The organism is Sinorhizobium sp. 22678, from assembly GCF_052044265.1.
GTDB lineage: Bacteria > Pseudomonadota > Alphaproteobacteria > Rhizobiales > Rhizobiaceae > Sinorhizobium > Sinorhizobium meliloti_A.
In genome coordinates this window covers 166602-279376 of record NZ_JBQEMS010000008.1, presented here as the reverse complement: position 1 = coordinate 279376, position 112775 = coordinate 166602, and the positions used below count along the sequence as shown (strand labels likewise).

105 protein-coding genes, 1 pseudogene and 1 riboswitch (2 of these 107 cut by a window edge) are annotated in these 112775 nt (G+C 63.1%); of the genes and pseudogenes, 61 read left to right on the top strand and 45 right to left on the bottom strand.

Translation table 11 applies throughout. The features are described 5' to 3' along the window. The 6 genes from ACTJKL_RS14960 to lpxK form a co-directional block, all read left to right on the top strand. Window positions 1-1000: the 3' portion of a TldD/PmbA family protein gene (locus ACTJKL_RS14960; RefSeq protein WP_440853195.1), read on the top strand. Its footprint begins 347 nt before the window's first position; 1000 of the gene's 1347 nt are visible here — the last part of the coding sequence; the start codon falls outside the window, past its left edge; it ends in the stop codon at window positions 998-1000. A 45-nt stretch (window positions 1001-1045) separates the two neighbouring features. Beyond that, window positions 1046-1864: a 3'(2'),5'-bisphosphate nucleotidase CysQ gene (locus ACTJKL_RS14955; RefSeq protein WP_100669295.1), complete on the top strand. Its 819-nt coding sequence runs from the start codon at window positions 1046-1048 to the stop codon at window positions 1862-1864. Between the two features lie 60 nt (window positions 1865-1924). Beyond that, a complete protein-coding gene (locus ACTJKL_RS14950; protein WP_018094356.1) occupies window positions 1925-2161 on the top strand; it encodes a DUF4170 domain-containing protein in 237 nt (78 codons plus the stop codon). A gap of 37 nt (window positions 2162-2198) precedes the next feature. Then, on the top strand, window positions 2199-3512 hold the full coding sequence (gene waaA, locus ACTJKL_RS14945; protein WP_100669293.1) for a lipid IV(A) 3-deoxy-D-manno-octulosonic acid transferase: 1314 nt from the start codon (window positions 2199-2201) through the stop codon (window positions 3510-3512). A gap of 27 nt (window positions 3513-3539) precedes the next feature. Then, window positions 3540-4250, top strand: coding sequence for an HAD family hydrolase (locus ACTJKL_RS14940; RefSeq protein WP_018094358.1), 711 nt, complete (start codon window positions 3540-3542; stop codon window positions 4248-4250). Between the two features lie 140 nt (window positions 4251-4390). Further along, the gene (gene lpxK, locus ACTJKL_RS14935) at window positions 4391-5431 is read left to right on the top strand and encodes a tetraacyldisaccharide 4'-kinase (RefSeq protein ID WP_440853194.1); all 1041 of its coding nucleotides are present in this window, start codon (window positions 4391-4393) and stop codon (window positions 5429-5431) included. Here the strand turns inward: lpxK and ACTJKL_RS14930 are convergent, their stop codons facing one another. Continuing rightward, window positions 5432-5662, bottom strand: coding sequence for a DUF2093 domain-containing protein (locus ACTJKL_RS14930; protein WP_018094360.1), 231 nt, complete (start codon window positions 5660-5662; stop codon window positions 5432-5434). A 93-nt stretch (window positions 5663-5755) separates the two neighbouring features. Next, window positions 5756-7567: a DNA mismatch repair endonuclease MutL gene (gene mutL, locus ACTJKL_RS14925; RefSeq protein ID WP_440853193.1), complete on the bottom strand. Its 1812-nt coding sequence runs from the start codon at window positions 7565-7567 to the stop codon at window positions 5756-5758. Between the two features lie 240 nt (window positions 7568-7807). Here mutL and ACTJKL_RS14920 point away from each other — a divergent pair, with 240 nt between their 5' ends. Continuing rightward, the gene (locus ACTJKL_RS14920; protein WP_440853192.1) at window positions 7808-9673 is read left to right on the top strand and encodes a response regulator; all 1866 of its coding nucleotides are present in this window, start codon (window positions 7808-7810) and stop codon (window positions 9671-9673) included. Then, window positions 9670-11019: a putative bifunctional diguanylate cyclase/phosphodiesterase gene (locus ACTJKL_RS14915; RefSeq protein ID WP_324763014.1), complete on the top strand. Its 1350-nt coding sequence runs from the start codon at window positions 9670-9672 to the stop codon at window positions 11017-11019. Before ACTJKL_RS14920 ends, ACTJKL_RS14915 begins: the two co-directional genes overlap by 4 nt. Here ACTJKL_RS14915 and ACTJKL_RS14910 read toward each other — a convergent pair. Continuing rightward, the gene (locus ACTJKL_RS14910) at window positions 10992-11966 is read right to left on the bottom strand and encodes a LysR substrate-binding domain-containing protein (protein WP_440853191.1); all 975 of its coding nucleotides are present in this window, start codon (window positions 11964-11966) and stop codon (window positions 10992-10994) included. The two genes, ACTJKL_RS14915 and ACTJKL_RS14910, sit on opposite strands and share 28 nt — an antisense overlap. A gap of 90 nt (window positions 11967-12056) precedes the next feature. Here ACTJKL_RS14910 and ACTJKL_RS14905 point away from each other — a divergent pair, with 90 nt between their 5' ends. Beyond that, window positions 12057-13601, top strand: a complete 1545-nt coding sequence (locus tag ACTJKL_RS14905; protein ID WP_440853190.1) for a trimethylamine methyltransferase family protein — start codon at window positions 12057-12059, stop codon at window positions 13599-13601. Between the two features lie 103 nt (window positions 13602-13704). On the opposite strand, the gene ACTJKL_RS14900 is transcribed toward ACTJKL_RS14905, so the two are convergent. The 7 genes from ACTJKL_RS14900 to ACTJKL_RS14870 all read right to left on the bottom strand — a co-directional run bounded on the left by ACTJKL_RS14900 (window position 13705) and on the right by ACTJKL_RS14870 (window position 21054). Then, a complete protein-coding gene (locus tag ACTJKL_RS14900; protein WP_440853189.1) occupies window positions 13705-14748 on the bottom strand; it encodes a hypothetical protein in 1044 nt (347 codons plus the stop codon). Between the two features lie 288 nt (window positions 14749-15036). Beyond that, window positions 15037-15669, bottom strand: coding sequence for a PRC-barrel domain-containing protein (locus ACTJKL_RS14895; RefSeq protein ID WP_100669277.1), 633 nt, complete (start codon window positions 15667-15669; stop codon window positions 15037-15039). A 349-nt stretch (window positions 15670-16018) separates the two neighbouring features. Beyond that, on the bottom strand, window positions 16019-17743 hold the full coding sequence (locus ACTJKL_RS14890; protein ID WP_440853188.1) for an IlvD/Edd family dehydratase: 1725 nt from the start codon (window positions 17741-17743) through the stop codon (window positions 16019-16021). A gap of 89 nt (window positions 17744-17832) precedes the next feature. Then, window positions 17833-18717, bottom strand: coding sequence for an SMP-30/gluconolactonase/LRE family protein (locus tag ACTJKL_RS14885; protein WP_440853187.1), 885 nt, complete (start codon window positions 18715-18717; stop codon window positions 17833-17835). Further along, entirely contained in the window at window positions 18714-19352 is a 639-nt protein-coding gene (locus ACTJKL_RS14880; RefSeq protein WP_440853186.1) for a 2-dehydro-3-deoxy-6-phosphogalactonate aldolase, read from the bottom strand. Before ACTJKL_RS14880 ends, ACTJKL_RS14885 begins: the two co-directional genes overlap by 4 nt. A 14-nt stretch (window positions 19353-19366) precedes the next feature. Beyond that, window positions 19367-20287, bottom strand: a complete 921-nt coding sequence (locus tag ACTJKL_RS14875) for a 2-dehydro-3-deoxygalactonokinase (protein WP_275596675.1) — start codon at window positions 20285-20287, stop codon at window positions 19367-19369. Further along, window positions 20284-21054 (bottom strand): SDR family NAD(P)-dependent oxidoreductase, encoded by a 771-nt coding sequence (locus ACTJKL_RS14870; RefSeq protein ID WP_440853185.1) that lies wholly within the window; start codon window positions 21052-21054, stop codon window positions 20284-20286. The genes ACTJKL_RS14875 and ACTJKL_RS14870 overlap by 4 nt, the downstream gene beginning before the upstream one ends. Window positions 21055-21174: 120 nt before the next feature. Here ACTJKL_RS14870 and ACTJKL_RS14865 point away from each other — a divergent pair, with 120 nt between their 5' ends. The 12 genes from ACTJKL_RS14865 to ACTJKL_RS14810 all read left to right on the top strand — a co-directional run bounded on the left by ACTJKL_RS14865 (window position 21175) and on the right by ACTJKL_RS14810 (window position 33325). Next, entirely contained in the window at window positions 21175-22035 is an 861-nt protein-coding gene (locus ACTJKL_RS14865) for an IclR family transcriptional regulator (RefSeq protein WP_411922040.1), read from the top strand. Between the two features lie 225 nt (window positions 22036-22260). Next, window positions 22261-23001: a helix-turn-helix transcriptional regulator gene (locus tag ACTJKL_RS14860; RefSeq protein ID WP_100669263.1), complete on the top strand. Its 741-nt coding sequence runs from the start codon at window positions 22261-22263 to the stop codon at window positions 22999-23001. A gap of 173 nt (window positions 23002-23174) precedes the next feature. Further along, window positions 23175-24008, top strand: coding sequence for a LuxR family transcriptional regulator NurR (nurR, locus tag ACTJKL_RS14855; protein ID WP_411921944.1), 834 nt, complete (start codon window positions 23175-23177; stop codon window positions 24006-24008). A gap of 619 nt (window positions 24009-24627) precedes the next feature. Next, on the top strand, window positions 24628-25779 hold the full coding sequence (locus ACTJKL_RS14850; RefSeq protein ID WP_100669261.1) for an Mrp/NBP35 family ATP-binding protein: 1152 nt from the start codon (window positions 24628-24630) through the stop codon (window positions 25777-25779). A gap of 320 nt (window positions 25780-26099) precedes the next feature. Further along, a complete protein-coding gene (locus tag ACTJKL_RS14845; RefSeq protein WP_100669259.1) occupies window positions 26100-27080 on the top strand; it encodes a magnesium transporter CorA family protein in 981 nt (326 codons plus the stop codon). Between the two features lie 16 nt (window positions 27081-27096). Further along, window positions 27097-28998, top strand: a complete 1902-nt coding sequence (locus tag ACTJKL_RS14840) for a potassium transporter Kup (protein ID WP_440853201.1) — start codon at window positions 27097-27099, stop codon at window positions 28996-28998. Between the two features lie 205 nt (window positions 28999-29203). Further along, window positions 29204-30361: a cell wall hydrolase gene (locus ACTJKL_RS14835; protein ID WP_100669257.1), complete on the top strand. Its 1158-nt coding sequence runs from the start codon at window positions 29204-29206 to the stop codon at window positions 30359-30361. A 289-nt stretch (window positions 30362-30650) separates the two neighbouring features. After that, complete coding sequence (locus ACTJKL_RS14830) at window positions 30651-31013, top strand: AtpZ/AtpI family protein (protein WP_275596670.1); 363 nt, start codon at window positions 30651-30653, stop codon at window positions 31011-31013. 60 nt (window positions 31014-31073) lie between these two features. Then, window positions 31074-31826: a F0F1 ATP synthase subunit A gene (locus tag ACTJKL_RS14825; RefSeq protein WP_018094382.1), complete on the top strand. Its 753-nt coding sequence runs from the start codon at window positions 31074-31076 to the stop codon at window positions 31824-31826. Between the two features lie 84 nt (window positions 31827-31910). After that, on the top strand, window positions 31911-32138 hold the full coding sequence (locus ACTJKL_RS14820) for a F0F1 ATP synthase subunit C (protein WP_003533642.1): 228 nt from the start codon (window positions 31911-31913) through the stop codon (window positions 32136-32138). Window positions 32139-32211: 73 nt separating this feature from the next. Next, a complete protein-coding gene (locus ACTJKL_RS14815; RefSeq protein WP_440853184.1) occupies window positions 32212-32826 on the top strand; it encodes a F0F1 ATP synthase subunit B in 615 nt (204 codons plus the stop codon). Between the two features lie 13 nt (window positions 32827-32839). After that, the gene (locus tag ACTJKL_RS14810; RefSeq protein ID WP_018094384.1) at window positions 32840-33325 is read left to right on the top strand and encodes a F0F1 ATP synthase subunit B; all 486 of its coding nucleotides are present in this window, start codon (window positions 32840-32842) and stop codon (window positions 33323-33325) included. Window positions 33326-33562: 237 nt separating this feature from the next. Here the strand turns inward: ACTJKL_RS14810 and rnhB are convergent, their stop codons facing one another. Together rnhB and ACTJKL_RS14800 are read right to left on the bottom strand one after the other, a co-directional pair. Then, window positions 33563-34213 carry a ribonuclease HII gene (rnhB, locus tag ACTJKL_RS14805; protein WP_100669251.1) on the bottom strand — a complete coding sequence of 217 codons (651 nt, stop codon included), beginning with the start codon at window positions 34211-34213 and terminating at the stop codon, window positions 33563-33565. A gap of 187 nt (window positions 34214-34400) precedes the next feature. Beyond that, window positions 34401-35558 carry a PA0069 family radical SAM protein gene (locus ACTJKL_RS14800; RefSeq protein ID WP_440853183.1) on the bottom strand — a complete coding sequence of 386 codons (1158 nt, stop codon included), beginning with the start codon at window positions 35556-35558 and terminating at the stop codon, window positions 34401-34403. Window positions 35559-35735: 177 nt separating this feature from the next. Here ACTJKL_RS14800 and ACTJKL_RS14795 point away from each other — a divergent pair, with 177 nt between their 5' ends. Beyond that, a complete protein-coding gene (locus ACTJKL_RS14795; RefSeq protein WP_100669247.1) occupies window positions 35736-36293 on the top strand; it encodes a glycosyltransferase family protein in 558 nt (185 codons plus the stop codon). Between the two features lie 68 nt (window positions 36294-36361). Here ACTJKL_RS14795 and ACTJKL_RS14790 read toward each other — a convergent pair whose 3' ends face one another. The 5 genes from ACTJKL_RS14790 to ACTJKL_RS14770 all read right to left on the bottom strand — a co-directional run bounded on the left by ACTJKL_RS14790 (window position 36362) and on the right by ACTJKL_RS14770 (window position 42463). Beyond that, window positions 36362-37441 carry a hypothetical protein gene (locus tag ACTJKL_RS14790; RefSeq protein WP_440853182.1) on the bottom strand — a complete coding sequence of 360 codons (1080 nt, stop codon included), beginning with the start codon at window positions 37439-37441 and terminating at the stop codon, window positions 36362-36364. Window positions 37442-37898: 457 nt separating this feature from the next. After that, window positions 37899-38441 (bottom strand): molybdenum cofactor biosynthesis protein B, encoded by a 543-nt coding sequence (moaB, locus tag ACTJKL_RS14785; RefSeq protein ID WP_018094389.1) that lies wholly within the window; start codon window positions 38439-38441, stop codon window positions 37899-37901. Window positions 38442-38447: 6 nt separating this feature from the next. Continuing rightward, the gene (locus ACTJKL_RS14780; RefSeq protein WP_440853181.1) at window positions 38448-39353 is read right to left on the bottom strand and encodes a 4-(cytidine 5'-diphospho)-2-C-methyl-D-erythritol kinase; all 906 of its coding nucleotides are present in this window, start codon (window positions 39351-39353) and stop codon (window positions 38448-38450) included. A 7-nt stretch (window positions 39354-39360) separates the two neighbouring features. After that, entirely contained in the window at window positions 39361-41184 is a 1824-nt protein-coding gene (locus ACTJKL_RS14775) for a tetratricopeptide repeat protein (RefSeq protein WP_100669241.1), read from the bottom strand. Between the two features lie 262 nt (window positions 41185-41446). Beyond that, entirely contained in the window at window positions 41447-42463 is a 1017-nt protein-coding gene (locus tag ACTJKL_RS14770; protein WP_010968861.1) for a polyprenyl synthetase family protein, read from the bottom strand. Between the two features lie 107 nt (window positions 42464-42570). Here ACTJKL_RS14770 and ACTJKL_RS14765 point away from each other — a divergent pair, with 107 nt between their 5' ends. The 5 genes from ACTJKL_RS14765 (at window position 42571) to ACTJKL_RS14745 (ending at window position 46001) form a co-directional block, all read left to right on the top strand. Further along, window positions 42571-42792 (top strand): putative signal transducing protein, encoded by a 222-nt coding sequence (locus tag ACTJKL_RS14765; protein ID WP_100669239.1) that lies wholly within the window; start codon window positions 42571-42573, stop codon window positions 42790-42792. A gap of 34 nt (window positions 42793-42826) precedes the next feature. Continuing rightward, window positions 42827-43597 (top strand): tRNA1(Val) (adenine(37)-N6)-methyltransferase, encoded by a 771-nt coding sequence (locus ACTJKL_RS14760; protein WP_324763026.1) that lies wholly within the window; start codon window positions 42827-42829, stop codon window positions 43595-43597. Between the two features lie 138 nt (window positions 43598-43735). Continuing rightward, a complete protein-coding gene (locus ACTJKL_RS14755; protein WP_102761391.1) occupies window positions 43736-44602 on the top strand; it encodes a S49 family peptidase in 867 nt (288 codons plus the stop codon). 145 nt (window positions 44603-44747) lie between these two features. Beyond that, on the top strand, window positions 44748-44939 hold the full coding sequence (locus ACTJKL_RS14750) for a hypothetical protein (protein ID WP_003533286.1): 192 nt from the start codon (window positions 44748-44750) through the stop codon (window positions 44937-44939). Window positions 44940-45038: 99 nt separating this feature from the next. Beyond that, window positions 45039-46001: a glycine--tRNA ligase subunit alpha gene (locus ACTJKL_RS14745; RefSeq protein ID WP_018094396.1), complete on the top strand. Its 963-nt coding sequence runs from the start codon at window positions 45039-45041 to the stop codon at window positions 45999-46001. On the opposite strand, the gene ACTJKL_RS14740 is transcribed toward ACTJKL_RS14745, so the two are convergent. Then, entirely contained in the window at window positions 46002-46247 is a 246-nt protein-coding gene (locus ACTJKL_RS14740; RefSeq protein WP_345774906.1) for a hypothetical protein, read from the bottom strand. It lies immediately after the preceding gene. Between the two features lie 239 nt (window positions 46248-46486). Here ACTJKL_RS14740 and ACTJKL_RS14735 point away from each other — a divergent pair, with 239 nt between their 5' ends. The 4 genes from ACTJKL_RS14735 to ACTJKL_RS14720 all read left to right on the top strand — a co-directional run bounded on the left by ACTJKL_RS14735 (window position 46487) and on the right by ACTJKL_RS14720 (window position 51919). Beyond that, window positions 46487-47035, top strand: a complete 549-nt coding sequence (locus ACTJKL_RS14735; protein ID WP_018094398.1) for a LemA family protein — start codon at window positions 46487-46489, stop codon at window positions 47033-47035. A gap of 117 nt (window positions 47036-47152) precedes the next feature. Continuing rightward, a complete protein-coding gene (locus ACTJKL_RS14730) occupies window positions 47153-49087 on the top strand; it encodes a DUF2207 domain-containing protein (protein ID WP_440853180.1) in 1935 nt (644 codons plus the stop codon). Between the two features lie 91 nt (window positions 49088-49178). Beyond that, the gene (glyS, locus tag ACTJKL_RS14725) at window positions 49179-51344 is read left to right on the top strand and encodes a glycine--tRNA ligase subunit beta (RefSeq protein WP_440853179.1); all 2166 of its coding nucleotides are present in this window, start codon (window positions 49179-49181) and stop codon (window positions 51342-51344) included. A gap of 59 nt (window positions 51345-51403) precedes the next feature. After that, a complete protein-coding gene (locus ACTJKL_RS14720) occupies window positions 51404-51919 on the top strand; it encodes a 2-thiouracil desulfurase family protein (protein ID WP_275596660.1) in 516 nt (171 codons plus the stop codon). A gap of 110 nt (window positions 51920-52029) precedes the next feature. On the opposite strand, the gene ACTJKL_RS14715 is transcribed toward ACTJKL_RS14720, so the two are convergent. From ACTJKL_RS14715 to ACTJKL_RS14695, 5 genes are all read right to left on the bottom strand, one after another. Further along, window positions 52030-52512 carry a plant virulence effector HPE1-like domain-containing protein gene (locus ACTJKL_RS14715; protein ID WP_440853178.1) on the bottom strand — a complete coding sequence of 161 codons (483 nt, stop codon included), beginning with the start codon at window positions 52510-52512 and terminating at the stop codon, window positions 52030-52032. A 116-nt stretch (window positions 52513-52628) separates the two neighbouring features. Then, the gene (purD, locus tag ACTJKL_RS14710; RefSeq protein ID WP_440853177.1) at window positions 52629-53900 is read right to left on the bottom strand and encodes a phosphoribosylamine--glycine ligase; all 1272 of its coding nucleotides are present in this window, start codon (window positions 53898-53900) and stop codon (window positions 52629-52631) included. A 126-nt stretch (window positions 53901-54026) separates the two neighbouring features. Further along, window positions 54027-56399 carry a putative bifunctional diguanylate cyclase/phosphodiesterase gene (locus tag ACTJKL_RS14705; protein WP_440853176.1) on the bottom strand — a complete coding sequence of 791 codons (2373 nt, stop codon included), beginning with the start codon at window positions 56397-56399 and terminating at the stop codon, window positions 54027-54029. Further along, window positions 56396-57436, bottom strand: a complete 1041-nt coding sequence (locus tag ACTJKL_RS14700; protein ID WP_440853175.1) for a polyamine ABC transporter substrate-binding protein — start codon at window positions 57434-57436, stop codon at window positions 56396-56398. Before ACTJKL_RS14700 ends, ACTJKL_RS14705 begins: the two co-directional genes overlap by 4 nt. 106 nt (window positions 57437-57542) lie before the next feature. Beyond that, window positions 57543-58739, bottom strand: a complete 1197-nt coding sequence (locus tag ACTJKL_RS14695) for an MFS transporter (RefSeq protein WP_440853174.1) — start codon at window positions 58737-58739, stop codon at window positions 57543-57545. A gap of 114 nt (window positions 58740-58853) precedes the next feature. Here ACTJKL_RS14695 and ACTJKL_RS14690 point away from each other — a divergent pair, with 114 nt between their 5' ends. The 3 genes and pseudogenes from ACTJKL_RS14690 to ubiA all read left to right on the top strand — a co-directional run bounded on the left by ACTJKL_RS14690 (window position 58854) and on the right by ubiA (window position 62092). Next, entirely contained in the window at window positions 58854-59669 is an 816-nt protein-coding gene (locus ACTJKL_RS14690; RefSeq protein ID WP_018094407.1) for an AraC family transcriptional regulator, read from the top strand. 585 nt (window positions 59670-60254) lie between these two features. Continuing rightward, window positions 60255-61060: pseudogene (locus ACTJKL_RS14685) on the top strand (MipA/OmpV family protein). A gap of 72 nt (window positions 61061-61132) precedes the next feature. Further along, the gene (gene ubiA, locus ACTJKL_RS14680) at window positions 61133-62092 is read left to right on the top strand and encodes a 4-hydroxybenzoate octaprenyltransferase (protein WP_440853173.1); all 960 of its coding nucleotides are present in this window, start codon (window positions 61133-61135) and stop codon (window positions 62090-62092) included. Window positions 62093-62171: 79 nt separating this feature from the next. Here the strand turns inward: ubiA and ACTJKL_RS14675 are convergent, their stop codons facing one another. Further along, the gene (locus ACTJKL_RS14675) at window positions 62172-62738 is read right to left on the bottom strand and encodes a DUF6101 family protein (protein ID WP_100669217.1); all 567 of its coding nucleotides are present in this window, start codon (window positions 62736-62738) and stop codon (window positions 62172-62174) included. A gap of 371 nt (window positions 62739-63109) precedes the next feature. Here ACTJKL_RS14675 and ACTJKL_RS14670 point away from each other — a divergent pair, with 371 nt between their 5' ends. Continuing rightward, window positions 63110-65419, top strand: a complete 2310-nt coding sequence (locus tag ACTJKL_RS14670) for a DUF1217 domain-containing protein (protein ID WP_440853172.1) — start codon at window positions 63110-63112, stop codon at window positions 65417-65419. Window positions 65420-65459: 40 nt separating this feature from the next. Here the strand turns inward: ACTJKL_RS14670 and ACTJKL_RS14665 are convergent, their stop codons facing one another. The 3 genes from ACTJKL_RS14665 to ACTJKL_RS14655 all read right to left on the bottom strand — a co-directional run bounded on the left by ACTJKL_RS14665 (window position 65460) and on the right by ACTJKL_RS14655 (window position 68573). Continuing rightward, complete coding sequence (locus ACTJKL_RS14665; protein WP_440853171.1) at window positions 65460-66893, bottom strand: FAD-binding oxidoreductase; 1434 nt, start codon at window positions 66891-66893, stop codon at window positions 65460-65462. Window positions 66894-66939: 46 nt separating this feature from the next. Next, window positions 66940-67914, bottom strand: coding sequence for an L-threonylcarbamoyladenylate synthase (locus tag ACTJKL_RS14660; RefSeq protein ID WP_324763038.1), 975 nt, complete (start codon window positions 67912-67914; stop codon window positions 66940-66942). Window positions 67915-67979: 65 nt separating this feature from the next. Then, a complete protein-coding gene (locus tag ACTJKL_RS14655; RefSeq protein WP_440853170.1) occupies window positions 67980-68573 on the bottom strand; it encodes a DUF6656 family protein in 594 nt (197 codons plus the stop codon). A 320-nt stretch (window positions 68574-68893) separates the two neighbouring features. Continuing rightward, a riboswitch (cobalamin riboswitch) is annotated at window positions 68894-69096 on the top strand. A 113-nt stretch (window positions 69097-69209) separates the two neighbouring features. Between ACTJKL_RS14655 and ACTJKL_RS14650 the strand changes: the two genes are divergently transcribed. Together ACTJKL_RS14650 and ACTJKL_RS14645 are read left to right on the top strand one after the other, a co-directional pair. Then, entirely contained in the window at window positions 69210-70454 is a 1245-nt protein-coding gene (locus ACTJKL_RS14650) for an aromatic ring-hydroxylating oxygenase subunit alpha (RefSeq protein WP_440853169.1), read from the top strand. Then, a complete protein-coding gene (locus ACTJKL_RS14645) occupies window positions 70451-71551 on the top strand; it encodes an FAD-binding oxidoreductase (RefSeq protein WP_198516563.1) in 1101 nt (366 codons plus the stop codon). Before ACTJKL_RS14650 ends, ACTJKL_RS14645 begins: the two co-directional genes overlap by 4 nt. A gap of 1 nt (window position 71552) precedes the next feature. Here the strand turns inward: ACTJKL_RS14645 and ACTJKL_RS14640 are convergent, their stop codons facing one another. Next, window positions 71553-72614 (bottom strand): glycoside hydrolase family 25 protein, encoded by a 1062-nt coding sequence (locus ACTJKL_RS14640; protein ID WP_440853168.1) that lies wholly within the window; start codon window positions 72612-72614, stop codon window positions 71553-71555. A gap of 258 nt (window positions 72615-72872) precedes the next feature. On the opposite strand from ACTJKL_RS14640, the gene ACTJKL_RS14635 reads away from it, so the two are divergent. Beyond that, the gene (locus ACTJKL_RS14635; protein ID WP_275596647.1) at window positions 72873-73292 is read left to right on the top strand and encodes a BA14K family protein; all 420 of its coding nucleotides are present in this window, start codon (window positions 72873-72875) and stop codon (window positions 73290-73292) included. A 14-nt stretch (window positions 73293-73306) separates the two neighbouring features. Here the strand turns inward: ACTJKL_RS14635 and ACTJKL_RS14630 are convergent, their stop codons facing one another. After that, window positions 73307-74296 carry a transporter gene (locus ACTJKL_RS14630; RefSeq protein ID WP_275596646.1) on the bottom strand — a complete coding sequence of 330 codons (990 nt, stop codon included), beginning with the start codon at window positions 74294-74296 and terminating at the stop codon, window positions 73307-73309. 191 nt (window positions 74297-74487) lie between these two features. On the opposite strand from ACTJKL_RS14630, the gene ACTJKL_RS14625 reads away from it, so the two are divergent. The 3 genes from ACTJKL_RS14625 to mcpU all read left to right on the top strand — a co-directional run bounded on the left by ACTJKL_RS14625 (window position 74488) and on the right by mcpU (window position 79421). Further along, the gene (locus ACTJKL_RS14625) at window positions 74488-76269 is read left to right on the top strand and encodes an acyl-CoA dehydrogenase family protein (protein WP_411921966.1); all 1782 of its coding nucleotides are present in this window, start codon (window positions 74488-74490) and stop codon (window positions 76267-76269) included. A gap of 9 nt (window positions 76270-76278) precedes the next feature. Continuing rightward, a complete protein-coding gene (locus tag ACTJKL_RS14620; protein WP_440853167.1) occupies window positions 76279-77031 on the top strand; it encodes a crotonase/enoyl-CoA hydratase family protein in 753 nt (250 codons plus the stop codon). 293 nt (window positions 77032-77324) lie between these two features. Continuing rightward, window positions 77325-79421 carry a methyl-accepting chemotaxis protein McpU gene (gene mcpU / locus ACTJKL_RS14615; RefSeq protein WP_440853166.1) on the top strand — a complete coding sequence of 699 codons (2097 nt, stop codon included), beginning with the start codon at window positions 77325-77327 and terminating at the stop codon, window positions 79419-79421. Between the two features lie 78 nt (window positions 79422-79499). Here mcpU and ACTJKL_RS14610 read toward each other — a convergent pair whose 3' ends face one another. The 7 genes from ACTJKL_RS14610 to ACTJKL_RS14580 all read right to left on the bottom strand — a co-directional run bounded on the left by ACTJKL_RS14610 (window position 79500) and on the right by ACTJKL_RS14580 (window position 87023). Next, window positions 79500-80747, bottom strand: coding sequence for a class I SAM-dependent RNA methyltransferase (locus tag ACTJKL_RS14610; RefSeq protein ID WP_440853165.1), 1248 nt, complete (start codon window positions 80745-80747; stop codon window positions 79500-79502). After that, window positions 80744-81499, bottom strand: a complete 756-nt coding sequence (locus ACTJKL_RS14605; protein WP_018094423.1) for a TlyA family RNA methyltransferase — start codon at window positions 81497-81499, stop codon at window positions 80744-80746. The genes ACTJKL_RS14610 and ACTJKL_RS14605 overlap by 4 nt, the downstream gene beginning before the upstream one ends. 51 nt (window positions 81500-81550) lie before the next feature. Continuing rightward, entirely contained in the window at window positions 81551-83464 is a 1914-nt protein-coding gene (dxs, locus tag ACTJKL_RS14600; protein ID WP_440853200.1) for a 1-deoxy-D-xylulose-5-phosphate synthase, read from the bottom strand. A gap of 220 nt (window positions 83465-83684) precedes the next feature. After that, a complete protein-coding gene (locus tag ACTJKL_RS14595) occupies window positions 83685-84608 on the bottom strand; it encodes a pirin family protein (protein WP_100669193.1) in 924 nt (307 codons plus the stop codon). Between the two features lie 199 nt (window positions 84609-84807). Next, window positions 84808-85059 (bottom strand): exodeoxyribonuclease VII small subunit, encoded by a 252-nt coding sequence (locus ACTJKL_RS14590; RefSeq protein WP_275596642.1) that lies wholly within the window; start codon window positions 85057-85059, stop codon window positions 84808-84810. A gap of 3 nt (window positions 85060-85062) precedes the next feature. Further along, window positions 85063-85992 carry a histone deacetylase family protein gene (locus ACTJKL_RS14585; protein ID WP_018094426.1) on the bottom strand — a complete coding sequence of 310 codons (930 nt, stop codon included), beginning with the start codon at window positions 85990-85992 and terminating at the stop codon, window positions 85063-85065. 62 nt (window positions 85993-86054) lie between these two features. After that, window positions 86055-87023 (bottom strand): zinc-dependent alcohol dehydrogenase family protein, encoded by a 969-nt coding sequence (locus tag ACTJKL_RS14580; RefSeq protein ID WP_440853164.1) that lies wholly within the window; start codon window positions 87021-87023, stop codon window positions 86055-86057. A gap of 13 nt (window positions 87024-87036) precedes the next feature. Between ACTJKL_RS14580 and ACTJKL_RS14575 the strand changes: the two genes are divergently transcribed. Next, a complete protein-coding gene (locus ACTJKL_RS14575) occupies window positions 87037-87438 on the top strand; it encodes an acyl-CoA thioesterase (RefSeq protein ID WP_018094428.1) in 402 nt (133 codons plus the stop codon). Here ACTJKL_RS14575 and ACTJKL_RS14570 read toward each other — a convergent pair. From ACTJKL_RS14570 to ACTJKL_RS14550, 5 genes are read right to left on the bottom strand one after another with little or no spacing between them, the layout of a single operon-like run. Beyond that, window positions 87426-88619, bottom strand: coding sequence for a thiolase family protein (locus ACTJKL_RS14570; RefSeq protein WP_440853163.1), 1194 nt, complete (start codon window positions 88617-88619; stop codon window positions 87426-87428). The two genes, ACTJKL_RS14575 and ACTJKL_RS14570, sit on opposite strands and share 13 nt — an antisense overlap. Further along, window positions 88603-90099 carry a class I adenylate-forming enzyme family protein gene (locus ACTJKL_RS14565; RefSeq protein WP_338278473.1) on the bottom strand — a complete coding sequence of 499 codons (1497 nt, stop codon included), beginning with the start codon at window positions 90097-90099 and terminating at the stop codon, window positions 88603-88605. Before ACTJKL_RS14565 ends, ACTJKL_RS14570 begins: the two co-directional genes overlap by 17 nt. Before the next feature lie 4 nt (window positions 90100-90103). Next, window positions 90104-90667: a biotin transporter BioY gene (locus ACTJKL_RS14560; protein ID WP_338278475.1), complete on the bottom strand. Its 564-nt coding sequence runs from the start codon at window positions 90665-90667 to the stop codon at window positions 90104-90106. Window positions 90668-90698: 31 nt separating this feature from the next. Further along, window positions 90699-91304 carry a CbiQ family ECF transporter T component gene (locus tag ACTJKL_RS14555; RefSeq protein ID WP_440853162.1) on the bottom strand — a complete coding sequence of 202 codons (606 nt, stop codon included), beginning with the start codon at window positions 91302-91304 and terminating at the stop codon, window positions 90699-90701. Continuing rightward, window positions 91298-91978 (bottom strand): energy-coupling factor ABC transporter ATP-binding protein, encoded by a 681-nt coding sequence (locus ACTJKL_RS14550; RefSeq protein ID WP_100669179.1) that lies wholly within the window; start codon window positions 91976-91978, stop codon window positions 91298-91300. Before ACTJKL_RS14550 ends, ACTJKL_RS14555 begins: the two co-directional genes overlap by 7 nt. Before the next feature lie 132 nt (window positions 91979-92110). Here ACTJKL_RS14550 and ACTJKL_RS14545 point away from each other — a divergent pair, with 132 nt between their 5' ends. Together ACTJKL_RS14545 and tldD are read left to right on the top strand one after the other, a co-directional pair. After that, window positions 92111-93310 carry a winged helix-turn-helix domain-containing protein gene (locus ACTJKL_RS14545; RefSeq protein ID WP_100669177.1) on the top strand — a complete coding sequence of 400 codons (1200 nt, stop codon included), beginning with the start codon at window positions 92111-92113 and terminating at the stop codon, window positions 93308-93310. Window positions 93311-93412: 102 nt separating this feature from the next. Then, window positions 93413-94828, top strand: coding sequence for a metalloprotease TldD (tldD, locus tag ACTJKL_RS14540; protein ID WP_440853161.1), 1416 nt, complete (start codon window positions 93413-93415; stop codon window positions 94826-94828). Window positions 94829-94912: 84 nt separating this feature from the next. Here tldD and ACTJKL_RS14535 read toward each other — a convergent pair whose 3' ends face one another. Further along, window positions 94913-96142, bottom strand: a complete 1230-nt coding sequence (locus tag ACTJKL_RS14535; RefSeq protein ID WP_324763049.1) for a serine hydrolase — start codon at window positions 96140-96142, stop codon at window positions 94913-94915. Window positions 96143-96353: 211 nt separating this feature from the next. On the opposite strand from ACTJKL_RS14535, the gene ACTJKL_RS14530 reads away from it, so the two are divergent. Then, window positions 96354-97412, top strand: coding sequence for a polysaccharide deacetylase family protein (locus tag ACTJKL_RS14530; protein ID WP_440853160.1), 1059 nt, complete (start codon window positions 96354-96356; stop codon window positions 97410-97412). A 23-nt stretch (window positions 97413-97435) separates the two neighbouring features. Here ACTJKL_RS14530 and pdxH read toward each other — a convergent pair whose 3' ends face one another. Beyond that, complete coding sequence (gene pdxH, locus ACTJKL_RS14525) at window positions 97436-98056, bottom strand: pyridoxamine 5'-phosphate oxidase (protein ID WP_018094438.1); 621 nt, start codon at window positions 98054-98056, stop codon at window positions 97436-97438. A 140-nt stretch (window positions 98057-98196) separates the two neighbouring features. On the opposite strand from pdxH, the gene ACTJKL_RS14520 reads away from it, so the two are divergent. The 4 genes from ACTJKL_RS14520 to ACTJKL_RS14505 all read left to right on the top strand — a co-directional run bounded on the left by ACTJKL_RS14520 (window position 98197) and on the right by ACTJKL_RS14505 (window position 101656). After that, window positions 98197-98652, top strand: coding sequence for an RT0821/Lpp0805 family surface protein (locus ACTJKL_RS14520; protein ID WP_198516561.1), 456 nt, complete (start codon window positions 98197-98199; stop codon window positions 98650-98652). A 216-nt stretch (window positions 98653-98868) separates the two neighbouring features. After that, on the top strand, window positions 98869-99912 hold the full coding sequence (locus ACTJKL_RS14515; protein WP_275596634.1) for a DnaJ C-terminal domain-containing protein: 1044 nt from the start codon (window positions 98869-98871) through the stop codon (window positions 99910-99912). Window positions 99913-100111: 199 nt separating this feature from the next. Continuing rightward, window positions 100112-100930 (top strand): enoyl-ACP reductase FabI, encoded by an 819-nt coding sequence (gene fabI, locus ACTJKL_RS14510; RefSeq protein ID WP_440853159.1) that lies wholly within the window; start codon window positions 100112-100114, stop codon window positions 100928-100930. A 141-nt stretch (window positions 100931-101071) separates the two neighbouring features. Continuing rightward, window positions 101072-101656: a histidine phosphatase family protein gene (locus ACTJKL_RS14505; protein WP_440853199.1), complete on the top strand. Its 585-nt coding sequence runs from the start codon at window positions 101072-101074 to the stop codon at window positions 101654-101656. 10 nt (window positions 101657-101666) lie between these two features. On the opposite strand, the gene ACTJKL_RS14500 is transcribed toward ACTJKL_RS14505, so the two are convergent. After that, window positions 101667-101927, bottom strand: coding sequence for a DUF1344 domain-containing protein (locus ACTJKL_RS14500; protein WP_003532345.1), 261 nt, complete (start codon window positions 101925-101927; stop codon window positions 101667-101669). A gap of 440 nt (window positions 101928-102367) precedes the next feature. Between ACTJKL_RS14500 and aroC the strand changes: the two genes are divergently transcribed. Together aroC and ribB are read left to right on the top strand one after the other, a co-directional pair. Beyond that, window positions 102368-103465: a chorismate synthase gene (gene aroC, locus ACTJKL_RS14495; protein ID WP_100669165.1), complete on the top strand. Its 1098-nt coding sequence runs from the start codon at window positions 102368-102370 to the stop codon at window positions 103463-103465. 113 nt (window positions 103466-103578) lie between these two features. After that, window positions 103579-104679, top strand: a complete 1101-nt coding sequence (gene ribB, locus ACTJKL_RS14490) for a 3,4-dihydroxy-2-butanone-4-phosphate synthase (protein ID WP_018094444.1) — start codon at window positions 103579-103581, stop codon at window positions 104677-104679. A 69-nt stretch (window positions 104680-104748) separates the two neighbouring features. Here ribB and ACTJKL_RS14485 read toward each other — a convergent pair whose 3' ends face one another. Then, the gene (locus ACTJKL_RS14485; protein WP_026168549.1) at window positions 104749-105279 is read right to left on the bottom strand and encodes an invasion associated locus B family protein; all 531 of its coding nucleotides are present in this window, start codon (window positions 105277-105279) and stop codon (window positions 104749-104751) included. A 400-nt stretch (window positions 105280-105679) separates the two neighbouring features. Between ACTJKL_RS14485 and coxB the strand changes: the two genes are divergently transcribed. The 10 genes from coxB to ispH all read left to right on the top strand — a co-directional run. Beyond that, entirely contained in the window at window positions 105680-106564 is an 885-nt protein-coding gene (gene coxB, locus ACTJKL_RS14480; protein ID WP_018094445.1) for a cytochrome c oxidase subunit II, read from the top strand. Window positions 106565-106583: 19 nt separating this feature from the next. Continuing rightward, the gene (gene ctaD, locus ACTJKL_RS14475; RefSeq protein WP_003532329.1) at window positions 106584-108272 is read left to right on the top strand and encodes a cytochrome c oxidase subunit I; all 1689 of its coding nucleotides are present in this window, start codon (window positions 106584-106586) and stop codon (window positions 108270-108272) included. Window positions 108273-108370: 98 nt separating this feature from the next. Further along, window positions 108371-109321, top strand: coding sequence for a heme o synthase (locus ACTJKL_RS14470; protein ID WP_440853198.1), 951 nt, complete (start codon window positions 108371-108373; stop codon window positions 109319-109321). After that, window positions 109321-109461, top strand: a complete 141-nt coding sequence (locus ACTJKL_RS14465) for a cytochrome c oxidase system small membrane protein (protein WP_010968907.1) — start codon at window positions 109321-109323, stop codon at window positions 109459-109461. Before ACTJKL_RS14470 ends, ACTJKL_RS14465 begins: the two co-directional genes overlap by 1 nt. Window positions 109462-109472: 11 nt before the next feature. Continuing rightward, the gene (locus ACTJKL_RS14460) at window positions 109473-110069 is read left to right on the top strand and encodes a cytochrome c oxidase assembly protein (protein ID WP_440853158.1); all 597 of its coding nucleotides are present in this window, start codon (window positions 109473-109475) and stop codon (window positions 110067-110069) included. 61 nt (window positions 110070-110130) lie between these two features. After that, the gene (locus tag ACTJKL_RS14455; protein ID WP_100669988.1) at window positions 110131-111009 is read left to right on the top strand and encodes a cytochrome c oxidase subunit 3; all 879 of its coding nucleotides are present in this window, start codon (window positions 110131-110133) and stop codon (window positions 111007-111009) included. 96 nt (window positions 111010-111105) lie between these two features. After that, window positions 111106-111207, top strand: a complete 102-nt coding sequence (locus ACTJKL_RS14450) for a L,D-transpeptidase (RefSeq protein WP_275596631.1) — start codon at window positions 111106-111108, stop codon at window positions 111205-111207. Beyond that, window positions 111204-111587: a DUF983 domain-containing protein gene (locus tag ACTJKL_RS14445; protein WP_100669155.1), complete on the top strand. Its 384-nt coding sequence runs from the start codon at window positions 111204-111206 to the stop codon at window positions 111585-111587. Before ACTJKL_RS14450 ends, ACTJKL_RS14445 begins: the two co-directional genes overlap by 4 nt. Further along, entirely contained in the window at window positions 111556-112323 is a 768-nt protein-coding gene (locus tag ACTJKL_RS14440; protein WP_440853157.1) for an SURF1 family protein, read from the top strand. The genes ACTJKL_RS14445 and ACTJKL_RS14440 overlap by 32 nt, the downstream gene beginning before the upstream one ends. 92 nt (window positions 112324-112415) lie before the next feature. After that, on the top strand, window positions 112416-112775 hold the beginning of the coding sequence (gene ispH / locus ACTJKL_RS14435; protein ID WP_440853156.1) for a 4-hydroxy-3-methylbut-2-enyl diphosphate reductase. The gene runs 651 nt beyond the window's last position; only the first 360 of its 1011 coding nucleotides appear in the window; the start codon lies at window positions 112416-112418; its stop codon lies off the right edge, out of view.

The following is a 112775-nucleotide window of genomic DNA, read 5'->3' as shown; positions in this document are numbered from 1 at the left end:
ACTTTTCGACAACCGGGACGTATCGACCGAAGCACTCACGGAGGCGGCGCTCGCCGCCGAAGGAGCCGCGCTTTCGGTCACAGGCGTCACCAATTCCAGCGGGGGGGGCGCATCGGCCGGCATGGGCGGGCTCGTGCTCGTCACGTCTCATGGTTTCTCCGGCTCCTATATGGCCACCCGTTTCGGCTGCTCCGTCAGCGCCATCGCCGGCGAAGGCACCAAGATGGAACGCGATTACGACTTCGACAGCCGACTCTATTTCGATGAACTCCGCACTGCCGAGGACATCGGCCGGGTCGCCGGCGAGCGGGCGGCGGCGCGCGTCAACCCCCGCCGCGTCGCGACGCAGAAGAACGTGACGGTCGTTTTCGATCCGCGCGTCGCACGCGGCTTCGTCGGACATCTTGCGGGAGCCATCAACGGAGCGTCTGTCGCCCGCAAGACCAGCTTCCTGCGCGACATGATGGGCAAGCAGATCATGAAATCGGGCATTGCCGTTACCGACGATCCGTTGATCGTCCGCGGCGCCTCCTCGCGTCCTTTCGACGGGGAGGGGGTCAGCGGCTCGAAATTGTCGATGGTCGAGGATGGCGTGCTGCGCCATTGGTTCCTGTCCACGTCTGCGGCCAGGGAGCTCGGCCTCGAGACCAACGGGCGCGGCGTTCGCGGCGGTCCGGCGGTCAGCCCGGCCTCCACCAATCTCGCCCTCGAGCCCGGCTCCGTCTCGCGCGACGATCTGATCCGCGGCGTCGGCACCGGCTTCTATGTCACCGAGCTCATCGGCCAGGGTGTCAACATGGTGACGGGCGAATATAGTCGCGGCGCCTCCGGCTTCTGGATTGAAAACGGCGAAATCCTCTATCCCGTTTCCGAGGTGACGATCGCCTCCAATCTCAAGCAGATGTTCATGGCGCTGACGCCGGCCGACGACATCGACAGGAAGTTCGGCATCGCCGCGCCGACGCTTGCGATCGAAGGCATGACGATCGCCGGAACTTGAATGTGGGCGGTGCGTTGCACTACAGCGCCGCGTGTAAGGATTTGCATGTCAGAAACAGCCCTTTCGATCCGCCCGGCCTGGGACGAGGACCTCGAACTCATTCTTACCGCTGCAGTCGCGGCGGGCGACACTGCGCTCGGCTATTTCCGCAAGACGCTGGACGTCCGCTGGAAAAATGAGGGCCGTTCCCCCGTAAGCGAGGCCGACCTCGCCGCCAACGACATCCTCAAGGGGCGGCTGCTCGCCGCACGGCCGGACTATGGCTGGCTTTCGGAGGAGACTGACGACGACGAAAGCCGTCTCGTCCGCGAGACCGTCTTTGTCGTCGATCCCATCGACGGCACCCGGGCCTTCATCGCCGGCAAGGATCTCTGGTGCGTCAGCGTCGCCGTCGTCCACCGTGGCCAGCCTGTGGCCGGCGTTCTCTATGCGCCCGCCCTCGACGAGATATTCCAGGCGACCCGCGATGGCGAAGCGCGGAAGAACGGCAAGGCGATTGCCGTGCGGGAGGCGGCATCCGGCGCGGTGCTGAAGGTGGCGGCGGCCGAGGATGTCATGGGCAGGCTGGCATTGCCCTATCGCAACAGGATGATGCGTGTGTCGCACGTGCCGTCGCTCGCCTATCGCCTTGCGATGATCGCGGATGGACGCATCGATGGAACGATCGTCAAGCGGAATTCGCACGATTGGGATTTGGCGGCCGCCGACCTCATCCTTTCGCGCGCCGGGGGGGCGCTTTGCAGTCTCGATGGCGAGCCCTTGTCCTACAACCGCCCGACTGTCACCCACGGCGTTCTGGGAGCGGCCTCGGGAACCGCGCTGCCGGCGTTGCTCGCCGCCTCCAGGCCGCTTGAGCCCCATTGACCTTTAGGGGCGAATGCCGCAAACCACCCCAACACCAATAAGAACACAGATGGAATTTCGATGGCTCACGACTCCGAGAAAAAACAACGGCTGCACCTCGTCTTCGGCGGCGAATTGGCAACGCTCACCGACGTGCAGTTTCGCGATCTGGAAAATCTGGATATCGTCGGCATCTTCCCGGACTACGAGAGCGCGCATGTCGCCTGGAAAGCCAAGGCTCAGATGACCGTCGACAATGCGCATATGCGCTATTTCATCGTCCACATGCATCGCCTGCTCGATCCGGAAGTGAAGTAATGCCGTCGGCGTCGGACGCGGCGGAGGGCAAGCGTTCATGAGCAGCCTGCGCGCAAGGCTGGCACTTTCCGGCTATCGCTGGCTCGGAACGGCCGTCTATCCCTTCTTCTGGTCCTATCTTGCGCTCCGCGCGGCGAAGGGCAAGGAGGACCCGGCACGCCGGCGCGAACGCTATGGCTATGCTAGTGCGCCGCGGCCCCAGGGCCCTCTCGTCTGGTTTCACGCCGCCAGTGTCGGAGAGACGAATGCAGTCACTCCGCTGATCAAGGAAATCCGCCGCCGCGGCATCGCCGTGGTGCTGACCACCGGTACGACGACCTCGGCGCGGGTCGCCGCGGAGCGATTGGGCTCGGCCGTCGTGCACCAGTACGTGCCGCTCGATTTCAAGCCGGCGGTGAGCCGTTTTCTGGAATATTGGCAGCCGGATCTGGCGATCATCGCCGAATCGGAAATCTGGCCGATGACGATCATCGAGCTCGGCAGGCGCCATATTCCGCAGGTTCTGGTCAATGGCCGTCTTTCCGACCGCACCTTCGCCCGATGGAGGCGCCGGCCGTCGCTCGCCGATGCTCTCTTTGAAAATCTCGCGCTCGTCATCGCTCAGTCCGATGTCGATGCGGAGCGTTTCCGCACGCTGGGTGCGCTCCCGGTTACGGTCTCCGGCAACCTCAAGGTGGACAACGACGCGCCGCCGCACGATCCCCGGGACCTGCGCGAATACCGCCAGCAGATCGGTGCACGAAAGACCTGGGCTGCGATCTCGACCTTCGAGGGGGAGGAGAATGCGGCCGGGACCGTTCACCAGGCGCTGAAGGAGAGAACCGGCCTGCTGACGATCATCGTTCCTCGCCATCCGGAGCGCTGCGACGCGATCGAGGCTGCCCTGGTCGCGAAGGGGTTGACCGTCGCGCGCCGCACGCGCGGCGATCCGGTCACACCGGAAGTCGATATTCTACTCGGCGACACGATCGGCGAAATGGGGCTCTATCTGAGGCTGACGGAAGTCGCTTTCGTCGGACGTTCGCTTTTCGCCGAGGGCGGCCAGAACCCGCTCGAGCCGGCCATGCTCGGCTGCGCGGTGCTCTCCGGCGGGAATGTGCAGAATTTCCGCGAGACCTACCAGATGCTCGCGAAGAACGGCAGCGCTAAGATCGTGCGCGATACGGAGATGCTCGCCAAGGGGGTCAACTACCTGCTCGCCAACGACGACATGCGTCGCTCGATGATCGATGCCGGACTCGAAACCGTGCAACAGATGCGGGGCGCGCTGACGGCGACGATGAAGGGCCTCGACCCCTACATCAACCCGCTTGTGGTGAAGGCGCGGCTGGAGCCGCGCCCTGAAGCCTGAAACGTGAAGCCTCGATTGGAAGGGACCATGCCCGCAACGAAACCGATCGCCGGCATATTGTTCGACAAGGACGGCACCCTTCTCGACTACGTGAAGAGCTGGGTGCCGGTGAATTACGAGCTGGCGCGGATCGCCGCCAAGGGCAATGAGAGCCTTGCGCGTGTCCTCCTCCAGGCGGGCGGGATGGATCCGGAGACCGGATATGTCGTTCCCGATAGCCTGCTTGCGGCCGGGAATACCGTGGAGATTGCCACCGGCATGGTCGGCGCCGGCGCGCCGTTTACAGTGGAAGAATTGACGGCACTGTTCGACGGGCTCTTTGCACAATCCGCGCATTATGCCGTGCCGGTGACCGATCTCGCGTCCTTTTTTGCCGGGCTGCACGCGAAAGGCTACCGGCTCGGCGTCGCCTCCAGCGACAACGAGCGATCGATCCGGGAAACCGCCAAACGCTTCGGTTTCGAGGACTACCTCCATTACGTCGCCGGCTACGATAGCGGCTATGGCACAAAGCCGGAGCCCGGCATGGTGCTCGGGTTTTGCGCCGCAACGGGGCTTGCACCCGACGAGGTGGCCGTAGTCGGCGACAACAATCACGACATGCATATGGGCCGCAGTGCGGGCGTCGGCATGACGGTTGCCGTTTTGACCGGCACCGGATCGCGCCAGTCGCTTGCCGCGTCTTGCGACCACTGCCTCGCCGATATTACCGAGCTGGAAGCGGTGCTCACGAACTGATCGGCTTGCCTTTTTCTCCGTTCTGACGTTCTTTGTCGCCGGTCACACCGCTCACGGCCGATGCCCGCGGCGGAAAGTTCTGGATTTGCCCTTCCTGCCCTCAGGTGCCGGAGCGGCCGCACGGATATTTACGGGTAAAGATGGTTTCAGAAGCGCCCCCGTTCTGGTGGACCAAGGCCGACTGGCGCGCCTATGCTCTTTGGCCCTTTTCCTGGGTTTACGGCCGGATCGCCGGGATGCGCATGGACCGGGCGCGCCGGGCGACCTCCGCCGTGCCGCTGATCTGCATAGGCAACTTCACCGTCGGCGGAGCCGGAAAGACCCCGACGGCGATCGCGATTGCACGTGCCGCCAGGGCACGGGGCCTGAAGCCTGCTTTCCTCAGCCGCGGCTATGGCGGGTCGCTGGACGTCACGACGGTGGTCGACCCCGAGCACCATCGCGCGCGCGACGTCGGCGACGAGCCGCTGCTGCTTGCCCGCGAGGCGCTCACCGTGATCTGCCGGCGCAGGGTGGATGGCGCACGCAAGCTTGCTGCGGAAGGCGCCGATATCATCATCATGGATGATGGCTTCCAGAGTGCCCGGCTCGTCTTCGATTTCGCCCTTCTGGTGGTCGATTCCGGCCGCGGTATCGGCAATGGCCATCTCGTGCCTTCCGGCCCGGTTCGGGCGCCGATCGGCAATCAGCTGCGCCATACCAACGCTCTCCTCAAACTCGGCCACGGCTCCGCCGCCGATACTCTCGTCCGCCAGGCGGCACGGGCCGGCAAGCCCGTCTATGTGGCCGAAACGGTGCGCACGGATACAGGGCCGCTCGACGGCGTCAAGGTCCTTGCCTGGGCCGGAATCGCGGATCCGGAAAAGTTCTTCAAGACCGTTCGCGAGACCGGCGCGGTGATCGAAGAGACCCGGACCTTCCCGGATCACCACCATTTCTCCGAAGACGAGATTGCCGATCTGATCGACCGTGCCGCAAGCCGAGGCTATACGCTGGTGACCACGGCCAAGGACATGGTTCGCCTGGAGCCCGGACACGGGCGGGCAGGGGAACTGGCGGCGAAAAGCCGCGTGATCGAGATCGAGGTGCGCTTCGACGATCCGGCAGCGCCGGGTGCAATCATCGACGCGACACTTGCCGCCGCCCGCGCCCGCCGATTGCGCGAGCGCAAGACGGGTTAGTCAAGCCTGACCCGCCAGGCCGCCGGCGCGTCGTTCCGCTTCGAGCGAGGCGTCCGCGTCGGCGTAAGCCTCCTGGCGCGCGACGCTCCAGTACCTGAGTTCATCGACCGGAACGGGCTTGCCCGTAACGGCACAGATCACGTGCGAGCCGGCAAGTACGACTTGGAAGTCTCCGTCGAGATAGCGGATCTTCGCCTCCCGGGAGGAGCTTCCTTCAAAACGGTTCATCATGCCTGAACGGGCCTCGTCTAATCGTGGACGTCCTGATCTATCGCGGCGCCCTGCAAAAAACCAGCGGTTTCGGAAGATGGTTCCAGCAGGGTCTCAGCTCCGCCCGAAAAGCCGCTCGATGTCGGTCAGCTTGAGCTCGATATAGGTCGGCCGGCCGTGATTGCACTGCCCGGAGCCGGGCGTGGCCTCCATCTGGCGAAGCAGAGCGTTCATCTCTTCGGTGCGCAACCGGCGGCCCGAGCGAACCGAGCCGTGGCAGGCCATGGTGGCGGCGAGATATTCGAGCCGGCCGGCGAGCCCACCGGCCGTATCCCATTCCGCAAGCTCGTCGGCAAGCTGGCGAACCAGTCCGGCGGCGTCCATTTCTCCGAGCATCGCCGGCGTTTCGCGGACGGCGATCGCCGCGGGGCCGAAACGCTCGATGGTCAGTCCCAGGCGCGTGAACTCCTGCGCATGCGCAATCAGCCGGTTGCAATCGTCTTCCGGCAGGTCGACGATCTCGGGGATCAGCAGCGCCTGCGCCGGTACCGGGCGGGCGCGGAGCGCCGTTCGCATCGTCTCGAAGACGAGACGCTCATGGGCGGCGTGCTGGTCGACGATCACGAGCCCGTCGTCGGTCTGGGCAACGATATAGTTTTCATGAAGCTGGGCGCGGGCGGCACCAAGCGGGAAGGAAACCGCCCGTCCATCGGCGGCCCGCGTCGCCTCGACGGCGGCGGCAGCGCTGCGCGCCGATGGCTGGGCGAAATCGGAGAAGGCCGCCTGGGGTGCTTCTGCGAAACCCCGCGCGGTCTCGTCGAAGCGCAGCGGCCGATAGGGCGAGACGGCGGCCGTCCAGGGCTCCTGCGGCCTGTCTGCCCGGTGGAACTCGGGACGGAAGGCGCGCATCAGCCCATGCGCCCCGGTCGTCGCCGCCCGGTCTCCCTCACGCGCCAGCGCCTCGCGGATGGCGCCGATGATCAAGCCGCGGATCAGTCCGGGATCGCGGAAGCGCACGTCCGATTTTGCCGGATGGACATTGACGTCGACGAGAGCCGGATCGAGCGTGATCGACAGCACCGCGATCGGGTAGCGCCCCTGCGGAATGGTCTCGGCATAGGCGGCGCGGATCGCGGACATGATCAGCTTGTCCTGGACCGGCCGGCCATTGACGAACGCATATTGCTGAAGCGAATTGCCGCGGTTGAAGGTCGGCACGCCGGCAAAGCCCGTCAGCCGCGCATCCTCGCGCTCGGCGTCGATCTCGATGGCATTGTCGCGGAAGTCGCGGCCGAGCACTTGCGCCATCCGCGCCAGCCGGTCGTCGCCTGTTGCGGGGAATTCGAGCGTCGTGCGATCGGAGCCGGAAAGCACGAAACGCACTCTCGGAAAGGCGATCGCCATACGCCGGACGACTTCCGAGATCGCCGCCGCCTCGGCCTTTTCCGACTTCATGAATTTCAGCCGCGCCGGGGTCGCGAAGAAGAGGTCGCGCACCTCGACCACGGTGCCTACGATAGCGGCCGACGGCCGGGCGGGCTCGCTCCTGCCGCCGGTGACCGTGATCGCCGCGCCTTCCGGGGCCTCCGCCGTCCTCGTGGTGATCGACAGGCGCGCGACCGATCCGATCGAGGGCAGGGCTTCGCCGCGGAAACCGAGCGTCCGGATATCGGCGAGGCTGTCGTCGAGCTTGGAGGTGCAATGGCGGCGGATCGCCAGTTCGAGATCGGCCGGCGACATGCCGATGCCGTTGTCGGTGACCCTGAGGAGCGTCTTGCCGCCACCGGCGGTCGCGATCTCGATCCTCGTCGCGCCCGCATCGAGCGCGTTCTCGATCAGTTCCTTCGCGGCGCTCGCCGGTCGTTCGATGACTTCGCCGGCGGCGATCTGATTGATGAGCGTTTCGGAAAGTTGCTTGATGGCCATGCCCTATTTTCCAGGATTCGGAGAGGGAGGGAAAGCCCCGCGCGCACACTTCTCCAAGGCTGCCGGCCGGCACCTGCAAAAAGCGGGATTGCGACTTAATCGGGCTTTAACGTTCTGCTGCAATTTTCCATAGCAACCTGAATGATCGTCGGGTTTTTGCCTCTGGAGCACCGCGGCGTTGCTGGACGCCGCCCGCATCTCTTCAAAAGGATGCCTCAAAGGCGGCCAGCATGTCCCGAAATGAAACCGCTGCTGATCGGTTGGCCGGACCGTAGCCGGGCCGGGAAGGCCGTTCAGCGGACAGAGTGCTACAGCACCCGTTATGCGTCCAAGGACGACTGGCGCTGTAGCGGGAACGAGGGCAGCGCGATGAATGATGTGGCGTCGGGCGGCGCAGACATCAGCAGGATCATTCTGGAGGCAAGCGGTGAAACGCTTGGCGCCGCCTTGCTCGTTTTCGGCCGGGACGACACCATCACCTTCGCAAGCGCCTCGATACTGCAATTTTTCCCCGTGCCAGCCGCCATGCTGGTTCCCGGGACGCGGCTGCGCGATTTTCTGGGGGCGGTATACGATACCGGCGTGCGCCCCGGAACCTTGCCGGAGTCCAGCCGGCACAGGCCGAACCGCGAAGACTGGATCGCCGAGCAGATGGCGCTCCACTGGCGGGAACGCTACGAGAATGTCGAGAGGGCCGGCCGTACGCGCTGGCTCTCTCTGCGTCAGCGGCGGCTGTCGAGCGGTATCGGCCTTCTCGCCGTCAGCGACGTCTCCGAACAGAAGAAGCGCGACGAGCAGGCCCGGACCGATCTCCAGCGGATCGCCCTGACGGAAGAGATCCTCAACGCTCAGCCCAATCCCATCTGCGTCAAGGACAGCAACCTCCACTACATCGCCGTAAACAAGGCCTTCTGCGTCATCCACGATCTCGCGCCGGACGCCATGCTCGGACGTTCCGCCTCGGATCTCGTAGAAACGGAGCTTGCGGAGCACTTCGAACGGTCGGACCGCCACGTCCTGGAGACAGGCATGCCGCATTCGGAGGCGGAGCATATCGTTCGCGCCGACGGCAGCGACCTTTGGGTCGTGACGCGCAAATATCGTATCGGCCTGCCCGGCCGCCATTTCGTTGTCACCTGCATGACCGACGTCACCGATATCGCCGTCTGGTATGACGGCTCGGAAAAAGGCGGCGACACCGGTCTGCAGATCCGGGACTATAGCATCTTCACGCCCGCGCAGAATTTCTACGATCCCTTCCGGTCGCTCGACTTGCAGCAACTCGCCCACGCCGGATCGAAGATCGACATGCTGCCGGCTCGGGAATTGCGCGTACTTCTGGCGACCGCCGACCGGGACACGGAAGAGCGATTCGTGGCGCGGCTGCGCGGCTTCGGGCTCGACGCCTGTGCGGTCCGCAATGGCGAGGAACTCGACGCCTTCGCGCTGGCTGCCGAGGCCCGCGGATTGGAGATCGACCTTCTTCTGCTCGACACCGCTTTTCCGGAGAAGCATCGCGTTCTCGCCTCCTGGCGCGCCTGTACCTGGGTCGAGGTATCGAGCGATATGGATGCGACGATCCTGCTTGGGGAGATCTTCGCTGTCCGTGCCCGCGGCGCGCGTTCGCCGTTGCTGCAGCCCGAACGGGGGATTGCGCTCGACCGCGATCTCGCGCCCGCGACGCATGCGCCGACGGTGGAAGTCCTCGTCGCGGAGGACAACCAGGTCAACCAGTTCGTCTTCGCGCAGATCCTCGAGGGGCTCGGGATTTCCCACCGGATCGCCGCGGATGGAAGAGAAGCGGTGGACCTCTGGCACGAACTCCAGCCCGCATTGGTTCTGATGGACGTCTCCATGCCGGTGATGAACGGCTTTGAAGCCGCCATTGCCATTCGACAGGCTGAGAAGCGCACGGGCCGTCATACGCCGATCGTGGCCGTGACCGCCCAGGCGCTCGATATCGACCTCGAGCGCTGCAGGACATCGGGAATGGACGACCACATCATGAAGCCGGTCAGCCCGGATATGATCGAGATGCTGCTGCGGAAATACCTGCCGGCGGCCGAAAGGCACGCTTCGGGTTCTGGTCGGAGCGGATCGCAATGACATTGCAGGAGCTCGGCATCGATCGGGCGAAGCGGGACAGGCCGTATAGTGCCTCCTTCGTCGATCCATTGACCGAGCTCGGCAATGCACGCCACCTCAAGCAAACCGTCTGCGCCCTCGCGGCCGAACGGGCAAGCGATCCCGCACCCTTTACCATCGCCCTCGCAAATCTGGACGGGTTCAAGCCGATCAACGACCTCTTCGGCCCTGAGGCCGGCGATCAGATCCTGCGCCAGGTGGCGCACAGGCTGAAGGCCTGCGTTCCCGAGGGCGCGACGGTGACGCGTACCGCGGATGACGAATTCGCCATCGTCCTGCCGCTGGTCTTTGAACGAAGGAGTGCGGAGAAGCGCGGCCAGATGTTAAAGGAAGTGCTCTCTTCGCCCTTCGCACTCGGCGACCGGAACGTTCGGCTCTCGGCCTCGTTCGGCTTTGCTGTCTATCCCTTTGCCGGAGACACGTTCGACGACTTGCTGAAGAGCGCCGATACCGCGCTCTACCGCTCCAAACGGCGCGGCCGCGGACAGATCACCGTGTACTCGCAAGAGATCGCACAGGAGATGAAGCACGCGACGCAGCTTGAGCAAGCACTGCGCAATGCGATCATCGCCGGTGGGATCGATGTCCACTTTCAACCGATCGTCGATCTGCGCAGCGACCGTCCGGTGGGTTTCGAGGCGCTGGCGCGGTGGTGCGACGCCGACCTCGGCTATGTCTCGCCGGCGGTGTTCGTGCCTTTCGCGGAAGAGCGCGGATTCATCGACGCGCTTTCCGAAATGCTTCTGCGCAAGGCGGCGCGGGCTGCCCTGTCCTGGCCGGAGGACCTCTTCCTGTCCTTCAACCTGTCCTCGGTCCAGCTGATGGATCCGGCGACGAGCGCTCGGCTCCTGGCAATCACAGCTCAAGTGGGCCTCGACCCCCGGCGACTCGAACTCGAGATCACCGAGACCGCTGCGATGGCCGACGCCGGCACTGCCCAGAGGATCGTCACCGAATTGAGAGCGGCCGGCGTGCGCGTGTCGCTGGACGATTTCGGAACGGGCCAGTCGAGCCTCGGGCGGCTCAGGGATTTTTCCCTCGACAAGGTGAAGATAGACCGGACCTTCGTTTCGGGGATTTCCACCGACCGGACTTCAGAACATATCGTCAAGGCTATCGTTTCGATGTGCGAGGGGCTGGAACTCGCCGTGGTCGCCGAAGGCATCGAGCATTCATCCGAGGCGCTGAAGCTCAAGGCGCTCGGCTGCGGCCTGGGACAGGGCTATTTCTACGGCAAGCCCGCCGATGCCGATGCCACCTTGCGTTACCTTTCCGAGCATTACCCGGATATGGCGGCGGCGCGCTGAAGCGCCTCATGCCCGCTTGCGGTTCCGGCCCCCGACCGGTCGCGGAGGCCCTCCTCCAAAAGCCAGTCCCGGATGCGGCGCGCCTGACTGTTGAGTTCGCGTGACCGCGGCCAGACGACGTAGAAGGCCTGGCCGGTCCTCAGCACATGCCCCCCGACCGGCACCAGCGCGCCGGAGCGCACCTGTCGGGCGGTCAGATGCTCCCAGCCGAGCGCAATGCCCTCTCCCGCCAGCACGGCCTGGATCACGAGCACGTAATCGTTGATCGCGAGCCTTTTGCCTTGCGCCGGATAGGCAAGGCCCGCGCTCGCGAACCATTCGGTCCAGTCGCAGGCCCGCCTTACGGGCTCTTCGAGGTGGATAAGATTGTGCCTGATGAGGTCAGCGGGCGTTGCCGGCAGCCCATGCATCTCGATATAGGCGGGTGTCGCCACGGCCTGGACGACTTCATCGGCCAGCACCGCCGCATGATAGCGCGGCCAATGGCTGGGGTCCCCGCCGCGAATGCCGAGCGGGATCGGCTCCTCATCCAGATCGAGGTCGCGCACGCTCGTCTGGATGCGAAGGTCGATCTCCGGCAGGTCTTCCCGCAACCGGGCAAGCCGCGGCAGCATCCACATGGAGGTGAAGGCCGTCGAAGCCGCCAGCGTCACATTGGTCTCGCGCCCTTTGGCGCGGATGTCTTCGGCCGACTTCTGGATCCGTGCGAGGCCGACCGAGACATCCGCGTGAAACTTTTCTCCGGCCTCCGTCAGTTCGACGGCCCGGTGCACACGTTGGAACAGGGGCACGCCCAGCTGGTTCTCGAGTCCTCGAATGGCGTAGGACACCGCTGCCTGAGTCATTCCGAGCTCACCGGCAGCGCGTGTGAAGTTCTGATGCCGGCCGGCTGCCTCGAAGACGATGAGGCTCGCGGCAGACGGTAGGAGACGGCGCAGGTTTTCCATAAGTGCCACTTATATCAAGCGTCGAATTTTTCCTGCGTTACAATAGCCTCTCTCGTCAATACCATCATTGCAAATGATGGGAGATCGACCATGGAAGTGTTGGAAGCAACCGGCGAGGCGCCGAAACGGACCCGGAGCGGGCGACCGCAGCGACGCGAGGGCAGCAAGAATCTCGGCGTCCCCTACATCGCCCGCAATATACCGACTTATGACATCCTCGGCGAGGAGAACCTGGAGCGGATCGAAGGGGTGGCCGACCGCATTCTCGCCGAAGTCGGCATCGAATTTCGCGACGACCCGGTGGCGCTCGACCACTGGCGGCGCGCCGGGGCCAAAATCGAGGGTCTTCGCGTCACCTTCGAGCCGGGGATGCTGAAAGAGATCGTCCGCTCGGCGCCGGCGCAATTCACGCAGCACGCCCGCAACCCCGCCCGCAGCGTCGAGATCGGCGGCCGCAACGTGGTGTTCTCTCCGGCTTACGGTTCCCCCTTCGTCATGGATCTGGACAAGGGCAGGCGCTACGGCACCATCGAGGACTTCCGCAATCTGGTGAAGCTCGCCCAGTCGAGCCCCTGGCTGCACCACTCCGGCGGCACCATCTGCGAACCGTGCGACGTGCCGGTGAACAAACGTCATCTCGACATGGTCTACAGCCACCTAAAATACTCCGACCGCGCCTTCATGGGGTCGATTACCTCGGAGGAACGTGCCGAGGATTCGATCGAAATGGCCCGCATTCTTTTCGGTGCCGAATTCGTCGACGGCAACTGCGTCATTCTCGGCAATGTCAACGTCAACTCGCCGCTCGTCTGGGACGGCACGATGACGAAGTCGCTGCGGGCCTATGCTCGCGCCAACCAGGCCGCGGTGATCGTGCCGTTCATCCTCGGCGGCGCGATGGGGCCGGTCACCAATGCCGGGGCGATTGCCCAATCCTATGCCGAAACGCTTGCCGGCTGTGCGCTGACGCAGCTCGAACGCAAGGGCGCGCCCGTCATCTTCGGAAACTTTCTTTCCTCGATGTCGCTCCGCTCGGGCTCGCCGACCTTCGGCACGCCGGAACCGGCGATCGGCAGCATGGTCATCGGCCAGCTCGCGCGCCGGCTCGGCCTGCCGTTGCGCTGCGCCGGAAACTTCTCCAACTCGAAGCGCCCGGATGCACAGGCGATGCAGGAAGGCGTCATGTCGATGCTGTCGGCCGTACATTGCGGCGCCAATTTCGTCCTGCACTCGGCAGGCTTCGCCGACGGCCTGCTGGCCATGTCCTACGAAAAATTCATGATGGACATGGATTTCTGCGGGGCGCTGCATTCCTATCTTGCCGGCGTCGTTGTCGACGACAATACGCTCGCCATGGACGCCTTCCTGGAAGTGGGCCCGGGCAGCCACTTCCTTGGCTCCGGCCACACGATGCGCAATTATCAGACCGCCTTCTGGGACAGCGCCCTTTCCGATAACGAACCCTTCGAGAAATGGGTGGAACAGGGCGAAACCGACATGGCGCTGCGCGCGAACAGGAGCTGGAAAAAGGCTCTCGCCGAATACGAGGCGCCGCCCTTGGATGCGGCCATCGACGAAGCGCTGAACGACTATGTCGCAACGCGCAAGAACGGCATGCCCGACGCGTGGTACTAAATGCAAAGAAAATAATGGAGTAGGCCGCCCAGCGCAACTGAATGCAGGGCGGCCTACTTGGGTAGAGCGGCGCACGCGCCGAAGCGCAGCCGCATTTTTCGTGTCAAAAGTTCAAGGTGAACCTTGCGCCGATTGAGCCCGTAAACTGTGTTGTTTGTTCGATTCGCGCCGGGCCAGGAGAGTACGAATCGGAATCGCTGGCGACGAGTCCAGTCCGTGAACGGGGATTAACGATCTCATACGCATCGTTGCGCACACCAAGTCCGCCGTACAGACTCAACTTGCCGGCCCCCAATGCCAGGAGCGAGACACCGGCACGAATTTCAGCCATGCCGGCCAGATCGTCACGCTCATCCTCGACATTCAACGCCGCGGGTAGGTTCGACGCGGTCTGCACCCCGTCGAACGCGCCATGCGCGTAGAGGACGGCAGCACGCCCCTCGATAAAGCCCTCGATCGAGGGTGTTAGCGCCGTCGTCTTCCGGAGTGCGATCATCGGACCGACCGAGACGGCGTCAACCTCTTCATCAAGTGTTATGAAGCCGCCGCCGACGCCGCGCACGGACGACCCGAAGTTCAACCGGCTGAGGGCGCCATATGCGCCAAGCGCGATATCGGCGTCCAGCGGACTGAAAGCGAGCTTATGAGCTGCGGCAACAGAGGTGCGACGGAAGTCGGCGTCGGCAGAGATGTTCGCTTCGCTTCCCGCGCCTGCGACAATGAGACCGGGGGAAGGGGTTCCGTCCAGCGGGAGCGTGTCCAGAAAAGGACGTGCGCCCGTCGTCGGCAGTGCCAGCCGAATGTCGTCGTCGTCCCTGGCGATCAGGAAGTCTGCCGCAAGGTAAACGTCTCCCAGCCGGAGGCCGGAACCCCAGTAATCGCCGCCGACCTCAGCGCCAGCGGACGAAATGTCCAAGCCGCTATCCGGCTGAGTGATGAAGAGGAAACTGCCTTGGTCGATGGCAGCTCCGAACCCGTTCGTGACGTTCATGTCAACATAGGCGGCGCCGAGCCAGATATTCATCAACCCGTCTGCGGTATCAATGGTTTCTGTCTGGGGTTCGGCTGCCAGTGCACTGCCGACAGCTAGCGGTGATGCCGCAATTCCCAGAAAACCTGCCACAGCAAGAAAAGTTCGTGTCCTCATGTCGATCCCTCATCGCGAAAGCCCTCCCGGACCTCTACCTAAAATGGCAGTAATTCACAAGGGATATTTCGCAAGCGATTCTATTTCAGAAGAAAATATGAGGGTTAAAGTAATAGAAGTATCGAATATTTCCGTTATATCTCAGTACATCTCCATATATTTCACAAATTATTATTATTTAATACAAACGAAGTAATTGGTGTATGAGGTTTGTACCAATTTGTTCACGAAAAAAGAGCGGCGCCAGTCGGTGCCGCTCCTTCTTTATCATTGTAACGCGTATGCAGCTTACTGCTGTGGGGCAGGTTCCGCAGGCGCCGGTGCCGGGGTCGTACCCGTTGCCGAAGTTGTCGACGTATCGACCGGCTGGTCGGCGTTACGCTCGGCCATTACCTGCGATTTCGTCTTGAACTCCGGCGCGGCCTTCAGGGAGTCGGCCGTTTCGGTGGTCGTCAGCTTGATCTCATCCGAATCGGGCTGGTCGGCAATCGCGATCTTGTCGAACGGAACTGCGACGTTCTTTTCCCCGATGCCGAGGAAGCCGCCAACTCCGACGATGGCAGCAGCGATACCGCCTTCCTTCTCGATGATCAGGTCGTTGATCTCGCCGATGCTTTCATCGCTGGCATTGTAGACGGACTGGCCGATATAAGTATTCGCGGACACTTGGTCTTCCGCTTGCTCCGTCAGGTAGCTGGCGTCACCAGCCGCCATATCGGTCGTCTTGTCTGCCGTATCCGGTGTCTGCGCCTGCTCGTCGGCGGCCGGCGGGGTAGCCGGAGCCGGGGCGGGTTCCATGGTCTGGGTTTCAGGTGCCGTAGCCGGAGGCGTCGTGGTTTGCTGTGCGAAGCTCATCGGGGCAACGGCAACGCCCACGAGAAGCGCGCCAGCGGCAACGGAAGATATAAGTCTCTCTTTCATGTCAGACTGCCTTTCGTTGACGTTGTCGGCTAGAGGGCATTACGTGCGCTTTTCGCCCGCATTCCCTTCCAGCCCTTTGGCATCGATCACGATGTCATCACCGTGATCCAGGCGCAGCCTCAAGTTGGGCCAGGGATGCTGCGCCGATGACACTCAAGCAACGCCCGGCAACGCAAACTGTTCCGGAAAAAGTGAACGCCGAGCTGGCCGGCACGAGGCTTCCATTGGTGTGCGCTCGATGCGGTTGCGCCGCATGCTCGGGTGAACACGCGGCGCAGAAGCTCGCATTCCGGTTGCCTTTCGCAGGGGACGCCTTCATGGCTCCAGGGGTCCGGGGGCGAAGGCTCGATCAGTGACTTTCGCGCAGAACCTCGCTGCCGCTCTTGCCGACGAGGAAATCGAGGTCCGCGCCCCTGTCGGCCTGCAGCACCGTGTCGTGATAGAGTTTGTAGTAGCCGCGGTGCCATTTCTGTTCGGGCGGCTGCCAGGCCGCCATGCGGGCCGCCAGTTCTTCCTCGCTGACGAGCAGGTTCAGCTCGCCTTTCAGGGCGTCGAGGCGGATCCGGTCGCCAGTCCTGACGATCGCCAGGGGCCCGCCGGCATTGGCTTCTGGGCTCACATGAAGAACGACGGTGCCGAAGGCGGTGCCGGACATGCGCGCATCTGAGATGCGCACCATATCGCGCACGCCCTTTTCGACGAGCCGGCGCGGAATCGGCATGTTGCCGACCTCCGCCATGCCGGGATATCCCTTCGGTCCGCAACCCTTGAGCACGAGGATCGTGTCTTCGGTGACCGGCAGGTCGGGATCGTCGATCTTGGCCCTGAGGTCTTCGATCGTGTCGAAGACATAGGCGGGCCCCTCGTGGGCGAGCAGATGTTCGCTTGCCGCAGACGGCTTGATCACCGCACCGTTGGGCGCAAGATTACCCTTCAGCACGCGAATGCCTGCCGCCGCACGCAACGGGTTATCTAGCGGGCGGATGACATCGTCGTTATAGACCTCCGCGCCCTCCCAATACTTGCTGATCGGAACGCCGAAAACCGTCGGTGCGTCGGGATGCAGCAGGTGCTGGATCCGATTCATCACGGCCGGCAGGCCGCCCGCATAGGCGAGATCCTCGATCAGATACTTGCCCGACGGCATGCAGTTGACGATGCAGGGCACCTGACCGCCCACCCGATCGAAATCCTCGAGACAGAGGTCGATACCCGCGCGCCCGGCGATCGCCAGCATGTGGACCACGGCATTGGTCGATCCGCCGACGGCGGCATTGGCGATGATGCCGTTCTCGAAATTCTCCTTTGTCAGGATCTTCGACAGCCTGAGGTCCTCGTGGACCATCTCGACGATGCGCTTGCCGGTCATGTGCGAGAGCGCCATGCGGCGGGCGTCGACCGCAGGCAGGGCGGCGTTCGTCGGAAGCGACAGGCCCATGGCTTCCACGATCGACGCCATCGTCGTCGCCGTGCCCATGGTCATGCAGACGCCTGGCGAGCGCGACATGCCGCTTTCGGCGGCCATGAATTCCTGCAGGCTCATTTCACCGGCGCGCACCGCCTCCGAAAACTTCCAGACATCCGTGCCCGACCCGATATCCTTGCCCTTCCACTTGCCGTTCAGCATGGGGCCGGAGGAAACGACGATCGTCGGGAGGTCGACCGAGGCCGCTCCCATCATCTGGCCCGGAGTGGTCTTGTCGCAGCCGCCGAGAAGCACGACGCCGTCGATGCCATAGGCGCGGATAGCCTCTTCGACATCCATTGCGAGCAGGTTGCGGAAGAGCATGGCGGTCGGACGCATCTGCGTCTCCCCGAGCGACGACACCGGAAATTCGACCGGAAAGCCCCCCGCTTCCCAGACGCCGCGCTTCACCCCTTCGGCGAGAATACGCAGATGGCTGTTGCAGGGCGTGAGTTCAGACCAGGTGTTGCATATGCCGATGATCGGCCGGCCGTCGAACACATGGTCGGGAAACCCCTGATTCTTCATCCAGGACCGATGAATGAAGCCGTCCTTGTGCGTGCCGCCGTACCAGTGACGGCTTCTCAGTTCTTTTTTCTTGTCGCTCATCCGAGCACTCCTTCCACCGCGATTCAGCGCAATGGAGCAATTGTATGATTTTTCGCCGGCGCGACGCCAGTCTTTGTTGTTCGGCGGATTTAAAGTCGGAATGCGGGCTCGAAGCGCCCTTTGACCTCGATCCCGAGGTCGAAGGTTTTCCCGCCCTGCGGGTCGGCTGCCCGCGCGGCGTCGTCCATGCCTTGCCAGGCTGATGTCACCAGCAGCCGTTCGGCCCTGGCGCCGACGAAAGCCGGGCAGCTCGGCTGCGTCGCCGGCACGGCGTAGCGGGCGACCTTCCGGCCGTCGGGTTTATAGACCTCCACGGCGCTTGCGCCCCACCGGGCGTTCCAGATCAGCCCGTCGGCATCGCAGACGGCGCCGTCGACGCCGCCCGGGCTCGTGCTTTCGTCCGAAAGCAGCACCGGATCGCCGGTCGGGAGCGCTGTCGCCGGATCTATGTCCACGCGCATCAGCTGGTTGACGTCGGTGTCGGTGAAATAGGCGGTAGCCCCGTCCGGGGAAAAGCAGATCGCGTTGGGAATGGTGATGTTGCCATAGAGCCTCGTGACGCGGCTGCCGGCCACATGGTAGATCGCACCCGCATGTTTCTCGGCGCTGCGCCCCATGGTGCCGACCCAAAGCGCGCCGCAGGGATGGACGCGTCCGTCGTTGGAGCGGTTGCCCGGCTTTTCCTCGAGCGTCGCGAAATGGCGTAGCTTCGAGCTTTCGGTGTCGCGCACGAAAAGGCCCTGATCCGAGGCGATCAACTGCCGTAGCGGATCGATCGTCGCAAGCACGCTGCCGAGGAAGGGCAGGGAATGGATCGCCTTCCGTCCGCTTTCGAGATGAAGCTCATGCAACTCGCGGCCCGTTATATTGAACCACCAGGCCGTTCCTGTGTCGGGGTCGAAGGTGGGGCCTTCGCCGAGTTCGCACGCGGCTTCCGAAAGGGTTCGGCCGGAGAAGGGAACGAGATCGGTCACCGCTGGCCTCCATAGACGGCATCATAGGCTGCGAGCGTGTCAATGGCCCGCTGCCGCACTTCCCCGGCGCTCATCCCGGCCTTGTAAAGGCTCGAACCGAGCCCGAAGCTGCGGATCCCGATCGCTGCATAGTCGGCGAAATTGACCTCCGACACGCCGCCGACCGCCGCGATCTCGAGATCGCCCGGCAGCACCGCGCGGATCGCCGCGATGCCGGAGGGGCCGAGCACGCTTGCCGGAAAGAACTTGAGGCCGCTGGCTCCGGCGGCGGCGGCCGCCAATGCCTCCGTCGGCGTGAAAACGCCGGGCATCGTCACCATGTCTTTCGTCGCAGCAAGCCGGATGACTGCCGGCTCTACATTGGGGCTCACCATCAGCCGCCCGCCGACATCGGCGAGGCGTTCCACCTGGGCCGTCGTCAGCACCGTACCGGCGCCGATAAGGCACCCGGCCGGAGCCATTTTGACGGCCGTCTCGATGGAGCGAAACGGATCCGGCGAATTCAGTGGGATTTCGATCGCCGTGAAGCCTGTTTCGATGAGGGCACCGACCACGCCTTCCGCCTCCTCAGGCTTCAGGCCGCGCAGGATCGCGATCAGCGGGCGTTTCATCGGGGGCAGGGGGATTCTGTCCATGTTCTTTCTTTCTATCACAAAGGCCAAATCGCACGGGCGGCAGCGGAAAGACCGGCCCGCACCGCCTCATCGGCGTCGACGGCCCGGACGTTGAGGCCCTGGCTTTCGAGGGCAGTACGATAAAGCGTGCCGAGCCCACCGGAGCCGACGAGGCATACGCCGTCCACCGTGCCCGAGGCCGCGAGCGCTCCGGCGATCTCCAGGCCTATCAGGGTCCCGGACAATTGCGCTCTCGCGTCGGCGGCGCCGGTGCCGTGCAGAAGCTGCCCGGCGCGAACGGAGAAGAGCAGATTGGTTGCGAGCGCCGGGTTCTCCCTCGTGCGGCTTACTGCATCCGTAAAGGCTGCGCTCCCGGTCGCGAAGCTTTCCGCTTCTGCCACCGCGTGGCTGAGGATGGTGTGGCGCGAGATGGTGTCGAAGAGCTCACCGGTCATGAAGGTGGAAAAGCCCTCGACCCTGTCGTCGGCAAGACGAACCCATTTGCTGTGCGTGCCGGGCATGCAGACGAGATGGCTGCCGGCGCCGAGATGCCCGGCTGCGCCGAGGAGCTGCGTCTCCTCGCCGCGCATGACGTCCGGATGCCGTTGGTCGCGCTGGGCGAGGCCGGGGAGAATGCGGATGTCGCGGTCGACATCGGGAATGGCCGTGGCACGGCCGGCAATCTCGGCGAGTGCTGCGGGGGTTTCGATATACCCCGCCTCCTTCCAGCCCTGACGGGCGCCTGCCATGCCGCAGATGATGATCGGCAGATGCGCAGGCGCGGAGACCGCGGCGAGATGGCCGTCGAGAATCGTGTGAAAACCGGTCTTTGCGGCCGTCGTCATGCCCTCGGCGCTGCGGCGTTCGGCCAGCACCGCACCGTCCTCGCCGATGATCCACAGGCGGAAGCTCGATGTTCCCCAATCCACTGCGGCATAATAGCCTGCCGTCGTCAAAACACGCCTCCATCGATGATCATGGTCTGTGCGGTCATCGCCGCCGAACTGTCCGACGCCAGAAAGAGGCATGGGCCGACGAGATCGTCGGCGACCAGCATGCGCTTGAGGCACTGCCTTTCCTGCATCCGTGCGATCGATTCTTCCGTGAGCCACAAGCGCCGCTGCCGTTCCGTAACGATCATGCCGGGCAGGATCGCGTTGACGCGGATATTGTCCGGCCCGAGCTTGCCGGCGAGCGACTTGGTGAGGCCGATGATCCCGGCTTTGGCTGCAGAGTAGGCGGGGATTTCCGGCATATTGAGCATGAAGGCGATCGAGGAGAAATTGATGATCGATCCGCCGCCTTGCCGCTGCATGTGGGGCGCGACCGCTTGGCACATGAAGAAGATATGCCTGAGGTTGACGGAAAGGCTTTCGTCCCAGCTCTGCTCAGTCACCGCTTCGAGCGCCTGCCGGTCGTCGCGCGCGGCGTTGTTGACGAGGACACGGACGGAGCCGAGTTTGGCGGCCGCCTCCTCGGCTGCGGCCCGTACGGCCTCGACATCGCGAAGGTCTGCCTGGATGAAATGCGGCGCCTGCCCGGTCTGCGCCGCGACCTTCTCGCAGAGCGCCAGGCTCGCTTCCGCTGCAATGTCCACGAAGGCGACGTGGGCACCCTGCCCGGCGAATGCCTCCACCAGTGCGGCCCCTATGCCGGAGCCGCCGCCGGTGACCAGAACTCCGCGATCGCGCAGATCAGGAAACTGGCTGCTCGGCAAGGTCATGGCTTCTCCCTGTTACCGCGGCTGCGGGTTTGATTGTTCCAATATTCGGAACTGTGTTTTATTATATGGAATTATCGCGCCAATGCTTTTACCCTGTCAAGATAGCGCAGCGGAAAGCGGATAAGAATGAAGCGGAAGAAAGAAGACGATATGGAAGGTGACCTCGTCGGCACCGGCACGCTTGGCAAGGCAATGGCCGTGCTGGAGGCAGTAGCCATGGCCGACCGCCCTCAGCGCTTCACGGATATATTGCAGACCGTTCGTCAGCCCCGCGGAACCCTGCACCGGCTGCTTGGCCATCTCGTCGAAGAGGGCTTGCTGGTGCAGCGCCGGGACTTGTCCTACGAGCCCGGGCTTCGCCTGTTGAAATTTGCTTATCGCTCCTGGTCGGGGAACCGGTTTCGAGAGATCGCCGCCCCCTATCTCCTGCACCTGCACCAATTGACCGGCGAGACGGTGCATCTGGGCGTGCTGCGGGAGACCGAGATCATCTATGTCGACAAGGTGGAAAGCCGGCAGACCGTGCGTATGAGTTCGCAGATCGGCAAGGCGTCGCCGGCCTATTGTACGGGTATCGGCAAGGCGGCTCTGTCGGTTCTTCCCGCAGGCGAATTGCAGCGGATATCGACCGGAATGGCGTTTCACCCGTTCACGGCGCAAACGCATCGTTCGATAGAATCGCTCCTTGCCGAGATCGAGGAAATCCGGCACGACGGCCATGCCTTCGACCGGGAGGAGCACGAGGCGGAGATCTGCTGCGTGGCCGCCCCGATCAGCGTTCCGGAACACGACCTGGTCGGAGGGATCTCCGTGACCGGTCCCTCCTATCGGGTCAGCCTGCAGCAGCTGACCGCTTGGGCGCAGGACGTGCGCGAGGTGGCGGCAGAGATCGAGGAAGAGGTCCGGATCCGGCTTGGCCCCGGGCGGGAAAAGGGGGCTGCGGCGCCGCGTGTCCTGCCGGACGAGCAAAGGTCGCCGTGACGGTTAAGGATTACAGCATGTTTTCCACGAAAAAGTGCGCGGGACCGCTTTACGGTAAATTAGAAGTTTCGACTGGACGAAAAGGTTCAAGATAAGTAACTTCAATGCCGGTCTGCTGCCACGGCTGGTTGCATCGGGCGGAATTCTGGTGGAAGCGAAGGCGTGGGTATGACAGCGCGAGCGTCATGCTCCAGCTGGAACGCGGATGTGAGAGGCGGGCGGAAGATGATCGATTTCAGCGTGGATATATCCTCATTGGTCCTCCCTGACGGTCACGCTGTCAGCGGGTCGATCGACAGCGAGGATGATGTGCGGAGCGCGCTCGGCCGGGTGTCGGAAGGTTTCGGTTTTCGAGGCTTCATGGTCCTCGCCATTCCCGAGTCGGGGTCCCACAGCCTCACTGCGCAGGCGCTCATGACGACCTGGCCGATGGATTTCCTCAGGCGCTACGACAGTGCCCGCCTGATCGACGGCAGTCCCGTGATCCAGCGGTTGCGGCGCAGCACAATTCCCTTCACCTATGATGCTCATCTGCTGGCGCGCGGGCGTGTGGACGGAAAGGGCGAAGCTGCCATATGCGTTTTCGAACAGGCGAACATGCCGCGTGGGGTGTATCTGCCGGTCCATGATGCCGCGGGTCACCGCGCCGCCATCGCCTTCGGCGGTGACAGGTCCGCCGTGTCCGACGACGAGATGCAGGCTCTGAACCTCTGGGCCGGCCTTCTATACAGCCGGCTGAGCGAAGTCAGAACGCGCGACCGACGCGGCCCGGGCAGCCTTTCCCGCCGCGAGATCGAGTGTTTGCGCTGGGCCGCGGCTGGGAAGACGACGGTGGAGATGGCCCGTATCATGGCACTGTCGGAATATACGGTGAACCACTATCTCAACCGTGCGACGCGCAAGCTCGATTCGGTCAATCGCGTCCAAACTGTCGCCAAGGCGATACGCGCGGGCTTGATCAATTGATCGAAGCCGGGCGGGACATGAACAGAGCCCTTTTCTCTCTCATTCCTGTGACAAGCACGGGAAATGGAGGCAGGCGAACCCGTACGCGGCCGTCTTACGGCGCGAGCGGCTGAAGGCGGGGTCGGCGTTCATCGGCACGGTCGAAATGCACAGGGTTTTGCGCGTCAGAGGTGATGATCGTCAATCACCTGTTGGCATTGCTCGGCCGCTCGGGCTATTTGATAGTCGATGACTGCGATGGAACCGCACCGATGCAAGAGATGATCACGAGGGGGACGACTGATATCGATCTGCCCCGGGGCGGCGATTTCGCGCCTGAGATAGCAAGGCTCGAGACCCAGTTCGACATTATTCGCTACATGCGGCGGATTACGCCGATTTTCGGCTTCAAGACGTTTCTCATCTGTTCGATCCCTGCAGTCGAGGTAGAGCGGCTCTCCGCCACCACGGTGATCTCGAACATGCCGGCCGAGCTCCTCAACAAATATGACAGCCTTTCGATGCTGCGCTTCAGCACCGGGGTGCGACGGTTGAGAGAGACGACGACGCCGTTTCAGATCATGCTTGAAGACTGGGAGAGGGAGGGAGGCAAGCCCGACTCTGCCGCGGATTACATCGCCATGTTGCGCGACAACGGCATATTCCAAGCCAATTACTTCCCGGTCCACGATGCCGAAGGTGGCCGCGGCGCGGTCATCCTCATGGGCCCGGAAGCGGAATTACCGATGACGGCGGCGATGGAACTGCAGATGATCGCAATTCACGTCTATAACCGGCTTGCCGAGATCGGCTCTGTCTGGAAGAACACCAATACGGTTCTTTCCGAACGGGAGATCCAGTGCCTGAGCTGGACGGCCGCCGGCAAGACCAGCTCGGAAATCGCCGGTATCCTCGGCCTGTCGGAACACACGGTGAATCATTACCTCAACCACGTCACGAAGAAGCTCGACGCGGTGAACCGCACGCAGGCGGTCGTGAAGGCGATGAAAAAGGGCTATATCAGCTAGGGCCTGAGAGTCATCCTCTGCCAGCATCTCTGTGCTTGTCACAGAGATGAGAGCAGCGCCGCGTCTGCGGCGCGGGAAGCGTTCTTTCAGCCCAAGGACTTGGTCTGGCTGGATTCCTGTGACAAGCACAGGAATGAGGAAATCAAACAAGCCGCAGCGGTTATTCGATCTCAACAGCTTTAGCCGGCAGCCCCATCGGCCGGAGCAATGGCCGGCGCATCTGAGAGCATTTCGTATCCAAATGGCGCGCCTGCTCAGGAAATGAGCAGCGCAGTCTCTTGCGCATCCGCGATAGTTGAAGAGCAACTCATTGGAAAATCTGGTTTTTTCCGGAAGGCTCCAACTGGCACGCATTGTGCATATTCAGTTCCGTGTCCAGAGGGGACCATAATAAGACAGCGCCCAGGAAGGTCGCGACAGGGGCCGCCGCCGATCGCCCGTGATCCCGGATGTACGGACACGATGATCGGTTGGCGGCCCTCTCATTTTCCCGCCTGTCGCATTGGCGAAGTGCCCCGGCTCGACTATCTAATACCCAGTTCCTTAAATCGGGTGCGATTTGGGCTAGCGATAGAGCAGTCGAAAGCGTTGCGCGCCAACGAAAGAGCAAGAGGCCGACATGCCGGATGTCACCCGGGAAATGGTTTTGGAGAAGCTACGGACCGTCCGCGGTCCGGATATGGAAGGAAACATCGTCGACCTCGGCCTTGTGTCCGATGTGTTCATTTCCGACGGCAAGGCCTACTTCTCGATCACCGTGCCGGCGGATCGGGCGAAGGAGCTCGAACCGATGCGGGCGGCCGCCGAACGGGTCGTGCGCGAGATTCCCGGCGTGAAGGCCGCCATGGTGGCATTGACTGCCGACCGCAAGGCCGCTCCGCAGAAGGGCCCGGTGGAGCGGCCCCGGCCGGCCCCGACGGGCCATGCGCCGGCGCAGCGCGCGGGCGGTGCGGCACCAAAGGCGGGCATCCCCGGCGTCGGTGCCATCATCGCCGTCGCCTCCGGCAAGGGCGGAGTCGGCAAGTCCACCACCTCCGTCAATCTGGCGTTGGCGCTTCAGGCAAACGGGCTGAAGGTCGGGCTCCTCGACGCGGATATCTACGGCCCTTCGATGCCGCGGCTTTTGAAGATTTCCGGCCGCCCGCAACAGATCGAGGGGCGGCTTATCCGCCCTATGGAAAACTACGGCCTGAAAGTCATGTCGATGGGCTTCCTCGTGGACGAGGAGGTCGCGATGATCTGGCGCGGCCCGATGATCCAGTCGGCGCTCCTGCAGATGTTGCGCGAGGTGGCGTGGGGGGACCTCGACGTCCTGGTCGTGGACATGCCTCCCGGCACCGGTGACGCACAGCTGACGATGGCTCAGCAGGTGCCGCTCGCAGGCGCCGTCATCGTGTCGACGCCGCAGGACCTGGCGCTCGTGGATGCCCGCAAGGGTCTCGCCATGTTCCGCAAGGTTGAGGTTCCGGTTCTCGGGATCGTCGAAAACATGAGCTATTTCGTGGCGCCCGATACGGGCAGGCGCTACGACATCTTCGGTCATGGCGGCGCGCGCAAGGAAGCCGAGCGCATCGGCGTACCGTTCCTTGGAGAGGTGCCCCTGACCATGGGTATCCGGGAGACCTCCGATGCGGGAACCCCTCTCGTGGCGTCCGAGCCCGATGGCGAGGTCGCGCGCGTCTATCGCGACATCGCGGCGCGGGTCTGGGGAGAGGTCACCGCTGCCCGGCAGGACAAAAGCCGTGCGATGCCGAACATCGTCTTCGAATAGCGCTTCGCCGCGGTCATGCCCAAGCGACATGCCGGGGAATTCAGTGCGGCGCGACCGAGACATCCGACAGGGAAGCACCGGATCCCCGAAGGCCATTGATTTTGCGCCGGGGTTGAGTCATATCCCCTTGGCTCGCATAGGCAAGTCAAAGCGAGCCACTGCCATCGCCGGAGACTTTGGTCACCCGACTGCCGTCATGCGGCGTCGAAACGGCTGAAAGCCTTCATCGGATGAATCTGCTTTGTGGAAAATCGTGTGGCGGCTGATCCTGCGAAATCATCAAGGTTCATCGTCGTCGGCTGCATGAAAAAGGCGGCCGCATGATCACAGGCTATTGTGTCAACGGTGAAGCGGTCGCTCTCTCCACGGCCGAACCGCCGTCGGGCCTGCGTCCCGATCTCGTCTGGATAGACCTTGTCGAGCCAACCAAGGCGGAAGACCTGATGATCGAGGGACTGCTCGGAATTCCCATTCCGACGCGGGACGATCTGAGGGACATCGAACCTTCGAGCAGGCTTTATACCGACGACGGTGCCGTCTTCATGACCGCTTCGCTCGTCTATCGAAGCGACACGGAAATGCCGGGGTTGACGGATGTCGGCTTCATTCTGGCAGGCAAGCGCCTTGTCACCGTCCGCTATGCCGAGCCGAGGGCCTTCGGCCTGTTCAAGGCCGGCATGCATCGTATCCCCGGCGGCTGCCGCAACGGCGCGGTGATTCTGACGCGCCTGCTCGAGACGATTGTGGACAGGACGGCGGAAATTCTCGAGCAGGCTGTCGACAGGATCGACGACCTGGCGCTTCAGGTCTTCGGCGACAAGGCGTCTGGCCGGCGGCACCGGCCACCGCACTTTCTCGAAGCACGCCTGCGCGACGTCGCGGGCCATCACCGGCTTGTTGCGAAAACGCGCGACAGCCTCGCTTCGCTCTCCAGGCTGCTGACCTTCGTCTATACGGTTCCCGACGTTCAAGCAGACAAGGAAAGCCGGGAACTTTGCCGTACGGTATCGCGGGACATCCAGTCGCTCTCGGAACACACGGCTTTCATCTCTGGAAATATCACCTTCCTGCTCGATGCCTCGCTCGGCCTGATCAATGTCGAGCAGAATGCGATCATCAAGATCTTCTCGATCGCTTCGGTCGTTCTGTTGCCGCCGACGCTGGTCGCTTCTGTCTACGGCATGAACTTTCGCATCATGCCTGAGCTTGAATGGCAGTTCGGCTATCCGTGGGCGCTTGCGGCCATGGTACTTTCGGCCGTGATCCCCTTTTTCTTCTTCCGCTGGAAAGGCTGGCTCTAAGGGCCTGTTGAGCAACATGTCTCAATTGTCTGCTCCCGCTACACCTGGGGTGGAGAATATCCGCCGCCTGCTGGTTCTGGCGCTTGGCTCCGTCGGCGTCGTGTATGGCGATATCGGCACCAGCCCTCTCTATGCCTTCCGCGAGGCGTTGCGCCCCGTTGCGCACGACGGTGTGACGGACGTCGAGATCATCGGTCTGATCTCGCTGATGATCTGGGCGCTGACGATCATTGTCACGATAAAATACGTGCTTTTCCTGCTGCGGGCGGACAACCAGGGCGAGGGCGGCACGCTCTCCCTGCTTGCGCTGCTCATGAAGACCGCCAATGGTCACACGGCGATACTGTTCTTCATGGGCATTGCCGGCGCCGCACTCTTCATCGGCGACGCGATGATAACACCGGCACTGTCGGTGCTCTCGGCCGTCGAGGGTTTGAAGTTGGTGACCCCGGCCCTTTCGGACTACGTCGTTCCGATCGCCGTGGTCATCCTCCTGCTCCTCTTCGCCGTTCAGTCCAAGGGTACTGCCGCGGTTTCCAATTTCTTCGGCCCGATAACGCTCATCTGGTTCGTCGTCATGGGCGCGATCGGTTTCGTCCATATTTCCGACGACCTGTCGGTCTTCAGAGCCTTCAACCCGTATTATTCCGTCACCTTCCTGTTCAACGAAGGCTATGTCGGTATCGTCGTACTCGGCGCCGTCTTCCTGACGGTCACGGGTGCCGAGGCGCTTTACGCCGATCTCGGCCATTTCGGCAGGCGGCCGATCCAATGGGCCTGGTTCACCGTGGTCTTCCCAGCGCTCACGCTGAACTATCTGGGGCAGGGCGCCTTCGTGCTGAAGAACCCGGAGGCGATGTCCGATCCCTTCTTCCTGATGTTTCCGAAATGGGCGCTGCTGCCCGCCGTCATTCTCGCGACAGCGGCCACCATCATCGCCAGTCAAGCGGTCATAACCGGCGCCTTTTCGCTGACGCGCCAGGCCATCCACCTTGGTTTCCTGCCGCGCATGGCGATCTTCCATACGTCCGAGACCCATACGGGCCAGATTTACCTGCCGAACGTCAACACGCTTTTGATGTTCGGCGTCATGGCGCTCGTCTTCCTCTTCGGCTCCTCCGAGGCGCTCGCAACTGCCTATGGCATCTCCGTCACCGGTGCGATGGTGGTCACCACGGTGCTTTCCTTCGAATTCCTGCGTATGCGGTGGAACTGGCCGAGCTGGTGGGCAGCGGGTGCGCTGCTGCCGCTGTTCGCACTGGAATTCGTCTTCCTGGGCGCCAACATGCTGAAGATCCACGACGGGGGCTACGTGCCGATCCTGATTGCGGCGACCTTCATCGTCATCATGTGGACCTGGAAGCGCGGCACAGCAATCCTGCACGCCAAGACCCGCCATATCGACATTCCGCTGGCAAGCTTCATCAAATCGGTCGAGCGCCAGAGCGAGCACGCGCCGGTGTCGGTGACCGGCACGGCGATATTCCTGACCAGCGATCCGGAATCGACTCCTGCCGCCCTGCTGCACAACATCAAACACAACCACGTTCTGCATCAGCAGAACTTCATTCTGACGATCCGGACGGCAAACACGCCGAAGGTGCCGAGGGAAGAGCGGGTCAGCGCGCGGCGGTTGTCGGAGCGTTTCACTCTGCTGGAAATGAAGTTCGGCTTCATGGAAACGCAGAATGTCTCCCAGGCGCTGGGCCTCTTCAGAAAGTCGGGCCTGAAATTCGACATCATGTCCACCTCTTTCTATCTCGGCCGCCGCAAACTTGTGCCCGACGCCCAGTCCGGCATGCCGCATTGGCAGGACCGTCTGTTCATCGCACTCGCCAATGCTGCGATCGATCCCTCCGATTATTTCCGCCTGCCGACGAACCGGGTGGTCGAACTCGGCTCTCACGTGATCATCTGATCCGTTTCACTGCGTCCGCATTAACCAAACATCAAGGTTAATGCCGCATTTTCAAGGCTCAAGCGAAGCGGTCCCGGCGAGCCGGCCGGCCGCTTCCAAACCCTAGCGTCCTGCATGGAATCTTGTCGCTGGCTCATCGCCGGCTTGCGAGAGCGCGTGCTTGAGAAAGAGTTCCTGGAGCCGACCGGTGCGTAAGAGTTGGAAGTTGCGTGACAAGTTTCGGTTTTCGTTCTCGGCCTGGCGCGCCCCGGCGATCCTAGGCCTTGCCGTATTCCTGGGCTTTCCCTCGGCGGTCGCCTATTCGGACATTGCGACGTTTCTGTCCGGCATCAACCGCGGCGGCGAGCGTTGGCGCACCTATCTCACTCCTTCGCCGGCCGGCTCTCTCCACGAAGTCGAGATGGTCTTCACGGACCCGATCACCACCGGTGCGCTCGACGGCGGCGCCGGCATGACCCTGCCGGAAGGCGGCCGCGTGGCGCTGACCGCCGAATCGAAACACCAGGGGACGCCGGACGAGGATCGCGTGACGCGGAAGCTGAAGAAGGGGCGAATCGTCGCGGTAACGCCGGTGACCCCGCCCAAGGACTTCAGCGCCGGATCCATCCTTCAGCGCACGAGCTCGCTTATCGGCCCGGCCCTCGACGGCCCCGAGAAGATGGTCTTCGCCAAGCCGAAGATCAAAGGCAAGGAGATCGAGATCGCCACGGTCTTTTACCGCAAGACGCCGCCGAAGCCGGAACCGGGCCTCTCGCCGATGCTGGCCAAGCTCGTCACCAACGACAAGCCCGACATTCTTGCGACTGCCTATGTCCGGCCCGAGCCGGACTATGCGCGTGAATCACCCTTCGATTCGATCCTGCGGAACGACGAAAATGCAGGGCGCTTCATTCCGGATATCGCGCCCGACGATCATGCCTGGGCGGCAACGCCGCTGCCGCCAACCGTCTTCAGCAAGGAAGAGCAGACCTGTCTGGCCGAGGGAATCTATTTCGAGGCACGCAGCGAATCCGTCAAGGGTCAGGCCGCGGTGGCGCAGGTCATTCTCAATCGCGTCCGCAATCCGACCTACCCGAAGACGATCTGCGGCGTCGTCTACCAGAACAAGGCCTGGCGCAACCGCTGCCAGTTCTCTTTCGCCTGCGACATGATCCGCGACCTGATCTATTCGCGATCGCACTGGAAGACGGCCAAGGAAGTCGCGCTGGCGGTTACCTCCGGAAGGATATGGCTGTCGGAAGTCGGCTCGGCGACCCATTATCACGCCACCTATGTGAATCCCGCCTGGGCGAAGACGATGAAGCGGGTCGGCAAGATCGGACTGCACATCTTCTACAGAACCTATGGCGGCGGCTGGAGCTGACGGCGTGGCCGCCTCCGCGCCCCTGCCAGCCGCCGGAGCCGCGGGCGTGACCCCGTCGTTGGCGGCGATTCCCTCTGCACCTTTGTCGCAGCTTGCCGGATTTATCATTAAGTCGTTGAATTAACACAATAATATTGTCCACGTCGAAGGTGCCTCCATGCCTTGACTATGCGGGTGCCTAAAACTATGTTGCGCGCGACTTCAAATGGGGCCGAAGCGTGGCTTGAACAGCGGCCGTTTGTATGACCGAGATCGCGTTCGACCGCGTGGGGGTGCAAAGGGGAGCCATGTGACGGAGAAGCCGGAAGAAAGTCTGGAAGCGCGGCTCAAGCGTCTCGGCGACGACATCAAGTCCAAGAAGCGGGCGGATGTCTCGGAAGGGGCGGATGGGCGCGCCGATGAAAGCCGCAAGGGGTACGCGGCGGCGATGAAGCTTTCGAGCGAATTCATCGCCGGCATCCTGGTCGGGGCGTTTCTGGGCTATCTTTTGGACCACTTTGCGGGTACAGGGCCGTGGGGCATGATCGTCCTCCTGCTACTCGGCTTCTGTGCCGGCGTGTTGAACGTGCTGCGTTCCGCCGGTCTGGTGGCGAAGCCCGACGAGCGGAAGGGCGAGCCGGGCACGGACAAAGAGGATGGCGGCGGCGTCTGATACGTCGCCGGGAAGAACAGGATTTCCGCTCGCGGGCGGGCAAAACGAAAGAGAAGCGCGGTGTCAAACGATCCGACCCACCAGTTCCTGGTCAACAAGATTGTCCCGATCGAGATTGGCGGAATTGACTTTTCCTTCACCAATGCGTCGCTGTTCATGGTCGCGACCGTGGGTGCGGCCGCGGGCTTCCTCTATCTGACGACGTCGCAGCGTGGGCTGATCCCGACGCGCATGCAGTCGGTTTCGGAAATGTCCTACGAATTCATCGCCTCGATGCTTCGCGAGGGCGCCGGCAGTCACGGGATGAAATTCTTCCCGATGGTCTTCTCGCTGTTCATGTTCATCCTGACGGCGAACCTGCTCGGCATGGTCCCCTATTTCTTCACCGTCACCAGCCAGATCATCGTCACCTTCGCGCTTGCGGTCTTCGTGATCGGCACCGTCCTTCTCTACGGCTTCTACAAGCACGGCTTCGGCTTCCTCAAGCTGTTCGTGCCGCAAGGCGTGCCGGGCGCGCTTCTGCCGCTTGTCGTCTCGATCGAAATCATTTCGTTCCTTTCCCGTCCGATCAGCCTCTCGGTCCGTCTTTTCGCCAACATGCTGGCGGGCCACATCACGCTGAAGGTCTTCGCAGGCTTCGTCGCATCGCTCAGCGCTTTTGGAGCGCTCGGCATCGGCGGCGCGATCCTGCCGCTCATCATGACCGTCGCCCTCACCGGTCTTGAATTCCTTGTCGCCTTCCTCCAGGCCTATGTCTTTGCGGTGCTGACCTGCATGTACCTCAACGATGCGGTCCACCCCGGAGGCCACTAAGGAATAAACAGTCGCTGGTTTCCGGTCGGCTTGCCGCCGGAAGCGCAAATCCTAAGCCGCAACACCATTTCGAAGGAGTCAATCATGGAAGCGGAAGCAGCAAAGTACATCGGTGCAGGTCTTGCATGCCTTGGTATGGCCGGCACGGCTCTCGGCCTCGGCAACATCTTCGGCAGCTACCTGTCCGGCGCTCTGCGCAATCCGTCGGCAGCTGACGGCCAGTTCGGCCGCCTCGTATTCGGCTTCGCCGTTACGGAAGCTCTGGGCATCTTCTCGCTGCTCATTGCACTCCTCCTCCTCTTCGCCGTCTGATATCGGCAGAAGTTTTGGCCGCGGCCCGTCGGGCCGCGGCCGCGCATATTCTTGAGTGCACCTGGAGGTGAGCATGTTTGTGACCGAGGCATACGCCCAGTCATCCACCACCGAAGGCGCCGAAGCACACGATGCCGCTGCGGCCGGTGAGGTGCACACCGAAACGGGTGTGGCCCACGAAGGCGAGCATGGCTCCGGCGTGTTCCCGCCCTTCGATTCGACCCATTTCGCTTCGCAGCTTCTTTGGCTCGCGATTACGTTCGGGCTTTTCTATCTCCTGATGTCGAAAGTCATCATCCCCCGGATCGGCGGTATCCTCGAGACGCGCCATGACCGGATCGCTCAGGACCTCGACGAGGCATCTCGTCTGAAGGGCGAGGCCGATGCGGCCATCGCCGCCTACGAGCAGGAACTGGCAGGCGCAAGGGCAAAAGGCCATTCGATTGCGGACACCGCACGCGAAGCTGCCAAGACGAAGGCCAAGGCCGATCGCGACGGTGTCGAAGCCGAGCTCGCGAAGAAGATTGCCGCCGCAGAGGCGCGCATCGGCGACATCAAGTCAAAAGCGCTTGCCGATGTCGGCGCCATCGCCGAGGAAACTGCAACGGCCGTGGTCAAGCAATTGATCGGCGGAACCGTCACCAAGTCCGAGATCGCTGCGGCGTTCAAGGCTTCGGGCGGCAACTGAGGATAAGAGAACAATGGCTCTTGATGCGACTTTCTATGCCCTCGTAGGCCTTATTCTCTTCTTTGCCCTCATCGCCTATCTCAAGGTTCCGGGCATGGTCGGCAAGGCACTCGACGCCCGCGCCGACAAGATCAGCAACGAACTGGCGGAAGCGAAGCGTCTGCGCGAGGAAGCGCAGAGCCTCGTTGCCGAATATCAGCGCAAGCGCAAGGATGCCGAGGCGGAAGCCGCGAGCATCGTCGCCGCTGCCCAGCGCGAAGCAGAGATGCTGACGGCGGAAGCAAGGCAGAAGACCGAAGAATATGTCGCGCGCCGCACCGCACTTTCCGAACAGAAGATCAAGCAGGCCGAAAGCGATGCGATCAATGCGGTTCGTGCTGCTGCCGTAGACCTGGCAATCAGCGCAGCCGAGAAAGTGATCGCGAGCAAGGCCGACGCAGGCGCTCAGGAGTCGCTCTTCAAGAAGGCGCTCGGCGAGGTCAAGTCACGCTTGAACTGAGCGTCGGTTCGACCGAGATTCAAGGGCCCCGCTTCGGCGGGGTTTTTTCGTTGCGCGGATGGGAGGTTGTCTCCGACATCCCCGGTCGGGTTCAGCGGTTGTGATCGTGTCGACCAAGCCCTTGCCGGGAGGGACGCTCATGCCTACAGCCTGGATCAGGGCGGCGGAGCCGCTTTGCGCGGCGCGGAAGAAAGCTTCCGGTTTACGCCCCCGATCAAGGGCCAGGGCCGACGTCGACTACAATTGTCGGAACGGGCGGAAGCTCATGCGGTGCAGGGAGCAGGGGCCATGGCTTTCGATCGCGGTGCGATGCTTCACCGTCGCATAGCCCGCGTGATGGGCAAAGCCGTAGAGGGGAAAGGTTGCATCGGCCCGGGCCATCATCCGGTCGCGGGTGACTTTGGCGACGATCGATGCGGCGGCGATCGACACCGAGCGGCTGTCGCCTTTGACGATGGCCTTGGCGTGACAGGTAAGCCCGGGAGGGACGTCGCGGCCGTCGACGAGAACGATGCGAGCCGCCACCTCCAGGCCATGAACGGCGCGGCGCATCGCATCGAGGCTGGCTTTCAGTATGTCGGTCGTATCGATGCGGGCCGACGAGGACGAGGCGATCGAGACCGTCGCCGTCGCCAGAATCTCCTCGAACAATGCCTCGCGCTGCTCCGCGCTCAAGAGCTTGCTATCGTTGAGGCCCGCCGGGATCGCCTCCGGATTGAGGATGACAGCCGCAGCGACGACAGGGCCCGCGAGCGGACCACGCCCGGCCTCGTCGGCGCCCGCCACCGGCCAGAGACCGTCGCGCTGCGCCGCGCGTTCGAACGCGAAATCCGGAACGGCCGGCGGAAGAGGGAAAAGAGGGGAATCGGGCTGTTTGCTGCGTGTCATGCGGGCGACATTGGCATACTCGCCCGATTCCCTTCAAGCCCCCGGCTCGGTTTGCGGCGGTTGCCGGGGAAGACCAGCACCGCCCCCGAGGCAAAGGGCGGACACTGGAAGTTTTAAGGCACATCGGCGGTCGAGATCGTGACGTTTTTTCAATCTCCGGTGCGATGGCCTGTCGAAAAGGTCTGCATCAAAGCAGCGACAGTTGAACCCCCATCCCGAGCGGCGGCACGAAGAGATCGCTGCGCAATTGCCGGCGCGTCAGATTGAGGCCGAGCCGCTTGGCGGCAAGCTCGAACCGACGGCCGATCTGCCAGGCATAAGGTCCGCTGCCCTTCATTCGTTTACCGAACTCGGCATCGTAATCCTTGCCGCCGCGCATGGAACTGATGAGCGACATGACATGCCGGTAGCGGTCCGGATAGTTTCTGAGAAGCCAATCACGGAACAGGGGGCTCACCTCCAGCGGAAGCCGGAGGAGGACGTAGCTCGCATCCGACGCGCCGGCCGTCTTCGCCGAATCGAGCACGCGCTCGATCTCGTGGTCGTTCAGCGCCGGAATGATCGGCGCGACCAGAACGCCAGCGGGAATGCCGGCCTCGGAAATTGCGCGTAGCGCCTCCAGCCGCTTGGTGGGCGTCGACGCCCGCGGCTCCATGCTGCGCGCTAGTTTCCGGTCGAGCGTGGTCACCGAAATCCCGACCCGGGCAAGCCCCTTTTCCGCCATCGGCGCCAGCAGGTCGATGTCGCGCGTCACCATGGCCGATTTGGTAACGATCATGACCGGATGATTGGCGTCCTTGAGCACCTCCAGGATCTGGCGCATGATCCGCCATTCCTTTTCTATCGGCTGATAGGGATCGGTATTTGTGCCGATCGCGATCGGACGGAGCTTATAGTCCGGCTTCGCCAGCTCGCGCTCGAGAAGACGTGGCGCGTCCGGCTTGGCGAAGAGCTTGGCTTCGAAATCGAGCCCTGCCGAGAGCCCCATATAGGCGTGCGTAGGCCGCGCGAAGCAGTAGATGCAGCCGTGCTCGCAGCCACGATAGGGATTGATCGATCGGTCGAAAGATATATCGGGAGAATCGTTGCGCGTGATCGCGGTCTTCGGCTTTTCTATCTGGACCTCGGTCTTGAACGGCGGCAGCTCCTCGAGCGTTTGCCAACCGTCATCGAAGACTTCGCGCGTCATCAACTCGAAGCGTCCGGAGATGTTGAGGGCGGCACCGCGGCCGCGCCGACGATCGACGTCGATTCTGATGCCGGTTCCGGCGACGAGGGCTTCCGCCACATCCGCGCTGTTGCCTGGCGCATAGACGCCCTGCTTGAGTTGAGACAGATCGTTCATCGAAATCTCCCGGAACCATGTTCGGTTCGCTTGGTGCTGATTATTTTCCTAGCGTAGAAGAGGGAACAAATCAAGAACAAATGTTCAGCACAGGTCCGGGGAAGGTCCGTCATCATCCCGCACCCTGTGCGGAACGGCGCTTGTAGCAATCTGCGCTGCGATGCGGTAGGAACGCCTATGCTGACGGTCATCATGGAAACGAAGGACAACGAAGCGGAGCTCGCACAGACGCTCTCGGCGCTCGTTGCCGGTGCGGTGGAAGGGCTCGTCAGCGATGTCATAATCCTGGACCACGGATCGACCGACGGCTCTCCCAGGATCGCGGATGCGGCTGGCTGCCGCTTCTGCCTCGACTGGGATCTCGGCGATGTCCTTCGTTCGGCCCGCGGCGAGTGGCTGATGCTGCTGGAGCCTGGTGCCCGCCCCATCGGTCGCTGGGTGGATGAATTGGCCGAATACGTCTCTTTGAACAGGAGCCCGGCGCAGTTTTCTCCCTCGCGAATGCATAAGCGCCCGCTTCTCAAGCGCCTGGCACACAGGTCGCCGCCGCTGGAGTCCGGATTTCTGATGCCGAAGGGTGATGCAGTCGCGGCTGCGCGCGGCAACATGCCGCTCAGCGGCCTTACGAGCGGACGAGCTGCCCGCAAACTTGCGACCGAGCTCGTCCCAGCCTGGGTCGCAATGGAGAACCGGTCGACCGGTGAACGGCATCGGACGCCTGATTCCAAGATGTGAGCTTGCGATAGGTTGTCCATTCGCCCCCCGACCGAGGTGTCGGAGGGACCCAAATGGCATCGTTGTTGTCAGAGCGAGCGGACTGCAAGCGAGTTCAATTGCCAGGCCGAGTCGATCGAAATGTCGATGCTGACGTCATTGAGGAGTGCCCAGATGCGATCGGCCACGCCGACATAGATCCAGAGCTCGCGGCCAGCGGGGAAGGCCATCTCGGTGAAGAGGTTGATGATTCTTCGTTCCCCAGGAACGGCCTGGATTGAGGTGCCGGGGAAGCTCTCGCCATCGCCGCTGCAGTCGAGGCCCGAGGCGAACCACTGGTCGCTCACCTCGTTCGCCGGTTCGACATCCTCCCAGTTCCAGAACACAGCCAACACGAGGCGGCCGCGCGTCGTCGCGTGAAAGTCGGACCACCCGAACTCGTCGTAGGTCGAAATGTGATGGCGGCAGATGAGGGCCGACAGGTCGGCCTTGACTTGCAGTATCCCGGTGCGAAGCGTCTTGAACGGCACGAGATAGCCGTTCTCCCGATAGGCACAGAGAAGATCCACGTCGGAGGCATCGCTGTTGCGGGCGATCAGTTTCGATCCAAACCGGCCGGCACAGTCCAGATAGGAACTGTTCTCCACGATTGCTCCGTCGCCGGTTGCCTGATTCTGATCGAGTCTGTCCCAGCAACCTCCAAAGGGCGGGAGAAACAGCTTTTCCTTGTCCGGATCGGGCGCGACATACACGATCGGTGGCTGTTTGAAGATGTCGGTCACGCTGCCGACCACCGTTTCGTGGCGGTGGAAGGCTTCAGGGCTCTTCACCAACGCGCCGACTTCGCTATAGGCGCGCTTATGAAGCCGTTTGAGCGCGTTCAGATCAAGGTCGGCATTCCTGGCCCCCACGAACGACCTGTATCGAAGACCGGGGCCGCGCGGATCATCCCGCAAGCCCGACCTTGCAACATTCTTGATCCTGTCGCGCAGTTCAGGTGCCATAATATGCCGTCGCTGCTCCGCGAAAGACCGGCGCAATGCGTCCAGCCTGTCCACCGTTGCCTGCCATTCATCCTTCCGCCGCCTTTCGTAGAGCGCCCGCAGCCCCAGCGGAATCTCGGCCTCAGGCCAATCCGTTTTCGAATATGTATGCTCTGCCGTTCCCATGACCTCCTCCTTACCCTCGCGGGGTCGCGGCGCGGAGCCTCGAGCGGCGCGCCTGCGTCGTTAGTGAAAACCGGGAAAAGGGGCTCCGAGGCGGTAAACAGGAATGGGGTTTCTCCGGCGACGAGAAGCCGTCATATGCCGGTGGCAGCCCCGAGCTGAGCCTCTTCTCCGAAGCAAGAATGGGGCGTACCTTGCGGTACCCCCCAAAGTGGCTCTCAAATGACCTTGTTTATGCAAATAATCGTCTGTGAAAATGTCTTGCCATGCAGGCCCACCGTTGCGAACGGGCAGCACGTCGTAGCCTTCTCTCTTTTCCCGATATTGCCCCAGAAAAGAGGCCGGACATTCGCTCGAAGCAATTAAACGGTGCTTGCCTTGCCCGCTTCGAGCCAAGCCGACGAAGGCAAACTAACGGGATTCTGGGCGCTGGGCTGTTCCAAACGGAACACGAATTTCGTCAGCCGCGCTTCAGGTGCTCGTCGAGTCTCGGCATGATCTCGACGAAATTGCACGGCATGTGCCGGTAATCGAGTTGCTGCTTCAGGATTTCGTCCCAGGCATCCTTGCAGGCACCGGGGGATCCGGGCAGGACGAAGATGAAGGTCGCGTTGGCGACCCCGCCCGTGGCTCGCGACTGGATCGTCGACGTGCCGATCTTCTCGTAAGAGATCCGGTGGAACACCTCCGAAAAGCCATCCATGCGTTTCTCGAAGAGCGGCTCCAGCGCTTCCGGCGTCACGTCGCGGCCCGTGAAGCCGGTGCCCCCGGTGGTGATGACGACGTCGATCGCGGCATCGAGCGTCCAGGCCTTTACCTGTCCGTAGATCTTCTCGCGCTCGTCGGGAACGATTGTCCGCGCCTCGAGCCGGTGGCCGGCCTCCCGTATTCTCGCTTCGAGCACATCGCCGGACTTGTCGTCCGCGCGTGTGCGCGTGTCCGAGACCGTGAGCACGGCGATGCCGATGGGAATGAAGGGGCGTCTTTCATCGAGGCCGGGCATCTGGCGTTATCCTGATTTTCCCGCGGTTCGCGTCGCCTGAACGTACCATCGCGGGTGGTCGGCGGAAATGGTCTCAGCGGCACGCTCGGCGCTTTTCGTCCCCGTGAACAGTCCGAAGCAGGTGGCGCCTGAGCCGGACATCCGCACGAGCGCGGCGCCTGCATCGTGCAGTGCATTCGAGACGGTTTCGATCATCGGCTCGTGCGCACGTGCCGGCGGCTCCAGATCGTTCCGCAGGGCCGCCATGGCCGTCAGCCATTCGGCAGTCGAGCGGGCATCTTCAGGCAAGACCAGCGCAGGATTGGTCTTCCTGACGAGCGATCGGAAGATAACCGGCGTGGAGACCGCGACGAGGGGGTTGACGAGGACGACGTCGAAGGGCGGCAGCTCGGGAAAAGGCGTGATCTCTTCGCCGATGCCTCTCGCGACGAGGGGGCCTCGGTCGAGACACATCGGAACGTCCGCGCCGAGCTGCAGCGCAAGGCTGTCGAGCCTTGCCGCTTCGACGGTCGCGCCCCAGAGCGACAGCAGCCCGCGCAGAGTCGCGGCGGCATCGGCCGAGCCGCCGCCGATCCCCGATGCTATCGGCAGGTTCTTCTCGAGATGCAGATGAACCGGGCCGGCCATTCCACCCTGCGCCGAAAGCTCGCGCCGCAACAGGTCCCGGGCGCGGAGCACGAGATTACCACCATTGCCCTCGGCTGAAAGGTCGGTGGCGAAGCGGCCCGACACCGTGAAACGGTCCCTTTCCGCCGCGGTCAGCCCGACCCGGTCGCCACATTCGGCGAAGGTCACCAGGCTTTCCAGCAGATGGTGGCCGTCGGCGCGCTGCCCGACGACGTGCAGCGCGAGATTGATCTTGGCGGGCGCCGCAAAGGTCAGTGCGAAGCCCGGAATGCCGTCTGCCTGCATGTTACGGTCAGGACTTCTTGTCCGGCGCTGTCTCGGTCTTTTTCGGCAGTATTTCCTTGGCATCCGCCGCGGCCGGGACCGGTTCCTTAAGCGGCGGCAGACCGTTTTCGATCTTCGCCTTGATCTTCGGAATTTCCGCTTCCTCGGGCTTCAGCTCCAGCGCCTGATTCCACTGGAACACGGCTTCGAGCTTGCGGCCGACGCGCCAGTAGGCATCGCCGAGGTGGTCGTTGATCGTCGCGTCGCCGGCCATCAGTTCGGCAGCGCGCTCGAGCTCGGTCACGGCCTCGTCGAACCGGTTCATGCGGAAATAGGCCCAGCCGAGCGAGTCGACGATATAGCCGTCGTCGGGCTTGAGCTCGACCGCCTTGCGGATCATCTCAAGCCCGTCTTCGAGGTTGATGTTCATATCGACCCAGGAATAGCCGAGATAGTTCAGAACCTGCGGCTGATCCGGGTTGAGCTCCAGTGCCTTGCGAAAGTTCGGCTCGGCCTTTTCCCAGAGCTTCTGGCGTTCGTAGGCAATGCCGCGCTGGAAGAAGACGGTCCAGTCGCTCCGCTTCGGCACGGGGCCGATCGCGGCGACCGCGCGGTCGTAAAGCTCGCCCATCTCCTTGTAGTCCTTGGCGTCGGAAAGCACGCTGCCATAGGCGAGATAGTTGCGGATGTTCTTGGGATCGACGTCGATCAGCCCTTTGAGATGCTTTTTCGCCTCGTCTACCTTGCCGATGCCGGCGAGGCTGAGGCCAAGCTGAAGTTCGGAAAGGCGGCGCATCGGCGAGCTCTCCGGCACGCTCTTGTAAAGCGCTATCGCCTCTTCCGGCTTTTTGAGGTTTTCGGCGATCCCGCCGAGCATCACGAGAATATCGGCGCTTTCCGGGTCAAGCCGACGCGCCGTCTGAAGGTAGAGCGAAACGATGTCTTCCGCGCCTTCGCGGTTGAGCGCGCCACCGATCGAAAAGAGAACGGCGGCCGCACCCTGCACGGCGTTGCGTACCTGCTGCTCCTGCGGCTTCCCTTCCTCGACACTCTTCCTCAGCGCCTCGAGCGGAGTGTAGTTGTTGACGAGGCTTTCGCCGACGGCGATCGTATCCAACGCCTTCTGCTTGTTGCCTTCGCGCGCTTCGAATCGCGCCAGCGCCTCGACGGCCCGCATGAAAGTGTCCGGCGCGGCGCCGCCGCCTTCTCGGTCAAGAATGGCGTCGTTGAGCCGGGCGCGCGCGGTCGTCTTGTCGCCGGCCGCAAGCGCAATCGCCCCCGCATGATAGTTCCTGAAGATCCGGAACCATTCCGGGCCATCCAAATTCTTGATCTGCGCCAGCGCTTCCTTCGGTCGGCCCTGGCCGAACTTGGCCCAGGCGGAAAGCAGCGAGCTCATCAGCCGGTCGAGATCGTTCGGACCGTCGTAGTTCAAGAGCTTTTGCGCGTTGCGGTATTCTCGCTTGCGGATGGCTTCGATCGCGCGGACCACCGTGGTGATCCTTTCGACGGCGGGATCCGATTTCAGCTCTTCGGCGATCTTGGCGCCTTCATCGAACTTGCCGCTCATCAGCAGCGTGATCATCAGCCGCTGCTTGACATCGTTATTGCCGGGCTCGAACCTGAGTGCGGTGCGATAGAGTTCGGTTGCCGCCGCAAAGTCGCGATCGACGTCTGCCGTGCGCGCCGCAAGGAATGCGCCGGCAAAGGTGTTAACGCTCCTGATATCGAAAGGCTCGGCGTCTTCGACCGGCGCCTTCTCCTCGGCAAAGGCCTGCTGGTTGCCGGTCACCGTTGCAAGAACCAGCATTGCCGCGCCGCTGAGAAGGCGAAGGAATGTATTCTGCCGCATATCAAACCTTTCATTGCCGGTGGTACAATTCGAGACGCCACCGCTGGTTGGCCCGGAGCCGATTGGAAATCGGGCGCAAGTCTTCAAGAATAGAATGGCTTTTTTGGCGCAGCGCGGCAAGAAATTCCTCCGGAGAGGTCTTCGTCCGCCGCTGCTGCGGCGCCGGATCCCGTGCCGGAAGCGTAAGCCTCGCGGCAACACTTTGAATTGCTGCATGTTTCTGCCCTTGGATCGGCCGCGATGCAAGGAAACATGAAGTGGCTCAGCTTACCCGATCGATGCAGAAATCGATCACCTCGACGAGCGCCGATTTCCATGGGGAAGCCGGCAGCGGCGCGAGCGCGTCGCGGGCGATCGTACCGTAGTGTTTGGCACGGGCGATCGTATCCGTAAGGCCGCCGTAGCGACGGATGAGACCCAGCGCCTTTTCGAGATTTGCCGCGTCGCTTGCGCCGCCCTCGATCGCCTCGCGCCAGAACGCCCGGTCTTGCGGCGTGCCGCGGCGATAGGAGAGAATGACCGGCAGCGTGATCTTGCCTTCGCGAAAATCGTCTCCGACATTCTTGCCGAGATCGCTCGACGTTCCGCCATAGTCGAGAACGTCGTCGACCAGCTGGAAGGCAAGGCCGAGATTGGTGCCGTAGGATTTCAGCGCGTTGCGGTCGGCTTTGCTTCCGCCTGCGACGATCGGCCCGACCTCGGAGGCGGCGGCGAAGAGGGCCGCTGTCTTGGCGCGGATAACCTGCAGATAGTCGTCCTCGGTCGTCTCCATGTTCTTGGCGACCGAAAGCTGCAGGACCTCGCCCTCCGCGATCACCGATGCGGCGGTCGAAAGGACGTCGAGCGCATCGATCGAGCCGACGTCGACCATCATGCGGAATGCCTGCCCGAGCAGGAAATCGCCGACGAGCACGCTTGCCTGATTGCCCCAGATCGTCCGCGCCGTCGATTTGCCGCGCCTCAGATCGCTCTCGTCGACCACGTCGTCGTGCAAAAGGGTCGCCGTGTGCATGAACTCGACGCTGGTCGCGAGCTTGATGTGACCATCGCCCTCGTAGCCGAACATCGAAGCGGCTGCGAGCGTCAGCATCGGCCGGAGCCGTTTGCCGCCCGAGGAAATCAGGTGGTTGGCGACTTCCGGGATCATCTGGACGTCGGAACCCGCCTTGGAAAGAATGAGCTGGTTGACCCGCTCCATGTCGGACAGCGTCAGGTCGACAAGCGGCTTCACAGATGCCTGTTTGTTTTTATTGTCTTCCAGCGGTATCACTACGCCCAACGCCCGGACTCCTGTTTCGTTGCGGGTTCGACAATAGAAAGAGGGGCTTCGGGCGGCAAGAGGCGAATTGTCCCGCCCGCAGCTTTAAGACAGGAAAATAGAGCCGGATGAAAGAGCTGATCCGCACCAATGATGCCGTCCTTCTTTCCTTTGCGGAAAGCCTGATGAAGGATGCCGGGATCGGATGCTTCATCGCCGATCAGGACATGAGCATACTCGAAGGATCGCTCGGCCTCCTGCCGCGGCGCTTCCTGGTCGCCGAGGACGATGCCAACCGGGCGCGGCGCATTCTGATCGATGCGGGCCTCGAACGGGAATTGCGGCAATGATCGGCTGTGGCCCTTCCGCGAGGCGGAAAGCGGCATGACGGGAATTCCGGAGACGGTGGATGCTTTCCACCGCGGCAGGTTCCACCTGATCCAGCCTCTGGGTCAGGGGCATCGTTCGGGAATGGATGCGATGCTGGTCGCATCCCTCGTTTCCTGCCGCAGCGCGTGCCGCGTCGCCGATCTCGGCGCCGGCGCCGGTGCGGCCGGCCTGGCCGTCGCGTCGCGGATCGAGGAGGCCGAAGTGCTGCTGGTCGAGCGTTCGCCGGTCATGGCGGATTTTGCGCGCCGCAGCCTCGCATTGCCTGAGAACGCGCATCTTGCCGGCCGGGTCTCGGTGCTCGAAGCCGATGTCGCGCTGAGCGGCAAGGCGCGCGCGGCCGCGGGTCTCCCGGACGACACATTCGACCACGTGATCATGAACCCACCCTTCAACGACGCCGCGGATCGCAGGACGCCCGACCGGCTGAAGGCGGAGGCCCATGCAATGAGCGGCGACCTGTTCGAAGCGTGGATCAAAACGGCCGGAGCAATCATGAAGCCGGGCGGGCAGCTTTCCCTGATCGCCCGGCCCGAATCGATCGCCGGGATCATCGAAGCCTGCGGCCGCCGCTTCGGCGGCATAGAGATCACCCCGCTTCTGCCGCGGGCAGGCGAAAATGCCGTGCGCATCCTCGTATCCGCGATCAAGCAGAGCCGCAAGCGGCTGGCGCTGCGCGCGCCGCTCGTGATGCACGGGGAGGGCCACCGGTTCTCGCCCGAGGTCGACGATCTCAACAACGGCCGCGCGGCCTATCATCGCCGATGATTAACCGTAAGCAGGGCATTGCGTTTGCGACGCCAATGCATACATGCACGACGACGATTTGGATTGCTGCATGTCTTTGTTCTTAAATCGGCTAGGATTTAAGAAGATATGCAGAGATTGCAGCGGGCAGGAGTTGAAATGGCCGGATTCTTCAGAAAGCTGATGCCGAAGCGCTTCCGCAGGGATGGTGTGACGATTCCGGCGATCAGGCTGCATGGCGCAATCATGGCCGGCGGCAGCCCGCTCCGCCCGGCTCTCAATCTTGCGACGGTTGCGCCGCTGCTCGAAAAGGCCTTCTCCGTCAAGGAGGCCCCGGCCGTTGCCATCTCCATCAACTCTCCGGGCGGTTCGCCGGTGCAGTCCCGTCTTATCTATCAGCGCATCCGCGATCTCGCGCAGGAGAAGAGGAAGCGCGTGCTGATCTTCGTCGAGGACGTGGCGGCGTCCGGTGGTTACATGATCGCACTGGCCGGCGATGAGATCATCGCGGATCCGACCTCGATCGTCGGCTCGATCGGCGTCGTTTCGGGCGGCTTCGGCTTCCCCGATCTCCTGAAGAAGATCGGCGTCGAGAGACGGGTCTACACGGCGGGCGAAAACAAGGTGGTTCTCGATCCTTTCCAGCCGGAGAAGGAGCGTGACATCGAATTTCTCAAAGGCCTGCAGCTCGAGATCCACGACATCTTCATCCAGATGGTCAAGAGCAGGCGCGGTTCGCTCCTGGCCGACCATCCCGATCTTTTCTCGGGGCTGTTCTGGACGGGGCAACGTGGCCAGGAACTCGGCCTGGTCGACGCTCTCGGCGACATGCGGGGCGAGGTGAAGAAGCGCTATGGAGAAAAAGCGCGGCTGGAGCTGATCCAGCCGGCCCGAAGCCTCTTCGGGCGACGTCAGCCCGGGGCAGCCGTAGCCGGAGCAATCGCGGGGCCGCTCGTCGCAACGGCGGCTGCAGGTCTTGTCGACGCCGTCGAGGAACGGGCGCTCTGGGCGCGTTTCGGTCTTTGAATCGGCCCTGTTCCTTGCGTGAGCGTGTGTTTTTGAAGAACGGTCTCGCGGCATCTGGCCAGCACCGCAAGAGCGCGCTAACACTGCGATTTGCTGCATCCCCTCGCGCCGTCGTTCCATTGGAGGGAAATGCAGAGGAGGAACCATGCCGCAGATCATCCTGCTTCTGATTATCGCCGTCATCGCCTGGATCGGCTATCGCAAGTTCATCGCAGACGCCGAGAAGCTGACGCGTCAGCGTGAGCGCCTGCGCAGGCAGCGCGAGACTGGCGCAAACGGCACGCTCGTCAAGGACGCCGAGACCGGCGAGTACCGCCTGAAGCGCGACGACGAGTGAGGCTGCCTGACCGAATACCGGCGGGTGAAGGCGCTTGACCCTCGCCCTGCGGCATGGCACCTGTCCCCGCAAATCTTGACGAATTCGGACCCGGATCCCATGACGATTGCACCCCTCCCGGACCACATGAACCCGAAGCGCTCCTTTCAGGCTCTGATCCTGACGCTGCACAACTATTGGGCCGACAAGGGTTGCGCCGTGCTTCAGCCCTACGACATGGAGGTCGGCGCAGGCACGTTCCATCCGGCGACGACCCTCAGGGCGCTCGGGCCGAAGCCATGGCGCGCGGCCTATGTGCAGCCGTCGAGGCGCCCGACCGACGGTCGCTACGGCGAAAATCCCAACCGGCTGCAGCACTATTACCAGTATCAGGTGATCTTGAAGCCCAACCCTTCCAATCTGCAGGAGCTTTATCTCGGCTCGCTCGAGGCGATCGGCCTCGATCCGCTGCTGCACGATATCCGTTTCGTCGAGGATGACTGGGAGAGCCCGACGCTCGGCGCCTGGGGCCTCGGCTGGGAATGCTGGTGCGATGGCATGGAAGTGTCGCAGTTCACCTATTTCCAGCAGGTTTGCGGCATCGAATGCTCTCCGGTTTCCGGCGAACTGACCTACGGCCTCGAGCGCCTGGCGATGTATGTCCAGGGCGTCGACAATGTCTACGACCTCAACTTCAACGGCCGCGAGGGCGCCGAGAAGATCAGCTATGGCGATGTCTTTCTGCAGGCGGAGCAGGAATATTCGCGGCACAATTTCGAATACGCCAACACGGCGATGCTGCATCAGCATTTCATCGATGCGGAAAAGGAATGCCTGGCGTTGCTGGCCGCCGGTGCGCCTGATGACTCCAGCAACAACCGCCTGCACAAATGCGTCTTCCCCGCCTATGACCAGTGCATCAAGGCGAGCCACGTCTTCAATCTTCTGGATGCCCGGGGCGTGATTTCGGTGACCGAGCGCCAGAGCTACATCCTGCGCGTGCGTACGCTCGCGAAAGCCTGCGGCGAAGCCTTCCTGCTGACTGAGGCCGGCGGCGCCAACTGGAACAGGGAAGCGGCCTGATCAGGAGGTCGCAGAGGTCCTCCGGCCGCATGGCGGAGCAAGCGGGTCCGATCGCTGCGAGCAGATGTGCTCGCTCCCGTCGAGCCGCCACTTCGGCGCCGGCGCTCTGACGCTCGACAACTCGCCGGCATAGATTTGCAGCGCGCGGCGCACACCGCTCGGCCTTTCGATCGGGCCCGCGCTTGCATGGGTCGCGAAAAGGGCGGCAAAGGCGATCACGTTGATGAAGCTCACGGGGGTGTTCATGGCGGCACTAAGCGTTGAGGTTGTTCGATGGATGGACTATCGAGCATCCGCCGACGCGTTGCCGTTACCGGTGGAACAGCCTGAGGCTGCAGACGTCGGCACCACCCGTTCGGCAGGGGCTGGGGGCGGTCTTGTGATCGGCCGCTGTAGAACTTTGAAGTGCTGACAGGTTTGTTCTTGAATCGAATAGAATTTAAGAAAACATGCAGTAGGATCGCCGTGATCCAAAGGAGGGTTTGATGATCGGGCTGGCAATTGGCGTCGCCGTTATTCTTTATCTCGTCTTCGTCTATAACGGCCTCGTCAAGGCGCGGCAGATGGCCGAGGAGGCCTGGTCCGGCATCGACGTGCAGTTGAAGCGGCGCGCCGATCTCATCCCGAATCTGATCGAGACGGTGAAGGGTTACGCCGCTCACGAGAAGTCGACGCTCGAGGAGGTCGTTACGCTGCGCAACCGGGCTCAGGCGGTGCCGGAAGGCGATGTCGCGGCGCGGGCCGCGGCCGAAGGCGCGCTTTCGCAGGCGCTTGGCCGCGTCTTCGCGCTCGCCGAATCCTATCCGGACCTGAAGGCCAACGAGAATTTCGCAGAACTCCAGCGTTCGTTGGAAACGATCGAGGGCGAGATCCAAATGTCCCGGCGCTACTACAACGGCGCAGCGCGCGATCTCAACGTCAAGGTCGAGAGCTTCCCATCGAACCTGATCGCCAACGCCTTCCGCTTCGTCAAGGCCAGCTATTTCGAGATCACCAACGAGGCGGACCGCGCGGTTCCGTCGGTCAAGTTCTAGATCAATTTCACTGAATCAATAAAACGATCTATCGGTTCGAAACCGCGCACTTCCGGACGGAAAACCGTTAAATACTTTTCTGGAAGTGCTCCGGTGGGCCTGAAAAAGGGAATCCCGATGAGGCGGCTTTTCGCGGCGCTTGCGCTCGTCACCTTCGTTCTTGCATCGCCGCTCGTCGCGGCGGCGGAAGAGTTCATCTCCGCCTACCATTCGGTCATAGAGGTCGCGAAAGACGGCACGCTCACGGTCACCGAGACGATCACGGCGAATGTCGAAGGCAACCGTATCCGGCGCGGCATCTACCGCGACTTTCCGCTGACCTTCGTCGACGAGCGCGGTGGCCGCAGCAAGGTCGACTTCAACCTTCTCTCCGTCGAGCGGGACGGCGACGAAGAGGAATACCGCACGGAATCGATCAGCGGCGGCATCCGCATCTACACGGGAAGCGCCGACGTGCTCCTGCCGCATGGCGAACACACCTTTCAGATCACCTACGAGACGAGCCGGCAGATCCGCTTCTTCGACGACCACGACGAGCTCTATTGGAACGTGACCGGAACCGAATGGGCATTCCCGATCGAGGAGGCGACCGCCACCGTCACCTTGCCGAAGGGCGTGAAGGCGGAGGCGCTCGATGTCTTTACCGGCGGCTACGGCGCGACCGAAAAGGATGCGCGCGCGGTGGAGGAGGGCGACGAGATCTTCTTCGCGACCACGCGCCGACTGCGCCCGCAGGAGGGATTGACCGTCGCGATCAAGCTGCCCAAGGGCAGCATCGAACGGCCAACCGCCTCCCAGGAAAATATCTGGTGGCTGCGCGATCACATGACTCTGGTCATCGCCGGGTCCGGCCTCCTCCTCGTCCTGCTCTATTACGGGCGCGCCTGGGTGCGTGTCGGCCGCGACCCGGCCCGCGGCGTCATGGTCCCGCGCTGGGACCCTCCGCACGGCGTCTCGCCCGCGCTCGTCAACTATATCGATAACAAGGGCTTTTCCGGCGAAGGATGGACAGCGCTTTCCGCGGCGGCGCTCAACCTTGCGGTCAAGGGGCATGTCATCCTCGAAGACCTGAAGAAGGCGGTCGTCATCACCGCCACGGGCAAGAACGGCGAGAAGCTGCCGACCGGCGAAGCGGCCTTGATGAAAGCGGTGGACGCGGCCGGCGGCAAGCTCACCATCGACAGGGCGAACGGCAAGAAGATTGAGGCGGCGGGTTCCGGCTTCCGCAGCGCGATGGAGCGCGAGCATCGCGGCAAGTATTACCGCGCCAATACCGGATACGTGGTTGGCGGCATCGTGCTTTCGGTCGCCACTCTCGCGGCGCTGTTCGTCTTCGGTGACCTGAGCGAGGACAGCGTTCCTTTCGTCATCGTCCCGGTCTTCCTCGCCGTCTTCATTTCCGCCTTCGCCGTTTCGGTCGGTAAATCGCTCCGGCGCGGCTCGAGCCTCGCACGCCGCATTCTGTCGATCGTCGTGCTTGCCTTCATCGGCTTCGTGCTGTTCACGGTTTTCTCGAGCATTCTCGCCGCGCTCGTCTTTTCGGCCAGCGATCCGGGCGACCTGCCGCTGTTCTTCGCGATCGGTGGCATCGTCCTCGTCAACGGGCTTTTCTATTACCTCATGGGCGCGCCGACGCCGCTCGGCACGCGCATGATGGATGGCATCGACGGACTCAGGCAATATCTTACGCTCGCCGAGAAAGACCGTCTGAACATGCAGGGCGCGCCGGAAATGTCGCCGCGGCATTTCGAGACCCTGCTCCCCTATGCCGTCGCGCTCGGTGTGGAAAAGCCCTGGAGCGAGACCTTCGAGCGTTGGCTGCTTGCGGCTTCGGCGGGCGCGGCGGCAGCCGCCTATCAGCCGAGCTGGTATCACGGCGACAGCTTCGGGCCCGGATCCTTCACCGACACGATCGGCGGTCTTGCCGGTTCGATGGCGGATACGATGACGTCTTCCTTGCCGCCGCCTGCGAAGAGTTCGTCCTCGGGCTTTTCTTCCGGCGGCGGGTTTTCCGGCGGTGGCGGTGGCGGCGGTGGCGGTGGCGGCTGGTGACAGCGGATTTCCTCGCCGGCCGTGATGACATTTTCGCCAGAGCTTGCTAAGTCCGCCGCAACCTTCCGGAACAGAACGAAGTCTCGAATCCATGCCCGATCTCCTTATTGAATTGCGATCCGAAGAAATCCCCGCCCGCATGCAGCGCAAGGCGGCCGGCGATCTGAAGAAGCTCGTGACGGACGCTCTGGTTGAGGCGGGGCTCACCTATGAAGGCGCGCGCGAATACTGGACGCCGAGGCGGCTGGCGCTCGACATCCGCGGCCTGACCGCGCGCTCCGCCGACCTGCGCGAGGAGCGCAAGGGCCCGCGCATCGACGCGAACGAGAAGGCGATCGAAGGCTTTCTCCGCGCCGCGGGCCTCTCCTCCGTCAGCGAGGCTCATGTCCATAACGACCCGAAGAAGGGCGATTTCTATGTGGCGCACATCGTAAAGCCCGGCCGGGAGGCGGAAGAGATCATCGCCGATGTGATGCCGGCGATCATCCGCGACTTTCCCTGGCCGAAATCCATGCGCTCCGGTGCCGCTTCGGCCAAACCGGGCAGTCTTCGCTGGGTCCGGCCGCTGCAGTCGATCGTCTGCACGTTCGGCGCGGAACACGACGAGACGAAGGTGATCCCCTTCGAAGTCGATGGCATCGTCGCCTCGAACGTCACCTACGGCCACCGGTTCCACGCGCCGGAGGCGATCACGGTCCGCCGCTTCGCCGACTACGCCGAGAAGCTTGAAAAGGCGAAGGTTGTGATCGATGCGGAGCGCCGCAAGGAGATCATCTCGGCCGACGCCCACAACATCGCTTTCGCCAACGGCCTTGAGCTCGTTGAAGACGAGGGCCTCCTGGAGGAAGTCGCCGGTCTCGTCGAATGGCCGAGGGTGTTGATGGGCAGCTTCGAGGAAAGCTATCTCGAAATCCCGTCCGAAATCATCCGACTGACGATCAAGACCAACCAGAAATGCTTCGTCACGCGGAAGCCCGGCGCCGAAACGCTGTCCAACCGGTTCATTCTCGTCTCGAACATCGAGGCGAAGGACGGCGGCAAGGAGATCGCCCACGGCAACGGCAAGGTCGTGCGTGCGCGGCTCTCCGACGCGGCGCATTTCTGGAAGCGCGACCAGGGCGATTTGCCGGATCTCGAAACGCTGGCGGCGTCTGCCGAGAAGTTCGGCCTAGATCTGAAAAAGCCTCTCGACCAGCGCATGGCGAAGCTCGACGCGCTGAACGTGACTTTCCATGCCAAGCTCGGCACGCAGGGCGATCGTGTCGTCCGAATCCGCTCGCTCGCCGCAGCGCTCGCCAAGCTCACCGGTGCCGATCCCGCCTCCGTCGATCGCGCAGTCGTGCTCGCCAAGGCGGACCTTCGCACCGAGGCAGTCGGCGAATTCCCGGAGCTGCAGGGCATCATGGGCCACAAATATGCCGTTCTGCAGGGTGAAAGCGCGGCCGTCGCCAATGCGATCGAGGATCACTACAAGCCGCAGGGACCATCCGACCGTGTGCCGACCGATCCCGTCTCGGTAACGGTGGCGCTTGCCGACAAGCTCGATACCCTCGTCGGCTTCTGGGCAATCGACGAAAAGCCGACCGGTTCCAAGGACCCCTATGCGCTGCGTCGTGCGGCACTCGGCGTGATCCGGCTCATTCTGGAGGGAAGTGCGCGGCTGCCGCTTCTGCCTTGTTTCGATGTGGCGCTCGCCGCCCTGAAGGCACAGCGTCCGGATATCGCAGCCGAGATTTCCGCCGATCTGCTCGCCTTCTTCCACGATCGCCTGAAGGTTTACCTGCGCGATCTCGGCGCGCGATACGATCTGATCGATGCGGTGCTCGCGTCGGATGCGGACGATCTGTTGATGATCGCCCGCCGCGTCGAGGCGCTGACCGCCTTCATCACGGCCGAGGAGGGCAGGAACCTGCTCACCGGCACGAAACGTGCGACGCAGATTCTCGCTGCCGAAGAGAAGAAGGGTACGGAAGTCGCCGAGAGCGTCGACGAAGCATTGTTCCGGCTCGACGCCGAGCGGACGCTGCACGCTTCGATCAAGGTCGCGTCGGACGATGCGCGCGACGCGATCGTCAAGGAGGATTTCCGCTCCGCCATGGAGGCGCTCTCGAAACTGCGCGAGCCGGTCGACGATTTCTTCAACGATGTTCTCGTCAATGACGAGGATAAGGCGATCCGTGCCAACCGCCTCGCGCTCCTGGGCCTCATCCGCTCGGCGACGGGTGAGGTGGCGGACTTCTCGAAGATATCGGGGTAACTCGAAGCGCTCTGCACCGCAGAGGTTGCCGCGTTGACGACCGGCCGATATGAAAGCCCATGACCGCCAGGATTCTCGTCAGTGCCTGCCTCATGGGACATGCCGTTCGTTACGACGGCGCATCGAAGCCGCTCATTCACCCGGCGATCGATCGCTGGAGGAGGGAAGGGCGGCTCGTCACCATCTGTCCGGAAATGTCGGCCGGCATGCCGGTGCCGCGTCCGCCGGCCGAGATCGAAGGGGGCAGGACGGGCGCCGACGTGCTCGCCGGCAGGACGCGCGTCCTCGAGAAGACGGGCGGCGATGTGACGTCGGAGTTTCGTCGCGCAGCGGAGAATGCGCTTGCGCTGGCACGCGAGACGAATTGCCGGTTTGCCCTGCTGATCGACGGCAGTCCATCCTGCGGCTCCCGCTTCATCTATGACGGCCGGTTCAGCGGCGAGCGTATTGCGGGTGAGGGCGTGACGGCCGCGCTGCTGCGGGCCAACGGCATCGAAATCTATTCCGATCGTGAGATAGAGACCTTGGTCGCAAGGGTCGGCGATGCCGGCAACGAAGTTGGGGTATCGCTCTAAAGATTACGCCCCTGCTTCTCTCAGGGGCGCAACCTCTCGCTTTTGCAGCGAATTTGCCCGTCAGCCTTGAACGTCGACTGACTGGGGCAGGGAACGTTAATAATATGGTATCAATCTAGGCGAAGATCGAAAATAGCCGGATCAATTTTCCGTGAACCGCCGCTGGCCATGGAGGCAGCAACCGCGGCGGTTTTTGCGGTATGGTCGATGGAGATTTCCGCGATCTCGCCGCGGTGCGTGCTTGCCGAGACGTCGGCCGCTGCCGGTTCGCCGGTCTGCATTCCCGCGGCCCGGATCGCGACATCCGATGCATCGTTGACGAAAATCACCGGCGAGCCGCCCAGCCACGCTTCCGTGCGCACCGACTTCACCTCTCCATGGATTTCCTTGAGCTCCACGCGATCCGTGCCCGGCGCAAGATCCGGGACGACGTAGGAAGGCTTCCTCTTTGGCTGCAAGGGCGGGCAGGCCGAGCAGGAAACCGTCGCGACGCTCGAATTGACAGCCTCGCCGGAGGTGATGTTGTCGATCGAAGAGGCTGCCGCAGGACCGGCGGTATAGACGAGAGCGGCTGTGATCAGCAGGGAACGCATTGATCTCTCCTCGATTGGTCAAGGTGAGAATAGCGGTCTCCCCTTACCTTCCGGTCAGGAGAAATCATAAAATTTGAACGATACGGCCTTTCCTGCAGCGCCGCTCGCTGAAGCCGTCAGGCAGTCTCGCGCGCGATTGCCCGCCAGCCGATGTCGCTGCGATAGAAGCCGTTCTCCCAGCGAACGCCGCGAACCGCCGCATAGGCTGCGTCCTTCGCCTCGCCGACGGTCTTTCCCGTGGCGGTGACGTTGAGCACCCGGCCGCCGGTTGCGACCAGCCCGCCTTCCTTCATTGAGGTTCCGGCATGAAATACCTTGGTCGCGGCGGACGCGTCGGGCAGGGCCTCGATCGGCGTATTTTTCTCGTAGGCGCCCGGATAGCCGCGCGAGGCCATCACCACGGTCAGGGCAACGTCGTCGCGCCACTCCGCTTTCGTCCCCTCGAGCGTTCCGGTGGCCGCCGCGTAGAGCAGCGGCAGGAGGTCGCTCTCGAGCCGCATCATCAGCACCTGGCATTCGGGATCGCCGAAGCGGACATTGTATTCGATGAGTTCCGGGCCCTTTTCCGTGATCATCAAGCCGGCAAAGAACACGCCGGCGAAGGGATGACCGCTTTCGGCCATGCCGCGGACGGTCGGTTCGATTATCTCTTTCATCGTCCGTTCCACCATCTCGGCGGTCATGACCGGCGCGGGCGAATAGGCGCCCATGCCGCCGGTGTTCGGCCCGGTGTCGCCGTCGCCGACACGCTTGTGATCCTGGGCGGAGGCGAGCGGTAACACGCTCTTGCCGTCGCAAAGGCAGAAGAAGCTCGCTTCCTCGCCGTCGAGATAGGCCTCGACGACCACTTCGGCGCCGGCCGCGCCGAAGGCGCCCGCGAAGCATTCGTCGACTGCGGCAAGGGCCTCGTCGAGGCTCATCGCCACCGTCACGCCCTTGCCGGCGGCAAGGCCGTCGGCCTTGATGACAATTGGTGCGCCCTCTTGGCGGACATAGGCCTTGGCGGACGCGGCATCGGTAAAGCGTCTATAGGCCCCGGTCGGGATCCCGTATCTCGCGCAGAGGTCCTTGGTGAAACCCTTGGAGCCTTCAAGCTGGGCCGCTGCGGCCGAAGGGCCGAAGGTCGGAATATCGGCGGCGCGAAGCACGTCGCCAAGACCGGCGACCAGGGGCGCTTCGGGACCGACGACCACGAAATCGATCGCATGGGTCCTGCAGAAATCGACGACGGCCTCCTGATCTTCCGTGTCGAGGTCTGCGATCGTGGCCTCCTCGGCGATGCCCGGATTACCGGGGGCGGCATAAAGCTTGGTCAGCCTCGGCGACTGCGCGATCTTCCATGCAAGCGCATGTTCGCGGCCGCCCGATCCGATCAGAAGAACCTTCATCGCCATCCTCGCCGTCAGGAATTGTTGCGCTGCGGTTAAGACGGCAGGCGGGACGAGGTCAAGGAAAAAGCGGCCCGCGCTGCAAATTTCCTGGTGCCAGCCAGCGTGCTTCTGTCGGGAGTAACGTCAGCGCCGGCTTGCAGCCACCGGCCAGACGTCGTCGTCAGCCGGCTTGTCTGCGGCGAGCGCGACCCGGGAGAGCGCCCAGATCGCCAGCTCCGTGAGCGGGAGCGGCTTGCTGATCAGATAGCCCTGAAAGCGGTCGCAGCCCGCCGCCGTGAGCATGGCGAGCTTTTCCGGCGTATCGACGCCTTCGCCGACCACGGTCATCTCCTTCGCGTGGCAGAGCGCGACGACCGCTTTGAGTACCGCCAGCGATCGCGAAGCGGCCAGGTTGGAGACGAGCGCCCGGTCGAGCTTGATGGTATCCGCGGCATAATCGATGATCTGCTGAACCGATGTGTAGCCGGCGCCGAAGTCGTCTATCGAGAGCCGGAAGCCTTTGCTCCTGAGTTCTTCCATGTTCAGGCGCAATTGATCGCTGATCTGGACGGCGAACGTTTCGGTGAGCTCGATGTCGATCGATCGCGCCTCCAGGCCGTGGCGCGTGAGGCAGTCCGAAAAATGGTCGTTGATCGACTTCGAGTGCAGTTCGGCCGAGGAGATGTTGATCGCCAGAACCGTATCGGGGCCGAACAGCGCCTTCAGCTGGTGGCAATCCGACATCGCCTTGTCGATAACCCACCAGTCGATTTTCGTGAACAGACCGGAGCTCTCGGCTATCGGAACGAATTCGTCGGGCGTCACATGCCCCAGGACCGGCGAGTGCCAGCGCAACAGAGCCTCGCAGCCGGTGACTTTTCCGCCGGCGTCGACGATCGGCATGTAGACCAGGTGAAACTGCTCGTCGGGATCGAGCGAGCGCAGGTCATCCTGGATCTGCCGCTGGCGGGTGCGCTTGTCGTTGAGCGCGCGGGAGAAGCGGGCGGACCGGTTCTTGCCGGCGCTCTTCGCCTGGTACATGGCAGCGTCGGCATTCGAGATCAGCTCCGCGACCGAGCTCGCATCATCAGGACATGCGGCAACGCCGATGCTTGCCGTGACCGGATAACGCTTGCCGGAAAGCTCGAACCCGTCTGAAAACAGAGCGAGGATCGCGCCGCAAACTTCCCGCACCGCGCCGTCGCCGAGCTGCGAACGCAACAGAACCGCGAATTCGTCGCCGGAGAGCCGCGCGAGGATGGCCGGCTCCTGTCCGCGCCTGCGCGTGATCGCTCCGACATCGCGTGCGATCCGGGCGGCGAGCGTTTTCAAGAGCTCGTCGCCGACATCGTGGCCGTGCTTGTCGTTGACGAACTTGAAGTTGTCGATGTCGATGAAAAGCAGGCTGCATTTCTCGCCGGATGCGACAGCCTCCTGGACGGCCTGCGCGGCAAGCATGTTGAAGCGTCCCCGGTTGCTGATGCCCGTCAACGTGTCGGTCCAGGAACTCCGCTGCACGAGCTGGAGCGACTGGACGGATTGTCGATGCATCTCCCGGATGTTTCGGGTCAGACGGCCGATTTCGCCGGCCTCGTCCACCTCGGCGATTTCCGCGCGCGCGCCGGCCATCACCGCCATGACATTGGTATCGAGGGTTGCGATCGGGCCCGTGATGAAGCGGCGGATGAGCACGATGATCAGCCAGATCGAAAAGAGGCTCATGGCCAAAGCGCCGAGGGCGAGGAGCACTTTCTGACGTATCATCTGGGCTTCGAAATGCGCATCAGAAACCGTCAGCGTCGCATGCAAGGCGGGCGCGAGAGGAACGCTCGCCGACAGATCGTCGGTCACGGCAAGCGGCCACGGCTGGAGGACGATATCGGCGCCATATTCCCTTTTCAGCGGGGCCAGCAGCCTGAGAAAGCGGTCGGGCTGTACCGCAACCTGCATCAGCAGCGCATTTGCCCTGTTGCTGGGAGCCGGCCGGCCAAAGGTTACCGGATCGACGAACAGCGAATAGACGATCCGCGGCCGGTCGCCGGCGGAGTCGACATAGCTCCAGTCGCCGAGTTTCGATCCGTTGAGCAACTGGCGCGCGAGATCGAGCTGTGCCGGGTCGATTTCCGCAAAAGGATCCCAACTGTTCTCGAAGTAGTACTCCGCTTCCAGCTTGCTGTTGAGAACGGCCAGGGAGATAAAACCCGCAGGATCGTCGGACAGCGACGTCAGGCTCTCCTGCAGCCGCACACCGAGCGCATTGGCGCGATATTTCTTGTCGGTTTCGGCCACGTATTGCCGCAGCGCGTTGCCGCTCAAAAGCGCGTTGAGGGCACCGCGGCTGCGCCGAACCTCGTTCTGGAAGACGGAGGCGGCATGTTCGAGCCGTTGTGAGAGCTTGGCGTGCTCGAGTGCGCGGATGGAGCGGCTCTGGGCGACGTGTACGGAGAGAGCCGCGAGAAGATAACCTGCCAGCACGACCGGAAAGATGAGGATGAGCGCACGCTTGCCGAGGGTCACTGGAAGTTCGCCAACGTGTTGATGATTCGCCGGCGCGCTTCGATCGACCTGACGGACAGTTCCTGGTGATGCTGGTTTTTCGCTATGATTTCGGACGGCGGGTAAATTTCCGGATCGGAGCGCATGGTCTCCGGAAGGAGCTTGAGCGCCGCGCTGCTTGCGGTCGGCATGTTGAGCGCGATCGCGTTGGCAGCGGCGGCCTCCGGCGACCCGATGAAATTCAGGAACTCAAGAGCCCTTTGCTTGCGAGGGGATGCGGCCGTGACGGAAAAACAGTCGAGCCACGACAACGTGCCCTCTTTCGGGACCGCGTAGCGCCATAGCCCCGCCTTGCCGGCTTTACTGTTGAGCACATGCTGATCGCCGCTATAGCCCAGCGCCAGATATATATTTCCGGCCAAGGCGGGATCCTGGATCGAGGTGACGACGTAGTCGTAGGTCAGTACGGACGGGGCCTGCGTCTTCAGGAGCGCGAATGCGGCCTTCAGCGTTGCCGTGTCGTCGGCATTGACGGAGGCGCCGAGCAGCATCAGCGGGGGCACGAAAATCTCGCTGTGGTCGGCGAACATGGCGATGTGCTTTTGCAACGACGGTGCAGGACGCATCATGTCACGCCAGGATGTCGGTGGCGGCGTGACCACATCGGAGCGATAGAGGATGCCGACCGTGCCCCAGAAGTAGGGAAGGCCGTAACCGGCGCAGGATTTGCGCCATTGCGGCGCATAGTCCGCGAGCGCGGGCAGATTGGTCTCGGAGAGCGGCTCGATGATGCCCTTCCGTCCGAAAAGCGTCGCGCCGTTCTCATCGACGATGACCAGATCGATGTTACGGCCCGGATCGGCAAGAATCTCGTCGCGGGCATCGTCGCTGTCGAAATTGATCTGGCGGATGGAAACGCCCGTCTTTTCGGTCCAGCGGTCGATGAGACTCTCGGCGATATAGTCTTCCCAGATAAGCAGGTTGAGCGTTTCGGCGCGGCTCGCAGAAGCGCAAAGCAGTGTCGCCAGAAAGACGGAAATAGCCCTGCGTGCGTTCATTCTCTGCCCCTGCACACCCCCATCGCCGGACGCTATCCGGCAATGATTGAGGAATGCTTACGTCCGGAGCAAAGATCGTGCGGGCGCGAGGCGCCCGCACGCCTGTTCATCGCGCCGGCAGCTTCGGCAGAAATACGGTGAGCAACCCGAGGAGCGGCAGATAGGAGCAGATCTTATAGACGAACTCGATGCCCTGCCGATCGGCGAAGACGCCGAGGACCGCGGCGCCCATGCCGCCGGCGCCGAAGGCGAAACCGAAGAAAACGCCGGCGATGAGCCCCACCCGGCCCGGAACGAGTTCCTGCGCGAAGACGACGATCGCCGAGAAAGCGGACGAGAAGATGAGGCCGATGATGACGCTCAGTACGCCCGTCCAGAACAGGTTCGCATAAGGCAAGAGAAGGGTGAACGGAACGACCCCGAGGATCGAGAACCAGATGACGAAGCGGGCGCCGTATCGATCGCCGATCGGGCCGCCGAGGAAGGTTCCTGCGGCCGCCGAACCGAGGAAGAGGAACAGCATCAGCTGCGCCTGCTGTACGCTGGTGCCGAACCTTTCAATGACGAAGAAGGTGAAATAGCTCGAGATGCTGGTGAGATAGACGTTCTTCGTAGCCGTCAGCAGGACGAGGATCGCGATCGTCCACAGGACCCGCGCCTTCGGCAGGGGCAGCGCGCGGCTGGGGACGGGACGGCTCATGGTCGCGCGGCGGTGGCGGACGTACCACATGCTCACCCAGGAAAGCACGAAGAACCCGGTGATGGCGACGATGGAGAACCGGCCGAGGCTGCCCTGGCCGAAAGGGAGCACGATGAATGCGGCCAGCAGCGGGCCAAGCGCGCTTCCGGCATTGCCGCCGACCTGGAACAGCGACTGAGCCAGCCCGTGGCGGCCGCCCGACGCAAGCCGGGCCACGCGGGAGGATTCGGGGTGGAAGATCGCCGACCCGATGCCGATCAGGCTCGCAGCCAAGAGAAGCATCCAGAAGTGGTCGGCATTGGCGAGAAGCAGGAGGCCCATGCAGGTCGAGAGCATGGCGAACGGCAGCGAATAGGGTAGTGCCCAGCGATCCGTCACGATGCCGATGGCCGGCTGCAGCATCGACGCCGTCACCTGAAACGTGAACGTCAGAAGGCCGATCTGGACGAAATCGAGCGCGTAGTTTTCCTTGAGCAAAGGATAGAGCGCCGTCAGCAGCGATTGCATGATGTCGTTCAGCATATGACAGAAGCTGACCGCCAGGATGACCGAAAATGCTGTCTTTTCCGGGCTGATGGTGCCCGCCGACGTGACCGTTGCCATGGAGAATGTTTCCTTAGGGGGCGGCCCGCCAACGGAGCCTTTTCGGCCATCTCTAGACGGGTTGTCGCTGGCCTGCTTTTGTGATTTGGTCGAGTTCTTTCGAGAGTGGGCCATATGGCGAAATCCGACCGACATCACCTGCCAAAGTTGCCGGACGCGGACCATTTCAGAAGCCTGGAATGGATCGAGAAGGCGAACGCGCCCGTTCTCGCGATCGGGAGGGACTACGCCTGCGGGCTCACCGTGCCCTCCCACAGCCACAGCCGGACGCAACTCTGGTGGGCGCGTTCGGGGGTGGTGCTCGTCTATACGTCGGAGGGACGCTGGATGATTCCCCCGGGACACGCCCTGCTGGTTCCCGCGGGAATCGAGCATTCGGCCGAGATGGTCAGCGATGTGCGTATGCATTCCATCTACATCCCGCCGGAGGCAAGCGAAGCGCGCCGGCCCCTCGTCCTGGAAATGAGCGCGCTCGTCGGCAGCCTCATCGACGAACTCGTCGGCGCCGGGAACGAAGCATCGTCGGAACGGCGCGAAAGCCTGATCATGGAATTGCTGCTCACGGAAATACCGCGGCTCAACCAGCGACCTTTAGGCCTGCCTTTCCCGCGCGACCGCAAGCTTGCAGCCCTCTGCCGGCAATTTCTGGAGGCGCCGTCGGCATCCGCGAATATCGACGCGTGGGCGGCGCGCATGGGCATCAGCCGGCGTTCCTTCACGCGGCTCTTCCGGCAGGAGACGGGCGTGAGCTTCGTCACGTGGCGCCAGCATGCCTGCATCTTCGCCTCGCTGCCGCGCATTGCGGACGGCGAGCCGATCACCACGGTGGCGCTCGACGCCGGTTACGAGAACGTCGCAGCTTTCACGACCATGTTCCGCCGCATGCTGGGTGCGCCGCCGAGCGTCTACCTGCGTGACCAGCGAACCTGAACCGCGTCGGCACTTTTCGTGGAATTGCGCCAAGGCCTGTTGAAATTCGGGCCACCCGCGGCGGCTTGATTGATTTCCTCATTCCCCGCGCCGCAGACGCGGCGCTGCTGGATCTCTGTGACGAGCACGAGAGATGAGGGGAGGAGAGGAGAGGTTGCAGTCCTCCGATACGTTTCCTACAGCGCCGCGCGTCTTATAAGACGCGCAAAGGTCGCTGTAGCCCTTTGAGCTGCTGCTGTTTCTGTCCTTTGATCGGCTACGATCAACATGCAGTGGCGCACGGTCGGTGCTCGAGGAGTTCACGCGCATCGCCATGCGCGCCGACAAAGCCGACCAGAGCTTCAACGCCATTATTCATCTTGCAGCAGCCGTCATAAACTCGAAGTGAATCGCAACAGGCCTTAGTTCAAACTGCGAAGTAGCCGCGGTTCGGTATGAATCCCGAAGCTGAACAGATCGGATTAACGGAATCTCATGGACTTGCCGAAGATAAGAAGGCGTTGTATGAATGGGTAGACACCCCTTATACGTGCTTGAGTCACGTCCTGGGTTTGCCAGCCCAATAAATTATTCTTCGGAGTATAGATGAGAACTCGTGTTGTTTTTCTTGCGTCTCAGGTTTTTCTGTTGCAGCCGGAGTCGTTGCCGCCGAAGAACGCCGGTACCCCTGGTCTGGAGACTGGTATCTGAAGATAGGCGCCACTGGTTTTCTCGGTCCGGAGTATGAAGGCGGTTCGAAGCGCATGCTTCAGGCGGCGCCGCTCGTTTCGCTCGGCAAGGCTGGCAGCGCCGTGCGCTTTTCGTCGCGCAACGACAACATGTCCTACGCCCTGCTCGACCAGGGACATTTTCGCGCTGGCGCCGTCGGCAAATTGATTTTCGAGCGTGACGAGGACGATTCGAGCGATCTTAAAGGCCTCGACCATCCGAAATTCGGCGGCGAAATCGGCGGTTTCGCGGAAGTCTACCCCACGGACTGGATGCGCCTTCGCGCCGAGATACGTCAGGGTATCCGCAGCCATCACGGGGTCGTCGCCGACGTCGCGGCGGATGCCTTCGCCGATCTCGGCGAAACCGTCCGCATTTCCGCCGGACCGCGGTTGACGGCGGCATCAAGCGATTATTTCGACGCCTATTATGGCGTCAACGCAGCGGAATCCGCTGCTTCGGGACTCGGCACCTATGATCCGGGTGGCGGTATTCACTCCGCTGGGTTCGGGGCGGAGATCAACTGGATGGCGACCGAGAAGCTCAAAACGGGTGTCTATGCCGAATATCGGCGATTGATGGGCGCTGCCGCCGATTCAAGCCTCGTACGCGAGCGCGGCAGCCCCGACCAGTTCCTCGTCGGGGTGACCGCGACCTATCGCTTCGATTTCACGCTCCCCTGACGGGTCGGCCTGGATGCGGTGGGATGAAATGGAGCGCTTGACCGGCGGGTTTTGCGGGGCCAAACAGAGGCCATGAACAGTTCTTCCGTCGATTCCGGCCGCGTGCACGACGCGCCGTCCAACAATTGGGTCTATCGGGTTCTGCCGCGAGCGCTGTGGCCCTATGCGCAGCTCGCGCGTTGGGACCGGCCGATCGGCTGGCAATTGCTCTTGTGGCCGTGCCTGTGGTCGGCGGCCATGGCGTCCGGAACGGCGGCATCGCTCGGCAGCTTTTCGGCTGGGCGATTTCTCTTCCATGTCTTTCTGTTCGTTGTCGGAGCGATTGCCATGCGCGGCGCCGGCTGTACCTACAACGACATCGTCGATCACGACATCGACATGGAAGTGGCACGTACGCGCTCCCGACCGCTGCCTTCCGGCCGCGTCACCCGTTTTCAGGCGAAGGCATTCATGCTGTTGCAGGCCCTTGTGGGCCTCGTCGTGCTGCTGCAGTTCAACGGTTTCACGATTTTTCTCGGCTTCCTTTCGCTGGCGCTGGTCGCGATCTATCCTTTCGCCAAGCGCTTCACGGACTGGCCGCAGTTTTTCCTCGGGCTCGCCTTCTCCTGGGGCGCGATCATGGGCTGGACCGCGGAATTCGGCAGCCTCTCCCTGGCCGCGATCATCCTCTACGTTGCCGCCATCGCCTGGACCATCGGTTATGATACCATCTATGCCTATCAGGACAGGGAGGACGACGAGCTGATCGGCGTTCGCTCGACCGCGCGCCGCTTCGGCGACAACCCGCGGCCCTGGCTTATCGGGCTATACGGGATTGCGGTTTTCCTGATGCTTTTCGCCTTCCTGTCCGCCGGCGCCGGATTTTTCGCCTATGTCGGGCTTCTGGTGGCCGCGGTGATGCTCGCCTATCAGATTCTCGTATTGAACATTCACGATCCGCTACAATGTCTCGCGCTGTTCAAGTTCAACGGCGTCGTCGGCCTGATCATCTTTGCCGGACTTGTGCTCTCGCTTCTCGTGCGGCTCATTTGAACGCAGAAGCCGGCCCTACGGCGCGGAGCGTCGAAGGGCCGGCTTGCTGATCGTTGTCTTGTGACTTGGAACGCTGCGGTCACGCCCGGGCGATGATTTCGCGGCCGTCGATCTTCATCTGGATGCCGAGACTGCCGGTGGAGCGGCGCACGAGAAAGCGCGGCCGGCGCTCGGCGAAAAAGGAATGGCGGCGGCGCGGCTTTGCGGGAGCGGTGCGAACATCGCCGATATGTTCCTCGAGCGGCCGCGCGACCCCGTCGGCTTCCACCATGAGCATCGGAATGCGATAGGCTTCGGCCCAGGCGCGCCAATCGGCTGCGATGTCCGAAAGATCATGAGCCACGAGCAGCGGGATACAGAGATCCGGATCATCGTGATGAAGTTCGAGCGTCACTGTAACCTCCCCGTCGCCATGGTCGATTGCCCGTGCCGCCACACCCTTGAAAGCTCGCGCCGGCAGAGCGATCGAAAGCGGCAGGCCGCTGAATGGTAGCACCTTGCGCAGAACAGCGCCACGCTCGTCAAGGCTGATGCTGACATTCCCCGTGTGCCCGCGCAGCACGTAGCTTGCTTGCTGCGGAAAGCGCTTCGGGTCAAGTCTGAGCGTGTTTCCGACCCAAGCCGGCTGAGAGAGTGTATTACGCATTTCATATCGCCCTTGTTTTTCCTTGAGAGCCGTTTCCGGCTTTCCTCTCGGGACTTTTCGTCCTCTAGGGGCCGAGGATAGGCGGGCTCCGTTCCGGGCGGCTTAAAATTCGCGGTTAAAAAAACTTTGCTGTCTCCGATGGTTAGCAAAAGCCGAGGCCGCAAGGTTTCTCATTCGTCAATGAAACCGCAGGCATTTTCGATGTGCTTTGCCAGGGGGATGCGGACGGAAAAACGGGCACACGTTTTTTCTCATCCGCTCCAGCGGCAAAAGCCACACACAAGCATGCTGCGCGATCTTCGCCATCATCGGAGTGGTTTCAGGGGATGTCGGCGCGCCGGCGGTCCCCGTTCCTTGCTGGCGGGCGACGCATGGTTTCGACTTATCTCGACTACAATCTGATCGCACGGGACATGAAGCTCAGCCTGAGACGCGTGTCGGAGCAGACGATCGTCGCCCGCGACACGCAGTACTACAGGGAGAACATCGGCAGTGTGGCCTCCGTCGACGAGTTCCTCGCCGACTACCGCCTCTATTCCTACGCGATGAAGGCCTATGGCCTGGCGGATATGATCGAGTCGGTCGCCTTCATGAGGAAGGTGCTCGAAAGCGACCTGTCCGACGATAACAGCTTTGCCAACAAGCTGACGGACGAACGATACCGCGAATTCACGATGGCGTTCAGCTTCAGCGGTGGAACGGCGGTTTCCCAGACCGAAGCGCAGCTCGACGCGATGATCGGCCTTTACAATACGAGTATCGCCAGCATCGGGGAAACCCAGAAGGAAGAGACGCGCTACTACAACGTCATGATCGACAAGGTAACGAGCGTCGATCAGCTTCTGAACAATGAGCGTCTGCGGACCTATGTCTTCACCGTCTTCGGTATCGACGAGAGTACGTACTCCCGTGAAACGCTCCGCAACGTTCTCTCCAGCAATGCCGACGATCCGGACAGCTATGAGAAAACCGTGCTCGAACCCAGACTATCGGAGCTCGAGGCTGCCAGAGCCGACGCCCAGGCGAAGCTCCAGCAGAGCGGCACGACGGAGGCGGAAAAGCTGGAACTCCGGGCGAAGATAGCCACCTACAACAAGTCGATTTCCACGGTCAGCAATTACCTGGCGATGGCGGCGGCTTTCCAGTTCAACGCCGACGGCACGGTGGCCGCGGGATCGGCGCAGACCGCCGCGCACAAGAAGACCATGAATGAACTCTACGTCTCCAGCAATCCCCGGATCACCCCCCAGGCAGCGCTCCTGAACAAGGCCTATTTCGAGGAAAAGATCGCGAGCATCACGACCGTCAGCGAGCTTGTCGCCGATACGCGCCTCTATAACTACATCCGCACGGCCTTCGATCTCAACGAGGTCACCATCGTGGCGGCGACGATCAAGAATATCCTGACCAGCGATCCGGACGACCCGAACAGCTACATCAATACGATCGGCAAGGGGAACGAGAACTACAAGGCGCTCGCCAGGGCCTTCAACTTCCAGGCGGACGGCACGCTCGCGGCGGGCGATGCGGCGCAGACCACGGAACAGACGACACTCACCTCCAGCCGTTACATGACGCGCTACAACGACAAGGACGACGCAGCGGACGCGAAGGCGATCGGCGCCTATAAGCTTGCCGTCGAGAAGATGGCGTCCGTCGGCGACTTCATCGACACGGCTTCGATCTACGATTTCGCGCTGCAAGCGGTCGGTCTCGATCCGGACGCCGAAAGCGCACGGACGATCAAGCGGGTTCTGACCAGCGATCTCACCGATCCGGAAAGCTTCGTCTACACGCTGAAAGACGAGCGTTACCTGAAGCTCGCCCAGCTGTTCAACTTTACGACATCGGGCGACATCGGCGTTCCGGCATTGGCCCAGTCGGAGACGCTGATTCAGGAGACCGCCAAGACCTACATCGTCAACAAGTCCCGTTTTGGCTCGGAGGAGGACAAGACCACGGCCAAAGCGGATGCCGAATATTATACGGCCGAGGTCGCCAAACTCTCTTCTCTCGACGAATTTCTGGCCGATTCCCGCCTGGTCGATTTCGCTCTCGCGGCAAACGGCATCGATCCCGAGAATGTCACCGTCGATTTCCTTCGCGACATCTTCACCTCCGATCTGGACGATCCCAAGAGCTTCATCAATCAGCAGCAGAACTCCGGGGCCTATATCGCCCTGGTCACCTCGTTCAATTTCGACCGCGGCGGCAACGTGCTGCGCGAGGACAAGAGCGTCATCGTCACGCGGCAGGGGCTTTACGAGACCCTCGACCGGTATCTGCACCAGACGCTGGAAGAACAGGCCGGCGAGGACAATGCAGGTGTCCGCCTGGCACTCTATTTCGAGCGCCAGGCAGGCTCGCTCGTCGACGCTTACGATCTCCTGGCCGATGATGCGCTCGCCGAAGTGTTCCGCACGATCTTCAGCCTGCCCGACGAATTCAGTTCCATGGACATCGACCAGCAGGCAAAGATCGTCGAGAAGAACCTCGAGCTAGAGAAGCTGAGCGATCCGGCCGAGCTGAAGAAGCTCCTCGCGCGCTTCACCGTGCTCTACGATCTGGAGAACAACATGGAAGTCGATCCGGCCGTGGTGGTGCTCTCGGGCAGCGGCAGCAATATCGGCATCAGCGCCGATACGCTCTTCCAACTGTCGCAACTCAGGAAGGGCGGGTAGGGCTTAACGGCGGCCGGACCGGCACGCGTCGTTACTCGCCTCAATCCTCGCGCAGCACCTTATCGGGGTTCATGATCCCCGCCGGGTCGAAAGCGTGCTTGATCCGCCGCATGAGCTCGATCTCGATCGGCGAGCGGATCGCCGCGAGTTCGTCGCGTTTCAACTGGCCGATGCCATGCTCGGCAGATATCGAGCCCTCATGCTTGAGCACGACGGCGTGAACGATCGCATTGATCTCGCGCCACCGGTCGAGAAAGCCCTGCTTGTCCGCGCCGACGGGCTGGGAGATGTTGTAGTGGATATTGCCGTCGCCCATATGGCCGAAGGCGCAGATGCGTGCGCCGGGAATGGCCTTGGAGACCAGCGCATCCGCTTCCGTCATGAAGGCCGGAATGCTCGATACCGGGACCGAAACGTCATGCTTGATCGAGCCGCCTTCGGGCTTTTGTGCCGGCGACATGCTTTCGCGCATGTGCCAGAGGGCTCTGCGCTGCGCTTCGTTCTGGGCAATGACGGCGTTCTCGACGAGACCGTCGGAGATGACCGCTTCGAGAAGGTCTTGCACCATCCGCTCCGCGCTTTCGGCGGTATCCGAGGTGGAGATATCGATCAACGCGTACCACGGATGCGTCGTTTCCATCGGATCTCGAACGCCGGCGATGTGCCGGGTGGTGAACTCGATGCCGAGCCGCGGCATCAGTTCGAAGCCCGTCAGGGCCGGCCCGCAGAGGCTCGATGCCCGATCGAAAAGCACCAGTGCGTCCTCGACGCTTCTGAGGCCGGCAAAAGCCACCTGGTGGCCCCGCGGTTTCGGGAAGAGCTTCAAAACGGCGCCGGTTATGACGCCGAGCGTTCCCTCGGCACCGATGAAAAGATCGCGCAGATCGTAGCCCGTATTGTCCTTCTTGAGGCGTCTGAGCCCGTTCCAGATCTCCCCGGTCGGAAGCACGACCTCCAGCCCCAGGCAAAGCTGGCGCATATTGCCATAGACAAGCACGGCAGTGCCGCCGGCATTGGTCGAAAGATTGCCGCCGATCCTGGCAGAGCCTTCCGAGCCGAGTGACAGGGGAAAAAGCCGGTCGACGTCATCGGCGGCCTTCTGGATCTCCGCCAGAATACAACCGGCATCGGCCACGATCACGTTGCCGACCGGGTCGATGTCGCGGATGCGGTTCAGCCGCTCGAGGGAAAGGACCACGTCGGCTCTGCCCTCGCGCGGAATCTGGCCGGCCACATGTCCGGTGTTGCCGCCCTGCGGCACGACTGCCGTTCGGGTCTGGCTCGCAAGCCGCATGACCAGCGAAACTTCCTCGACGGAGCCGGGCCTGAGCACGAGCGGCGTCGTGCCGTGATAGAGCCCGCGGGACTCGACCAGGTAGGGGGCCGTGTCGGCGGGTGCGGTGAGGGCATTGCCGGGCCCGACGATGTCGACGAAGGAGGCGATGAGTTCGGGAGATGGAAGTATGGTGGTCATGGCCCTGCCTCGGATCACGTGGTTGCTTCAAGCGTGCCGCTGGCCATCAGCCCCGCGGCGCGGCCGCGCGCTGCAGCCGGTCGATGATCGCTTCGCCGAGCCCCACGCTCGGGATCGGGCCGAAAGCGATGGTCGCGGCGCCGCTGGCATCCGCCTTTTTCATATAATCGAAAAGATTGGCCGCGGCTTCCCGCAGGCTGCCGCCCGGACTGAGATCCAGGACGATTGCGGCATCGCCTTCACCGGGAAGTGCCTTTCCGCCGAAGCGGATGAGGGCCTCTCCTTTCCGGACCTCATCTGCATTGAGGCGCACAGCGGCACCGGGAGCATAATGCGAGGCGAGCATGCCGGGCGCCTCGATGACAGCGCCGGCGGTCTCCGGGCGCTCGATGGCAAGACCGGTCAAAGCTTCGATCTCTGCCGCGTCGAGCCCCCCGGGCCTCAGCAGCCGCAGCTTTCCGTTCTCGACCTTGACGATGGTCGATTCAAGGCCGATCGCGGCCGGGCCTGCGTCGAGGATGAGCTTCAGCCTGGAGCCGAGATCCGCCTGCACATGGGCGGCACTGGTGGGACTGATCTTGCCCGAGGTGTTGGCGCTCGGCGCCGCCAAAGGCCGCCCGAATCGGGCGATCACCCGACGCGAGAACCCGTCGGGCATCCGAATTCCGAGCGTATCGAGACCGGCGGATGCGAGCGTGTGCACGGTGCTTTCCCGCCGCTGCGGCAGGATCAGCGTGAGGGGGCCAGGCCAAAAAGCCTCGGCCAGACGTCTCGAAACCGGATCGAAGGTCACATGCGCCTCCGCCATCGCCAGATCGGAGACGTGACAGATCAGCGGATTGAACCGCGGCCGCCCCTTCATCTCGTAAATGCGGCTGATCGCATCGGGGGTCGTGGCATCGGCAGCAAGGCCGTATACGGTCTCCGTGGGGATCGCCACGGGTTCCCCGTCCGAAAGAACTGCGCAAGCCGTCTCGATTGCCCGCTCCGGTTCGATGCGCGTGTCGATGATCTCGGCCATGGCGTTCTGATCCTTTCCGTCGCTTCCTTAACGGAGCGATTGCAAAAACAGAACGATTTTCTTGGTCAAAGGCTGCGAATGATCCGCCGCAAGGCTTCGTCGCGTGCGCCGAGTATCAGCACGTTCTTCAGCGCCACCTTCGGATCCTGCGTCCGGAAAATCAGGCCGTTGCCGCGCACGTTGCGGTTGACGACGATCCGTCCTTCGCCGGCATCGGGCTCGATCGCGACGGCGAAATACATGCGCGAATAGCCCGGCTGGATACGGTCGAAGAAATGGGTCTCGTTCCCGAGGTCGCAGAAGAAGTTCGCGAGATAAAAGGACCAGGTGATCTCATGTCCCTTTGCGAGGCAGGTTTTCGCGGCGGTCACGTGGCAGTAGCCGAGATGCGGACTGTTGGCGAGCGTGCGATGGTAGACCATCTTCGGGAACTGCATCGAGGCATGAAACCCGTTGATTCGGCTGTGGGTCGTCTCGCCCGCCGTCGTCAGCTTCCGCGCCGTCTGCTGCGCAACCTCGGCATAACTCAGATACTGCCGCTCGTTCGCCATCCACCGGCGTCTATCGATCCGGCCGGTCCGCAGGAACTCGGTGTGAGCCTTGGCTTTCGCCGGTGCGGCCGCCTTGTCGGCAGCGTCGTAATATCGGAGTTTTGCCATGGGCGTCGTCGCGCCGTCCTGTCCGAAAGCGGGTTGATGGTAGCGAACGTAAATCATCACAGTTAACGAATTGGTTCGTTTGCGGCCGTGCGAGCATCGATCAGACCTTGTGTCGGTGGGCCGTGTCGTAAAATGGCCAGCCGCCTTCGCGCCATGAACGGCGCTGCCGAAAAATCCGCCGGCTGCGCGGAGATTCACCTACTTCCTTGTTTGTTATGGATAATATCCGTCTGCCAATCGTGCCGATTGCGCCGCGAATGGCTGTCGTCTTTCTGGAAGCGGATGTCGTCTATTGGCAGTTGCCGGACCGGCCCTGAGGCTTAGATGAGGACACTCAAGGTGCTGCCTCGAAGGGAAGGCGGAGAATTGGGAAGCCGGTCAAATCCCGGCGCTGCCCCCGCAACGGTGGTGGAGCGAACAGCCACGGCAGAAGGCCACTGGACACAGCGTCCGGGAAGGCGCCGGGCAGGTCCCTTGCGGACAGCTCCAGAGCCCGGAAACCAGCCTTGAAGCAGAAACAGACCGTAGCTGGTTGCGGCGGGCAGCCGGATCGGAGCCAATTGCGTTGCGGGTCCATGCGGCCGGCGCGGGTTCCAGTCCTGCCTCTCCGAAACGGCGGAAAACGAGGATAAGGGCATGGAAATTCAGACCGAAATGCTGCGCAAGCTGAAGACCCGTCGCGATGGCTACAGCCTCGACCGCGCCTTCTACGTCGATCCTGATTATTATCGCCAGGACCTGGAGCAGATCTGGTACAAGGATTGGCTGTTCATCGGCCATGATTGTGAAGTCCCGCGGCCGGGGAACTATTTCACGGTGCAGGTCGGCGATTACCCGGTCGTTATCGTTCGAGACAGACAGGGCGCGGTGCGGGCACTGCACAATTCGTGCCGCCATCGCGGCTCGCGCGTCTGCACGCAGCACAAAGGCTCATCCGCCAAACTCGTCTGTCCCTACCACCAGTGGACCTACGAGCTCGACGGCCGCCTGCTCTTCGCGCGGCAGATGCCCGAGGGCTTCGACCCGGCCGAACACAGTCTTAAGCCGATCCACTGCGAAACCGTCGGCGGTTACATCTTCATCAGCCTTGCCGAACAACCGATGGACTTCCGGCCGTTCCGCGAGACGGTCGCGGCCTATCTCGCGCCGCACCGCCTCGGGGAAACGAAGGTCGCCTTCGAGAGCACGATCGTCGAGAAGGGCAATTGGAAGCTGGTCTGGGAGAACAATCGCGAGTGCTACCACTGCGCCGCCAATCATCCGGAACTCTGCCGTACCTATCCCGAAGCGCCGACCGTCACCGGTGTCCAGGGGGCGATGAACGACCCGGAAATCGGCGCCCATTGGCAGAAATGCGAGGCGGCGGGCCTTCCGAGCGCTTTCAGGATCGCGCCCACCGGCCAGTTCCGCATGACGAGAATGCCGCTGATCAACGGCGCCGAGAGCTATACGATGTCCGGACAGAAGGCCGTGCGCAGGCAGCTCTCCGCCGGGCTTGACGCCGATGGCATCGGCACGCTGCTCCTCTTCCATTATCCGACGACCTGGAACCACATTCTGGGCGATCATGCGATCACCTTCCGCGTTCTGCCGCTCGGGCCGGAACTGACACAGGTTACGACCAAATGGCTGGTCAACAAGGATGCGGTGGAGGGCGTCGACTATACGATAGACGAGCTGACGCACGTCTGGACGGAGACCAACGACCAGGACCGGCAGATCGTCGAGGAAAACGCGTTCGGGATCCGCTCGCCGGCCTATGAGCCGGGTCCATATTCGGCCGAACACGAGGGCGGCGTCATGCAGTTCGTCGAGTGGTATTCGAGCTTCATGCTGGACCGCCTTCAGGGCGGGGCCACGCAGCTCTCGCGGGTGGCATGACCATGGAAATGCCTCGCTCCTTTCACCATTTCGACGAGCTCGATCCCTGGAGAGACCGTCAGCACATGCTGGAGTGCACGTCGGCCGTAGCCGAAGCCGCCGACGTGATGACTTTCACCTTCCGATCCGACAAGCCGGCCTGGTTCCGCTACCTGCCCGGGCAGTTCGTGACGCTCGAACTGCCCGTCTCGGCCGAGCCGGTGATGCGCACCTATACGCTGTCGTCCTCGCCCTCGCGCCCGCTTTCGGTCGCGGTCACGGTCAAGGCGCAGCCGGGAAGCATCGGCACCCGCTGGATGTTCGACAATCTGAAGCCGGGCATGATGCTCAAGGCGTTCGGGCCGCTCGGCGATTTCAGCTTCGTCCGTCATCCCGGTGAAAAGTATCTCTTCATTTCGGCGGGGTCGGGTGTCACGCCGATGATGTCGATGACGCGCTGGATGGCCGATTGCGCGCCGGAAACGGATGTCACCTTCATTTCCTGCGCCCGCCGCCCCGACGATCTCCTCTTCAGAACGGAGCTCGAAGTTCTCGCGCGTCAAATGCCGCGGCTCAATCTCGGCTTCCTCGTGGAGGGGCATGAGGCGCGGCATGGCTGGCATGGTCTGCGCGGGCGCATCGACGCGGCGAAGCTGCCGATGCTCGCACCGGATTTCGTGGAAAGAACCGTTTTCTGCTGCGGGCCCGAGCCGTTCATGGGCAATGTTCGGGCAATGCTGGAATCGGCGGGCTTCGACATGGCCGGCTATCACCAGGAGAGCTTCCAGCCCGCCGCGGCGCCGGCGGCCGAGGAGCTTGCAATTCGGGCGGGGCCGGCGGCCGATGCTGGGGCCGGTGCGGCGCGGGTGACCTTTACCATGAGCGGCAAGGAGGCGACCGCCGTTCCCGGCCAGACGATTCTGCAGACGGCCCGGGCCAACGGCGTCAGGATCGGGGCCGCCTGCGAGGGCGGCATCTGCGGAACGTGCCGGGTGATGAAGATCGCCGGCGATGTCGAGATGAACCACAATGGCGGCATTCTCGACGATGAGATCGAGGAGGGCTACATCCTCGCCTGCTGTTCGCGGCCGACAAGCGACGTCCAGATCGAGGCCTGAGTTACCGCCGCTCGGATTGGTAGGGCAGGCGTGCCTCGGCGGCCCTGACGGCGATGGAGCCGGTAACCGTCTCGTCGGCGCCCGCCCCTGATCCGCTCTCCGCCTCGGCGCGGCTTATCACCAGCGGCCGCGAAAGAGCGGCCGTTGCACTCGCATTCAACGCCGGGATCGTGCCGACGGTGGCCGAGGCGATAACGGTGAGCACCGGCGGCTTCTCCGGAAGAAGCGCGCCATGGGGCCAGACTCTCTTCAGTGCCGATGCACTCATCGCTGCGACATTCACGTCTATATCGTCGAGGGTGCCGGGCACCCGATAGGGGCAACGCTTCTTTCCGCAATTATGCGCCGACGAGAATTGCCAGAGCGCGTAGCGGTCCCAGTTTCCCATCGGAAAGACTTTGCGGATATCGGGCTTATAGCGCGCATACCAGAGCGGAAGACGCGCTAGAAGCCGATGCTTGATTCGGTTGGCGGCAATGTGTTTCGCGGTTGCGTGGTTGGTATAGAGGACGGGATAGCGCCCCGTCCGGGCCTTCACATGGCCCGCGAAGATTGCTGCGTCTTCGAGCGACATGTATTTTTCCGGATCGATCCCTTCGATATCGAGCACCATCAGCTCGTCGTCGCGCGGATCGGCATAGTCGATGAAGTGGTTCGCCTGATCGACGGGGTTGCCGGGCCTTGCCAGATGATAGGCGCCCCAGAGCAGGCCATGCGAGCGCGCGATCATCCGGCGCGTCTGATAGAGTTCCCGGCTGACCGCATATTTGCGCCACATCGTCTTGCAGTGTGCAACCGTATCGCCGCCGTGGTCACCGGTACAGGTGTAGCTTTCCGGCAGGCCGTCGGAAGCCTTCGCGATGAAGCCCGCTATCCGCTTGTCCTTCAGCATGGCTTCCCAGTCGATGCTGTTCAGCTCGTAAGCGTCGACGATGAGGGCGTTCCGCCGCTCTTTCCACGGCTCCACTTCGCTCGCGCGTGCGTTCGCCGCCGCGAAGGTCAGGCCCATGAGGACCGCCAGGCGCAAGATCATCCCTATGATCGAGATTCCCCGCTTTTCCATTCTCTGAGATTGCCGACTTAGAGTTAAGAGGTCGTAAATCTCAGCCCCGGCCTCAATCTGCGCGAGGCGGACGCTTCTGTACACCGACCTCAAGAGGCAAAGTCGACGGTCCGATTCCGCCCAGGATTGTATCGACGGCGAGATTTTTCCTTTGCTGCATCCGCGCGCGATGGTTGCTTCCGGCGACTTCTGCCCTAGTCTTGGTATGTCGCCCTTGCAAGGGCCGGTTGTACATGAAATCGAAGGCAGGAGGAAATGATGTCACTGAAATGGCTTTCGGGCGCGCTTGCAGCGATGACGCTGGCGGCATCGGCGGTGCCGTCTCAGGCTTTCACGCCTCTGCCCCCGCGGGTTGCCGTCGAGAGCGCCGTCACGGACGTTCAGTACGCGCCGCGGCGCGGTTATTATCGGTATGGCGACTTCTATTACTATAACGGCTATCGTGGGTACCGCTATCAGCGACCCGGCTATCGCTATTACCGCGGTTGGTGGTACCCGGGGGCTGCCTTCCGACCCGGCATCGTGATCGAGCGCCGTCCCGCCGTTCGCCCGCCGGTGCGCTACGGCAGCCGGCATATCCAATGGTGCTATGATCGCTACCGCTCTTACAGGGCTTACGACAACAGCTATCAGCCCTATAACGGGCCCCGCCGGCAGTGCTATTCTCCCTATAGCTGATCGGTCCGCTTCGCTCAAATAATGCCGATGCGCTTGAGCACGAGCCAGGCAACGCCCATCGACGAGGCAATGAACATTCCCGCAAAAACGGTGCCGCTGCCCTCGGAGAAGGGTAGCGCCCCCGTGTTCATGCCGAAAAAGCCGGTCACCAGCGTCGGCGGCAGAAGGAAGGCTGTCATCAGCGAGAGGATATAGAGATGGCGGTTCGTTTCCGAGGAAATCTTGCTGTCGATTTCCTCGTGCAGCAGCCGTGCGCGTTCCTGAAGAGCGAACACATCGCGGTCGACGGATTCCAGCCGATCGGAGAGCCTCTCGGTCACGTCGATGAAGCCCGGCGGCACCTCGTCCTCTTCCAGTGCCCCGGCCCGGCGCAGCAGGGCGAGCACGGTCCTTAAGTGCCGGTGCAGCCGCACGACGGTCCGTCGCAAGGGCGCCAGCCCCGGCTGTTTCCTGTGTCCCGCCTCGCCATAGACATGGTCCTCGATGATGTTCAATTCCTCCGTCAATTCGAGCACCAGCGTGATCAGGGTGCGCTGGAACTCGACGACGAGCATTTCGAAGAGATCGATCGGGCGGCTGCATTTGGAGCTCTTTTCCACGGCCGCCTTCACCCGGTCGATGCTCCTTAGCGGATGCAGGCGCGTGGTGATGATCATCCGGTCGCTGACGGCGAAATGAAGCCAGCCGATCGTCTGCGTCACCGCGTCGAATGTCCGCTCGAAATCGACCAGCGTGCCGTGCACGACGTCATCCGCGACCGTGATCGCCGCCTGCGTGTCGTGGCTCGTAAGGGTCGCGATTGCCTCCTGCGGAAGATTGCCGATGCGCTCGATCAGCGCCGGTGTGCGCGCGTCGCTGAGCGCGAGGTGCAACCAGACCCAATCTTCACCTGCCTTAAGGCTTTCAACGGGCGAATCGGCAGCTATGCGCTGACACCGGCTTTCGCCCGGTGCGAACCGGTAGGCCCAGACGAGGCCCGGTATTTCGGGTGAAATCAGGTTCATCGGAGTGCCTCGGCCCGGAGCGGTCGAGTCGGCTTCTATTCGCGGCCCATGACAGTTTTGTTACAGTTTCGCTGGCCGGAACGCCAGCCGCCCGTGGCGAGTTGACGTTGACGTTCACGTAAAAATGATTAGTCTGCTGCGCATCTAAAAGGCGCCCGCTGCGGACGGCGGCGGATACAGGGAGGAGCACCATGTACAAGGCACCGGTCGACGAGATCGCATTCACCCTGAAACACGTCGCCGGCCTGTCCGAGGTGCTCGACGCCGGGACGTTCGGCGAACTCGGCGAGGACCTTGTGGACGCGATCCTCGGCGAGGCCGGGCGCTTCGCCTCGGAAGAGGTGGCGCCGCTCGGCGAGGTGGGCGACCGGCAGGGATCGCGGCTCGTCGATGGCGCCGTCAAGACGCCGGAGGGCTGGCGGGAGCTCTACCGCAACTGGATCGCCGGCGGCTGGAACGGCCTGACGGCTCCGGAAGCTTTCGGCGGGCAGAACCTGCCGCACATGTTGCACGTCGCCGCCATGGAAATGTGGAACAGCGGCTCGATGGCCTTCGCCCTTGCGCCGACGCTTACCATGGGCGCCATCGAAGCGCTCGAGAAGCACGGCACCGACGCTCTGAAGGCGACCTTCCTGCCGAAGATGGTCTCGGGCGAATGGATGGGGACCATGAACCTGACCGAGCCGCATGCCGGCTCGGACCTCGGCGTGCTGAAGACCCGCGCGGAGCGCCGCGACGACGGTACCTATCGCATCCTGGGGCAGAAGATCTTCATCACCTGGGGCGAGCACGATTTCACCGACAATATCGTCCATCTGGTACTCGCGCGGCTGCCCGATGCGCCATCCGGAACGAAGGGCATTTCGCTGTTTCTCGTGCCGAAGTTCCTCGTCAACGAGGACGGTACGCTTGGCGAGCGCAACGACGTTTTCTGCCACTCGCTGGAGCACAAACTCGGCATCCACGGATCGCCGACCTGCACCATGATCTACGGCGACGGGAAATTCGGCCGCGAGAAGGGGGCGATCGGCTATCTGATTGGTGATGAAAACCGCGGTCTCGCCTGCATGTTCACGATGATGAACAATGCGCGGCTCGCGGTCGGGATGCAGGGCGTCGCCATCGCGGAGGCCGCCACCCAGAAAGCGATCGCCTACGCCAAGGAGCGCACGCAGGGCCGCGCGCCGGGGTGGAGCGGCGACGGCATGAGTCCGATCATCGAGCATCCGGATATCGCCCGCACGCTGCTGACGATGAAAGCGCTGACGCAGGGATCGCGCGCCATCGCCTATGCCTGCGCCCACGCCGTCGACATGGCGCATGCCGCGCAAGGGGAGGGAGCCCGCCACTGGCAGGAGCGTTCGAGCCTGCTGACGCCGATCGCCAAGTCCTTCGCCACCGACGCCGGCGTCGACGTCGCCTCGATGGGCATTCAGGTCCATGGCGGCATGGGCTTCATCGAGGAGACCGGGGCCGCGCGCTATCTCCGCGACGCCCGAATCGCGCCGATCTACGAAGGCACCAACGGCATTCAGGCGATCGACCTCGTCACCCGCAAGCTGACGCTCTCCGATGGCGCACAGGTGCGCGGCTTCATCGCCGAACTCCGAGAGGTCGCCGCTGCCGCTGCCGCGTCGAACAGGGAAGGTTTCGGCGAGACGGCCGCACGGCTCGATGCGGCAATTGCGGATCTCGAAGGGGCGACCGACTGGCTGCTTTCGAGGCTTCGCGACGGAAAGCTCGCCGAGGCTCTCGCCGGTGCGACTGCCTATCAGCGCCTGTTCGGCCTCGTGCTGACCGGAGTCTATCTCGCCAAAGGCGGTCTTGCCGAAGCCGGTGACGGGAGGCAGGATCGGCGCGTTGCGCTTTGCCGCTTCGCAGCGGAAAATCTGCTCTCGGAGACGAGCGCGCTCAAGGACCGTGTCGTCAACGGGGCGGAAAGTCTCGCCGCAGCCCGTTCCATACTCGACTGAGGGAAACCCATGACCGACCACGTGCTCGTCGAACGGCCGGAAGCCTATCCCGGCGTTCAGCTTATCCGGTTCAATCGGCCGGAGAAGAAGAACGCCATCACGCGCCAGATGTACGCCAGGATGACGGAGGCGCTGACCGCTGCCGGAACGGATCCCGCCATCCGCGCGATGGCATTCCTCGGAACGGCAGGGTGCTTCTCGGCCGGCAACGACATGGCCGACTTCCTCGCCTTCGCCATGGGGGGCAGCATGGGGGACGAGGTTTTGGATTTCCTGCGGGCGCTTGCCGGCGCGACGAAACCGATCGTTTCCGGCGTAGACGGACTGGCCATCGGAATCGGCACGACGATCCACCTCCATTGCGACCTGACGGTCGCCTCGGCCCGCTCGGTGTTCAAGACCCCGTTCGTCGATCTGGCGCTCGTTCCGGAAGCGGCCTCGAGCCTGAGCGCTCCGCGCATCATGGGCCATCAGCGCGCCTTTGCCCTGCTTGCTGCCGGCGAGCCGCTCGACGCGGCCGGTGCGCGCGAGGCCGGGCTTATCTGGAAGATCGTGGAAGAGACCGCCGTCGAGGATGAAACGCTATCAACTGCAGCGCGCCTGGCAAAAAAACCGCCGGAAGCGCTGCGCATCGCCCGCGACCTCATTCGCGGCGATCGCAGCCATGTGCTTGCCCGGATCGAGGAGGAGGCGAAGCATTTTGCCGCGCAATTGAAAAGCGCCGAGGCGCGCGCGGCGTTCGAGGCCTTCATGCGCCGGTAGGCGGCAATTCGTCACGTCGCTTCCGGCCATCGCGACTTGCATGCATCAATTTTAATCGCTTCTTAAATAGCTCCCGCTAGCGTCCTGCCGCAGTAGGTCTCCTTCGGCGCCGCAGGAATTGTGCGGCACGCGAGGCCCCCGGCCGCATGAAGCATTGCCGGCACCGCCTTTGCGGCATGTCCCATCGTTTTCCCGCCGTCCTTCAAGTCGCTCAGCGGCCGATCCGTCGCGCCCGGGAAGATCATCGCGAGCTCATCCCGGCGGCGTTGCCGCCTCTTTCAGGGAGCCCCACCTTGTCCAAACGATCGAATCTCATGACGCGCATTCTCGTTGCCGCGTCCTGCGTCGTCGTCGGCGCCTTTGCAGGCTTTTCCGTCTATATCGACAGCCTCCAGCGCGCCACGACCACGAAAGCAGTGGAGGAGGATATCGCTTCCTCCGGAAATCAGGCGGCGCAGAGCGTCGCCAACTGGCTGAACGGCCGTGTGACGCTGACCGCGATGGCGGCGGACGCTGCCGGCCGGGTGGCTGACGAAGCGGCCATTCAGGGCGTCCTGAAGAACGACGTGATGACCGGCGAATTCATCTCCACCTATGTCGGCGACGAGAGCGGCCGGTTCATGATCTGGCCGGATTCGAAAATGCCCGACGGCTACGATCCGCGCCAGCGCCCTTGGTATCAGCAGGCGGTGAAAGCCGATGCACGCGTCCTTACCGAACCCTATGTCGACGCGTCGAGCGGCGACCTGATCATCAGCGCCGCTGTGCCGGTGAAGCACGAAGGCAAGCTTTACGGTGTGACCGGCAGCGATTTCTCGCTGAAGGCCCTCGTTTCCATGGTCAACGGCATCGATGTCGGCGGCGAAGGCTTTGCGTTCCTTGCCAACAAGGATGGCCAGATACTGGTTCATCCGAATGCCAAGCTCGTGACGAAGACGCTCGCCGACGCCTTCCCGGCGGATACGCCGGCGATCGGCACCGGGATCATGCACACCGAACTCGACGGCAAGCCGATGCTCGTGAGCTTCGTGCCGGTGAAGGGGCTCCCGTCGGTCGAATGGTATGTCGGCTTCGCGCTCGATGCGGATGTCGCCTATTCGGCGATCAGCCAGTTCCGCGTCGCCGCGACGATCGCCACGATCCTGGCGGTCGGCGCCATGATCGCCTTCCTCGCGACGCTTCTGAGCCGCCTCGTCATCCGTCCGGTAACCGACATGACTGGCGCCATGGAGAAGCTCGCAGCCGGCAGTCTCGACGTTACGATTCCGGGTGAGGAGCGGCGCGACCAGATCGGGTCGATGGCGGCGGCCGTCGCCGTTTTCCGCGCTAATGCGGTCGAACGGAAGCGCCTGGAAGACGAGGCCGATTCCAACCGGTCGCTTTCGGAGCGCGAGCGCCTCGAGCGCGAGGCGCAGAAGACCCGCGATGCAGCCGAGGTTCAGCATGCGGTCGATGCGCTGGCAACGGGTCTCGGACGGCTGGCCGACGGCGATCTCGCCTATCGGATCGGCAGTCCCTTTGCCGATCGCCTGGATCGCCTCCGCGAAGACTTCAACAACTCGGTCGCCAAGCTGCACGACGCGCTTTGCGCAGTCGGCGCGAATGCCCGCGCGATCGACGCGGGTGCGAGCGAAATCCGTTCGGCGGCCGACGACCTCGCACGCCGAACCGAACAGCAGGCGGCATCCGTCGAAGAAACGGCCGCTGCGCTCGAGGAGATCACCACGACCGTCCGCGATTCCGCCCACCGGGCCGAGGAAGTCGGTGCGCTGGTCGCCCGTACCCGTGCCGGTGCGGAGAAGTCCGGGGAAGTGGTGCAGAATGCGGTCGAGGCCATGCATGCCATCGAGAAATCATCAGGAGAAATCTCGAACATTATCGGCGTCATCGACGACATCGCTTTCCAGACCAATCTCCTGGCGCTGAATGCCGGCGTCGAAGCGGCGCGGGCCGGCGAGGCGGGCAAGGGTTTCGCGGTCGTCGCCCAGGAGGTGCGCGAACTCGCTCAACGCTCGGCCAATGCCGCCAAGGAAATCAAGGCGCTGATCACGACCTCCGGCGAGCAGGTGCATTCCGGCGTGACGCTGGTCGGCGATACCGGACGGGCGCTGCAGGCGATCGTCGCCGAGGTGCAGGAGATCAACAAGCATGTAAGCGCAATCGTGACGGCGACGCGCGAGCAGTCGACCGGTCTCCAGGAGATCAACACGGCCGTCAACACGATGGACCAGGGCACGCAGCAGAACGCCGCGATGGTCGAGCAGCAGACGGCCGCCAGTCACGGTCTCGCATCCGAGGCAGCGGCGCTCAACGCGCTGCTCTCCCAGTTCATACTGGGCGAGACGCAAGCGGCCTCTTACCAGGCCGCGAGCCGCCGCCGCGCGGCCTGACCGCAATCCCGGGGAACGTGCAGCGGTTTCCGTGGAACAGCTTGAACAAACAAGGCCCGGTTCGTCGCCGGGCCTTTTTCATTTTTCGAGCGTCGCTACCGTTTCCACATGTGCCGACCAGAGGAACTGGTCGATCGGCGTCACCCCGGTAATGCGATAACCGGCTGCGGTCAGTATCGAAAGGTCCCTCGCCAGGCTCACCGGATTACAGGAGACGGCGGCGACCTTCTTCACGCCGGATCGGGCAAGCTCGTGGCATTGCGTTTCGGCGCCGGCGCGGGGCGGGTCGAAGACCACGGCGTCGAAGGCCTTCAATTCCTGCGCCATCATCGGCCGGCGGAAAAGATCGCGCTTCTCGGCGGTCACCGGCTTCAGCCCCTGGGTGTTGCGTGCGGTGAAATCCAGCGCCTTCACGGCCCTGTCGTCGCCTTCGACCGCGTGAACGCGTGCCGTTCGTGCAATCCTCAGCGCAAAAGTGCCGATGCCGGCGAAAAGATCGGCAACGCGCTTCGCCTTGCCGACGTGAGCCAGCACCAGCTTCGCCATCGCGTCTTCGGCAGGCCGTGTCGCCTGAGTGAAGGCGCCGGGCGGCGGCAAAACCGTCACACCGCCGAAATCGATCGCGGGCTTGATCGGCTCGACGACGATCTCGCCGTTCAAGCTGACGCGCGCGATGCCTCGCTCGCCAAGAACGGCATCGACGGTCGAGCGCCGCTGCGGGTCGCTGAGTTTCACCCCCTCGAAGGCGAGATCGAGGCCCGTATCGGTTTCGAGCACGGTGATACGGAACGGTTCGGCGCTCGACGCCATGGCCGCGGCGATCTTGCGGATGGTCGCCAGCCGCGAGACGATGCCCGGGCTGGTGATCGGACATTCGCCGATCGAAACGATATGATGGCTCTGCATCTGGTTATAGCCGAGCAGCAGTTCCTTTTCCGTCCGCCGGGCGGTGAAAACGGCACGGCGGCGATCGCCGGGCCGCGCGATGATCAGCGGGGCGACCTCCGGCGTCAGTCCCTTCGACCTCAAGGCGTCGATGACGAGATTGCGCTTGAAGGCGTGGTAGAGCGCGTCGGATGCGTGCTGCAGCGTGCAGCCGCCGCACGTCCCGTTGACACCGTCCGGCCCGAAATGCCGGCATGGCGGCTCGACCCGCTCCGGGGAAGCCTCCTTCAGCGATATCAGCGTGCCGTTCGCCTTGTTGACCGCGAGCGAGACGGTCTCGCCGGGGAGCGTGAACGGTGCAAAGACGGGGCCGGCTTCCGTCCGAGCGACGCCGTCGCCTTGGGCGCCGAGACGATCGATGGTCACGATCCTGGTGCTCATGGCTTGCGCCCCGCCAGAAGAAATTCGCTGTTGCCGTCACCGCCGGCAATGGGCGAGGGGATCAGGCCGAGGCTTCGCCAGCCCATGTCTTCGACAAGCCACCGCTCGAGTTCGGCTGCCACCGCCGGAGCGCTCTCCGGATCCTTCAGCAGCCCGGCCTTGCTGATCGCATCGCGGCCGGCCTCGAACTGCGGCTTGACGAGGAGGATGCAGCAGGCGCCCGGTTCCGCCAGGCCGAGGGCCGGCGGCAGCGCCAGCTTCAGCGAGATGAAGGAGACATCCGAGACGATGAAAGTGATGGCGCGTTCACCGACGTCGCCGCGGGTCATGGACCGGGCATTCAGGCCTTCGATGTTCGTCACGCGCGGGTCTTCGGCGACGCGCGGATGTATCTGACCGTGGCCGACATCGACGGCGACCACATGCGCGGCGCCGCGCTTCAGCAGCACCTCGGTAAAGCCGCCGGTCGAGGCCCCGACGTCGAGACAGGTCTGCTCCGATGGATCGAGGCCGAAGTGATCGAGCGCCGCCACGAGTTTCAGTGCCGCACGCGAAACATAATCCTGCGCCGGATCGTCAATGGTGAGCGTAACGCTTTGCGCGAAGGTCGAGGCCGGCTTGGTCACGGTGCGGCCGTCGACCTTCACGGTTCCCCGCTGGATCGCGTCGCGTGCGCGTGCGCGGCTGGCCACCAAGCCCCTGTTCAGGAGCAATTGATCGAGGCGGATCGTCATCTGTGTATCTTGGGACATGGGTCGTCATCGCGCGTCCCGCCGCGCAATGCAAGCGAACTCTTGGACGGCTCAGCCGGCGGCGCCGAGGCCGACGCCGCGCTTCTGGCCGAGCGCCTTGAAGACGGTGGATACGATGCCGGCGCGGTCGAGGCCGGCACGGGCGTACATCGCTTCCGGTTTTGCCTGCTCCATCCAAATGTCGGGCATGACCATGGGGCGCACCTTGAGGCCGCCGTCGAGGAGGCCCTCTTCCGCAAGGAACTGCAGCACGTGGCTTGCGAAGCCGCCGACCGCCCCTTCCTCGATGGTGATCAGAACCTCGTGATGGCGGGCAAGCTGACGGATCAGATCATGATCGAGCGGCTTGGCGAAGCGGGCGTCGGCGACGGTCGTCGAGAGGCCGGCGGCATCCAGGTCTTCCGCCGCCAGCAGACAATCGGCGAGCCGTGTGCCGAAGGAAAGCAGCGCCACCTTGCTCCCCTGCTTGACGATCCGGCCCTTGCCGATCGCAAGAATCTCGCCGCGTTCCGGCAACTCGACGCCAACGCCTTCGCCGCGCGGATAGCGGAACGAAATCGGACCCTCGTCGTAGGCCGCGGCGGTGCGCACCATATGCTTCAGCTCCGCCTCGTCGGCCGCCGCCATGACGACGAAGCCCGGCAGTGTCGCCAGATAGGTCGTGTCGAAGGAGCCGGCATGGGTCGGCCCGTCGGCGCCGACGAAACCGGCGCGGTCGATCGGAAAGCGGACAGGCAGACCCTGGATGGCCACGTCGTGGACAACCTGATCATAGGCGCGTTGCAGGAAGGTGGAATAAAGGGCCGCAAAGGGTTTGTATCCTTCCGCCGCAAGGCCGGCGGCGAAAGTCACGGCATGCTGCTCGGCTATGCCGACATCGAAGCAGCGCGAGGGATGCACCGAGGCGAACTTGTCGAGGCCCGTCCCGGACGGCATGGCGGCAGTGATCGCAACGATCTTGTCGTCGAGGGTCGCCTCCTGGGTGAGCGCGTCCGCGAAGACGGAAGTATAGGCGGGGGCGTTGGGCTTCGCTTTCGCCTGAGCCCCGGTAATCACGTCGAATTTGTTGACGCCGTGATACTTGTCGGCCGCGGCTTCGGCTGGCGGATAGCCCTTGCCCTTCTGCGTGACGACATGGATCAGAACCGGGCCTTTCGCATTGTCGCGAACGTTGCGCAGGACCGGAAGCAGGTGGTCGAAGGAGTGTCCGTCGATCGGGCCGATATGGTAGAAACCCATCTCCTCGAAGAGCGTGCCGCCGGTGACGTAGCCCCGGGCATGCTCCACCGCGCGGGTGATCGCCCGGTCGACGGTCTTGCCGAGATAGGCGGTGAGTTTCTTGCCGACCTCGCGAATGCCCATATAGGTCCGCCCGGAGGCGAGCCGCGCCAGATAGGCGCTCATCGCGCCGGTCGGTGGTGCGATCGACATGTCGTTGTCGTTGAGAATGACGATGAGGCGCGCATCGAGCGCGCCGGCATTGTTGAGCGCTTCGAAGGCCATCCCGGCCGACATGGCGCCGTCGCCGATCACCGCGATCACATTGCGGCTCTTGCCGTCGAGTTCGGCGGCGACAGCCATGCCGAGACCGGCCGAGATCGAGGTGGAGGAGTGTGCTGCGCCGAAGGGGTCGTATTCGCTTTCCGCCCGCCGGGTGAAGCCCGAGAGCCCGTCTTCCTGGCGCAAGGTGCGGATGCGATCGCGCCGGCCGGTCAGGATCTTGTGCGGATAGCACTGGTGTCCGACATCGAAGATCAAGCGGTCATGCGGCGTGTCGAAGATCTTGTGGATGGCGATCGTCAGTTCGACGACGCCGAGGCCCGCGCCCAGATGTCCACCGGTGCGCGACACGGCATCGACCATCTCGGCACGCAATTCGGCCGCCAGCTGCGGCAGGTCCCTGTCGTCGATCTTCTTCAGATCCTCGGGATATTCGACCTTATCGAGCAGGGGAGTTGCCGGCATCGGATTGGTTGGCAGTTGTGTCACGCTGCATGCCTCATGCGCGCCGGAGATAGGCGCGCGCATTGTTGTTGGGTCGTCGGAACGGCTCTTTCTTAGAGGTAATCGCCGTTGAATGCAAAATTAGGCTTTCCTGCGGCTTCAACCAAGAGCGGGATGAGGAAAACCTGCGCGGTTTTCCGCCGCATCGCGATCCAATGCCTGAAAACGAGCTTAGCGGAGGTCAGCTTGCGGGCAAGGGTATGAACTCTTCCTCGTCTCCCGGCACGATATCGAAGCGTCCCGTGCGCCATTCTTCCTTTGCCTTGTCGATCCGCTCCTTGGAGGAGGAAACGAAGTTCCACCAGATATGGCGCGGCGAGCCGAGCGCTGCCCCGCCGAAGAGCATCACGTGACAGCCTGCAGGCCCCGCGGTGATGGTGATTTCGTCGCCGGGACGAAAGACGAGGAGTTGATTGTCGTCGAAATGGTCGCCGGCGATGATCGCTTCGCCGGCAAGGATGTAGAGTGCGCGCTCTTCCCAGTTGGCCGCGAAAGGCGCGCTCTTGCCGGGCTCGATCATCAGGTCGACATAGATCGTATCGGTAAAGGTGGAGACGGGCGAAGCCGCCCCTTCGAACTGACCGATGACGACGCGCGCGCGAACCCCGCCGTCGGCAAGATGCGGCAGCATGCGCTCCTCGGTATGCGCGAAGACCGGATCGATCTCCTCCATGGCGTCGGGCAGCGCCAGCCAGGTCTGCAGTCCTGAAAGAGAGCGTTCGTGCCCGCGCTGGTTTTCCGGCGAGCGCTCCGAATGCACGATGCCGCGCCCGGCGGTCATCAGGTTCACGTCGCCGGGGCGAATGACCATTTCGGTGCCGAGGCTGTCGCGGTGCTTGATCTCGCCGTCGAACAGGTAGGTGACGGTCGAAAGCCCGATATGCGGATGCGGGCGGACGTCGATCGCCTGGCCGGCACGCAGCAGCGCCGGGCCCATCCGGTCGAAGAAGATGAAAGGACCGACGAGCCGGCGCTTTGCCGTCGGCAGCGCCCGCCTGACCTGCAGGCCGCCGATATCGCTGGTACGCGGGATGATCAGATGCTCGATTGCGTCGCAGGCGGGCTTGTCGCCGGCGAGCGGATCGGGACCGGGAAAGAAGGACATGGCAGGCGCTCCGGTTGATGGCATTCACTGAAGACTACCGTCAGTGCTTCCGGTTCGGTAGCGGCAATCGGGAGACGGAGTGTTTCTGTTTGGAGTCCCGCAGGTGGGTTTGCACCGATGCGTGCCGCTTGTCCCTTCGCCTCGCCTGCTGGGAGTGCCGGCAGGCCGGATGAGGGGCGAATCTCGCCTGGAATGAAAACTACTCCGCGTCGAGCGGCTCGACTCCCTGCGGCCGGCCGGCGCGGTCGAGGCGGATCTTTTCGATACGGTCCTCTGCCGCCTTCAACAGGGCCTCGCAGTGCTTCTTCAGGGCCTCGCCGCGCTCGTAGATCTCGATCGATTTGTCGAGTGCGACGTCGCCGCGTTCAAGCGCCGAAACGATACGTTCCAATTCCTCGACGGCCTGCTCGAAGGAGAGGGCGGAAACGTCCGGTTGCGCATTGTTGTCCATGAATTACCCTCTCATCAATCTCAGGATATGCAGACCGGCCGACTCGGCCAGGCCTTGCAAGTCATAGCCGCCTTCGAGCAGGCTGACGATGCGGTTGCCGGCGCTCCTGCCGGCAACGTCAATGAGACGACCCGTCGCCCAGTCGAAATCTTCGCCGACCAGATTGATCTGGGCCAATGGATCGCGGTGGTGGGCGTCGAAGCCGGCGGAAATCAGAAGAAAATCGGGCCGGAAATTTTCAAGCGCGGGCAGCACGCGCGAACGGAAGGCATCGCGGAAATGCTCGCTGCCGCTATTGGGCGAAATCGGCGCATTGACGACATTGTTCCTGACGCCCGTCTCGTCCTTGGCACCGGTACCGGGATAGAGCGGTATCTGATGCGTGGAGCAGAAGAGCACCGACGGGTCGTCCCAGAAAATGTCCTGCGTGCCGTTGCCGTGGTGGACGTCCCAGTCGACGATGGCAACGCGTTCGGCACCATGCGCCGTCTGCGCGTGGCGCGCGGCGATCGCTACATTGTTGAAAAAGCAGAAGCCCATGGCCCTGTTCTTCTCGGCATGGTGGCCGGGCGGGCGGGCTGCGACGAAGGCATTGTCCGCTTCGCCCGCAAAAACCGCGTCGACAGCCGCCACAGCACCGCCGATGCCGGTCAACGCGGCCTCGAGGCTTTGCGGGCCTGCATAGGTATCGGCCTCGAGCTGGTTGATGTCCTCGTCCGGAATGTCCCGCTTGATTCGCAGCAGGTGCTCTTCCGTGTGAGCGAGCAACACCAGATTTTCGTCACCCTTCGATGCCTCGACCCGCTCCAGATCCGCGAAATTCGGATGCTCCAACGCAAGATTCAGGGCCTTCAGCCGATCCGGCCGTTCGGGGTGCCCTTCCGGGACCTCGTGCTTCAGGAAGACCGGATTTTCGTAGAGATGCGTGGTCATCCGGCGAACCTAGTGCGCATGCCTGTCAAAATCCATGGCGCGCGACGCGAAACTGCCGATTTTCAACAGCGCGGATCGAGCAGGATCTTGCCGTCGCGATCCGGGTCGGCCTGATGCGCAAGGGCGTCGGCAAGCCTGCTCAAGGGGTAGGTGGCGGCAACAGGGCTGGTAAAGAGGCCGCTCTGCAGCCCGGCGAAGCTGCGCAGGAAAGCGGCTTCGAGTGCCTCCCGGCCGGCGGAATGCACCCAGGTTCTCAGCCAAAGAAAGGCGAAACGTATGTCGGGCCGGCCGCTGATCGCCGTCTGAGGCACGGGTGCGCCGCTGAGCGCTCCATATTGGATGAAGGTCCCGCCGGGGCGGATGGACCGCCCGATCAGCTCGCCCGCCAGCGCGCCGCCGACGGCATCCAGCACCGCATCGAATTGGCTGTCCATGAGGAGATCGCCCCTGTCGGCCACCAGGATCCGGTGTGCCTCGCCGAGACGGCCGCGTCTCCTCTCGCTGCGAAGCATGGCCGTCGGCACCGCGCCTTCGAGCGCAAGCAGCTTCATCAGCATGCCGCCGATGGCAGAGCCCGCAGCGGTCACGCCGACATCCATGCCCTCGAGCGATCCGAAATGCTCCCGCAGCGCTTCGACAAGCCTCAACGCCGTTAGCGGATTGACATAGCTCATGGCCGCCTGCGCGTCTTCGATCCCGTCCGGCACGCGAAAGCACCATTCGGCGGGGCGGAGGAGGAATTGCTGCCAAAGCCCGCTCGCGCCGATCGGGACGACCCGATCTCCGGCCTTGATGCCTTGCACGTCCGGCCCGACGCGCCTGACGATGCCGACGCCCTCGAAGCCGGGGACGAAAGGCAGGACGGTGCGCGCGCTGTAGGCGCCCGTAACGGGGACCAGGTCCGAAGGATTGATTGCCGCGAGCGATATCTCGACCTCGACTTCGCCCGCGCCTGCGGCAGGGCGGGGTGCGTCCACGAGCTCGATGACTTGTCCGGGGTCGCCAAACTGTCTAACGAGTGTGGAGCGCATCGGGGAGCCTCGCATGGACGGCACAGAGCGGGAAAATGTCACGGAAGTCCGCATTCCGTTCCGCGATATAGACATGCACGGCCATATGCACAATGCGGCCTATTATGCGCATGCGGAGGCCGCGCTTGCCAATCTCTGGCGTCACCGGCCGGCAATTGCGGAAGAACCGGCCTATCTCGTCCGCCGCTCCGCCTGCATCTTCCATCGCGGTCTGCGCTTCGACGATCCCGCGCGCTTTACGGTGACCGTCGCGAAGATCGGCGGCAGCTCGATAGGTTTTGCCGTACGCGTCGAGACCGGCGACAAACTTGCCGCCGAGGTCGAGATCGTCTGGGTGGCCGTCGACCGTGCCCGCCATCAACCGGTACAGCTGCCCGCCCCAACCCGGGAATGGCTCGCCGGCTATGCCGCCTGATCCGGTCTGCAGCTGCTGAAGTGGGCGGCGATCCCCATGCCGCCGCCGATGCCCATCATGGCCAGCCCTTCCGCCGGGGAGGAGGCCGCGAACATCTGCGAGAACAGCCGGACGACGAGAATGGCGCCGGAAGCGCCATAAGGGTGGCCGAGCGCGATCGCGCCGCCGTCGCTGTTGACGCGTTCGGGTGCGATATCGAGCTGGTCGAGGCTCCCGAGAACCTGCGAGGCGAAAGCCTCGTTGAATTCGATGAAATCGACCCGGGCCACATCGAGCGCGGGATTGCGCGCGCGAAGCTTCGCCATGGCGGGGACGGGGCCGAGGCCGAGCAGCTTCGGTTCGACGCCGGCCGTCGCCGCATCGGTGAAGACGAGACCGAAGGCGACGCCGCGCCTGCGCGCCTCCGCGAGGTTCGTCATCAGTACCATCGCCGCGCCGTCATTGACCGGGCATGCATTTCCGGCGGTGACGGTCCCGCCAGCAACGAAAACCGGCCTCAGTCGCGAGAGCGTCTCGGCAGAGGCGTTTGCGCGAGGGCACTCATCCCTTGCGACAGGCCCTGACGATGTCGGCACGGGCACGATCTCGCGCGAGAACCGGCCTGCCGCTTCGGCCGCGACGGCGCGTCGGTGGCTTTCGAGCGCAAACCGGTCCTGCCGCTCACGCGAGATGCCGCAGGCCGTGGCGACGTTCTCCGCTGCAACGCCCATATCCGGATCGCCGATCGAATCGGGCGCCATCCGCGCGCGCTGGACCGGCTGTGGCTCTTCGCCGCGCGTGAGCGGGGGCCGAAGTCGGATATGCGCGCGACTGGCGCTCTCGGTGCCTCCGGCAAGGTAGAAACGACCCGCGCCGGCCTGGATCTGCCGAGCAGCAAGGACGATCGCCTCCAGCCCGGAGCCGCATTGACGGTCGACGGTGACGCCCGGAATTGCGACGGGCAATCCTGCCTCCAGCGCGGCGAGACGTGCGAGATTGCCGGCACTGTTGGCGGCATTGCCGACGATCACGTCGTCGATCTCTGCCCGGTCGATGCCGGTATCCGCAATGATCCTTTCGATCAGCAAGGCGGCAAGGCTTGCAGGCTCGATCGCGGCAAGGCTGCCGTTGACGCGGCCGACCGGCGTTCGCAGTGCGGCGATGACGACCGGGGTGCGATCGGGGTCAGAGGAGGCGTTCAAGGGCACTGTTCTCCTCCGCGATCCATTGCCGAAGCTCTCCGGCCGCGACCTTGCCGGAGGCGGTCATCGGCATCTTCCGGCAGAGCCATATCCTGCGCGGGCGCTTGTAGCGCGGCAGGGCGGCGGCAAGATGACGTTCGAGTGCCGCATGGTCGAATCCGGCGCGGGGCTCGATCACCGCCGCAAGCTCGCTGCCGAGATCCGGATGATCGAGACCGAAGACAAGGGCCGCGTTCACGCCGCCGGCTCCCTGGATCACGATCTCCACCTCCGATGGATAGATGTTGTTCCCGCCCGAGACCACCATCCCGCCCGCCCGGCCGATGAGGTGCAGCGTGCCGCCCTCGTCAAGGAAACCGAGGTCACCGACCGTCGCGAGCTTTCCTTGCCGGCGGAATCCCGCTCCGTCGCCGCCCGCGATGTAACCGTCGGATATGAGCTCGCTTTCGACGAAGATCGTGCCCGTTTCTCCTGCGGGAAGGCGCTCACCTTTCTCGTCCCGGATCTGCAGGCGAACCCCGGGAAAGGCCTGTCCGATTGCGGTCGGCGTGTGTCTGTCCGTCGGCCGGGAAACGCTGATGAAGCCGAGTTCCGAGGCGCCGTAATATTCCGTGACCTGAGCCTTCGGAAAAGCGCGTGTCGCCGCTTCCCGATCCGCCGGCGTGAGCTTGGCTCCGGCGACGGTGATCCGTCTGACCGATGTCAACGGCGAACCGGCCGCGCGCTCGCAGAGCCGCCGCAGCATCGTCGGCACCAGCACCAGCCGTTTCGCCCCGGTGGCGGCAATCGTGGCCAAAGCCTGATCCGCCTCGAAGTGCCGAGCGCCCACGAATTCGGCTCCGGCCGTCAGGGTTTCCGCGAGCGCGTAAAGCGTCAGGCCGTGCGCCAACGGTCCCGGCGCGTAAGTCGTCGTCTCCGGCCCGAGCCCGAAAAAGCTCTGCCCGGTCTCAAGGCTCACCCGCCAGGACCGGCGGTCGCGGATGATCGCCTTCGGATCGCCGGTCGTGCCCGACGTGAAGACCACGAGAAAGGGATCACCGCCGCAGCCGGCGGGGATTGCGGGCGGAGCATCGGAGGCGCCTTGCAGCAGACGGCTTTGTCCTGCCGACGGCACGTCGATGCGCAAGAGATCGCGTTCGGCGCGGATGACGATCTCCGGCCGCAGGCGCTCTTTCATCCGTTGGCGCGCGATCTCGGGCAGATGCGGGTCGATCAGGGCGGCGCAATGGCCGGCCGCGGTCGCGGCAATGAAAGCGGCGGGAAAAAGCGGGTGATTTCCCGTTTCGAGCGCGACCAGCCGCACGCGCCCGGAAAGTATGCTTTCTTCTGTCGCCTGTGCACCCGAGCGGTGGATGGCCGAGAGGATGCGTCCGGCCTCCGCGGCAAGGTCGCCAAAGGTGAAAACCCGGCCTTCCATGCGGAAGGCCGGGGAAAACGGGCGTTCGCTCGCATGGATCGCGACTGCCTCGGAGAGCGGCACTGCGTCAGACGCGCGCCGGCAGCAGCGGATAGCCGGCGTAGACGGCCCGGGCGGCGAGCGTCGCGATCGCGGCCTTCAACAGGTCGCCCGGAACGAAGACGAGCGAACCGGTTGCGGCGGCCATCAGAGGCGTGCCGGTGACGGCAGAGAGCCACGGAACCCCGATCCCATAGAGCACGACGATGCCGCCAAGGACCGAGGCGAGGAAGAAACCGACAAACTGGCGCGCTTCCGAATTCGTGGACTGGACGAAGCGCTCGGCGATCAGGCCGGTAACGAAGGCGGCAACTGCCCAGCCGAAGATGAACCCGCCCGAGGGGCCGGCCAGGACGGCGAGTCCGCCGCGGCCGCCGGAAAGTACCGGCAGTCCGATCGTGACGAGCAGGATGAGCAGGAGGAAGGCGAGGGCGCCGCGCTTCGCGCCGATGATGCAGCCGGCGAGCATCACGCCCATCGACTGCGCCGTGATCGGAACGGGAATGAAGCCGAGCGTGATCGGCGGTACGAGGCCGAGCACAACGATGATGGCAGTGAAAAGCGCAACGAGGACGAGGTCTCTGGTGTTCATATAGCCCTACCTTTTATTAGAAAACGCGAATTTATTGACGGCGAAATCCCCTCGCGTCAATGGCCGCCGCGATCGTGTCCGCATCTTTCAGCGTCAGGATGATCAGCGGGCCGATGATGGTCAACGGCCGGATCGGCAGTCCGCGTGCCCGATGCGCTTCGGCGAGTGCCTGATACCGGGCGAAGATGTCGGGCACGAACCGCAGCACGAGGCCAAGCGCCAGACCGACATCTGCCGCCCTCAAGAGACCGAGGCGCTCCAGCGGCTTCAGGAGGATCGTTACCTCGTCCATGAAAGCGCCGATCGTCGTGGTCGCCGTGACCGCGGCTGCAAAGAGGACGAGCGCCATCAGCCGCAAGACGAGCGCCGCGACCTGCGGCACGGGAACGAGGAACAGATTGACCGCGGCAAGGATCAGAATGGTGAAGAAAACGAAACCGAGGCGCGACAGCGCTTCGCGCGGTTTCAGCCCGAGCGAGAGGTAGAGCCAACCGCTGAGGAGAAAGGCAGGCAGCAGCAGGAAGGCTGAGTCCGTCGCGAAGAGCGCGATGCTCAAGACGGCGAGCGCGACAAGCTTGGCGCGCACCGGCACGCGGTTGAACCAGCTTCCTCCCTCGACATAGAGGCTCGTCAGCATCCGGCGACCTCGTGGTAGCGCCGGATTGTTTCGGCCGGCCCACCGTCGGCAACAAGGCGGCCCTCGTGAAAGAGCAGGACCCGTTCGGCGCTCTCGGCCAGCGCCAGATCATGGGTGATGACGATCGTGTCTTCGTCGAGCGTGTCGATCGTCTCGGCGACCATCCGGCGATTTCTGAGGTCGAGCTGATTGGTCGGCTCGTCGAGGATCAGAATTTTCGGCCCGGTGACGATGACGCTCGCCATGGCGACGAGTTGCGTTTCGCCTCCGGAAAGCTCGTGCACCCGCCTTCGTGCGAGGTGGCTGACGCCGAAGCGTACAAGGACTGCCTCGGTCCGCGACGCGATCTCATGCGCAGGCAGCCCCCGGTTCTTGAGCCCGAAGGCGATATCGTCGGTGACGATCGGCATGATCAGCTGGTGCTGCGGATTTTGAAAGATGAAACCGGCTTCGGCGAGCACTGCCCTGTCGTCCTCGACCGTGTCGAGGCCGTTGACCTTGACCCGTCCGGTCGTCGGCTTGACGAGCCCGTTGATCAGCCGTGCGAATGTGGTCTTTCCGGAGCCATTGAGACCGATGACGCCGACCCGCCGCTCATCGAGGGCAAGGCTCAGAGGTTGAAGCGCGACCCGTTCGCCGAAGCTGACCGAGCAATCGGTAAAGCGGATTTCCAAGCGTCGGTCCTCGCGATGTTTTGCGTGATCGCTCTATAGGACAAGTCGATCGTAAAGGGCAATGTAGTGTGGACAACACGTCTGTTGCCGACTCACGTTTGAAACTTGGGAATAAAAGCCTACTCTTTGCTCATGACGATTCGCCTTTCCAATCGCGATGCCCGGCGCATCTTTCTCGCCAAGCAGGGGCTCTCGGCCGCGCCGCATCGCGCGCTCGGCAAGGACGGCTTGCTGCAATTGATTCACGACATGGGTTTCGTGCAGGTCGACAGCATAGCGACCGTCGAGCGGGCCCATCATCAGATTCTCTTTTCCCGCAATCAGACCTATCGCCGCGAGCATCTGGCCGAGCTTCTCGAAAAGGACGGCGAGCTCTTCGAACATTGGACCCACGACGCATCGATCATACCGAGCACCTTCTTCGTCTACTGGAAGCATCGCTTCAAATGGGAGAGCGAAACGCTCCGCGAGCGCTGGCGCAAATGGCGCGGAGAAGACTTCGACGCGGGCTGCGAGGAGACCTATGCGAGGATAGCGAACAATGGCGCCGTCATGGCGCGCCACCTTAAGGAGGACGGCCACGAGTCCGGCGGCTGGTGGAACTGGCACCCGTCGAAGACGGCTCTCGAGGTGCTCTGGCGTCAGGGCAAGCTTGCGATCGCCCGGCGCGAAAATTTCCAGAAGGTCTATGATTTGACGGAACGCGTCATTCCGGCTCGCCATTACGACGGCGAGGTCGCGCATGAGGAGTTCATCGACTGGGCCTGCCGCAGCGCGCTCGAGCGGCTGGGCTTCGCCACCCACGGCGAGATCGCCGCCTTCTGGGATCTCGTATCGCCGGACGAGGCGAAGGACTGGGTCGCTGCCCATCGCGACGAACTGTGCGAGATCGTCATCGAATCTGCCAATGGCGGCAAGCCGCGCCCGTCTTTTGCCTTCGCCGGCTTTCCCGCCGGGCTCGGCGACATTCCCGACCCGCCCGCCCGCGTCCGAGTGCTGAGCCCCTTCGACCCGCTGCTGCGCGACCGGAACCGGGCCGAACGGCTTTTCGATTTCTTCTACCGTATCGAGGTTTTCGTACCGGAGCCGAAGCGGGAATATGGCTATTATGTCTTCCCCCTGCTCGAAGGCGACCGGCTGATCGGCCGCATCGACATGAAGGCCGATCGCAAGCGCGGAAGCCTCGACGTTCGGCGCCTCTGGCTGGAGCACGGCGTCAAACCCTCTTCGGGCCGGATGGAAAAGCTTATGGCCGAACTCGACCGCATCGCCCGCTTTGCCGGCGTCGAGCAGGTCAAATTGCTCGATGGCTGGAACGCTGCCCTTTCCTGACCGATTTTTCGTGCTTTGTTTTTTCTTGGCTTGCGGGCCGGCGCTCCCTAAATGGAGCCAGTAAGTTTCACGACCCAATCCTTCACGGCAGGGAGCAGAACCATGGACACCAACCTGATGAGCCTCTTCGATGCGGACGAGGCGACGGTCCGCAAGGTTCTCTCCGAGACGCTTGCCGGCGCTGATGACGGCGAACTCTTCCTTGAGCATGCGCAGGCGGAGGTGCTTTCCTTCGACAATGGCCGCCTGAAGGGCGGCAGCTTCAATACCGACCAGGGCTTCGGTCTGCGGGCCGTCGCCGGCGAAGCCGTCGGCTACGCCCATGCCGGCGAACTGTCGCTTGCGGCCCTGAAGAGGGCCGCGGACGCCGTGGAGCAGGTGACCCGTGGCTATTCCGGCTCCTACGCGGCAGCCCCGCAGCGCACCAACAAAAAGCTCTACGGCGACGAGAACCCGATCGGCGAGCCGAGTTTCGAGACCAAGGTCAAGCTGCTTCAGGAGATCGACGCCTATCTGCGCGCCAAGGAGCCGAAGGTCCGCCAGGTGACCGCGACGATCGCGGCGAGCTGGCAGGTCGTGGATATTCTGAGAGCCGACGGGCACCGCGTCCACGATGTCCGGCCGATGACGCGGATCAACATTTCCGTCGTGGTCGGCGAGGGCGACCGTCAGGAAAGCGGCTCCTTCGGTATCGGCGGACGGCGTGGCTTCGGCGATTTCATAACCGAGGAAAACTGGAAAAGCGGGACGGAAGAGGCTTTGCGGCAAGCGCTCGTGAACCTCGAGGCGATCGATGCGCCGGCCGGCACCATGGATGTCGTGCTTGCCTCCGGCTGGCCGGGCGTCATGCTGCACGAAGCCGTCGGCCACGGCCTGGAGGGCGATTTCAACCGCAAGAAGACCTCCGCTTTCGCCGGGCTGCTCGGCGAGCAGGTCGCTGCGAAGGGCGTGACGGTCGTCGACGACGGCACGATCGAAGCGCGGCGGGGCTCCATCTCGATCGACGACGAGGGAACGCCGTCCGGCTACAATGTCCTGATCGAGGACGGCAAGCTCGTCGGCTATATGCAGGACCGGCAGAACGCCCGTCTGATGGGCATGGAACCGACCGGAAACGGCCGCCGCCAGGGCTACGCCCACGTGCCCATGCCGCGCATGACCAACACCTACATGCTTGCCGGGGACCGCACGCCCGATGAAATCATCTCGTCGGTGAAGAGGGGAATCTATGCCGTCTCCTTCGGCGGCGGCCAGGTCGATATTACTTCAGGCAAATTCGTCTTCGGCTGCACCGAGGCCTATCTGATCGAGAACGGCAAGGTCGGAGCGCCCGTCAAGGGTGCGATGCTGATCGGCAACGGTCCGGATGCGATGAAGCGGGTGACGATGGTCGGAAACGATACGAAGCTCGACACCGGCATCGGCAATTGCGGCAAGGCCGGCCAATGGGTACCGGTCGGCGTCGGCCAGCCACATCTGCGCATGGATCAGATCACCGTCGGCGGCACGCAGGCCTGACAACGTGTCCTCATCTGTGCTTGCTACGGAGATGAGGGCAGCTGCGTCTGTGGCGCCGCAAGCGTTCTTTCAGCTGTTGCGGACTCACCCCCCATCAGGAAGCAAGACGCAGTCATAGGACCTCTTTTTCAGGATGCTGCAGGCGGTCGTCGCCGCTTCGCGACTGGCGAAGCCTACGAAACCTACGCGATAGGCTCCGCCCGAGCCTGCGGCCTCGGTGTGGGGGGCGGCGCCGAGAAGGGCCGCGCCGCCAGCCGATTGTGCCTCGACGAGCATCTTGCGCGCGCCTTCCGCGGTCGGTGCGGAGGAAATCTGAATTCTCCAGCCGCTCGCCGGTGGTTTCGTGCCCGCGGCCGCCACTGCGGTTGGCCGGTCCGCCGGGACGATAGCTTCCGTCGGCGCTGCGGCGACAGCTTCGACCGGGGGCTGGGTACCCACATAGGACAAGGAAACGCCAGGCAAGCTCGCCACGTCGGCCAGGCGGGGTGCGCTTGCCGCTGCGATCATCGGGCGGCCGGGCGAGGAGACCCTGCCCAGGTGCTGGTCGAGGAGCGCCGCCATCTTCTCATCACGGCTTCGCGCGCTTCGCCCACCGAGCACCACGCCGATGATGCGGCGGTTGCCGTCGCTCACCGCGCTTACGAGATTGTAGCCGGAGGCCCGCGTGTAGCCGGTCTTGATGCCGTCCATCCCCTGGTATCGATACATCAGATTGTTGTGGCCTCGGATCACACGGCCGCGGAAGGCGAAACTCTGGACCGAGAACAGGCGGTACTCGCGCGGATAGTGTCGCATGAGGGCAACGGCGAGCCGCGCCATATCGCGAGCCGTGGTCACCTGTTCGCTTGCCGGCAGACCCGAAGCGTTGACGAAGAATGTGCGGTTCATGCCGAGCTGGCGCGCTTTTGCGTTCATCATTCTCGCAAAGCCTTCCTCGGAACCGCCAAGCCGTTCGGCCATGGCTGCCGCCGCGTCGTTGGCCGAACGAATGATCATGCCGTAGACAGCCTCTTCGACGGTGATCGTTCCTCCGGCCTTGACGCCGAGCTTCGTCGGCGGCTTGCGTGCAGCGGTCGCGGACATGGGCACAGGCGTTTTCCAGGCGATCTGGCCGCGGTGAAGCGCTTCGAAGGTCATGTAGAGCGTCATCATCTTGGTGAGAGACGCGGGATGGTGGAGCGTGTCGGGGTTTTCGGCAGAGAGAACCCGGCCCGTCCGAGCGTCGACGACAAGAGAGGCGTTGCCTGCCATTGCCTGAACGGCACCGAAGAAAAGCACGGCGATCGTCGCCAGAGCCAATCGAAAGCTCGTCATCGAACTCCCCCTCATAGAGATGTGCGGCCGATATCGACGCGGTACGCTGTTTTGACAGGCTCGAGGCGTCGTTGCAACCTCGCCGCACAAAAGGCGGCCCGCTCTTTCGCGCCGCCCGGCCGATTCAGCAAGGCTTAACCCCGCAGACGTTACCGTCCGGGCCGCAACGCCCGTCCACGCTCGACAGGACGATTTGAGAAGACGGAAGAAGATGAAACACGGCTTTGCGGGTCTGGTCCGCTACCATGCCAAGCGCGCCGCTATCACCGGCGGGCTCGAAGCTGCGCATCTGCTTGCGCGGGCACGGCTGTTGGGGGCGGCCCGCGGGCGCGGGGCGATCTTCACCCTGCATCATGTCCGCCCGAAGGTTGCGCGGACTTTCGATCCCAACGCCCATCTGGAAATCTCACCGGAATTCCTCGAAGAGGCGATCGTGACTTTGAAGCGGGACGGCTATCGCTTCATCCCGCTGGACGACCTGCCCGCCTGCCTTGCTTCCGCCGATACCCGCCCCTTCGCCTGCTTCACTCTCGATGACGGCTACCGCAACAATCTCGATCACGCCCTGCCGGTCTTCGAGCGCCACGGCGTGCCCTTCACCGTTTTCGTCACCGCCGGTTACATCGACCGCAGCCATACGCTCTGGTGGGAAACGCTCGCCGATCTCCTGTCCGTCTGCCGCAGGTTTCGCTTCGATTTCGGCGCAGGCGAGGAAGCGGTGGCGAGCGAAAACCTTGCGCAGAAGCAGGCCGCCTTCGATCGGATCGCCGCTTACGTCCATGGCAGCGATGAGGCCCATGCGCTCGCGACACTGAACAGGGCCGCGCAGGAGCACGGCATCGATCCGCTGGCCATCACCGAGCGTTTGACGCTGGATGAAGTGGGTCTTCGGAGCCTGATCCGAAGCCCGCTTGCGAGCCTCGGCGGACACACGATCAGTCATCGCGCACTTGCGCGGCTTGGAGACGACGAGGCCAGCCGCGAAATCTCAGCCTCCGCCGAACGCGTCGGGACGATCACCGGTCGCCGGCCCACGAGCTTCGCCTATCCTTATGGGGACAGGCTCGCGGTTTCGCCCCGCGATCATCGGCTGGCGGCGGAACTCGGTTTTGCCGTGGCGGTGACGACGCAGCCCGGCATGCTGTCCGAGGCTGCCAATCCTCATGCGCTGCCGCGCATTTCGCTCAACGGCCATTTCCAGGCCGCGCGCTATGTGACCGCGCTCGGTTCCGGCATCCCGTTCCGGCTCTTTGCCCGCCAGGCAGCTTGAGGCGCGGTGGCAGCGTCTTTCCGTCAGGGGTACATCCGCACTTTCGTCCAACCGCCATCCGGCGTTTCGCGGCGGAACTCGACACGGTCGTGCAGCCGGAAGGGACGGTCGTGCCAGAATTCGATCGACAGTGGACGGATGCGGAATCCGGACCAGTAGTCCGGACGTGGAATCTCGCCGATCGCATGCCGCGCCGTGTATTCGGCGACGGCCTTCTCCAGCGCAAAGCGGCTTTCGAGCGGCCGGGACTGCTTCGATGCCCAGGCGCCGATGCGGCTGCCGCGGGGCCGGCTCATGAAATATTCGTCGGCTTCCTGGTCGGAGACGACTTCGACCGGACCGCGCAGACGCACCTGGCGGCGCAGCGATTTCCAGTGGAAACACAGGGCCGCCTTTGGGGTCGCAAGCATTTCCCGGCCTTTCTGACTTTCGAAATTCGTGTACAAGACGAAGCCGCGTTCGTCGAACCCCTTGAGCAGGACCATGCGTACATTGGGCATGCCATCCGGGTCGACGGTCGCAAGGGCGACGGCGTTCGGATCGTTCACCTCGCTCTTTTCGGCTTCCTTCAGCCATGTGCCAAAAAGGGAAAAGGGCTCGCTTGCTTCCGTGAAGTCACCGGTTGTTAACTCGTTCGCGGTCATATTGTTTTCCAATGCCGTGTGTCTGGCGCGGGAACGCTTCGGGATGAGCCGAGTGGCGTTTCCGCATCGTAATAATGTCAGAGCCTGCCTGCGGACTTCCTCGGGACGTGGTGCGCTCTGGCGAGTCTGACAGGAATGCCGTGCAAGACATAGCAAAGCGGAACGATGGCAAGAAGGGTCTTTCCTTCGCATTGCTGCGCAGCGCGGCAATTTGCGTGACGATTCTCGCCCTGCCGGGGTGCATGGGCGCGGGCCTCGACGTCTTCGGGGGATCGGGCGTCGATCGTTCGGTCTCGACCGGAACCGTGCCGGTGGCGAAGACATCCGACGGCCTTTCCGATGCCATAGCCGTGCGCGACCTCGTTACCGCTGCCGACATCAGTCAGGGCAAGGACAGCACCATCCCCTGGGCAAATGCAAATTCCGGCAGCGCCGGCGTCATCAGCAGCATCCAGGAAGACCATGCCTCGGGCATGCGTTGCCGCCGCTTCACGACGACCCGGCACTCCTTCGAGGGCATTGCCAAGTTCGATGGCAACACCTGCCAGCTCGGCAACGGGGAATGGTACCTGACGAGCTTCGGCCCGCGGAGCTGAAATCGCAGGTTAACCATATTGCCGCAAAGCGGCCGGCGAAGCGTCTCGGACGATGTTTTCGGCACCGCGTCTCCGCTTCCGACTAACCGATAGTTAGCAACTTCGCCCGATCATCGCCCGGTGACGGAGAAGGTCTCGCAGACCCTCTTCGCTCGTCGTGAGGTGTCAGGCGGGCATCCGGGGAAGGACCGCCGAGTAGAGAAAACGATAGCAGCCATGCGCGATCCCTATGCAATTCTTGGTGTGCGTCGCACCGCCGGGCAAGAGGAAATCAAGGCGGCCTGGCGCTCCGTCGCCAGAGCGGTCCACCCCGATCACAATCAGGACGATCCCTCCGCCAACGAACGCTTCGCGGAAGCGGGCAGGGCCTATGAGCTGCTTCGCGATCCGGTGCGCAGAAGCCGTTACGATTGGGCGCGGCGCGAGGCGGAGCTTCGTCGCATGGAGGCGATGAAGGAGAAGATGCGAGGCGCGGAGGTGCCGGAGGACCCTGTCGGCACCGAAACGGCCGAGGAAGCGATTTCGCGCATATTCGGCGTCGAGCCGCAGCCCGCTGCCGCCAGGCCGAAATCCTCCGTGCGTGCCGCCGAACGGGAACGTGCGCCGGTGGAAGCCAAAACCGAGCTCGCCGCCGAAGCAAAACAAGAGCAGCCGAAAGCCGACGCGTTTGCCCGTCGCTCGATCATGCCGGCGGCGGATCTGGTCGCGGCGATCGTTCAGCGTATTCGCGGACGCATCGCGAAGACGGCCGAGAAGGTGCCGGATCTTGCCGTCGACGTTCACGCCAGCGTCGAGGACGTGATCAATCTCGCGCGGGTGCCGGTGGAGCTTCCGGACGGAGAACTGCTGAAGGTCCCCATCCCGGCCGGCGCTGCGGACGGCCAGGCGATCCGCCTGAAGGAGCAGGGCTACCGCGTTGCGGGTATGGCGCGCGGCGATGTGGTGGCAACCCTGCGCCTCCGCCAGGACGGCCCGTTCCGGACCCGCGGTCTCGACCTCGTCACCACATTGCCGATCGATCTTCAGAGCGCGGTTCTCGGCTGCGAAACGACGATCGATGCGCCGAACGGACCGCTCACGGTGACGGTACCGGCGTGGTCGGGCTCCGACAAGGAGATCCGCATCGCCGGAAAAGGCTTGCGCGGGGCGGACGGGGACAGCGGCGACCTGGTCGTCGAATTGCGGGTGGTGCTGCACGAAAAACCGGACGACAAGGTGACGGACCTCATGCGATCCCAACGTGACGGCCTCTTTCTATGAAGCTTTTCTGACAAGCTGAACCAATATTACGGGGACTAACAGTTCCTGATCTGCCTCCTGCTTGAACCGCTGTGGCGCCTATGCCATAGGCAATGCTCGACAATTGCCGCACCCGCTGCAGGAGGCGCGGCATCCTGGCATTCGTGAAATTTTGCCACCGGCAGCAGCTGGTGGAGGCAGACAGTATTGGGGACATTCCATGGCTCAGGCATCGGGTCTGATGAATGGCAAGCGCGGCGTCATCATGGGCGTCGCAAACAATCGCTCGATTGCATGGGGCATCGCGAAGGCCTTGTCCGAGGCGGGGGCCGAGATCGCGCTGACATGGCAGGGCGAAGCTTTGAAGAAGCGCGTCGAGCCGCTGGCGCAGGAGCTTGGTGCCTTCATGGCCGGCCATTGCGATGTGACCGACCTCACCACGATCGATGCCGTATTCTCGGCCCTCGAAGAGAAATGGGGCAAGATCGATTTCGTCGTGCACGCGATCGCCTTTTCCGACAAGGACGAATTGACCGGGCGCTACCTGGATACGAGCCGCGACAACTTCGCGCGTACGATGGACATTTCGGTCTATTCCTTCACGGCGGTCGCCGCACGTGCGGATCGCGTCATGAACGACGGCGGCTCGATACTGACGCTCACCTATTACGGCGCCGAGAAGGTCATGCCGCACTATAACGTCATGGGTGTCGCCAAGGCGGCCCTCGAGGCAAGCGTTCGCTACCTGGCGGTGGACCTCGGCAACCGCGGCATCCGCGTCAACGCGATCTCCGCCGGGCCCATCAAGACGCTTGCTGCGTCCGGCATCGGTGATTTCCGCTATATCCTGAAGTGGAACGAATACAACGCCCCGCTGAAGCGCACGGTCTCGATCGAGGAGGTCGGCAATTCTGCCCTCTACCTGCTTTCCGACCTGTCGAGCGGCGTTACCGGCGAAGTCCATCATGTTGATTCCGGCTACCACACGGTCGGCATGAAGGCCGTTGACGCGCCGGACATCAGCGTTGTGAAGGATTGACAGCCTTTGCTCGACAGCCGCCATGCGTCCTTCGGCCGCATGGCGGCTGTCGCACTTTGAACTGCTGCATGTTCTATCCTCAAACCGGCTGCGGTTTGCGGAATGTGCGGCAGGGATCGCGGCTCGCCCGGAGTGGACATTGTGCTCATCTACATGGTTCGCCATGGACAAACGGACTGGAATGCGGAGAGCCGCCTTCAGGGTCAGAAGGACATCCCCCTCAACGAGACCGGACGGCAGCAGGCGACCGGGAACGGCGTCGCGCTGAGGAGGTTCCTCGGGAGTGGCGCCGCCGACTTCGATTTCGTCAGCAGCCCGCTCGGCCGTACGCGCGAAACCATGGAGCGTCTTCGGCGGGCCATGGATCTCGATCCCTCGGCCTACCGCACCGACGAGCGTCTGAAGGAGGTGTCCTTCGGCGACTGGGAAGGCTACACGCTTCCCGAACTGAAGCGGCTCGTGCCCGAGCGGATTGCAGAGAGGCGCGTCGCGAAATGGGATTTCATCCCGCCCGGACCCGACGCCGAAAGCTACGAAATTCTCTCCTGGCGTGTCGGTGCCTGGCTCAGGAGCGTGACGCGGCCTACCGTCTGCGTCAGCCATGGCGGCGTTATCAGGGCATTGTTCAAGCTGCTTGGGGAGATGGGTGCCGATGAGGCGGCGGCCGCAGCGATCCCGCAGGACCGCCTGCTGAAAATTCTGGATGGCTCGATAGGCTGGCTCTGACGCCACAAACCTACTGAAGGATCTCCAGGTCGTTGATGACGCGCTTGCCGTCGACCTCGGTATAGAAGACAAGCACCTTGACGCCGGCCTCCAGCCCTTCGAAGTTGAACTCCTCGGGCGCCTGATAGCTCTTGCCGTCATCGAGGGAGAGGCTCAGCCGGTCGGTATCGACGCTGGTGATCACGGCTTCGACATCGGCACTCTCGGCAAGCGCGGAGAGCGGCGAAAGCAGGCTTGCGGTGGCCATGAGCGTGGCAATGACAAATCGCATCCTTGTTGCCCTCATCAATGATTTTGCGAATTTTGTTGTTCTCACGCTTTGATCCCCGATTGTGGCAAAAGTAGCCCTATGTCGTTGCTTTTTCGATGCAGTTGCCCGCCGCATGGGAGGGTGAAGGCCGGTTCGGCGAATTGCAACCCGATGTTTCCGTGAAAGCGGCGGAGCGGCCCGGCGGCAGCCGAACTCTCCCGGTTTTCCACGGGAATTTAGCGGCACCTTACTCAAGGCGCCAAGCCTGGGGGCAGGGGAGACGGCACGGGTGCCAGCCGCCGCCGCAGAAGGACTTTCCCGCGTGCCCGCTTTCCACTAAGAGAGGGCACGCGCGTCTTTCGCGTGGCACTCGGAGCGGGCCAGCAGCGGCTCCGGGGTAATTGGAATAGACGCGAGGCGGCTCACCGGCCATCTTCGCGATCCGGAGTTCGGTAGCCGCCATGTCGCACAATACATTCGGTCATCTTTTCCGCGTCACGACCTGGGGCGAAAGCCACGGTCCCGCACTTGGCTGTGTCGTCGACGGGTGTCCGCCCGGAATTCGCTTTACGCTCGCCGAAGTCCAGGCCTGGCTCGACAAGCGCAAGCCCGGCCAGTCGCGCTTCGTCACCCAGCGTCGTGAGGACGATCTTGTGAAGGTCCTTTCCGGCGTGATGCTCGATGACGACGGCGAGACGATGATTTCGACCGGCACGCCGATCTCGATGATGATCGAGAATACGGATCAGCGTTCCAAGGATTATTCCGAGATCGCCAAGCGCTACCGTCCCGGCCATGCCGACTATACCTACGATGCGAAATACGGCATCCGCGACTACCGCGGCGGCGGCCGCTCCTCGGCGCGCGAGACCGCTGCGCGCGTGGCGGCGGGCGCTATCGCCCGCAAGGTCGTGCCGGGCCTGGTGGTCCGCGGTGCACTCGTCCAGATCGGCAAGCACCGGATCGACCGTTCCAATTGGGACTGGGCGGAAGTGAACAACAATCCGTTCTTCGCACCCGACCCGGCGATTGTGCCCGTCTGGGAAGACTATCTCGACGGCATCCGTAAAGCGGGATCGTCGATCGGCGCCGTGGTCGAGGTGGTTGCCGAAGGCGTTCCGGCCGGCATCGGCGCGCCGATCTATGCCAAGCTCGATCAGGATATCGCCGCCAATCTTATGTCCATCAACGCGGTCAAAGGCGTCGAGATCGGCAACGGCTTCGCTGCAGCGGAGATCAGCGGCGAGGAGAACGCCGACGAGATGCGCATCGGAGCGCAGGGCGAACCGGTTTTCCTGTCCAACAATGCCGGCGGCATTCTGGGCGGGATCGCGACCGGGCAGCCGGTCGTTGCGCGCTTCGCCATCAAGCCGACCTCGTCCATTCTCACGGAGCGCCGTTCGATCGACAGCGACGGCAAGGAGGTCGACGTGCGCACCAAGGGCCGTCACGACCCCTGCGTCGGCATTCGGGCGGTGCCGATCGGAGAGGCCATGCTGGCCTGCGCCATCGCCGATCACTATCTGCGTGACCGCGGCCAGACCGGCCGGCTGAAGTAACTCGACTGCTGCAGCGGCCTTCGCGTTTGTGAAAGACAAGCGGCGCTGCAGGAAGGTGTGCAGCGGTTTTCCGTCGGGGAATGCACCAAACAGGATATTCGCGGAGACAAGACATGTCCTACGACCAGAAGCGCGTCGTCGAAGCCATTCGCGCCTTCGAAGCAGGCGAGATCGTCGTCGTCACCGACGACGGCGGCCGCGAGAATGAGGGCGACCTGATCGTCGCGGCGGTGCACTGCACGCCTGAGAAGATGGCGTTCATCGTGCGCCATACGTCCGGCATCGTCTGCGCGCCGATGCCGCGTGAGGAGGCAAAACGCCTCAACCTCAATGCGATGGTTGCGGAGAACGACTCCGCCCACACCACCGCCTTCACGGTCTCGGTCGACTTCAAGCACGGGACCACGACCGGCATTTCCGCCGACGACCGTACGCTGACGGTCAGGAACCTCGCCAATCCGAATGTCGGGCCGACGGATTTCGTCCGGCCCGGCCACATATTCCCTCTGGTGGCGCGCGAGGGCGGCGTGTTGATGCGCTCCGGCCATACCGAGGCCGCCGTCGATCTCTGCAGGCTCGCGAGCCTGCCGCCGATCGGCGTCATCTGCGAACTCGTCAACGATGACGGCACGGTCACGCGTGGACCGCAGGTCGAAGCCTTTGCCGAAACGCATGGCCTGAAGCAGGTCTCCGTAGCCGATCTCATTGCCTATCGCCAGCGCAAGGAGACCTTGATCGAGCAGGGCCATTCCTTCGAGATGGACACGCCCTACGGCAAGGCCAAGGGCCACACCTATTCGCTGCCCTGGGATACGATGCAGCACCTGGCCGTGGTCTTCGGAGACATTCGCGACGGCGTCGACATTCCCGTGCGCCTCCACCTCGAGAACGTCGGAGCCGACGTCTTCGGCCGCGGCCGCCAGATCGACGAGATCATGAAGCGCATCGCCGCTGAGGGGAGGGGGGTCATCGTCTATCTGCGAGAGGGCTCGGTGGGGGTCGGAATTTCGCAGACCGCGCGAAAGGGCAAGCACGAGAGGGAAGCCCACTCGGAGGCACAGGAGCGTGAAAGCGAGTGGCTGGAGATTGGCCTCGGCGCGCAGATCCTGAAAGACCTCGGCATCACCTCCATTCGCCTTCTTTCATCGCGCGAGCGGCATTACGTCGGCCTGGAGGGCTTCGGCATCAAGATCGCCGCGACCGAGATTCTGTAAATCCGGAAGAGCCCGAAATAAAAGCCGCGTCACCGGACGCGGCTTCCTCGCCTTTGAAGAAAGCTGCCGTTACGGCAGGGCGTCGTAGCCTTCGTCGAAGCCCTTGAGGTCGACGGGGATGCCGATGCCTTCCTCGGGCGACTGGAAAACGATGAAGGTCGCCGTCGCGCCGGCGCGGAAGGTCTTGAGGAGCTCGTCTTCGAGCACGACCTCGGCGTAGCAGCCGTCGGAGAAGCAGCGCACGAAATAGGCGCGGCCGATGTCCTTGCCGTCGACATTGAGGCCGAGGCCGTTCGGCAGGAGCACGCCGAGCGGCGCAAGCACCCGAAGGATCTTCGCCTTGCGGTCGGCGGTCTTGAGCACGACGACCGAGAGGCCGACTTCCGGCCTGTCTTCGGCGATGACGTTCTGCATCAGCGCGCACTGTTCGGCCGAGGCGCCCGCCGGCTGGTCGCAGACGATCGACCACGCGCCGTGGTTTGACTTCACCGTGCCCGGCGTTGCGTTGGATTGCTGGGCCAAGCCTGCTGCGGGGAGTGCGAAGGCGGCAATTGCGAGCGCGGCCAGGGCGGGCAGCCGGGAGAAGAGGGACAGGCCCATGTAAACCTCAAAAACCTCGAATCATTAGGGCTATTCTTGAAGCGCGCGAGGATAAATGAAAAGCCCTGGTCGTTACATTCCAGTGTCATATGGCCGAAATTGGGCCCGCCCGGCACGAAATAGGCCTGCCGAGGGCTGCCTTGTCTCCGCCGATGAGCGTGGCTGCCCGCAAAAGGGGCGGCGAATACCGGCCCGCGCGCGGGCGCCGGTGCGTGGGAGGGCTTTCGACCGGTTGCGAGGTCTCCTGTGCGAAAACTTCCGCTTTGTGCAAAAATGCCGCACGAGGTTGCTTGGACAGATGTTGCGGCGCTGGTCAAACTGTGGTTTGAAGCGCTTCAGTATCGCAGGGATTCTGCGTTCCGGGTTTGATCCTGATCAAGCGCATTGGGGAGACGTAATTGTGAAAAACAAGGCCTATGCAGTTCTGGCAGCGCTTGCCTGTCTGCTTTTTGCTTCGAGCGCCTTTGCTGACAAGCCTGTCGACTGGCAGACGAACTTTCAGGCGGCTGCTACGGGCATCATGGAAGAAATCACGTGGTTTGAACACTATACCCTGTGGTTCATCATTCCGATCACACTTTTCGTTCTCCTGCTGCTGGTCATCGTGGTCGTCAAGTTCCGCGAGAGTGCCAATCCTGTTCCGTCGAGGACCAGCCACAATACGCTGATCGAAGTCATCTGGACGGTCGGCCCGGTTATCGTGCTGCTTTTCCTCGCGATTCCCTCATTCCAGCTTTTGACCGCGCAGCTCACGCCTCCGGAAAATCCGGACCTGACGGTCAAGGCGACCGGCAACCAGTGGTACTGGTCCTATGAATATGAAGTCGGCGAAAACCCGCTCTCCTTCGATAGCCTGCTCCTGAAGGACGAGGATCGTGCGGGCCTCGGCAAGGAGGATAAGGCGCAGTATCCGCGTCTTCTCGCCGTCGACAACGAAGTCGTCGTGCCGGTCGGCAAGACCGTTCGCCTGCTCGTCACGGCTGCCGACGTGATTCATGCCTTCGCCATGCCGGCTTTCGGCGTCAAGATCGACGCGGTTCCCGGCCGCCTCAATGAAACCTGGTTCAAGGCCGATCGCGAAGGTCTCTATTACGGCCAGTGTTCCGAGCTCTGCGGCAAGGATCACGCCTATATGCCGATCGCCGTCCGCGTTGTTGCGCAGGATAAATACGACGCCTGGCTCGCCGCCGCCGCAACCAATGTCGGCGAAGCGAACAAGGCGCTCATGGCGTCCGTAGACGGCGCGGCCAAGGCCGTTGACGTCGCCGACAACGCCGCACAGTAATCGGAAGTGGAGCTTGACCATGGCTGGAACAGCCGTTCATCACGATCAACGCCATGATCATTCCGATCATGGCCACGCGGACCACGCGCACAAGCCGCTGACTTTCTTTCAGCGCTGGTTCCTGTCGACCAACCACAAGGACATCGGTACGCTCTACCTGATCTTCGCGATCATCGCCGGCATTATCGGCGGTACGCTGTCGGTCTTCATGCGCGCCGAACTGCAGGAGCCGGGCATCCAGATCTTCCACGGTCTGGCCCAGATGGTCTATGGCTTCGAGGGTGATGCTGCCATCGACGGCGGCAAGCACATGTTCAACGTCTTCACGACCGCTCACGCGCTGATCATGATCTTCTTCATGGTCATGCCGGCGCTGATCGGCGGCTTCGCCAACTGGATGGTGCCGATCATGATCGGTGCGCCGGACATGGCGTTCCCGCGCATGAACAACATTTCGTTCTGGCTGATCGTGCCGGCCTTCCTGCTGGTGCTCCTTTCGATGTTCGTCGAAGGCCCTGCAGGCGCCTATGGCGCGGGCGGCGGCTGGACGATCTATCCGCCATTCTCGACATCCGGCATGCCAGGGCCCGCGATGGATCTCGCGATCCTCGGACTGCACATTGCCGGCGCCTCGTCGATCCTCGGCGCGATCAACTTCATCACCACCATCCTCAACATGCGCGCTCCGGGCATGACGCTGCACAAGATGCCGCTCTTTGCCTGGTCGGTTCTGATCACCGCCTTCCTGCTCCTGCTCTCGCTGCCGGTTCTCGCGGGCGCGATCACCATGCTGCTGACGGACCGCAACTTCGGCACGACCTTCTTCGCGCCGGAAGGCGGCGGTGACCCGATCCTGTTCCAGCACCTGTTCTGGTTCTTCGGTCATCCGGAAGTGTACATTCTGATTCTGCCGGGCTTCGGCATCGTCAGCCACATCATCTCGACCTTCTCGCGCAAACCGATCTTCGGTTATCTCGGCATGGCCTACGCCATGGTCGCGATCGGCGCCGTCGGCTTCATCGTGTGGGCGCACCACATGTACACGGTCGGCATGTCGCTCCAGACGCAGCGCTACTTCGTCTTCGCGACGATGGTCATCGCTGTGCCGACGGGTGTGAAGATCTTCTCCTGGATCGCGACGATGTGGGGTGGCTCGATCCGCTTCGCGACGCCGATGGTCTGGGCGATCGGCTTCATCTTCCTGTTCACCGTCGGCGGCGTGACGGGCGTCCAGCTCGCCAATGCCGGCCTCGACCGTGCGCTGCACGACACCTATTACGTGGTGGCGCACTTCCACTACGTGCTGTCGCTCGGCGCCGTCTTCGCCATCTTCGCGGCCTGGTACTACTGGTTCCCGAAGATGACCGGCTACATGTACTCGGAGTTCCTGGGCAAGCTGCATTTCTGGGTGATGTTCGTCGGCGTGAACCTGATCTTCTTCCCGCAGCACTTCCTCGGGCTCGCAGGCATGCCGCGCCGTTACATCGACTATCCGGACGCCTTTGCCGGCTGGAACATGGTTTCGTCCTACGGCTCCTACATCGCGGCGGTCGGCGTGCTGATCTTCCTCTTCTGTGTCGCCGAAGCTTTCGCGAAGAAGCGCGTTGCGGGGGATAATCCCTGGGGCGAAGGCGCCAACACTCTGGAATGGCAGCTGTCTTCGCCGCCGCCGTTCCACCAGTGGGAGCAGCTCCCGCGGATCAAGTGACGGGTAACGAACAGAAGCCGCCGGTTTCGGCGGCTTCTCCCCGCCGGGATACCGGCGTGACGCGGCTGTTTTTGCCGCAGCAAGTTCAAGGTACGGACATGACGGTCATCGACAATCACGAGGTAGTTGGCATGGAAGGCGCACCGCGACTTTCCGAGGCCTCTGCGCGCGATTATTTCGAGCTCCTGAAGCCGCGCGTCATGTCTCTCGTCGTCTTCACCGCATTCGCCGGGCTCGTCCTTGCCCCCGGTCATATCAATCCGTTCATCGGCTTCACCGCCATTCTCTGCATCGCCATCGGAGCCGGCGCCTCCGGTGCGCTGAACATGTGGTACGACGCGGATATCGACGCGGTGATGAGCCGCACGGCCAAGCGTCCGATTCCGGCCGGCAAGATTTTGCCTCAGGAGGCGCTCGCCTTCGGGCTGACCCTGTCGGCATTCTCGGTGATCATCCTCGGGCTCGCCGTTCACTGGCTCGCAGCCGGATTGCTCGCCTTCACGATCTTCTTCTACGTGGCCATCTACACGATGTGGCTGAAGCGCTCGACGCCGCAGAACATCGTCATCGGCGGAGCCGCCGGGGCCTGCCCCCCGATGATAGGCTGGGCCTGCGTGACCGGCGGCGTGTCGGTCGAGAGCATGGTGCTCTTCCTCATCATCTTTCTCTGGACGCCGGCGCATTTCTGGGCCCTGGCTCTCTTCAAGATGGGCGATTACGGCGCGGTCGGCGTGCCGATGATGCCGAATGTCTGCGGCGAGGCGACGACCAAGCGGCAGATCGTCATCTATGCCGTGCTCACCGCGATCAGCGGCGTCTGTCCCACCTTGCTCGGCTTCGCGAGCCTGGGCTATGGAGCCTTTGCCACGGCCATGGGGCTCGGTTTCGTCTGGTATTCGCTGGGTGTGCTGCGCATGCCCGAAGGCGACAAGCGCATGGTACCGGCGAAGAAGCTCTTCGCATTCTCGATCGCCTATCTTTTCGCGATATTCTCGGCGCTTCTGGTCGATTACGCGATCGCCCGGATCTGGCTTGGAGGTATTGTCTGATGGAAACCGTCGAACTCAACGAGGCTCAGAAGAAGTCTCGCCGCGGCCGCAACATCGCGCTCGGTATCGTGCTGGCGGCCCTGGTCGCGATTTTCTACGTCGTCACGCTGGTCAAGGTCGGCGGCGGCATGGTGAATTGAAGGCGTTGCGCATGGCGGAGAATGGACAGGCAGATCGGAAGGAACGCTCGAACGGCGTGATCGTCGGCACGTGCCTTGCATTTGTGGCCGGCATGATCGGCATGGCCTATGCCGCCGTTCCGCTCTACGACATGTTCTGCCGCGTTACGGGCTACAACGGTACGACGCAGCGGGTCGAGCAGGCATCCGACCTCATCCTCGACGAGAAGGTCAAGGTTACGTTCGACGCCAATGTCGCTGCCGGACTGCCTTGGGAGTTCGTCCCGGTTCAACGGGATATCGACATCAGGATCGGCGAGACGGTACAGATCATGTACCGTGCGAAGAACCTGGCTTCGACGCCGACGACGGGCCAGGCGACGTTCAACGTGACGCCGATGGCGGCCGGTGCCTATTTCAACAAGGTGCAATGCTTCTGCTTCACCGAGACGACGCTTCAGCCGGGCGAGGAAATGGAGATGCCGGTCGTCTTCTTCGTCGATCCGGAGATCGTCAAGCCGGTCGAGACGAAGGGCATCAAGACTTTGACGCTGTCCTACACCTTCTATCCGCGCGAACCCTCCAAGCCGGTCGCGCAAGTGAAGGCGAAGGCAGAAAACCAACTTTGACATGCGCGCCGTTTCGGCTATGCCGGGCGGCGACAAGAGAGGACTATCGGGAGTTATCGACATGGCCGGAGCGCATCAGAAGCAACACGACTATCACATCATCGACCCGAGCCCGTGGCCGCTGCTTGCCTCCATCGGAGCCTTCGTCATGGCCTTCGGCGGCGTCGGCTACATGCGCTATCTCTCCGGCGGCTCGTTCAAGTTGTTCGGGCTTGAGTTCGCCAACCCGTGGGTCTTCTTCATCGGTCTGGCGCTGATCCTTTATACCATGTTCGGCTGGTGGTCGGACACCATCAAGGAAGCGCATGAGGGCCACCATACCCGCGTCGTGTCGCTGCACCTGCGCTACGGCATGATCATGTTCATCGCTTCCGAGGTGATGTTCTTCGCTGCCTGGTTCTGGGCATTCTTCGACGCCAGCCTCTTTCCCGGCGAAGCGATCCAGGCCGCGCGCGCCGAGTTCACCGGCGGCGTCTGGCCGCCCAAGGGCATCGAGGTCCTCGATCCCTGGCACCTGCCGCTCTACAACACCGTCATCCTGCTGCTCTCCGGCACGACGGCGACCTGGGCGCACCATGCGCTGCTGCACAACGACCGCAAGGGCCTCGTCTACGGCCTGACGCTCACGGTCCTGCTCGGCGTTCTCTTCTCCTACGTGCAGGGCTACGAATATGCGCACGCGCCTTTCGCGTTCAAGGATTCGATCTACGGTGCGACCTTCTTCATGGCGACCGGATTCCACGGTTTCCACGTGCTGGTCGGCACGATCTTCCTGCTCGTCTGCCTGCTGCGCGCCCTGCGGGGCGACTTCACGCCGAAGCACCACTTCGGCTTCGAAGCGGCGGCCTGGTACTGGCATTTCGTCGACGTCGTCTGGCTGTTCCTCTTCTTCTCCATCTACATCTGGGGTGGCTGGGGCGCGCCGATCGCCCACGGCTGATGCCGTTTTTCCTTTGTTGATGACGGGGGCGGCCGAGAGGTCGCCCCGTTTCGTTTGAACATATGGTATTTCGGTTGGCCGGCGTTTTTGACGCAGATGTTCGATTGGACGAATGGCTGCATTGCCGTTACCAATGCCGAGATGGACGAAATCCGGGACAGGGTTCCCGACAATACCGCGATCGTGACCACGCCATGAACGAAGACAAGGCGCTCTACCCGCCCGTCGATCCCGTGATGACGGGAATCAAGGGTCTTTGCCCCCGCTGCGGCCAGGGAAAGCTCTTCGACGGCCTGCTGAAGGTTCGGCCGGCTTGCAGCAGTTGCGAGCTCGATTATGGTTTCGCGGACTCCGGCGATGGCCCGGTCGTCTTCGTCATCCTGATCGTCGGCTTCGTCGTCGTCGGCGCGGCGCTCTGGATGGAGATCAACGTCAACCCGCCGCTCTGGCTGCATTTCCTCCTGTGGATTCCGCTTGCAACCATCTTGAGCCTGGCGCTGACGCGCCTGCTGAAGGGCGTGCTCATCAATCTGCAATACCGAAACAATGCACGCCCGGGTGAAATCGACCGTGGTTGACGAGCGCATGCCGGCCCCGCATAGCCGCGCCGGCCGTCTGGCGGGCATTGTCCTGGTGCTCGCCGCTTTCGCCGTGCTCGTGTCGCTCGGTACCTGGCAGATGCAACGGCTGCATTGGAAGGAGGCGCTGATCGGTGCAATTGCCGAGCGGCGTTCGGCGCCGGCCGTCTCGCTCGACAAGATCGAGGCCATGGCCGCGGCCGGCGAAGACATCGACTACCGGACGGTGCATGTGTCCGGCGTGTACGACCACGGCAAGGAGCGCCATTTCTTCGCCACCCATGAAGGCCGTACCGGCTTCTACGTCTTCACGCCTCTCATGCTGGCCGATGGCCGGGCGATTTTCGTGAACCGCGGCTTCGTCCCCTTCGAAAAGAAGGACGCCTCCACGCGGGCCGAAGGGCAGATCGCCGGAAGTGTGGCGATCGACGGCCTGGCGCGGCCGAAGCTTTCCGGAAAGCCGTCGTCGCTGGTACCGGACAACGACGCCGCCAAGAACATCTTCTACTGGAAGGACCTCGATGCGATGGCGGACTCTGCCGGCATCGCAACCGATCGCGTCGTTTCCTTCTTTATCGATGCCGATGCATCGGAAAATCCCGGCGGCCTTCCGATCGGCGGCGTGACCCAGTTCGATCTGCCGAACAATCACCTGCAATATGCGCTGACCTGGTACGGCCTTGCAGCCGCCCTCGTCGCCGTCAGCGGCATCTACGTCTATCGGCGCAGGCGGTAGGGCGCGCCGGTTCTTCCTTGTGTGCCCGGTCGTTGCCGCTATATATGGCGCATGCCGACATCTGGTTTGTTCGTTCCACTGGCGTTTTCATGATGGCCCCATCCACAGCAGCAAAATCCCCGATCACCATCCGCCTCTGCGGGCCGCGTGGCTTCTGCGCGGGCGTCGACCGGGCGATCCAGATCGTGGTGCTCGCGCTCAAGGAGTTCGGCGCGCCGGTCTATGTCCGCCATGAGATCGTGCATAACCGTTACGTCGTGGAGGGGCTCGAAGCCAAGGGGGCGATTTTCGTCGAGGAACTCGACGAGATCCCGCCCGAGCACCGCGAGCAGCCCGTGGTCTTCTCCGCCCATGGAGTGCCGAAATCCGTTCCGGCCGATGCGGACGCGCGCAATCTCTTCTATCTCGACGCCACCTGTCCGCTCGTCTCGAAGGTGCACAAGCAGGCGATG

Excerpts from the sequence above, each read along its gene's own strand:
- ACTJKL_RS14670 (WP_440853172.1), top strand. The coding sequence starts at position 63,110 with ATGGTTTCGACTTATCTCGACTACAATCTGATCGCACGGGACATGAAG.
- ACTJKL_RS14450 (WP_275596631.1), top strand. The coding sequence starts at position 111,106 with ATGTTCGATTGGACGAATGGCTGCATTGCCGTTACCAATGCCGAGATG.
- ACTJKL_RS14755 (WP_102761391.1), top strand. The coding sequence starts at position 43,736 with ATGGCCGGATTCTTCAGAAAGCTGATGCCGAAGCGCTTCCGCAGGGAT.
- tldD (WP_440853161.1), top strand. The coding sequence starts at position 93,413 with ATGGACACCAACCTGATGAGCCTCTTCGATGCGGACGAGGCGACGGTC.
- ACTJKL_RS14690 (WP_018094407.1), top strand. The coding sequence starts at position 58,854 with ATGGCGAAATCCGACCGACATCACCTGCCAAAGTTGCCGGACGCGGAC.
- ACTJKL_RS14695 (WP_440853174.1), bottom strand. The coding sequence starts at position 58,739 with ATGGCAACGGTCACGTCGGCGGGCACCATCAGCCCGGAAAAGACAGCA.
- ACTJKL_RS14910 (WP_440853191.1), bottom strand. The coding sequence starts at position 11,966 with ATGGAAAACCTGCGCCGTCTCCTACCGTCTGCCGCGAGCCTCATCGTC.
- ACTJKL_RS14460 (WP_440853158.1), top strand. The coding sequence starts at position 109,473 with ATGGCGGAGAATGGACAGGCAGATCGGAAGGAACGCTCGAACGGCGTG.
- ACTJKL_RS14905 (WP_440853190.1), top strand. The coding sequence starts at position 12,057 with ATGGAAGTGTTGGAAGCAACCGGCGAGGCGCCGAAACGGACCCGGAGC.
- ACTJKL_RS14455 (WP_100669988.1), top strand. The coding sequence starts at position 110,131 with ATGGCCGGAGCGCATCAGAAGCAACACGACTATCACATCATCGACCCG.
- ACTJKL_RS14645 (WP_198516563.1), top strand. The coding sequence starts at position 70,451 with ATGACCATGGAAATGCCTCGCTCCTTTCACCATTTCGACGAGCTCGAT.
- ctaD (WP_003532329.1), top strand. The coding sequence starts at position 106,584 with ATGGCTGGAACAGCCGTTCATCACGATCAACGCCATGATCATTCCGAT.
- ACTJKL_RS14730 (WP_440853180.1), top strand. The coding sequence starts at position 47,153 with ATGAGGCGGCTTTTCGCGGCGCTTGCGCTCGTCACCTTCGTTCTTGCA.
- ACTJKL_RS14635 (WP_275596647.1), top strand. The coding sequence starts at position 72,873 with ATGTCACTGAAATGGCTTTCGGGCGCGCTTGCAGCGATGACGCTGGCG.
- ACTJKL_RS14860 (WP_100669263.1), top strand. The coding sequence starts at position 22,261 with ATGATCGATTTCAGCGTGGATATATCCTCATTGGTCCTCCCTGACGGT.
- ACTJKL_RS14820 (WP_003533642.1), top strand. The coding sequence starts at position 31,911 with ATGGAAGCGGAAGCAGCAAAGTACATCGGTGCAGGTCTTGCATGCCTT.
- glyS (WP_440853179.1), top strand. The coding sequence starts at position 49,179 with ATGCCCGATCTCCTTATTGAATTGCGATCCGAAGAAATCCCCGCCCGC.
- ACTJKL_RS14955 (WP_100669295.1), top strand. The coding sequence starts at position 1,046 with ATGTCAGAAACAGCCCTTTCGATCCGCCCGGCCTGGGACGAGGACCTC.
- ACTJKL_RS14780 (WP_440853181.1), bottom strand. The coding sequence starts at position 39,353 with ATGCAGGCAGACGGCATTCCGGGCTTCGCACTGACCTTTGCGGCGCCC.
- ACTJKL_RS14545 (WP_100669177.1), top strand. The coding sequence starts at position 92,111 with ATGACGATTCGCCTTTCCAATCGCGATGCCCGGCGCATCTTTCTCGCC.
- ACTJKL_RS14915 (WP_324763014.1), top strand. The coding sequence starts at position 9,670 with ATGACATTGCAGGAGCTCGGCATCGATCGGGCGAAGCGGGACAGGCCG.
- ACTJKL_RS14700 (WP_440853175.1), bottom strand. The coding sequence starts at position 57,436 with ATGAACGCACGCAGGGCTATTTCCGTCTTTCTGGCGACACTGCTTTGC.
- ACTJKL_RS14720 (WP_275596660.1), top strand. The coding sequence starts at position 51,404 with ATGACCGCCAGGATTCTCGTCAGTGCCTGCCTCATGGGACATGCCGTT.
- ACTJKL_RS14900 (WP_440853189.1), bottom strand. The coding sequence starts at position 14,748 with ATGAGGACACGAACTTTTCTTGCTGTGGCAGGTTTTCTGGGAATTGCG.
- ACTJKL_RS14440 (WP_440853157.1), top strand. The coding sequence starts at position 111,556 with ATGCACGCCCGGGTGAAATCGACCGTGGTTGACGAGCGCATGCCGGCC.
- ACTJKL_RS14815 (WP_440853184.1), top strand. The coding sequence starts at position 32,212 with ATGTTTGTGACCGAGGCATACGCCCAGTCATCCACCACCGAAGGCGCC.
- ACTJKL_RS14800 (WP_440853183.1), bottom strand. The coding sequence starts at position 35,558 with ATGAACGATCTGTCTCAACTCAAGCAGGGCGTCTATGCGCCAGGCAAC.
- ACTJKL_RS14890 (WP_440853188.1), bottom strand. The coding sequence starts at position 17,743 with ATGAGCGACAAGAAAAAAGAACTGAGAAGCCGTCACTGGTACGGCGGC.
- ACTJKL_RS14950 (WP_018094356.1), top strand. The coding sequence starts at position 1,925 with ATGGCTCACGACTCCGAGAAAAAACAACGGCTGCACCTCGTCTTCGGC.
- ACTJKL_RS14620 (WP_440853167.1), top strand. The coding sequence starts at position 76,279 with ATGACCGACCACGTGCTCGTCGAACGGCCGGAAGCCTATCCCGGCGTT.
- ACTJKL_RS14810 (WP_018094384.1), top strand. The coding sequence starts at position 32,840 with ATGGCTCTTGATGCGACTTTCTATGCCCTCGTAGGCCTTATTCTCTTC.
- ACTJKL_RS14675 (WP_100669217.1), bottom strand. The coding sequence starts at position 62,738 with ATGCGTAATACACTCTCTCAGCCGGCTTGGGTCGGAAACACGCTCAGA.
- fabI (WP_440853159.1), top strand. The coding sequence starts at position 100,112 with ATGGCTCAGGCATCGGGTCTGATGAATGGCAAGCGCGGCGTCATCATG.
- ACTJKL_RS14940 (WP_018094358.1), top strand. The coding sequence starts at position 3,540 with ATGCCCGCAACGAAACCGATCGCCGGCATATTGTTCGACAAGGACGGC.
- ACTJKL_RS14630 (WP_275596646.1), bottom strand. The coding sequence starts at position 74,296 with ATGAACCTGATTTCACCCGAAATACCGGGCCTCGTCTGGGCCTACCGG.
- dxs (WP_440853200.1), bottom strand. The coding sequence starts at position 83,464 with ATGCCGGCAACTCCCCTGCTCGATAAGGTCGAATATCCCGAGGATCTG.
- ACTJKL_RS14745 (WP_018094396.1), top strand. The coding sequence starts at position 45,039 with ATGACGATTGCACCCCTCCCGGACCACATGAACCCGAAGCGCTCCTTT.
- ACTJKL_RS14650 (WP_440853169.1), top strand. The coding sequence starts at position 69,210 with ATGGAAATTCAGACCGAAATGCTGCGCAAGCTGAAGACCCGTCGCGAT.
- ACTJKL_RS14735 (WP_018094398.1), top strand. The coding sequence starts at position 46,487 with ATGATCGGGCTGGCAATTGGCGTCGCCGTTATTCTTTATCTCGTCTTC.
- ribB (WP_018094444.1), top strand. The coding sequence starts at position 103,579 with ATGTCCTACGACCAGAAGCGCGTCGTCGAAGCCATTCGCGCCTTCGAA.
- ACTJKL_RS14580 (WP_440853164.1), bottom strand. The coding sequence starts at position 87,023 with ATGCGCTCCACACTCGTTAGACAGTTTGGCGACCCCGGACAAGTCATC.
- ACTJKL_RS14880 (WP_440853186.1), bottom strand. The coding sequence starts at position 19,352 with ATGGACAGAATCCCCCTGCCCCCGATGAAACGCCCGCTGATCGCGATC.
- waaA (WP_100669293.1), top strand. The coding sequence starts at position 2,199 with ATGAGCAGCCTGCGCGCAAGGCTGGCACTTTCCGGCTATCGCTGGCTC.
- ACTJKL_RS14555 (WP_440853162.1), bottom strand. The coding sequence starts at position 91,304 with ATGCTGACGAGCCTCTATGTCGAGGGAGGAAGCTGGTTCAACCGCGTG.
- ACTJKL_RS14485 (WP_026168549.1), bottom strand. The coding sequence starts at position 105,279 with ATGGGCCTGTCCCTCTTCTCCCGGCTGCCCGCCCTGGCCGCGCTCGCA.
- ACTJKL_RS14660 (WP_324763038.1), bottom strand. The coding sequence starts at position 67,914 with ATGGCCGAGATCATCGACACGCGCATCGAACCGGAGCGGGCAATCGAG.
- ACTJKL_RS14715 (WP_440853178.1), bottom strand. The coding sequence starts at position 52,512 with ATGCGTTCCCTGCTGATCACAGCCGCTCTCGTCTATACCGCCGGTCCT.
- purD (WP_440853177.1), bottom strand. The coding sequence starts at position 53,900 with ATGAAGGTTCTTCTGATCGGATCGGGCGGCCGCGAACATGCGCTTGCA.
- mutL (WP_440853193.1), bottom strand. The coding sequence starts at position 7,567 with ATGGCCATCAAGCAACTTTCCGAAACGCTCATCAATCAGATCGCCGCC.
- ACTJKL_RS14750 (WP_003533286.1), top strand. The coding sequence starts at position 44,748 with ATGCCGCAGATCATCCTGCTTCTGATTATCGCCGTCATCGCCTGGATC.
- ACTJKL_RS14575 (WP_018094428.1), top strand. The coding sequence starts at position 87,037 with ATGGACGGCACAGAGCGGGAAAATGTCACGGAAGTCCGCATTCCGTTC.
- ACTJKL_RS14585 (WP_018094426.1), bottom strand. The coding sequence starts at position 85,992 with ATGACCACGCATCTCTACGAAAATCCGGTCTTCCTGAAGCACGAGGTC.
- ACTJKL_RS14870 (WP_440853185.1), bottom strand. The coding sequence starts at position 21,054 with ATGACCTTGCCGAGCAGCCAGTTTCCTGATCTGCGCGATCGCGGAGTT.
- aroC (WP_100669165.1), top strand. The coding sequence starts at position 102,368 with ATGTCGCACAATACATTCGGTCATCTTTTCCGCGTCACGACCTGGGGC.
- ACTJKL_RS14605 (WP_018094423.1), bottom strand. The coding sequence starts at position 81,499 with ATGTCCCAAGATACACAGATGACGATCCGCCTCGATCAATTGCTCCTG.
- ACTJKL_RS14845 (WP_100669259.1), top strand. The coding sequence starts at position 26,100 with ATGATCACAGGCTATTGTGTCAACGGTGAAGCGGTCGCTCTCTCCACG.
- ACTJKL_RS14535 (WP_324763049.1), bottom strand. The coding sequence starts at position 96,142 with ATGACGAGCTTTCGATTGGCTCTGGCGACGATCGCCGTGCTTTTCTTC.
- ACTJKL_RS14530 (WP_440853160.1), top strand. The coding sequence starts at position 96,354 with ATGAAACACGGCTTTGCGGGTCTGGTCCGCTACCATGCCAAGCGCGCC.
- ACTJKL_RS14840 (WP_440853201.1), top strand. The coding sequence starts at position 27,097 with ATGTCTCAATTGTCTGCTCCCGCTACACCTGGGGTGGAGAATATCCGC.
- ACTJKL_RS14590 (WP_275596642.1), bottom strand. The coding sequence starts at position 85,059 with ATGGACAACAATGCGCAACCGGACGTTTCCGCCCTCTCCTTCGAGCAG.
- rnhB (WP_100669251.1), bottom strand. The coding sequence starts at position 34,213 with ATGACACGCAGCAAACAGCCCGATTCCCCTCTTTTCCCTCTTCCGCCG.
- ACTJKL_RS14790 (WP_440853182.1), bottom strand. The coding sequence starts at position 37,441 with ATGGGAACGGCAGAGCATACATATTCGAAAACGGATTGGCCTGAGGCC.
- ACTJKL_RS14625 (WP_411921966.1), top strand. The coding sequence starts at position 74,488 with ATGTACAAGGCACCGGTCGACGAGATCGCATTCACCCTGAAACACGTC.
- lpxK (WP_440853194.1), top strand. The coding sequence starts at position 4,391 with ATGGTTTCAGAAGCGCCCCCGTTCTGGTGGACCAAGGCCGACTGGCGC.
- ACTJKL_RS14850 (WP_100669261.1), top strand. The coding sequence starts at position 24,628 with ATGCCGGATGTCACCCGGGAAATGGTTTTGGAGAAGCTACGGACCGTC.
- ACTJKL_RS14610 (WP_440853165.1), bottom strand. The coding sequence starts at position 80,747 with ATGAGCACCAGGATCGTGACCATCGATCGTCTCGGCGCCCAAGGCGAC.
- ACTJKL_RS14920 (WP_440853192.1), top strand. The coding sequence starts at position 7,808 with ATGAAACCGCTGCTGATCGGTTGGCCGGACCGTAGCCGGGCCGGGAAG.
- ACTJKL_RS14740 (WP_345774906.1), bottom strand. The coding sequence starts at position 46,247 with ATGAACACCCCCGTGAGCTTCATCAACGTGATCGCCTTTGCCGCCCTT.
- ACTJKL_RS14470 (WP_440853198.1), top strand. The coding sequence starts at position 108,371 with ATGACGGTCATCGACAATCACGAGGTAGTTGGCATGGAAGGCGCACCG.
- ACTJKL_RS14560 (WP_338278475.1), bottom strand. The coding sequence starts at position 90,667 with ATGAACACCAGAGACCTCGTCCTCGTTGCGCTTTTCACTGCCATCATC.
- ACTJKL_RS14760 (WP_324763026.1), top strand. The coding sequence starts at position 42,827 with ATGACGGGAATTCCGGAGACGGTGGATGCTTTCCACCGCGGCAGGTTC.
- moaB (WP_018094389.1), bottom strand. The coding sequence starts at position 38,441 with ATGCCCGGCCTCGATGAAAGACGCCCCTTCATTCCCATCGGCATCGCC.
- ACTJKL_RS14445 (WP_100669155.1), top strand. The coding sequence starts at position 111,204 with ATGAACGAAGACAAGGCGCTCTACCCGCCCGTCGATCCCGTGATGACG.
- ubiA (WP_440853173.1), top strand. The coding sequence starts at position 61,133 with ATGAACAGTTCTTCCGTCGATTCCGGCCGCGTGCACGACGCGCCGTCC.
- ACTJKL_RS14775 (WP_100669241.1), bottom strand. The coding sequence starts at position 41,184 with ATGCGGCAGAATACATTCCTTCGCCTTCTCAGCGGCGCGGCAATGCTG.
- ACTJKL_RS14895 (WP_100669277.1), bottom strand. The coding sequence starts at position 15,669 with ATGAAAGAGAGACTTATATCTTCCGTTGCCGCTGGCGCGCTTCTCGTG.
- ACTJKL_RS14765 (WP_100669239.1), top strand. The coding sequence starts at position 42,571 with ATGAAAGAGCTGATCCGCACCAATGATGCCGTCCTTCTTTCCTTTGCG.
- ACTJKL_RS14595 (WP_100669193.1), bottom strand. The coding sequence starts at position 84,608 with ATGTCCTTCTTTCCCGGTCCCGATCCGCTCGCCGGCGACAAGCCCGCC.
- nurR (WP_411921944.1), top strand. The coding sequence starts at position 23,175 with ATGATCGTCAATCACCTGTTGGCATTGCTCGGCCGCTCGGGCTATTTG.
- ACTJKL_RS14930 (WP_018094360.1), bottom strand. The coding sequence starts at position 5,662 with ATGATGAACCGTTTTGAAGGAAGCTCCTCCCGGGAGGCGAAGATCCGC.
- ACTJKL_RS14665 (WP_440853171.1), bottom strand. The coding sequence starts at position 66,893 with ATGACCACCATACTTCCATCTCCCGAACTCATCGCCTCCTTCGTCGAC.
- ACTJKL_RS14795 (WP_100669247.1), top strand. The coding sequence starts at position 35,736 with ATGCTGACGGTCATCATGGAAACGAAGGACAACGAAGCGGAGCTCGCA.
- ACTJKL_RS14640 (WP_440853168.1), bottom strand. The coding sequence starts at position 72,614 with ATGGAAAAGCGGGGAATCTCGATCATAGGGATGATCTTGCGCCTGGCG.
- ACTJKL_RS14465 (WP_010968907.1), top strand. The coding sequence starts at position 109,321 with ATGGAAACCGTCGAACTCAACGAGGCTCAGAAGAAGTCTCGCCGCGGC.
- pdxH (WP_018094438.1), bottom strand. The coding sequence starts at position 98,056 with ATGACCGCGAACGAGTTAACAACCGGTGACTTCACGGAAGCAAGCGAG.
- ACTJKL_RS14515 (WP_275596634.1), top strand. The coding sequence starts at position 98,869 with ATGCGCGATCCCTATGCAATTCTTGGTGTGCGTCGCACCGCCGGGCAA.
- ACTJKL_RS14500 (WP_003532345.1), bottom strand. The coding sequence starts at position 101,927 with ATGCGATTTGTCATTGCCACGCTCATGGCCACCGCAAGCCTGCTTTCG.
- ACTJKL_RS14655 (WP_440853170.1), bottom strand. The coding sequence starts at position 68,573 with ATGGCAAAACTCCGATATTACGACGCTGCCGACAAGGCGGCCGCACCG.